The following is a 110,204-nucleotide window of genomic DNA, read 5'->3' as shown; positions in this document are numbered from 1 at the left end:
GACATTCCTCCCCGTCACGGGGAGGGGGACCGCTCGCGTAGCGAGTGGTGGAGGGGCACAGGCCGGATAGCGCAGCGCTAAGAGGCACCTGCCCCTCCGTCAGCGCTTCGCGCTGCCACCTCCCCGTACCGGGGAGGAATGTCCGCTGCTGGTCGAAACACGTTGATCCCTATCAGCGTCATCCTGGCGAAAGGCTCTCCTGGACTCGTCGAAGGATCCGGGATTCCTTCTGTGCTGCGAGGGTGCGCTGAATGGATTCCGCATCGAATGCGGGATGACGGCCGGTTTTGCGGGCGATCTTTGGCTTTACCAGAGCACGCCGTCGACCGGCTGGACCGGCGGAGGCCCTTCGCGGCCAAGCGTGTCGCACATGTCCGCCTCGATCGTGGTGGTGATGCTGTCGAGCGGGAGGTCGTGGACGTCGTTGCCGAACGGATCGACCAGATCGTCGCCGATCTGCAGCACGGCAAGATACATGAAGCCCGCGGCCGCCGATCCCACCGGGGTGGCGATGCCCAATGTCTCGACCAGGCCGATCGGCAGCAGGATGCAGAAGAGCCGGGTAAAGAATTTGGGGAAGCTGCGATATTGGGCGGGCAGCGGCGTGTTCTTGATCCGCTCCATGCCGCCCTGCGCGTTCGACATGTCGACCAGCAGCCGTTCGATCTGGGTCTGCTGGATGCTGTCGATCCAGCCATCCGCGCGCGCCTGTTCGACCCGGCGACCCGATCCGTCGAGCAGGCCGTTGGCGGGGTTACGGCGGCCCAGTTCCGGAATCTCCTCCGGAATCTCCGGGCCGGCGAGCAGGCGGCGCACATCGGGCGCCGGATCGATCCGGCGGAGCTGGCAGCGCAGCGCTTGGACATAGGCGATATGGCGTTCGACCAGGGTCTGACGCAGGTCCGCCGTTTCGGCCCGGTCGGGGATGAAGTTCATCACCGCGCGTGCCCAGCTGCGCGAGACATTGACCATCGCACCCCACAGGATGCGGCCTTCCCACCAGCGCTGATAGGCGGAGTTGACGCGGAAGCCGAGGACCAGGGCGAGCGCGGTGCCGAAGATGGTCAGCGGCAGGGCCGGCGCCTTGAAGGGCGAGATGAAGTAGAAGATGGTGACCGCCAGATCCCAGAAGAACAGCGCGATCAGCGCGCGCCACGCGGTCTGGAAACTCTGGCGGATACGTGGGGCACGTCCGACGATCATAGGGGGAGCGGTTCTCTACAGGTCAGACGATGTCCGTGCCGTCGGCTTCATCCAGTTTCAGCCAGGCATGGCGCAGCGCCATGCCGCCGATGATGCCGACCGCCTTCAGGATCGTCGCATAGATGGTGGGGGTGCTGTCGCTGATCGCCAGCCAGGCGCAGGCGAAGCAGAGCGCCATGGCAGCATAGATGGGCAGCGCCTCGATATCGTTCCAGGCAAGACGCTGATTGGTCTTGGGCGTGGGCGCGGCGCGCGTTGCGGCGAGCGTGCGGATCATGGCGGTCCTTTCCGAAATGGAGCCGACGGGCGGCCTTTGTTCGAAAAATGATGCGACGCACAAGCGACGGTCAACGCGGTCCACGCCATGCAAGCCAGCCTTGCGGTAGCGGTAACGCCAGCAAAATTCCGTCGCATTTCCGTGCCGTTTGGGAGACGTGGCAATGTTTTCACACGGAACTGCAACCTTGCGCCTATTGCAATGCAGCGTAACGCGCATAGCTTTTTGCGCATGGCCGATCGCTATGCTGAAATCCTGTCCTTCGTGAAAATTGCCGAATCGGGCAGCCTGTCCGAAGCGGCAAAACGACTGGACCTGTCGCTTGCCGCGACCAGTCGCCGCCTGTCGCAACTGGAGTCGCGGCTGGGGGTGATGCTGGTGCGCCGCAACAGCCGGCACATGACGCTGACCCAGGAAGGCCAGATCTTCTACGAGAAGGCGGGACAGGCGCTGTCCGACATCGACCAGGCGGAAAATGTCGTGATGCGCAACGCCACCGAGCCGGTCGGCGCATTGCGCGTGGTGACGACGCTGCATTCGGGCCGCAGCCGGCTGGCGCCGCTGTTCCAGCATTATGCGACGCTGCACCCCGAAGTGGCGGTGCATCTGGAGGCGGCGGGGCAGGCGGCCAATATCGTCGAGACCGGCCATGACATCGCCATCTGTTTCGATCCGCCGCCCGACAGCGGCCTGATCATGAAGCGGCTGGCCGACAATCCGCGCATGCTTTGCGCCTCGCCCGAATATCTGAGCCGACGCGGCGTGCCGCGCACGATCGAGGATCTGGCCAGCCATGACCGGATCGTCATTGGCGGCGGGCAGGATATGTGGCGCGCGATCGACATGGACATGGGGCGGGACAACCGGGCGAGCCGGGTGCTGAGCACCAATGATGGCGAAATGGCACGGCTATGGGCGCTCAATGGTGCCGGTATCGTCATCAAGTCGCTATGGGCGGTGTCGGACGACCTGGAAGAGGGGCGGTTGCAGACTGTGCTGCCCGCTGTCGCGCTACCGGAATCGCCGATCGTCGCCCTCTATCTGCCGGCGCAGGGGGACAGCGCCAAGGTGCGCAGCTGCCTCGACTTCCTGGCGCGCCATCTGAAGCCGGCCGAGGCGACCCCGGCCGCCGCCTGATCCGATTTTGAAAATGCGCGATCGGCGCGATCGACTGTCTGCGGACCGTCGATCGCGCCGATGCTGATTTACGGCGGCCTGCTTCCGCCGGAGCGCAGCCATTCGCCATGGCTATCGACCTGTCAGGCCAATTTGTCTGACAAGTACCGCTTTTGCCAATATTGGTTTGGCCAATATATTGCGCTGGCCTGATCTGTCGGTTACAGCCTTTTCGAAATCTGGAGTCGAGTCCCGCAATGTGGGCTTTGTGATGGATGCAGTCGGGCAAACCGGCGCATCGGCCGATGGCTCCTGGTGGCAGCTTTAGAACACAGGATCGGGAGAGGTTGATGAAGGGGCAGTCGAAAATGGCAGTCGTGATGGCGAGCCTGCTGGTTGGCGTCGCATCGGGGACGCTGGCGGGTGTGGCCCATGCGCAGGATATGTCGGCCGGCGACATCATCGTGACGGCGCAGAAGCGCGAACAGAATGTGCAGGATGTACCCTTGTCGGTGCAGGTGCTGGGCGAGGCCCAGTTGCAGGCCAATGCGGTGCAGGATTTCAACGATCTGAGCCGCGTGTCGCCGTCGCTGAGCATCCGGCCGGCGGAAAATCCGGCGAGCGCCAATGTCGCGATCCGTGGTGTCGGCACCCTGGCCTTCAGCCCCGGCGTCGAGCCGAGCGTCGCGGTCATCCTGGACGATGTGGCGCTGGCCTTCCAGTCGCGCGCCTTCACCGATCTTTCCGATATCGAGCGGATCGAGGTGCTGCGCGGGCCGCAGACGACGCTGTATGGCAAGTCGGCCTCGGCGGGCCTCATCAATATCGTGTCCAAGGCGCCGACCAAGACGCTGACCGCGTCGGTGCGCGGGATGATCACCACCGATGACGAGCAGCAGATCGGTGCGGTTCTTTCCGGGCCGCTGACCGATACGCTGGGGTTCCGCACCAGCGTCAACTATGATGATTTCAAGGGCAATTCGCGCAATCTGGCCGATGGCAAGACGCTGAATGGACGCCGCTATTTCTCCACCCGCAACAAGCTGCGCTGGAACCCGACGGCCGAGTTGCAGGCCGATCTGGCGATCGATTATGCCGATGGGCGGACGACAGCGACGCGGCCCTTCATCGAACTGGGCGATAATGCGATCCTGCGCGGCAACCCCGCCTTCACCCAGGATGTGTTCGCGCCGGGCATCACCGTCGGCAAGGACAATACGGACGTGTCGATCGATTTCCCGACCGGCAACACCTATAATGATTTCGCCCAGTCGCTGCGGCTGAGCTATGATACGGGCGGGCCGACGATCATGTCGATCACCGCGCATGACCGCTACAAGTCGCATGACTGGTTCGACAGCGACGATTCCGCGATCAGCAGCTTCCAGAATTTCCAATATGGCCATTTCGACAGCGAACAGTTCAGCCAGGAACTGCGGCTGATTTCGCCCGGCAAGGACCGGTTCCGCTATACGCTGGGCGCCTATTACAGCAATGTCGACATCGGCCGCGACTTCTATCGCGGGCCGCTTTTTTCCAACGCAAATTGGGATGCGACCAACGGCAGCGACCTGATCGCGGGCTTTGGCCAGCTGGAATATGATCCGTTGCCCGGCACGACGCTGATCGCCGGTGGCCGCTACAGCCGGGAAAAGATCGATTATGTGTTCACCGATCTGGCGGCCAGCCGGGTCTATGCGGGGCGCAGCAGCGACAGTTTCGGCACCTACAAACTGGGCATCAAGCAGGATGTCGCGCGCGACATGAACCTCTATCTCACCTATGCGACCGGGCATAAGGGGCAGGCCTATGACATCTCGTCGGGCTTCAACCAGGCGCGCGCCGATGCCGGTCCGGTGAACCCGGAAAAGTCCGACAGCCTGGAACTGGGCTTCCGATCGCAATTGCTGGATCGCAAGGTGACGCTGAACGTCACCGTCTTCAATTCCAACTTCCGCGATTTCCAGACCCAGGCAGTGGAAAACCTTGCCGACGGGACACAGAATTTTCGCCTGACCAATGTCGGCAAGGTGCGCATCCGGGGCCTGGAAATGGAAACCAGCATCCGTCCGGTGGCCGGGCTGACGATCAATGGGTCGCTGACTTATCTGGACGCCAAGTTCAAGGAATTTGCCGGCGCGGCCTGTTATGTGAACCAGACCGCGGCGCAGGGATGCGTCGGCACGCCGCCGCGCCAGGATCTGAGCGGCAAGGCGATGCTGATCTCGCCCAAATGGAAGCTGGCGGGCAATATCGATTATGCCCAGCCGTTGGGGCAGGGGCCGCTGGAACTGGTCGCGCAGGGCGCCGTCACCTGGCAGAGCAAGGTCGTGCCGCTGGACCAGAATCCGCGCACCATCCAGCCGGAATATGCGATGGTGAACATCGCGCTCGGCCTGCGCAGCGCCGACAAGTCATGGCAGGTGATGGGCTTCATCAACAATCTGTTCGACCAGCATTATCGCTATCTGATCAACGATGTGTCGAACCGTTATGGGACGACGGCGATCCAGGGCTATGTGCCGCGTGATTTCCATCGTTATGGCGGCATCCGCCTGAGCTACAGCTATTGAGCTGGCGGGTTGCCGGGCTGGGCCTGGCCGCGCTGATCGGCGCGGCTGGCTCGGCCGGCGGCGCGGCGCCCTTGCCGGACATCTATGTGCTGGCCGGCCAGTCCAACATGTCGGGGCGGGGCGCGCTGGCGGACCTGACCGAGGCGGAAAGGGCGCCGGTGCCGGACGTCATGATGCTGGGCAATGACGGCATCGTGCGACCGGCGATGGAGCCGATCGACAGTGCGCAGGGGCAGCAGGACATGGTGTCGGCGGACCGGCTGGCGGCGGTCGGGCCGGGCCTGTTCTTTGCCCGCGCGCTGATCGCGCGGCAGCGGCGGGCGATCATCCTGATCCCCTGCGCCAAGGGCGGCAGCGCGATCGCGCGCTGGCGGCCCGGCGAAGACCGGACGACGCTCTATGGATCCTGTCTGGCGCGGGTACGATCGGTCCGGGGACGGCTGGCCGGCATCCTCTGGTATCAGGGCGAGAGCGACACGGAGAATGGGACGGCGGCAACGGGCTATGGCGCTGCGCTGGCCGATCTGGTCGGGCATTTCCGGCGGGATCTGGGACGCGCAGACCTGCCGTTCATCTTTGCGCAGATCGCCGATCGGCCGGCGGCGTCGGAGCATGTCGCGCGCTATCCGGGGTGGGCGATGGTGCAGGCGGCGCAGCGCGACATCGCCCTGCGCTGCGCCTATATGGTGCCGACCGGCGGCCTGGTGCGGCAGGCGGACGAACTGCATCTGGTGACCGATGCCCAGCGCCGGCTGGGCATGGCGATGGCGCGGGCGATGATGGCCTTGCAGGCGGATGGATGCGGGCGCTGAGGCGCGCCCGCCGCCTTACAGCGTCTTTTCGTAGACCTGATAGATCTTGTTGACCCGGGATTCGATGGCGTCGGCGATCGCGTTCATGCCCTGATTATCGTCCAGCACCCAGCCGATCTCGCCGCGCGTCGCGCTGTAATGGGCCAGGGCGTTGCGGCGGATATATTCGATCATCATGAAGGCGAGCTGGCTGGCCATGCGGGTAGATTGCAGCCGCTGGACCACGCCCATCAGCGGCACGCGCATGGTGCGGACCTGCGGCTTGCGCAGCCAGCGCAGCAGCTTGATCCAGCCGAACGGGAAGAGCGAACCGTTGAGCGGCTTCAACGCCTCGTTGAGGTCGGGCAGGGTCATCATGAAGGCGACCGGTTCGCCTTCCAGCTCCGCGATCATGATCAGATCCTCGAACACCAGCGGCTTCAATTTCTTGCCGGTGAAGGCGACTTCGGCGTCGGTGATGGGCACGAAGCCCCAATTCTTGCCCCAGGCATCGTTGAGGATGCCCAGGATGATCGCGGCTTCCTGATCGAATTTCGACTTGTCGACCTTGCGGATGGTGATGCGCGCGCTCTTTTCGCCCGAGGCGACGATGCGCTCGATCAGCGGCGGGAAATTCTTCGTGATGTCCAGCTCATAGGTCTTGAGCTGCTTGACCGGCTGATAGCCGGCGCCTTCGACCATCGGCTGATAGGCGGCGCTGTTATGGCCCATCATCACCGTCGGCGGATGATCATGGCCCTGGATCAGCAGGCCGGGCTCTTCCCAGATCGACAGCGAGATCGGGCCGAGCACGCGGGTCATGCCCTTGGCCTCGAGCCAGCCTTCGGCCGCGGCGATCAGGGCGGCGCCGGTTTCGGCATCTTCCGCCTCGAACAGGCCGAAATTGCCGGTGCCAGGACCCATGCCCTGTTCGACCGGCTGGGCCAGCGCCAGCTTGTCGAAATGCGCGGAAACGCGGCCGACCACCTTGTTTCCGCGCCGGGCGAGGAAATATTGGGCCTCGGCATGGTCGAAGAAGGGATTCTTGCCCGGCGTCAGCAGGCCGTAGACTTCGGACTTGAGCGGCGGCACCCAATTGGGATCATTGGCGTAGAGCCGCCAGGGCAGGTCGACAAAGGCCTTGAGATCGGCCTTGGAGGAAACGGGGGTGATGAGGAGATCGGTTGATGCCACGGCGCAGGCCCTTGAAGAAATTTGTCGAGCAGTTCGGCGCTTGTTTGCGGAATGTCAATCTCGGGCCGGGGCAGGGGCGCTAAGAGTCGGTCTGGAAATGCGCCTCTGGCGCATCTGTACCGGCCCACACCCCCAGCCGGGGTGAATATGTCACGTTGCTGCCACGATTGCAGCGCATTTGGAGTGTAGGGAAGGCAGCATGACTGTGCATGATCCCATTTTGGCCGCCGCGTCGCGCACGCGGTCGGCTATACCCGACGATACGAAGATGCTGCGCGCTGCCGCGGATCTGACGCGCACCCTGTCGACCGCGAACCCGGCCATCTACTGGCCGGACATGCTGGCGTCGGCGCTGATCGGCTATGGCGCGCTGGCCGGTGCGATTCTGGCCCAGAATGTGGCGATCGCGATCGGCTGTGCCCTGTTGTCGATGATGGCGCTCTATCGCGCGGCCAGCTTCATCCATGAGCTGACCCATATCCGCAAGGGCGCGCTGCCCGGCTTCCGCTTCGGCTGGAACCTGCTGGTCGGCATTCCGCTGATGATCCCGTCCTTCCTGTATGAAGGCGTGCATACCCAGCATCATGCCCGCACCCGCTATGGCACGGCGGAAGACCCCGAATATCTGCCGCTGGCGCTGATGAAGCCCTGGTCGCTGCCCCTGTTCATCGTGGTGGCCGCGCTGGCGCCGATCGGCCTGATCCTGCGCTTTGGCGTGCTGACGCCGCTCAGCCTCCTCATCCCGCCGCTGCGGCGCAAGGTGGTGGCGGAGTTTTCGGCGCTGTCGATCAATCCCGCCTATCGCCGCCGCGCGCCCGAGGGCGATTTCGCCCGCATGTGGCATTGGCAGGAAGCGGGCGCCTGCCTGTTCGCGCTGGCGCTGGTCGGCAGCGTGTTCGCCTTCGGCTGGAAGCCCTTGCTGGTCTATATGGCGATCCATTCGGCGATGACCGTCATCAACCAGCTGCGCACCCTGGTCGCCCATCTGTGGGAGAATGAGGGCGAGGCGATGACCGTGACGGCGCAATATCTGGATTCGGTCAATGTGCCGCCGCCCGGCACGCTGCCCGAACTATGGGCGCCGGTCGGCCTGCGCTATCATGCGTTGCATCACCTGCTGCCGAGCGTGCCCTATCATAATCTGGCGGCCGCGCATCGGCAGTTGATGGCGACGCTCGACATCGACTCGCCCTATCGCCAGGGCAATTATACCGGCATGTTCACGCTGGTCGCCAAGATCGCCCGGAGCACGATGCACGCGCGCTGATCGCGGTGGATCGGGACAGGAAAGAAGGCCGGTGGAAACGCCGGCCTTTTTTTGTTGGCGGATGGGGGAGGCGGGGTGCGCGGCGACCGTGGGGCGACGCTTTTGCTGCGATCAGGTGGTCGTGATTTAACTGGCAAAGGGCGTGATCGGACGTGGCTTCCAGATCAGGGAATGTCCGAGCGGGCAAGCTGCGCACCGGGGATGGCGGGAAGCGACCAGGAGCGGCTGTAATTTCCTCCCCTGCAAGGGGAGGGGGACCACAAAGTGGTGGAGGGGTGTCACGCTATCGAGAGGGGGATACCCCTCCGTCTGGCCTGCGGCCAGCCACCTCCCCTTGCAGGGGAGCATGGTCTGAAAACGACCATTTGTGGTCCCTGTCCCGCCGAAAATCATCGGTAGGAAGCTGCCACTCAATACATAGTGGTGATGTGCAGCATCAGATCAGGCAGATGGATTACCTGTTGATCTATCCAACTGATGGCCTCGGCCGGAATATCCGCAGCAAGCGATACAAATAACAAGATCATTGCCCACCGTTTCGTATGCTCGCCGCATGTGTTCCACAGCCAGCCGCTCGCCACATACAGTAGGGCGGGAACAGCAAAGCCAGACCAAAGAAAGGCCAAGAGGGCGGCTATTCCCCTAACGTCGGCGAAATATGCTGCAAGACACCATCCCAAGCCATAAACGCTGCCCCATACCAAATTGGTGCCCCATTGGCCGAGTAGAACGCCATAAATTAGACTAGGGATTAAACCCGCGCTCACGAAGCTGCCAGCTATCAGCCAGACGCGGAATGCTGAAAGGCTCGTGTCGATACCGAAACGGCCGCTCAAATCATTGTGAGTTGCGCTGAATGGCATGAGCCATGTCTGCTATCGCTTTCTACGATTTGCAAGAAGCCAGTCCGCTAACCACCCAACTCCACCACCCCAGCGAAGGCTGGGGACTCAGGCGGCGGCAGAGGGAGGACGGGCGTCTCGCTATTCGTTGACGTGGCGTGCGCCTGCCTGAGATGCCAGCCTTCGCTGGCATGACGGGATTTGCCAGCCCTTAACCACGCTTATTCCTCGGTTCTGAACAGCACCGTCTCGCCGAGCAGCAGGAAGAGGAGGAAGGGCGCCCAGGCGGCGAGGATCGGCGGGTAGGCGCCTAGATTGCCCATGGCGAGCGAGAAATTGTCGGCGACGAAATAGGCGAAGCCCAGCGCCATGCCCATGACCGCGCGCAGGAAGAGCTGGCCCGAGCGGGCGAGGCCGAAGGCGGCGACGGAGCCGAGGATCGGCATCAGCACGGCCGAGAGCGGACCGGACAGCTTGTGCCACAGGCTGCCTTCCAGTTCGGCGGTCGGCCGCCCGGCATCGTGCAGGTCGCCGATCGCCGCCTGCAACTCGCTGAAGGTGAGGGCGTCGGGATCGACCTTGGCCAGGGTGAACTGGTCGGGACGGATGTCGCTGCCGAAGCGCACGGTGCCGACATTCTGGAGCGTGCCGCGGGCGACGTCGAACTGGCGCGCACCTTCCAGCACCCAGCTCTTGCTGGCGGCGTCATAATGGCCCTTGGGCGCGGTGATGATGGTGGTGAGGCTGTTGTTGATGCGGTTGAAGATCTCGACCTTGCGCAACTGCACGTCCTGGCCATGGCCCGCGACGATCGCCGCGGTGACGAGATTATTGCCGTCACGCACCCAGGGGTTGGTCTTGATCCCGCTGTCCGCTGGCACCGGGCCGAAGTCGACCGCCTGCCAGGCGCTGAGCATCGCGGTCGAGCGGGCGACGATCCGTTCGTTGAAGGCGTAGCTGAGGACCGAGACGCCGAGCGCGGCGGCGATCAGCGGGGCGAGGATCTGCTGGGCGGAGAGGCCCGCCGCCTTCATCGCGATGATTTCGCTATTCTGGTTGAGCGTCGCCAGCATGATGAGGGTGCCGAGCAGCACCGAGAAGGGCAGGAAGCGGGCGACGATCTGGGGCGCGCGCAGGCCGACATAATGCCAGAGCTGTGCATCGCCATTGCCCGGATAGGCGAGGATGTCGCCCGAATTGCCGAGCAGGTCGAGCATCTGCAGCACGACCACCAGCATCGCCAGCACGGCGAGCGTGCGGGTCAGGAACAGCCGCACCATGTACCAGCTGACCTGGCGCGAGGGGAAGAAATCGAACTGCATGGGGTCAGGCTGCTCCTTGCGCCGGCTCGCCGCGCCGCGTCACGAAGCGCAGCAGGCGGCCGATCTGCTTGCCGAGCTTGGCGAAGGCATATTCCAGCGCCGCGATCGGCTGTCCGCCGGGGCGGTGGGCGATGACATGATACATCCAGAAGATCAGTCCGGACGCCAGCAGGAACGGCCCCCATAGCGCGATGATCGGATCGATCTTGCCCAGCGAGCCGATGCTTTCGCCATATTGGTTGATCTTGTGATAGGTGACGATGAAGACGATCGAAAGGAACACGCCGAGCGCCGAGGTCGAGCGCTTGGGCGGGATCGCGAAGGCGAGCGCGGCCATCGGCAGCAGCATCATCATCACCACTTCGACCATGCGGAAATGGAAGTTGGAACGGACCTCGTTGCGCAGCTTGGTCGGCGTGGCGGGATCACGCCCCATCGAGAAGAGTTCGGGCAGGGTCTTTTCCCGGTCGACGTCGCGGCCGCGGAAATTCTCGATCTGCGGCAGGTCGATCGGCAGATCGTGGCTGGAGAAGGAGAGGATGCGCGGCGTCTTGTACTTGGGCGCATCGTTCACCAGCACGCCGTCGCGCAGGCGGAAGATGATGGTGTCGGGATCGTCGGTGGCGAGGAAGGCGCCCTGGGCCGCCGTGACCGCGACCGACTGGCCATCCTTGCCGACGGCGCGGACGAAGATGCCGCGCAGGTTGCGCCCTTCGTCCAGGCTGCGTTCGATCCGCAGGGTCATGCGCTTGCCCAGGCTGGTGAACTCGCCGACCTTGATCGACGCGCCCAGCGCGCCCGAGCGCAGTTCGAAGCGCAGCGCCTCATAGGCGTGGCGGGACAAGGGCTGGACCCAGCCGACGATGCCGAGGTTGAGCAGGGCGAGGGCGAAGGCGAACATGTAGGGGACGCGCAGCAGCCGGCCATAGGACAGGCCGACGGCGCGCATCACGTCGAGTTCGGACGAGGTGGCAAGCTTGCGGAAGGCGAGCAGGATGCCGAGCATCAGCCCGATCGGAATGCCGAGCGAGAGATATTCGGGCAGCATGTTGGCGAGCATGCGCCACACGACGCTGACGGGGCCGCCTTCGGCCGCGACAAAATCGAACAGGCTCAACATCTTGTCGAGCACCAGCAGCATCGCGGCGATCACCAGCGTGCCAAGCAATGGCAGCGCGATCAGGCGGGCGAGATATCGGTCGATGGCAGTCAGCATTTCTCTATGTCGTCGTCCCATCACCATGTTTTGGCCGCAAACCCCGCCCATATGCGAGTCAGCTAATAAAAGAGTCGCGGGGCGAACAGGGGCTCGCCGTCCGATCACATCGGGCGGCTATAGCTTCCAGGAGTCTGATGGTCATGTTGAAAGTTGCAATGGGTCTGATGCCGGTGGTGGTTCTGTTGGCCGCAACGCCTGCCTTGGCCCATGGTCAGGAAATCACGAACGATCTGTCCCGTTGCGCCGCGTCGGCCAAGGGGCCGGCGGTGCTGGTCGATGTGCGCGGCTTTGCCGAGGCGACCGGCCGCGTGCGCATGCAGTCCTATCACGCCACCAAGGCGAGCTGGCTGACCAAGGGCGAATGGCTGAACCGGATCGACACCGTCGTCCGCCCGTCCGAAGGCGGCATGCGATTCTGCATGCCGATCCCGGAGCCGGGCAAATATGGCATCGCCGTGCGGCATGACCGGGACGGCAATGGCAAGACTGACATTTCGCGGGATGGCGGCGGCTTTTCGAACAATCCGTCGATCAACATCTTCAATCTGGGCAAGCCGTCGGTCGACAAGGCCGCCTTCTATGCTGGACCGGGCGTGACCCGGATCACCATCAACCTCAAATATATGTAAGGTCGTCATGGTTCGCGTCGCGCTCCTGTCCAATCCCAAGTCCACGGGCAACCGGCAGACCTTGCCGCGCGTGCGCAGTTTTTGTGCCAACAACCCGGACATCTTCCATTATGAGGTCGAGCATGTCGACCAGATCGGCCGCGCGCTGCAGACGATTGCGCGGGTCGATCCGGCCGTCATCGTCATCAATGGCGGCGACGGGACGGTGCAGGCGGCGCTGACCGAACTGTATCAGGGCGAGCATTTCTGCGGTCGGGTGCCGCCGATCGCGGTGCTGCCCAATGGCAAGACCAACCTGATCGCGCTGGACCTGGGCATCCATGGCGACCCGATCAAGGCGCTGGAGCGCATCGTCGAGATCGCCAAATCTGGGCTGGGCGACCATGTCGTGCAGCGCGAGCTGATCGCGCTGACCGACGGGCAGACGACCCGTCCGGTGCTGGGCATGTTCCTGGGCGGTGCGGGCCTGGCCGACTATATCCTCTATTGCCGGGACAAGATCTATCCGCTGGGCCTGTCCAACGGGTTCAGCCATTTCCTGACCGCGCTCGCCGTGCTGGCGTCGCTGGTTTTCGGCATTCGTGCCCGATTCCTGCCACAATCCAGCCACCCGGTCAGCATCTCGCTGATGCGCGAGGGGCAGTTGGCGGGGCGCTTCTCGGTCCTGATCGTGACCACGCTGGAGCGACTGCTGCTGGGCGTCGATCCGGGTGACAGCCGCCGTGGCAACATGAAGCTGATGGCGGTCGACCAGAGCGTGTCGGCGCTGCTGCGCCTGGTATGGGCCAGCGTCTTCCGCCGGATGGGCAAGCAGCAGATGCAGGGCATCCATCTGGAGCAGGGCGACACGATCCGCATCGAGGGTGCGCAGAGCAGCGTGATCCTGGACGGCGAAATCTTCCGCGCGTCGGAAGGCAAGCCGATCCTGCTGCGTTCGACCGAACCGGTGCCCTTCCTGCGCCTGGCCGCCTGAGATCGGCCGAGCGGCGGGGGCTGTTTCGGCGCCCGCTGAATGGTCGAGATGGGTGGCTTAAGGCCATCCCATCAATGTCATGCTGAACTTGTTTCAGCATCTATCAAGCCTAACAAACCATTGGTCTATTGGGAGGAATGGACCCTGAAACAAGTTCAGGGTGACGATGATGGGATGGGCGGTTCTTGGTCGCTTCCCGACAATCTGGACTTGTCCTTGCCGCCCTAGTCCTGCGGCACCGCTACATCGACGGCACCGGGGGCTATCTTTACCGTGACGGGGGTTTTTGCCAGCACTTCGCCGTCGATCGATATTTTCTGTGGCGGGTGGCAGGCGAGTCTGAACTGGCGGCCGTGAAATTCCTCCGTATGGGCGTTGCGGTCGCGCAGCTTCACGAATTTGGCATACCAGTCCCAGGCGAGGCGCGGCTTGGAGCGGCCGACGACGGCCTGGATCACGATCTCGCCGGTATCGACGGCAGCATGGTCCGACAGTTCCACCCCGCCATGATAGGGGCCGTTGAGGATGCGCACCTCGGTCGACCACAGGCGCCGTTCCTTGACCCCGTCGTCAATGGTCAGGCGGAAGGCGCGGAAACCGACTGAGCATTTGACCGCCCAGAGCAGATAGCCGATGCGGCCGAGATAGCGTTTGAGCTTGTGCGGCACGGTCTGGCCGATCATCGGCGACAGGCCCAAGGAGGCGGCATTCACGAAATAGTCGCGATCGATCATGCCGAGGTCCACGCGGCGGCGCTGGCCGGTGGCGATGGCGCGGACTGCGCCGTCGAGGTCGAGCGGCAGGCCCAGCGTGCGGGCGAAGCTGTTGGCGGTGCCGAGCGGCAGCACGCCGAACACGCAATCCTTGCCGACCAGTTCGTCGACCGTGCCCGACATGGAGCCATCGCCGCCGCCGACGATGACCATCGGCGCGCCGCTTTCCACCGCCTGGCGGACGGTGGCGGCCATCTGTTCGGGGTCGTCGACCGCATGGGCGGCGATCAACTCGATGCCGGCGGCTTCGAGCTTTTCCCTTGCCTGATTGAAATTGTCCTGGCCGCGTCGGCTATGGGCGTTGACGACGAGGATCGCCTGCTGGGGGAGCGCTTTCGTTTCCATGCCGCAATAACACCGTGCGGCGATTTCGGGTCCATCGGAAACGAATAGCGATGGATTCGTTAGGGAGGCATGGCCCGTATCGCCCATCTGTCCGACATTCATTTCGGCGCGCATGATCCGCGCATCGTCGACGCCGCCACCGCCTGGCTGGAGGAACGCCGGCCCGATCTGGTCGTCATCAGCGGCGACTTGACCCAGCGGGCGCGGGTGGAGCAGTTCAGGGCGGCGGCGGCCTGGCTCAATCGCCTGCGCGCGGCGGGGCTGAAGATATTGGTGATCCCCGGCAATCATGACGTGCCGCTGTTCGATGTGGTGCGACGCTTCGCCCGGCCGCTGGCGCGCTACAAGCGCTATATCAGCCGCGATCTCTGTCCCTTCTACGAGGATGACGAGGTCGCGATACTGGGCCTCAACACCGCCCGGTCGCTGACGATCAAGGACGGGCGGATCAACCATGACCAGATGGACCGGCTGCGCGCGAGTTTCGCGCAGGTCGCGCCGGCCAAGACCCGCATCCTGGTGACCCATCATCCGCTGTTCGCCATGCCGATCGGTCGGGGCGGGGAGTTGAGCGAGGCGGTGGGGCGGCATGAGGATGCGGTGCAGGCGGCGTGCGAGGCGGGTGTCCATGTCGCGCTGGCCGGGCATTTCCACCGCACCTATGCGGAGGCCGCGCAGAAGATGGTGGCGCATAGCGGCGGGGCGCTGGTGATCCAAGCGGGGACGGCGACATCCACCCGGCTGCGCAATGCCGAGCCGCAAAGCTTCAACTGGCTGCATGTCCGGCGTAACGATGCGATCGAACTGCAGGTGATCGTCTGGGACGGCAACGCGTTTCGCCGGGCCAGCCATGTCGACTATGTGCGGGAAGGCGAGGCATGGACGGGACGGGATGTGATCGACCCGCCAACGGTTGGCAGCGTGGCTGTGCTACAAGGGACAGGCTGAGGCAGGAGTCTTCGATCGGTCGCAATTCTCCCTAAAAAACAATGATTCATGTTGCATCGGCGAAGCGATTGACCAAAGGCGATGGGCTTGCGGACCCAGGGAGTGTCAGTTGGTCGGATCATTGTCCCATCGGATTGTGGTGCTGTGCGGCATATTGTGCGTGGTGATGGTGCTGCTCGCCGGGTTGTTGCTCGACGGGTCGGCGCAGATGCGCAGCAGTCTGGGTTGGGTGACCCATTCCTCGCAGGTGCTCAAGACCGCGAACCGGACGCTGGGCCATCTGCAGGAAGCGGAGTCGGGACAGCGCGGCTATGTGCTGACCCGCAATCCCGAATTTGCCGAGACCGTCGCCGCCGAAATCGCCGCCGCCAAGCATGAAGCGGCCGCGCTGGTCAGGCTGACGGCCGACAATCCGCCGCAGAATGAACGGGCGCAGCAGGTGCGCGCGCTGGTGACGGAACGGGCCGCGAGCCTGGAGAAGTCGGCGGCCATGACCCGCGCGGGCGACTTTGCCGGGGCGCAGGCATCGACCGCGACCGGCCGGGGCCGCTATCTGATGCTGATGGTCGAGGCGCGGGTCGGCGATCTGCTGGCCGAGGAGCGCGCGCTGTCGGTCGAGCGCATGGGCGCGGTGGAACGGCGGCTCAACTATATTCGCTGGCTGGTGCTGCTGGGCACGCCGCTGACGGTGGCGATCATCGTCATCATGGGCGTGGCGCTGATCCGCGGCATCCGCCGTCCGGTCGAGGCTATGATGACGGTGATGGGCAAGCTGGGCGCTGGCGACCGCAGCGCGCGCATCGATGTCGAGATGCGGTCGAGCGAGTTCGAGCGGCTGGCCGGCGGCTATAATGAAATGGCGCGCGAGCTGGAGGCGGCGGTCGCCGACCAGGTGGACAGCGAGGGGCGGCTGAAAATCGCCAACCAGGAACTGAGCGCCAATGCGCAGGTGCTGCGCGAACGGGGCGAGGTGATCGAACTGCTGGGCGGCATGGCCCACCGGATGCAGGCGGCCCGCACCGACGAGGAGCTGGCGTCGATCATCCGGGTGTTCGTGCCGCGCGTGCTGCCCGATATTCCCGGCGCCCTCTATGCCCATAATAATTCCCGCAACCTGCTGGTGCCGATCGCGGCCTGGGGCGGGCTGGAGGTCGAGCAGGCGGGTTTTGCGCCCGACCAGTGCTGGGCGCTGCGGCGCGGGCAGAGCCATTATGTGACCGAGCAGGGATCGGACATCGTCTGCGCCCATGTCGGGGCCGAGGCGGACCATTATCATTGCGAGCCGCTGCTGGCCGGCGGCGAGGTGATCGGCGTGCTGTATCTGCGCGGCGTGGTGGGGGCCGAGAACCGGTTCCGCCTGACCGTGCTGACCGAGAATATCGCGTCGGCCCTGGTCAACCATCGCCTGCAGCGCGGCCTGCGCGAACAGACGATCCGCGATCCGCTGACCAGCCTGTTCAACCGCCGCTACATGGAAGAGACGCTGGCGCTGGAGATTGCGCGGGCGACGCGCACCGGCAGCCCGCTGAGCCTGGTGATGTGCGACGTCGACCATTTCAAGCGCTTCAACGACGAGTTCGGCCATGAGGCGGGGGACGCGGTGTTGCAGGCGGTCGCAACCGAAATGCGCAGCCGCTTCCGCGACGGCGATGTCGTCTGCCGCTTTGGCGGCGAGGAGTTCACCATCATCGCGCCGGGCACGTCGGCCGTGGTGCTGGCCGACCGGGTGGAGATCGTCCGCCAGGCGATCAGCGAGCTGATGGTCAACCAGGGTGGGCGTACGCTGGGGTCGACGACCATGTCCTTCGGCGTCGCTACCTGGGAAGAGAGCATGGAGCGCGACGGCTCGACACTGATCAAGGCGGCCGATGCCGCGCTCTATCGCGCCAAGCGCGAGGGGCGGAACCGGGTGGTGCTGGACGCACGGGCGGAAGCGCTGTCAGCCTGACCGAGGTAGCCTGAAAGGGGCGGCGGAAATAGGAAAGTCGCCGCTTAACTTCGCATATTTCCTGCACATTTCGACATTTTATGTCGATGGTTGGAAATTTCCTTACGTCGTCCCGCCTGCCTGAGTTGAGAAAGAGCCGGGCGCGATCATGGCAGTTCGGCGCGCTGTAGGACAGCGGGCCGCTTCATGCGGGCTGGAGGCTGTCGGCGATCGCGCGCAGATGGGTGAGTGCCGGATTGCGGGCGTCGGGGCGGACCATCAGCAACTGCTCGATCATCGGCGCGTCGACCAGCGGCACGAAGCGCACGCTCGTCATGGCGAGGCGCCGCAGCGATTCCGGCACGATCGCGACGCCCAGCCCTTCGCCGACCAGGCTGACGATCGTCTGCTGCAACTGGGTTTCGAGCAATATGGCGGGCGGGGCGGCCAGCCAGCCCAGGATCGCGCGGCGCAGCGTGGGCGTCACATCCGCGGGCGAGAGGATGAAGCGTTCGCCGGCCAACTGGTCGGGGGTGAGGGTGCTGGCACTGGCGAGATGATGGTCCGACGGGACGACGGCGGCGAGCGGCTCACGATAGAGCGGGCTGGTGACGAGGCCGCGCCGGGCACCGGGATCGAAGCCGATGGCGGCGTCGAAGCGCCCCTCCATCACGCCGTCGGCCAGCATCATTGGCAGCGTTTCGCGCAGGTGCAGCGTCACGTCGGGATGGGCGGTGGCGAAGCGGCGGGTGAGCAGGGGGACGCTGCTATAGGCGGCATGCATCATGAAGCCGATCGTCAGTTCGCCAAGATCGCCGGACTGCCAGGCGCGCGCATCGCGACAGGCGCGGTCGAGCGCGGCGATGATCTGCCGGGCATCTTCCAGGAAGCGGGCGCCGGCCGGGGTCAGCACGGCGCGCCGCGAATGGCGCTCGATCAGGCGGACGCCCAGTTCCTGTTCCAGCGCAGCCACCTGACGACTGAGCGGTGGCTGGGTGACATGCAGCCGTTCGGCCGCTCGGCCAAAATGCAGCGTTTCGGCGACGGCGACGAAATAGCGGAGCTGGCGAATATCGATCATACGGAAACAGTATCAATCATTCCATGTAATGGCATTGGTATGCATCGATCCGGCGGCGTAGGCGAGCGCTGTTTCCGCTGTCCCGAAAGTCCGTCCGATGTTGTCCGTGCTGCTGATCGTCCTGCCCATCTTCGCGCTGATCGGGGCGGGATGGATTGCCCGCAGGAGCGGCGTGCTGGGGCCGCATGCGACAGGCGAGATCAATCGCTTCGTGGTGTGGCTGGCGCTGCCGGCGCTGCTGTTCGACATCGTTGCCAAGGCGCGGTGGAGCGACATCTGGCAGCCCGGCTTCATCGCCGTCTTCGGCATCGGCGCGGGGCTGAGCTTTGGCGCGACGCTGTTGCTGCGGCGACGCGGCGGGCGGCATCTGGCGGATGCGACGGTCGACGGGCTGAACGCAGGCTATGCCAATACCGGCTTCATCGGCTTTCCGCTGGCGGCGACGATATTGGGGCCGGCATCGCTGGCACCGACTTTGGTGGCGACGATCATGACCGTCTGCCTGCTGTTTGCGGTGGCGTTGATCCTGATCGAGATCGGCGTGCAGAGCGAGCGGCGGCCGGGGCACATGATGGCCAAGGTCGCACGGTCGCTGGCGACCAATCCGCTGCTGGTGGCGCCGCTGGTCGGTGGACTGTTCCTGGCCTTTGCCATTCCGCTGCCGGCGCCGCTGGACAAGTTCCTGTCGCTGCTGGGCGGTGCGGCGTCGCCCTGTGCGCTGGTCGCACTGGGCCTGTTCATCGCCGAGAAGCGGGAGGGCGCGCCGCCGGCGGCGGGAGCGGTTGGCTTTCTGGTGGGCATGAAGCTGCTGGTGCAGCCGCTGCTGACCGGTGCGCTGGCGCTGGTCTTCCGCCTGCCGCCGGCGCTGGCGGCGACGGCGGTGCTGATGGCGGCGCTGCCGACAGGCACCGGCCCGTTCATGGTCGCCGAATTCTATGGCCGGGAAGCGGGTATCACCGCGCGGGTCGTGCTGGTCTCCACCATCGCCTCGCTGGCGACCATCACCCTCTATCTGAGCCTGCGCTGAGCATCAGGGCGACAGGGCGTTGCGCTTTCGCGCGCAAGGACAGGCCGTTAACAAAATAAATACTCGTCTTTGCTCTGCTGACGGCGCAGGTTTTGCTGCTCCGATGGCGAATGAAGATGGGGGCCGGACTTGCGGCGACGGATCATTATCTTTTTGGCCCTGATGCTGGCGATATTGGCGATCGTCATTCCACTGGCACTGACCGTCCATTTTTCGCGCGAGCGGGCGATCGCCGCCGAGCGCGTGCATATGCAGGAATATGCCAACTGGACGCTGCTGCGCGCCGAGCAGGTGCTGACCGACGCCAAGGATGTGCTGGCGCAGGTCGGCAAGGGCGATTGTTCCGTCGGTCATATCGAGCGGATGCGCCAGTTGGCGATCGACAGCGGGGCGGTGGAGGAAGTGGGCCATTATGATGGCGATCGGCTGGCCTGCACCGGTTGGGGCAAGGTGCCGGCGGATGTCGTCATCGGGCGCGGGACGCCTTCGGCGACGCTGGCGGGCGGTTATGCGCTTCATCTGCATGTGAAGCCGCGCATCAGCCATGCCCGCGAGGTGATGGTGCTGGGCTATCGCGACCATAATGTGCTGATCCTGCCGCAGCGGCTGGTCGATGTCTTGTCCGACAGCCACATGATCCTGGGCATCGCGACGCGGCAGGGGACGCTGATCGCCATTACCGGGCGGGCCAATGACGGGCTGGTGGGACAATTGAGCCGGCAGCCGATGACCGGGATGGACGAGACGGACATCTATGCGTCGGTGCAGCGCGGCGACCTGACCGCCTTTGCCATTGCCGACCGCAGCGCCATCGATGCGAAGCTGGGCAGCGAGATGCGCCTGCTGTTGCCGATCGGGCTGGTGGCGTCCGCGATCCTGGTGCTGCTGATCCTGTGGGTGTCGCGCCAGCGCCTGTCGCCGGAAAAGGAACTGAAGCTGGCCATCCGCAAACGCGAGTTCCAGGTCCATTACCAGCCGCTGATCGAGCTGGCGACCGGCTATTGCGTGGGCGCCGAGGCGCTGGTGCGGTGGCGGCGGCCCGATGGCCGGTGGATAGCGCCCGACCTGTTCATCCCGCTGGCCGAGCAGAGCGGGCTGATCCTGGACATTACCGACCATGTGATCGAGCAGGTGGTAGCGGACCTGCACGTCATGCTGCTGGCCGAGCAGCAGGTGCATGTGGCGATCAACATTTCCGCGCGCGACCTGGAAAGCGGCCGCTTCCTGGATGTGCTGGAGCGCGAGATAGCCAAGGCCGGCATCGCGCCGGGCCAGATCTGGCTGGAAGTGACCGAGCGCAGCCTGATCAACCCGGACACGGCCCGCGCGACCATCGCCCGCGCGCGCGATGCCGGGCATCTGATGGCGATCGACGATTTCGGCACCGGCTATTCCAGCCTGTCGCTGCTGGAAACATTGCCGCTCGACGCGCTCAAGATCGACAAATGCTTCATCGACGCGATCGGCCGGGATGCGGCGGCCAGCGTGGTCACGCCCCATATCATCGGGATGGGGCGGGCGCTGAAGCTGAACCTGATCGCCGAAGGGGTGGAGACCCGCGAACAGGATGCCTATGTCCGCAAGGCCGGCGTCCAGTTCGCGCAGGGCTGGTATTATGCCAAGGCGTTGCCGGCGGACGAGTTCATGGCCTTCTACCGCGACTATAACCGGGGCAAGCGATCCCGCTTCCTGAGTGTCGCGGCCTGAGGATCAGTCCTTGCCCTTGAGCGCGGCGGCCAGCGAGACGGTGGCGCTGCCGCGGCGGGCGGGGGCGGCCTGGCTGGCGTCGGGTTTCCAGCCGGACAGATAGATGAGCGCCATCTGTTCGGCGGTGCGGCCGTCGGGATCGGCGGCATTGGCGAAATGGGCGGCGGCGCGCATCAGCACATCGCGCGACAGGGCCGGCGGGCGGGTGGCGAGCGCATTGCCCGCGCCCATGCCGCGCAGATCGTGCATCAGCCGGACGATGTCGCCATAGCGGATATTGAGCGTCTCTCCATCGGCGACCGGCATGGCGAAGCCGGCGCGGCTCAAGAGATCGCCGGCCGAGCGGACATCGACCTGGGGATGGACATGCTGACCGGGCCGGTCGCCCTCGGCCGCGAGCAGGGCGGACTTGAGGCGCGGCAGGCTGCCGGCGCCGGCAAAGGCGGCGAGCATCAGCCCATCGGGCCGCAGCACGCGGCGCATCAGGATCAGCGCGCCGGGCAGATCATTGACGCTGTCGAGCGTGCCGCAGGCGATGACCAGGTCGAAACTATTGTCGGCAAAGGGCAGGGCATCCTCGTCCGCCTGCACACCGCCGGCCCGCTGCGCGGCGAGGAAGCCGGGGTCGGCGCAGGCGACGCGCTTGCCCATGGCTTCGAGCGCGGCCTTCGCGCTGCCGTCCGGGCAGCCGACCAGCAGCACTTCGGGCAGGTCGCGCTGCACATCGGCCAGCCGTTCGAGCAGTTCGTCCAGCATCGCGCGGTGGAGGAAGTCATGATCGGCAAAGGCGCCGAGCATCCGGTCGCGGTGACGGGCGCGCAGGGCGCGGTCGAAAATGTCGGGGCGGGTTTCGGGGGCAGTCATGGCGGGCCTTGTGCATCGGGGGCGAAGCGGGGACAAGGCAGATGATGTCGCTGGTCCCGCTTCTCAAGACCGTGATGCGTCCGGTCATGGATTATGCCCTTCCGCCCCGCTGCCCCGGCTGCGGCGCGATCGTCGGCGCGGATCATGGATTCTGCCTGGATTGCTGGAGCGGGATGCGGTTTCTGGGGCCGCCCTGCTGCGCGCGCTGCGGCCTGCCGTTCGAGCATGAGATGGGCGAGGGCGCGGCCTGTGGCGCCTGCCTGGCACAGCCGCCGCCGTTCGACAGCGCGCGGGCGGTGCTGGCCTATGGCGATGTCGCGCGGACGGTGGCGCTGCGCCTCAAATATGGGCGGCGGATCGGCCTGGCCCGGCTGGTGGCGGGGCAGATGCTGCGCCATGTGCCGGCGGAGATGGAGGGCGCGCTGATCGTGCCGGTGCCGTTGCATCGCTGGCGGCTATGGGGGCGCGGCTTCAACCAGTCGGCGCTGATCGCCGATCATCTGGGGCGGCTGACGGGGCTGGCGGTGGACAAGCATGGCTTGCGCCGGGTGAAGCGGACGCAGCCGCTGCGGGGGATGAACCCCAAGCAGCGGGCGCAGGCGGTGCGCGGCGCCTTTGCGTTGGCGCAGGGGCACGGGCTGGCGGGACGGGTGATATGGCTGGTCGACGATGTCCATACCAGCGGGGCGACGGCGGCGGCCTGCGCGAAGCTGCTGAAGGCCGGCGGCGCGCGCGAGGTGCATCTGCTCTGCTGGGCGCGGGCGTTACCCAGAACTGGCGACGATTGACAAAGTGCGCATTCCCCCCAATTTCGGGGCAAAGGAGTTTTACCGAGATAATGGCAAAGGTCGAAATCTATACCAAGGACTGGTGCGGCTATTGCGCGCGGGCCAAGGCACTGCTGGAGGGCAAGGGTGTTGCCTTCGAGGAATATGACATCTCGCTGGGCGGTCCCAAGCGCGAGGAAATGCTGGAGCGGGCGCCCGGACGCACCACCGTGCCGCAGATCTTCATCGACGGCCAGCATATCGGCGGCAGCGACGATCTCGCCGCGCTGAACCGCGAGGGCAAGCTCGACCCGCTGCTGGGGCTGTAAGCCCGATGCGCGCCGCCATCTTTCAGATGACGACCGGGATCGACCCGGCCGCCAATGCCGCCGCGATTGAGGAGGCGGCGAAGCGCGCCAAGGGGGAGGGGGCGGACATGCTCTTCACCCCGGAAATGGCGGGCTATCTGGACCGGGATCGCAAGCGCGCGGCGGAAACCTTGCGCAGCGAGGCGGACGATATCGTGCTGGCGGCGGTGCGCGAGGCGGCGGCGCGCGAGGGGCTGTGGGTCCATATCGGATCGCTGCCGCTGAAAGATGCGCGCAGCGACGGGCGCTGGGCCAATCGCAGCTTCATGATCGACGATCGCGGCGAGATACGGGCGCGCTACGACAAGATCCATCTGTTCGACGTCGACCTGGCATCGGGCGAAAGCTGGCGCGAATCCTCGGTCTATGGGCCGGGGGAAAGCGTGGTGGCGGTCGATACGCCCTGGGCGCGGATGGGCTTTTCCATCTGCTACGACATGCGCTTTCCCGATCTCTACCGGGCGCTGACCAATGCGGGGGCGACCGTGCTGCTGGCGCCAGCGGCCTTCACCGTGCCCACGGGCCAGGCGCACTGGCATGTGCTGCTGCGCGCCCGCGCGATCGAGGCGGGCTGTTTCCTGATCGCCGCCGCACAGGCCGGCGAGCATCAGGACGGGCGCACCACCTATGGCCATAGCCTGGTGGTCGATCCATGGGGCGATGTGCTGCTGGACATGGGCGAGGGCGCGGGGCTGGCCCTTGCCGATCTCGACCTGAGCCGCGTAGAGGCGGTGCGGGGGCGGGTGCCCGCTATCGCCAATCGGCGCGTGATACCGCAGGATGTTGAGATCAGGTGATCGTTTTCGACCTTAAGTGCGAGGGCCAGGGCCATGTGTTCGAGGCCTGGTTCGGCTCCAGCGCAGACTTTGCGGACCAGAAGGAACGGGGCCTGCTCGCCTGTCCGCTGTGCGGCGATACGCGGGTCGGCAAGGCGCTGATGGCGCCGGCGGTGGCGGCCAAGAGCAACCAGCGGCGCGAGATCGTGCCGTCGCAGCAGCAGCCGGCGGGCGAAGCGGAGACGGCGCCGGTCGCGGCCGGGCCGGACGAGGCGAAGATGCGCGCGCTTGTCGAGGCGCTGGCGGACGCACAGAAGAAGGTGCTGGAAGGCTCCACCTGGGTCGGGCGCGGCTTTGCCGAGCAGGCGCGCGCCATGCATTATGGCGAGCAGGACAAGGGCAGCATCCATGGCGAGGTCGCCCCGGCCGAGGCCAAGGCACTGGCCGAGGAAGGCATCAATGTCGCGCAACTGCCCTTTCCGGTGATTCCGCCCGAAGCGAAGAATTGACCGCGCGCGCCGCGCATAATAGAGCCGGCGCTGCGTGCACCCGTAGCTCAGCAGGATAGAGCATCAGATTCCTAATCTGAGGGCCATGGGTTCGAATCCCGTCGGGTGCACCATTTTCCTGAAATTATAATGACTTACGCGCTCATCGGTGGGGCGCGAGCGTGACATTTTGTTGCGCGTCATGCTGTTGCACGACGGTCACATGTTTCACTAAAATTTCAATGTGTGACAAGGATATTACAATATCGCTTGTCTTGCGTCCCAGTTGGGGCACCCTGTGCGCAGCGGCGCGGGAGAGGGCCCGCGTCCTTCTGAACAGGGACCGAAGCTTCGTGAAAAAATATAGCTTTCTGACATTTACTGCCCTGGCGGGCAGTTTCGCCTTTGCAACGGGAGCCATGGCGCAGGGGAGCAGCGCCACGCCGCAGACGACCGAAGCCGATCGCAATCCGGAAGCGACCGGGGAGGTCGCGTCGTCGATCGTCGTGACCGGTTCGCGCATTCGTCGTCCGAATCTGGAAGCCAATGCGCCGATCACCACCATTTCGGGCGAGCAGTTCTTCGAGACGGGGCAGCTGTCGGTCGGTGATACGCTGAACGAGCTGCCGCAGCTGCGCAGCACCTTCAGCCAGCAGAACTCGACCCGCTTCCTGGGCACGCGCGGCCTCAACCTGCTCGACCTCTACGGCCTGGGCACGCAGCGCACCCTGGTGCTGGTCAATGGTCGCCGCCATGTCGGTTCCGACGTCCTGTCGAACGGCGTGTCGCCCGACACCAACACCTTCCCGACCGACCTGATCGAACGCGTCGACGTGATGACCGGTGGCGCATCGTCGGTCTATGGTTCGGACGCGATCGCCGGTGTGGTCAACTTCGTGCTGAAGCAGGACTATGAAGGCGTCCAGGTGCGCGGCCAGAATGGCGCGAGCAAATATGGCGACGCCGGCAACCGCTATGCTTCGGTCCTGGCGGGCAAGAATTTCGCCGATGGCCGCGGCAATATCGCGATCAACGTCGAATATGCCCAGTCGGACGATTTCTACGGTTCCAACCGTCCGACCATGCGCCAGAACAATGCGTTCATCGTCGTCGACACCGACCCGGCCGGCACCGCCAACGGTTCGGACGGCGTGTTCGACCGCCAGTTCTTCCGCGACGTGCGTTCGGCCACCATCTCGCTGGGCGGCCAGACCGGCATCTTCCAGAGCGCCGGCAACGCGGCCTGCGGTCGTGATGCGGTAGGCGCGGCCTTTGTCTGCAACATGCTGTTCCAGCCCGACGGCACGCTGGTGCCGCAGACCGGTGAACGCATCGGCCTGGGCCCCAACGGCAATTATGTCGGTGGCAACGGCACGAGCAGCCGCGAAGGCAAGCTGCTGGCGCTGAGCCCCAATCTGGAACGCATTTCGGTCAACCTGATGGGCCATTATGAGTTCAGCCCGTCCTTCGTGCCCTTCTGGGAAGCGAAATATGTCCGGGCCGATGCCTATGGCTCGCAGAGCGGTCCCTTCTTCTCGCAGGGCACGACGCTGGGCGATCCGGGCGGCCGCGAACGCATCCGTCTCGACAATCCGTTCCTGTCGGACCAGGCCCGCACGCTCCTGACCCAGCAGTTGCTGGCGACGACCGTCAACGCCAATACCGGCGCAGCCCTGACGGCAGCGCAGCTCGACGCGCAGCGCGCCGCGATCAACGCCGGCACGTTCCGGTTCAACCTGCGTCGCAACTGGGTCGATTTCGGCATTCGTGACGAAGCCATCCGTCGTGAAACCTATCGCGCCGTCGTCGGTGTCCGCGGCGACTTCAACGACGACTGGAACTACGAACTGTCCGTCAACTATGGCGAGCATCGCGAGAAGAATGTCGTCAAGGGCAATGTCAACGTCCAGCGCTACCTGCTGGGTATCGACACCACCCGCGACGCCGCCGGCAACATCGTCTGCCGTTCGAAGCTGAATCCGGCCGGCACGGTCGACTATGGCGCGGATGCGGCCATCCTGGCCGCCGACATTGCGGCATGCGTTCCGATCAATCCCTTCGGCCAGGGCTCGGTCTCGCAGGCTGCGCGCAACTATGTGCTGATGGACACGGTCGCGACCGGCAAGATCAAGCAGTTCGTGGCGTCCGGCTTCGTGGCGGGCGATACCAGCGCCTGGTTCGAACTGCCCGGCGGCCCGGTCGGCTTCTCGGTCGGTGGCGAATATCGCCGCGAGAAGGTCTATTATGACCTGGATGAGCTGACCCAGCAGGGCTACGCCTTCTACAACGCGATCCCGACCTTCCGCGCCCCGGCGTTCGAAGTGAAGGAGCTGTACGGCGAAATCAGCGTGCCGATCCTGAAGGACGTTCCCTTCTTCAAGGAACTGACCGCCAATGCCTCGGGCCGCGTGTCCGACTATAAGGGCGCGACCGGCACCGTCTACACCTGGGGCACGGAACTGACCTGGACCCCGGTTCAGGACATCCGCTTCCGCGGCACCTACAACAAGGCGATCCGTGCGCCCAACGTCGTCGATCTCTATTCGGAGCAGAGCCAGAATTTCGCGCCTGCGCCGAACGATCCCTGCTCGCTGCGCAACATCGGCACCGGTTCCTCCTATCGCGAGGCCAATTGCCGTGCGGCCGGCGTGCCGACCAACTATGACTTCGTCTACACCTCGTCGATCGAGCTGATTTCGGGCGGCAACCCCAATCTGCGGGAAGAAACCTCGACCAGCTGGACTGTCGGTGGCGTTCTGCAGCCCCGCTGGATTCCGGGCCTGTCGCTGTCGGTCGACTATTTCAACATCAAGGTGGACGACGTCATCACCGCGCCGTCGGCACAGCAGATCCTGAACGCCTGCTATGACGCACCCAATCTGGACAATCCGTTCTGCGGCCTGTTCACGCGTAACGGCGCGACCGAAGGTCCGTCGGGCGAAGCTGCCTATCAGGTGCTTCAGGGTTCGTTGCAGCAGACCACGCTCAACTATGCGAAGCTGACCGCGGAAGGTATCAACGCCGAACTCAACTATCGTCATGATTTCAGCTGGGGTTCGGCTGGTTTCAAGACGGTCTACACGCGCATGATCAAGCGGAACGAATATCTCAATCCGGCTGATCCGAGCTTCCGCAACCAGATCCTGGAAGAACTGGGCGATCCCAAGAACCAGGTCAACTTCAACGGCGACGTGAAGTTCGGCAAGCTGACGATCGGCTATCAGATGCGCTGGATCGACAAGATGTACCTCAACACCTATGAGGACTATAACTCGGTCAACGGGCTGCCGCCGCAGAATGCGGACTATGCCTCGCTCAAGAAATATCCCGACGTCTTCTATCACGACGCACGTATGGGCTATGACGTGACCGAAAAGTTCAACATCTATGTCGGTGTCGACAATATCGGCAACCGCGCACCGCCCTTCGGCCTGACCGGCGTGGGTGCGGGTTCGGGTATCTACGACGTCCGCGGCCGCTATGGCTATATCGGCGCCGTCGCCAAGTTCTGATCGCAGCGACATGCTGTAAGCGAGAGGGCCGGATTGACTTCCGGCCCTTTTCGTTTTCTGCTTGGCCATGACTTCCCCCACCGTTTCCCATGCCCGGCAACTGGCCGCATCCGGCCAAGTGGCGCAGGCTGTCGCCCGGCTGGAACAGGCATCGTCGCAGGGCGATGTCGATGCGCTCTTCTGCCTCGCCACCTGGCATCTGGCGGGCCATGGCGTGGCGCGCGATCTGGAACGGGCGAGGGGCCTGCTGCGCCGCGCGGTCGAGATCGGCCATGTCGATGCAGCGTTGATGGAAATCGCGCTGACCGCCAATGGCAGCGGCGGGCCGGTCGACTGGACGGAGGCGCTGGCCCGGTTGAAGATCGCGGCGCAGGGGGATCTGGTCGCGCAGCAGCAACTGGCGCTGATCGATCGCATGGCGTTGGCCCCGGACGGTGCGCCTGTGGCCGTGCCCGAGGGCGAAGCGCTGGCCGGTGGCTGGGATGTCCGGCTGTTCCGCCAGTTCCTGACGGCCGATGAATGCCATCATGTCATCAGCGAAGGCCAGGCGCTGCTGGAACCGGCAATGGTGATCGATCCGCGCAGTGGCCGGCCCATGCCGCATCCGATCCGCACGTCGGATGGCGGGATTTTCGGCCCGGCGCGCGAGGATCTGGTGATCCAGGCGATCAACCGGCGGATTGCGGCGGCAAGCGGGACGATTCTGTCGGGCGGCGAGCCGCTGACATTGCTGCGCTATGCCGTCGGCCAGCAATATCGGCAGCATCATGATTGCCTGCCCCATGTCCGCAACCAGCGGGCATGGACGATGCTGATCTATCTCAACGAAGGCTATGCCGGCGGGGAAACGATCTTCCCGCGGCTGGGCCTGTCGGTGAAGGGGCGGAAGGGCGATGCCCTGCTGTTCCGCAACACCGATGCGCAGGGGCAGGCGGCGGAAGCCGCCATGCATCTGGGCGCGCCGGTCATGGCGGGACAGAAATGGCTATGCACCCGCTGGATCAGGCATGATCGTCACGATCCCTGGAACCCGTGAGCATGCGAGGCGCAGGCCCGATCCTTGCCGGGCCTGCGTCTGACCGGATATTCTTCGCAGTTCCATGGTCAGTGGAAGCGGATGCCGATGCGGCCGACGAAACCGCTATAGTCGCGGGTGGGGACGTTGGAATCATTGCTGGCATAGCCGGCCTCGCCGAACAGGTTGATCCGCCGGGTCAGCGCCTGTTCCACGCCGCCGGTCAGGCGCAATTGCGTATCCTCCCGCTTGAAAGGGTAAGCGTTGGAGAAGGCCGCCTTGTAGTTGCGATGGACCAGATAGAGCCGGCCATAGACTTCCAGTCCCTCGCGCAGCGGCGTGCGGGCGATCAGCATCGTGCCATAGCCATTATAGCTGAAGCGGTTGGCCTGCGCATTGGCGTGCAGGCCCAATAGCGACCCCATGATGCGGGTCTGGCCGCCGCCCGGCCGCCAGAGATGGCGCAGTTCGCCCAGCCACTCGCTCTGGTCATAGCCCTGGAAGCGCTGTTCGCTCTGGTTGCGATAGCCGTAACGCAGGCGCACCGTGCTGGTGTGGGCAGGATTGTGGCGGTGGATGAGCTGCACATCCATGCGCGCGCGATCGAACACCCGGCCATCATCGCCCAGCACATATTCATAGCTGGGCTGGAAGCGCAGCCTGGTCCGTCCCTTGGCCGCCAGTGGCCAGTCGATCTGCGCGCCGACGGTCAGCGGATAGCGATTATAATCGGCTTCCGACGGATAGATGTGGGCGCCCGCGGACGCGCGCAGGATCGCCGGGCCGGCATCATAGGCCAGGCCCACTTCGCCGGTGAACAGCGACTTGATCCGATCCTGATCGGGACTGTTGTCGACCACGTCGGGTGGCACCACGTCGAGCCCGTAGGAAAGTTCACCCTCAACCGACAGGTCGCCCGGCTTTGCCCAGCCGGCCTGGGGCATGGCGGCGAGGCCCAGCAGGGCGGCGGGAATGACGATCTGTTTCATGAGACCTCCGGCGATGAAGGGGGGGATGGCGGGGGAAGCGGATCGGGCGGCGGGCTTTGCGGCCAGGGGTCGCGCCCGATCTGGATGCGCGTGGACATCGACGTGATCGGGATCGTGAGCGCGGATTCGAGCGTGTACCAGGCGCGCAGTGCGCGGAAGAAGATATAGGGAGGCAGCGCCAGCAGGGCGCGCGGGCGGTTATTCGCCAGGATCGCGATCGCCGCGGCAACCAGGGGGGATCCGACCAGCACGGCGACGATCGCCTGCCAATGGGGCAAAGCGATCGATCTCGACGTGATGAACAGTTCGAGCAGGCCGAAGATGACGAGCGGGATCATCATCGCCCGGCGCGCGGTGTTCATCAGCATATAGGGCAGGACCAGCTTGCCGCGGATGCTGAAGTCCGGGGCGCTGATGAGCGAATGGGCGCGCGCGCTGACATGATAGACCGACCGGAACCAGCGCAGCCGCTGTTCGCGCAGGTGAGCGAAGCTGGTCGGCACTTCGGACACATAGCTGACCCGATGATCGACCAGCGTGCGATAGCCCAGTTCGGCGATGCGCAGCGAGATGTCGGTATCCTCGCCATTCATGCCGGAGGCGAACTGGCCGACCCGGCGCAGCGCGTCCGCCCGATAGATGACGAACATGCCGGGAATGCCGACCAGCCCGGCCATGACGCTGAGCGCGGGCGAATAATAGCCATGCTTGACGATCACCTCGACCAGGCGCCCGGCATCGAAGATCGCGCCGCCTGGCGGCAAGGGCACGCCGCCGACCGCGCCAGCATCGGGATCGGCGAAATTCTGCATTGCCAGTGTCAGATTGTCCTCGCCCACCAGCGTGTCGGCGTCGATCCGCACGATGAACGGATGGCGCGCATGCAGCACGCCTTCGTTCAGGGCATGGGCCTTGCCGGGCGTCGCGACATGCACGACCCGCCCCTTGAGCGCGGAGCAGGCGTCGATGACGGCGCGGGCGATGTCCGCCGTGCCATCGACCGAGCCATTGTCCATCACGATCAGTTCGACCTCCGCACCATAATGGGCGGCGGCGCGGTCGATATGCTGGATCGTCTGGCCGATCACATATTGCTCGTTGAAGGCGGGTACGATGACGCTGACCGGGGCGGCGAAGTCGGGGCGCGACAGGCGATAGCGCTCGGCGACGGCAACGATGTAGAGCTGGGCAAAGGTCAGCAGCACGAACAGGATGACGCCCGGACCGATGCCGCCGAGCAGGCTGATGTCGCGCATCTCCTCGAACAGCAGGATCGGTTGCTGTGCCGCCCAGATGGCGATGATCGCCGCGATCGTGCCGGCAATGGCGAGGCGGTAGAGGGCGCGCCCCTTTGGCTGAGGGCCGCGCAGCACCGGCACCGGGGCAGGCATGGTGCCGCGCCGGATGATGACGAAGGCGAAGACCGCCATGCCCGCAAGGCCCGCCATGATCTGGATCGCGGCCAGCGAAAAGGGGGTGCCGACATAGGCGAACAGCGCCACGCTGCCCAGGTCAAGGATGGTGCAGAGCGCCATGTAGCGCAGGCACAGGTCGAGGCAGAGCAGGATGCGCGCCCGCACCGATCCCGCTGCATAGAGCGAGAAGGAGATGAAATAGGAATAGATGAAGGTCCGGATCGAGATCGCGCTGAAGCCCAGATAGGGGCCGAACACATAATCATGGGTGCGGAAGAAGCGGTCGAGATAGCCCAGTTCGAACAGCCATAGCTGGAACAGGGCGATGGTCGTGAAGGTCAGCAGCAGAGCGGGTGCGCGCAACATCGATACCGGACGGGCCAGTCCGCCGGCGAAACTGTCCGTCGACTGGAAATTGGCCTGGGTCCGGTCATAATCCGGGGGCGGCGGCATCAGGGGACAGGGGCTGTTGCGCGCAGCGGGGTGGTCGCCGGCGTGGCGGGCGGCGGGACGGGAACCGGGCGATGGACCGTCACCAGCAGGGCCACGGCCGCCCTGGCCGCCGATGCACCACGCGCGAAGGGTTCCACCATGACGCCTTCGCGCCGGTCATCGGGGAAGTGGACCAGCCATTGCCGTCCGGCGGGGCGGACCCGTGCCAGCGTGCCGGCAATGTCGCCCGTCAGCACCTCGATCGTGGTGCCCGGCCTTTGGGTGCCGAAGGCAAGGGCGCTGGGCCGCATCTGACCCAGCAACTGGGCTGTGGCCTGTCCCTGCGGTGCGGTCAGTGCGCCGGCCTTCAAGGCGACCGGGCGATTGGCCGCAAGCAGGCCCCGCAACTGGACGATCGCCGGCACAAGCCGTTCGCCGCCGCCCCGCAAGATGGTTTCCGGCAGCATTTCCGCGGCGATCAGACGGCGCGCGCCGCACCGCATTTCTTCCCGCTCATGTGCGGTCAGGGTGATTTCCAACTGGTTGCGATCCAGATGATCGGCGGTCGGCAGCGCGATCGAATGGCTGAAGCGCTGATCCTCATCGGTCAGGGTGCGGGTGAAGAGCAGATGATCGTTGAGCGTCACGAACAGCGCGGTGCGGGTTTCGGCGATCGGCCCGAGCAGCAGGCGCAGGTCGAGCGCGGACGGCAGTTCGCCATTGGGCAATTGCCCGACATCATAGCGATAGCGCCAGGTGGTTTCCCGATCGAAACGGCGAGCGCCGCCATTCTCGATCGTGCTGACCAGGCTGACCGGATAGCGCAGCGCCTGCGTCCGGCCGGGACGGATCGCTGCGCCCTTGTCGATGTCGGTCAGCGCCTGGGCGGCATAGCCGCTTTCGCCAAAATAGATGCCATAGCCTTTCTCGCTCAGCCGTGCGGCGGCGAGCAGGGTGGCGAGATCCGCCGCCTTGTCATCCTCGTCCCATTTGACCGGGATCAGGTCGCCCCACAAGGCGAGCCGGTCGCGGGTGGTGGATGGTGCCTTGTCCAGTTTGAGGTGCAGGCCGCTTTCCGGCAGGATCGTGACGACGGCGGCCAGCGCTTCATTGGGCGTGCATTCGGCCATCGGGCCACGCCCGACCAGCGCCAGTTTGACCTCCAACTGGCCCGAGGCCAGTTCGGCGGGGGTCAGTTCGATCTTGGCACGCCGTTTGAAGCGCCCCTGGTTCAGCACGACGTCGGCGCGCTTGACCCCGTTGATGCTGATCCGCAGCGCACCCTCGGCATCGGGCACGGCGTCGGTCGCGAAGGCGATATTATAGGTACCGCTGAGCGGCCGGCTATAGGTCGGCAGGCGGAAGAGCTTGCTGGCATAGGCCGGAAAGCCGGACAGGATCAGGGGATTGTCCGGGTGCGACTGCGCCACGAACACGTCGCGTCCATCGACATCGATGAAGGGGATGGAGCCGCGTTGGTAATCCTCGAAGAGGGGGTCGCCCATTCGGACGTTGCGGCCCATGATCGTGTCGAACAGGCCGCTCTGGCCGATCGCGATGAGCAGGCCGATGAACAGCAGCGCCTGAAGGCAGATGACCCACAATCTCATCGGCCCGCCCCCGCCACGCCGGACAGGGCGGGATGAACCGTCTCGATCGACCCCGCCTGGTCGAGCGCCGCCTGCTGTTCGCGCGTCCAGGCCGTGCGTGCCGGGATGTGGCGCTGGTCGACGCGGTCGGCATAACGGGCGGAAATTTCCAGCGTCTCGGCCAGCAGGCCGTCGGTCAGCAGGATCGGGTCGAGGCCCAGCGCGCGGAAGGTGGCGTTGCTGACGTCGAGGTCATTTTCTGCCGCTTCCTTGCGGGGGTTGGGCAGATATTCGATCGCCGCGCCGGTCAGGTCGGATACCAGCCGGGCTAGGTCGCGCACGCGCAGGCTTTCGGCGATCTGGTTGATGATCTTGACCCGGTCGCCGCGCTCCGGCGGATGGGCAACGGCGAGCGCAATGCAGCGCACCGTGTCCTGGATATTGAGGAAAGCGCGGGTCTGGCCGCCGGTGCCATGGACGGTCAGCGGATGGCCAAGCGCCGCCTGCACCAGAAAGCGGTTGAGCACGGTGCCATATTCGCCCTCATAATCGAACCGGTTGACGAGCGCGGGGTGGCGCCGCGTCTCCGCCGTCTGGGTGCCCCAGACGATGCCCTGGTGCAGGTCGGTGATGCGCAGCCGGTCATTCTGGGCATAGAATTGGAACAGCAACTGATCGATCGACTTGGTCATGTGATAGACGCTGCCCGGCCGGGTCGGATACAGGATTTCCCAGTCATGCGGGGCACCGGCATCGTCGTGGATCTGGACGGTCAGATAGCCTTCGGGGATTTCGAAGCCGGCACCGCCATAGCCATAAACGCCCATGGTGCCGAGATGGACGAGATGCGCGTCGAGATCGCAGGCGACCAGCGCGGTCAGGACATTGTGGGTGCCGCCGACATTGTTGTTGACGGTATAGCGCTTCTCGGTCGGCCCGCGCATTGAATAGGGGGCGGCGCGCTGTTCGGCGAAATGGACGATCACGTCGGGGCGCTCCTCCGCCAGCAGGGCAAGGAGGCGGGCATAATCCTGGGCGACGTCGAGATAATGGAAGCGGATGGTCCGCCCGCTGACCCGGTGCCAGGCATCCAGCCGCTGGTCGACCATGGCGATCGGCGTCAGGCTGTGGACGCCCAGTTCCGCGTCGATCCGGCGACGCGAAAGATTGTCGATGATGACGACCTCATGGCCCAGTTCGGACAGATGCAACGCTGTCGGCCAGCCGCAAAAGCCGTCGCCGCCGAGCACGAAAATCTTTTTCGCCACACGATCTCCTGTCCCTGGCGCGCGCCGCACCGGAAATGTGCGCGGCGGCCGGCAATCGAGAAGAAGGGAGGTCGGATGATCCCGCTTAGTCGGCCGAAGAGCTATCGGGGTAAATACCGAGTGCCGGGAAAAAACAGTCGCAGATCAATGCAATGCAAGGATATGAGGGGCGCTAGACCCATTCGTGGAAGGGGCGGATTTCGATTTCGCTGGGGCCGGGCATGGGATTGGGGCAGCGTTTCGCCCAGGCGACGGCTTCGTCCATGTCGGCCACTTCCCACAGCCAGAAGCCCGCGACCAGTTCGCCGACCTGGGGAAAGGGGCCATCGATGACGTGGCGATCGGCGCCGTCGAAGGCGATACGCTTGCCATGACAGGAGGGGAGCAGGCCGTCGGCCATGCGCAATATGCCGGCCGCTTCCAGTTCGTCGTTGAAGCGGCCCATCGCCGCCATCATCTCCGGGTCGGGCGGGCCGCCCGCCTCGCTGTCCTGCGTCGCCTTCACCAGCACCATCACGCGCATCGATCGCCTCCCTGTCCGGACCGCAGGAGGATAAGCGAAAATGGCCGGTTGCGGTAGGCGCAGCGACATCGCCGGCCGGCTCCCGGCGCAGCTTCAGGCGCCTGGCAAGAGAATTGACGACTTTCAAGCAGTTGCCGCACGCGCACACGGTAAAGCGAAGCCGCACTTTCGCGGCGGGAAGGAGGGATCTTAACCTTTTGGAAAGGCACGACCTGCGAAATGAAAGCGGGGACTACGGGGCCGTATAAATGCTGAAAAAAATCCGCACCCAGGACGTGAAACTGGGGATGTTCTTGCACAAGCTGGACGGGTCGTGGTTTTCCCACCCCTTCTGGAAGCGCAAGATGCTGCTCGACGATCCCGAGCAACTGGCGGACCTGCATGCCAGCAAGGTCGAGTGGGTGACGATCGACGTGTCGCGCGGTGCGGATGTGGCCCCGGCCCAGCCGGTGCCATCCCGCGTGGTGCAGATGGCCGAGCCGCGCGAACGGGTGTTCGGTCGCGCCGGGCCGACGATCGTGCGCCGCGCCGCGCCCCAGCCGGTCGACCGTCCCTTCGATCCGCTGTCCAAGGACAAGCTGCCGATCCGCGCCGAGATGGTCCATGCCCAGCGGCTGGCGCGCAAGTCGGGCCGCACCATGCGCAAGCTCTATGAGGATGTGCGGCTGGGCAAGGCGGTGAAGGCGGCCAAGCTGGAAACCATGGTCGACGAGATTTCCAGTTCGGTGCAGCGCAACCCGCACGCCTTCATGGCGATCACGCGGATGAAGAATAGCGGCGAATATCTGTATCAGCATGCGCTGTCGGTCTGCGCGCTGATGATCGGCCTTGCCCAGCAGATGCACCTGTCGCCCGATGATATCCGCAAGGCTGGCCTGGCCGGCCTGCTGATGGACATGGGCATGGCCCATGTGCCGCAGGAAGTGTGGGACAAGGACGCGCCGCTGACGCCGGAGGAGTGGGACGTGGTCAAGAGCCACACCACGCTGGCGCACGAGTTCCTGACCCTGGGCGGGGAAATGCCGGCGGAAGTGCTGGACGTGTGCCTCAACCATCATGAGCGGCTGGACGGCAGCGGCTATCCCAATGGCCTGGCCGGCGAGCAGATCGGGATGTTCGCGCGCATGGCCGCGATCTGCGACAGCTATGACGCCATGACGTCCAATCGCTTGCACCGCAGTGGCGAAGATCCGTCGCGCGCCTTGCTGAAGATCGACGAGGATGGCGGCGCGCTGTTCGACGCGGAAATCTTCCAGGCGTTCCAGCGCGCGGTCGGCATCTATCCGATCGGATCGCTGGTGCGGCTGCGATCGCACCGGCTGGCGATCGTGGTTGAGCAGAATCCCGATGACCTGACCCTGCCCAAGGTCCGTCCCTTCTATTCGCTCTCCGACCGGGCGTTCGAGAAGAGCGAGGATATCGACCTGGGCAATTGCTTCGGCGCGGACCAGATCATCACCCGCGAGACGCCCGAAGGATGGGACATGAGCGAATGGCCGGCGATGAGCGCCAAGCTGCTGGCAGTCGCAAGCTGAAACAGGGCGGGCGGCTCGGTCAGATCCGCGTCGCCTGCAACTCTTCCGCCCATTGGAGCAGGCGCTCCTTCAACCGGCGGTCGCGGCCGGCGCCGAGATCATCCGCCTTCAGCCGTTCGAGAATTTCGAAGCCGAAGGCGTCTTCGCCATGGGTATTCCAGGCGTCCTGCAGGCCGGGGTGCCGGTCGTTGCCAAGTCGCAGGGTGAACCAGAGCCGGTTGCGGATCGTGGCGAGATTGAGCGCGCTGCCGACCCAGCGCTGGCTAGAGGGCAGGCAGGATAGGGCATAGATGCCGCTTTCGATTTTCTGCTCCCTGTAGGCGGCGATCGCGGCCCGCTTTTCCTCTTCGGTCATGAGGCGCCTTTAATATTACCCGGATATATTGGCAAATGATATTTATCCGGGTCAAATGGGCCGGCTTGATTTTGCGGTCATGGGAATAATGGTCTGCCCCCGTTTTCCCTGGCGGATCGGGAGTTTTGCCTAAGGGAAAACCCATAGGGCGCATTATTGGAACAGCCTGTCGGAGGCTTAACCAAATCCCGCAACCGGGTGAAGACATTGTCTAACTAGGCTAGCTAAGGGCCCGCCTCCTTTTGGGTCTGACAGGGTAGGCAATTCATGAAGAAGATGGGGGGCGGCGTTGCCGCCGCTGTGGTTGCGCTGGCCGCGACGGGTGTTCTTGCGGCCGTTACACTATCGGGGGGCGAGGCGGATGCGCCGGACGCACGGGTGATCACCATCCCGTCATCGGCCAGTACCGCGCCAGCCGCCAGCACTGGCACCAGCGCGACGGTGCCGACGACGACGGCGGCGCAGGCCTATGCTGCGGCGGCAGCGGCCGCCGTGTCGGCGGCTACGGCGACCAGCACGGCCAAGGTTCTGCCGGGCATCAATATTTCCGGCGGCGAATTTGGCGGCGCCGGCGGCAAGCTGGGCACCAACTATATCTATCCCAGCACGGCGGAAATGCGCAGCTATGCGGCGCAGGGCTTCAAGCTGCTGCGCGTGCCGTTCCGCTGGGAACGGTTGCAGCCCAATCTCTATGGTCCCTTGTCGGAGGTCGATCGCAAGGCACTGAAGTCGGTGGTGACCCAGGCCAATGCGCTGGGCCTGACGGTGATCCTGGACATGCATAATTATGGTGCGCGCCAGGTGAAGGGCTCTGCGGCCTTGGTCGGCAGCGGCACGCTGGCGACGACGGCGCTGACCAATGCCTGGGTCAAGATCATGGAGGATTATCGGTCCAACCCCAAGGTCTGGATCGGTCTGATGAACGAGCCAAATCGGCAGACGGCGGCGCAATGGTGGGCCATTGCCGGACAGGTGACCAAGGATATCCGCGCCCAGAAGATCAGCAACAAGCTGCTGATTCCCGGCACGGCCTGGACCGGGGCGCATAACTGGGTGAGTTCGGGCAATGCCGCGCAGGCGGTGAAGTTCGTCGATCCCGGCAAGAATTACGCCTTTGAAGTGCATCAATATCTGGATGCCTGGTCGACCGGCACCACCGACAAGTGCGAGGTCAAGGCAGGCCAGCGCGTGAATGCCGCGCTGACCTGGGCCGAGAAATACAAGGTGAAGCTGTTCTTCGGCGAGATCGCCGCGTCGGGCCAGCCGCAATGCGCGAAGGAATATCCCGATATGCTGCGCCGTCTGAAGACGTCGTCGGCTGTGCTGGGCTGGACCGCCTGGGGCGGTGGCGCCTGGTGGGCCTATGACTATATGTTCCGTCTCCAGTCGCGCACGACCACGCCGACGGCACATATGAAGCTGCTGCTCGCCAACATGCCCTGAGGCTGGGGTTACTCCAGCGCCAGCAGGGCGAAGCTGGCCAGCCAATGTTCCCCCATATAGTCACCGGCTATGTGGGGGAGCGCGGCGTCGAGATGGGCGAGGGCCGCCTGCTCGGCGATCGGCGCGATCGGCGTGTCGGCGCCCAGCGCGGCGGCGATGCCGCGCCAGCACCAGGCACGGCTGAGGTTCAGGCCGTCGAGATGGGCGATCTTGCCGTCGCTGCGGTCCGATACGGTGGCCGGGGTGAACAGGGTGGCCGGCTGGCCGGTCAGAAGATCGGGCAGGAAGGCGCCGAACCAGTCGGCAAATTCATCGCGCGCGAGCAGCCGGCTCATCAGCAGCGCTTCGGTGAGGGCCGAGGAGAGAAATTCGTCGCCACCCGGTTCCCAAGCCTGGCAGGCGCGGTCCTGCCCGAACCAGGCAAGGGCGCGCTCGCGGATCAGGGCCTGGAGCGCGGGATCGCGCCCTTCCGCCCAGGCATAAGCGTGGATCAGCGCGAAGCTGCTGTTGAAATGGGTGCCGACGCGCAGCGGATAGGTCATTTTCGGCAGGAAGGCGTGGAAGCGCGCGGCGAAGTCGAGCGCCAGCGGTTCGATCGCGGCGGCCCAGGGTCCGTCCTGCCGGGCGAGTTCGGCATGGAGCGCGAGCAGCCAGGCCCAGCCATAGGGCCGCTCGAACCCGCCGGCGGTCGGGCGGGTGAGGAAGGCGCGTTCGCCCGCGACCTTGTCCGGCACCAGCATCATGTCGGCGCGGGCGCGGATCGCATCGGCCTGGGCCATGGCGGGGTAGAGGCGGCGCAGGCGCATCACCTGCCACCAGCCATGAACGCAGCTGTGCCAGTCATAGCTGCCATGGAAGATCGGGTGATGCTCCGCCGGGATGCGCGCATCCTCCGGCCCCTGATAGGTCAGGTCCATCTTGTAGGGATATTGCCGCCCCAGATGAGAGAGGGTCAGCGCAGCGAAGCGATCGGCAATATCTTGGGTCAGTCGGGTCATCGGAAGGCCAGCCAATAGATCAGGAGGATGTTGACGCAGAGCAGGGGGAGGGCGGTGCCGACCTGGCGGCGGATCACGCCATATTCATCCTTGAGCTGCAGCAGCGCGGCGGGGAGGAGGTTGAAATTGGCTGCCATCGGGGTCAGCAATGTGCCGCAGAAGCCCGCCAGCATGCCGATCGCGCAGATGATCGCCGGATCGCCATGATATTGGTGGATCAGCAGCGGGATGCCGATTGCGGCGGTCATCACCGGGAAGGCGGCAAAGGCATTGCCCATGACGATGGTGAAGAGCGCCATGCCCAGGCCATAGGCGATCACCGCGCCGAGCAGGCTGCCATCGGGAATGGCGAGGCGGACGATGCCGCCGACGACATCGCCAACGCCGGCCAGCGCGAACACCGCGCCGAGGCTGGCCAGCATCTGCGGCAATATGCCCACCCAGCCGACCGAGTCCATCAATTGCCGCCCCTGTTGCAGGGCGACGATCGGCCGGGCGCGCAGCCAAGTGCAGCCGATGGCTAGCGCGATCAGGACGCCCAGCGCCAGCGAGATGAGGGTGGTCTGTTTGGGATCGATCCAGGCGGGGAACGCCTTGAACAGGAAGGTGCCGGCCAGCGCGGTGACGGGGATGACCAGGGCGATGGCGAACAGGCCATTGCCATGGCGGTCGGCGCGCGCCTGCCGCTCCGCCAGCGGCACGCCGCCGTTGCCGCGCCCCAGCCCCTTGAAGCCGGCAATCGCGACGAGGCCGAGGACCAGGACGCCATTGCCGATGTCGCCGATCCGGTCGCCCGCCCACATGCTGAGCGCCAGCAGGGCCCAGAAGGCGGCGGTGGTGAAGCGGCGCGGATTGCTGCGGTCGGCGGCGCCGAGCAAGGCATAGCCGGCAAACACCGCGCCCATCAGCGCATAGACCCAGTGGAGGGTGATCATGCGGCGTCCTCCGGTTCCTTGGCACCCTGCGCGTTCAGCCGGCGATCGAGCCGCCATAGGCGAAAGCCGTGGATCAGCAGCGCGGCGATCGCGGTCGGGATCGCCCAGACCGAGAGCTGGAGCGGTTCGAGCAAGATACCATATTGCTCCAGCAGCCCCTTGATCAGCAGGATCGACCCGATGGCGAGGAAGATGTCCTCGCCAAAGAAGACGCCGACATTGTCGGTCGCGGCGGCCCAGGCCTTGATCTCGTCGCGCTGCTCCTCATCGAGCGTGCCGGCCTGTTTCTCGGCCGCGGCTTCGGCGATCGGCGCGACCAGCGGGCGCACGGTCTGGGCATGGCCGGCGACCGAGATCAGGCCCATGGCGGCTGAAATCTGGCGGGCGACAAGATAGAATAGGAGGAAGCGGCCGGTGGTGGCGCCGCGCATCCGGTCGATGAGGCCGCGGGCCCGTTCCTGAAGCCCATGCGCTTCGAGCAGGCCGATCACCGGCAGCACGACCCAGACGACCGAGACATAGCGCGAATCGTTGAACGCCTTCCCAAAGGCGGCGAGGATGGTGAGTGGATCGAGCCCGGCGGCAAGGCCGGTGGCGATGGCCGAGGCCAGGATCACCAGCAGCGGATTGAAGCGCAACACGAAGCCCGCGACGATCAGGGCGATGCCCAGCAACACCCACATTAGTCGTTCGCGTCCCGCAGTCGTCCGTCCGTCATCGCCATGGGGTAGCGGCAATGCAGGCCGCTGGCCATAGGCGGTTGAAATCCGGTGCGATGGTCGCATCGGTCGCACCGGACCGTCGGTTCGCATCTTTTCCGAAAATCCTGATGGCCAATGACATCGGCCTGACATAGTTGGAGGAGACAGGGGCGTATCAGACGTGGACGGCCAGACCCAAAAATGGGGCGGACGTGGAATTATTCGGAGAGAGCCTTTGACCATCATGGCGATCGATTTCGAGGCGTCGTGCCTGCCCAGGCACGGACGATCCTTCCCGATCGAAGTGGGCATAGCAGGCGGCGGCATTGCCCGCAGCTGGATCATTCGACCTCATGCAGCCTGGACCGGCTGGGACTGGACCGCCGAAGCCGAGGCGCTGCACGGCCTGTCGCGCGCCCGGATCGAGGCGGAGGGCGAGCCGGCGGACGTGGTGCTGGCGCAACTGGCGGCGGCGGTCGCCGGCTGCCGCGTGGTCGCCGACAGCGTGATCGATCAATATTGGCTGCAGACGCTGGCCGATACGCAGGCCGTGGTGGCGCCGTTCGCGATCGATCATGTCTCATTGTTGCTGGATGAATGGGGCGCGGACGAGCCGCGGATCGCGGCGGCCATGGCCCATGCCGATGCGCTGCATCCCGCGCGGCACCGCGCCGTGGCCGATGCACTGTGGCTTTCCGGGCTGATCGAGGCCCTGTCGGGGGCGGCGCGGCCGCTTCAGGCCAGCCCGGTGATCGCAAGGGTCGCTTGACGGCATGCTGCGACACAGCAATAATTTGTAACGTTCGGCATATTGGGGAGACATTCTCCCTGCCTAAACCCGTCGGAAGGATCCCGCTTATTGCTGGATATTGTCTGTTTCGAAGGGAAGCCACCCATGTTGCCGATCCTTGCCAGTGTCGCGGCGCTCGCCGCTTCCTCCACCCCGATCCACAGCGCCGATCTGACCCACGGCGCCCAGGCCTATACGGCCAGCTATCACACCGCATCGTCGGTGCGCTTCACCCAGGTCGAGCCGCGCTTCGGCAATCGCAACGCCATCCCGGTCTGCCGCTGGCAGGCTGATGTGCGCGTCGACCGCGCCGTCGCGGCCCAGGGCCAGTCGGTGCCGGCCTTCGGCAAGGCGGTCCATCGCTTCGCCCCGCTGTCGGGCAGCTATGCCGGCACCTGCGCCGCCGCCCGCAGCCAGGTGGACGCAGAGGTCGCCCGCTATGCCAGCGCCCGCAATGCCGAGGCCGTGTCGGTGGCGCAGCAGGACCGCGCCGTGCTGGTGAATGAACTGGACAGCGTACGCGCGCTGACCGTGAAGGGCTGATGAGTCCACCGCTGATACTGGTCGCCGAGACGCAGCAGGATTTGCGGCACAAGGTGCGCGAATTCCTGGAGCAGAGCGGGTTTCGCGCTCTGCCTGCGGCCTCGTCGAGCGATATATTCAGTGCCATGGACCGGATGCCGGTCGGCGCGGTCGTGCTGGACGCAGGGCTGCGCGGGCCGGACGGCATGGACCTGTGCCGCGACGTGCGTGAGCGTAGCGACGTGCCGATCATCCTGGTCGGCGCCGACAGCAGCGAGGTCGACCGGGTGGTCGGCCTGGAGCTGGGCGCCGACGATTACATGGCCAAACCCTATTCGACCCGCGAACTGGCGGCGCGTCTGCGCGCCGTGCTGCGGCGCGGGCGGAGCGAGCGGGCGCTGGGCCTGCGGCGTCAGACCCAGGCGCGCTTCGACGACTGGGTGGTCGATTTCGCCCGGCGCGAAGTGACCGACCCGGCCGGGGCGCTGGTCGAATTGACGGCAGCGGAATTTTCGCTGCTCGCCGTGTTGCTGGATCATGCCCAGGCGGTGATTGCCCGTGCGCGGCTGATGGAACTGGCGGGCGTGCGCGACGCGCCCTCGTCCGACCGCAGTGTCGACGTGCTGATCAGCCGGTTGCGGCGCAAGCTGTCCCATGAGGGGCGGCCCGCCGCGATCGTGACTGTTCGTGGCGTCGGATACATGTTCAGCGCGGTCGTCGACCGGCGCTGACCCCCTCGAAAAGGCGCGCTGATGGCGGTTTTCCGCCATTTGGCGCGCCTGTCGGGCGCTTTGCATCCCAGACATGATTTTTAACAATTCCGCTGCGCCGCAGCAAAATCTGCTGCGTATTTTGCAAGCTAGGCCGGTCCGCCCCCTGACCGGCAACGCAATAGCAATAAGAGGATGAAAGCCATGAACGAGCTTATCGGTCGTGTATTCAGTTTCGAGACCAAGGTCTTCCCGAACGAAAGCACGCTCTACAATCAGTTGGCCAGCCATGGTCAGAGCCCCAAGGCGCTGATGATCTCCTGCGCCGACTCGCGCATCGTTCCCGAGCACATCATGCAGGCCCAGCCGGGCGACCTGTTCGTCTGCCGCAATGCCGGCAACATCGTGCCGCCGCATGACAGCCAGCTGGGCGGCGTGACCGCCACGGTCGAATATGCCGTGATGGTGCTGGGCGTGCGCGACATCATCGTGTGCGGTCACAGCGACTGCGGCGCGATGAAGGCGCTGGCCACCGACGCCGACCTGACCGGCATGCCCAATGTCGCCGCCTGGCTGCGCCACAGCCATGCCGCGCAGAAGCTGTGCCGTGAATCCTATCCTGCCGACCTGGATGCCGCCGAAAAGCTGCGCAACATGGCGCTGGAAAATGTCGTCGTGCAGCTGTCGCACCTGCGCACCCATCCGTCGGTCGCGTCGGGCATCGCCCGCGGCGAGATCGCCCTGCATGGCTGGTATGTCGATATCCATGCCGGCCAGGTCCTGGGCCTGGACGGCGAAACCGGTCGTTTCTCGGTGCTGCGCGAAGGGCAGAAGCTGCCCGTGGCGCTGCCGCATGGGCGTCGCCTGGCCGGCGAATCGCTCATCGCACAAGCTGCGGAGTAAATCATGTTGAAGGCCTTTTCCGGCGGCACGTTCAGCCGCGACTTCACGGCGTCGATCGTCGTGTTCCTGGTGGCCATGCCGCTGTGCATGGGCATCGCCATTGCCTCCGGCGTGCCGCCGGAAAAAGGCCTGATCACCGGCATCATCGGCGGCCTGGTCGTCGGCCTGCTGGCGGGTTCGCCGCTGCAGGTCAGCGGTCCGGCGGCCGGTCTTGCGGTCATCGTCTTCGAAATCGTGCGGGAACAGGGGCTGTCCGCCCTTGGCCCCATCCTGATCCTGGCAGGCGCGATCCAGATCGTCGCCGGCCTGCTGAAGGTCGGCGGCTGGTTCCGCGCCATTTCGCCGGCGGTCGTGCATGGCATGCTGGCGGGCATCGGCGTGCTGATCGTCGTCGGCCAGTTCCATGTGCTGTTCGATGACAAGCCGCTGTCGAGCGGCCTGCACAATCTGATCGCGATGCCGGGCCAGATTCTGGGCCTGACCAATCAGGATGCGGCCACCGCCTTCGCTGTCGGCCTGGTCACCATCGGCGCGATGCTGGGCTGGGAGAAGTTCCGCCCTGCATCGATGAAGCTGGTGCCGGGTGCGCTGGTCGGCGTGGTCGCCGCGACGCTGGTCGCCTTCGCGCTCGGCCTGCCGGTCGCCCGTGTTGTCGTGCCGGAATCGATCCTGTCCGCCATCAGCCTGCCCGAACAGGGCCTGCTGGCGCAGCTGATGAGCCCGACCATCATCACCACCGCCATCGCCATCGCCTTCATCGCCAGTGCCGAGACTCTGCTGTCGGCCGCTGCAGTCGACCGCATGCATGATGGCGTGCGCACCAATTACAACCGCGAACTGAGCGCGCAGGGCGTGGGCAACCTGCTCTGCGGCGTGGCTGGCGCGCTGCCGATGACCGGCGTCATCGTCCGTTCGTCCGCCAACGTCCAGGCCGGCGCCAAGACCCGCCTGTCGGCGATCCTGCATGGCGCGTGGATCCTGGGCTTCGTTGCCCTGCTGCCCTGGCTGCTGCGCGAAGTGCCGATGGCGGCGCTGGCCGGCATCCTGGTCGTGACCGGCTTCCGCCTGGTCAGCCTGTCGCACGTCAAGCATCTGTTCCACCTCTATGGTCCGCTGCCGGCGATCGTGTGGGCCGCGACGCTGATCTGCGTCGTCGCGACCGACCTGCTGACCGGCGTGCTGGTGGGCATCGGCCTGTCGCTGATCGAACTGATCCCCCATGCCAGCCGCCTGCGCCTGGGCGTCGAGGAAGCCAGCCGCGGCGATGCGCATGAAGTGGCGCTGCACGGCACGGCGAGCTTCCTGAGCCTGCCCAAGCTGTCGGCCAAGCTGGAATCGGTGCCGGCGGGGCAACTGGTTATCCTCAATGTCGAACGCCTGACCCATATCGACCATACCTGCGCCGAAATGGTGCGCGAATGGGCCGATCGCCGTACCGGCGCGGGCGCCAAGGTGGAGCTGTTCGGCGCGACCGGACGGATGCGCCAGCTCGTCGCCTGACGCAGGCCTGCATGACAGAAAAGCCGCCGCATCCCCGGATGTGGCGGCTTTTTCATGTTCAGATGCAATTCGGACATCGAATAGAAACAATATCGGTGGCAATTAGAAAAGAACCGTGATCGCTATATCACAGAGCCTCTCTTCCCTTGTGCAGATGCGAAGATAGAGGTTTGCGCCGACGGCTGGCGAGAATAGTCGAGTAGTCATCCGCCGGTACGGAAGACGATATTCCAACAGATCTTCGGGCCGCGGATGCAGGACGGAACATTCTTTCGTAAAAGGGGAATGTTCATGAAGTATCAAATCGCTTGTGCCGCTCTGGCTCTGATGTCGAGTGCGCCGGCCTTCGCCCAGGAAGAACCCGCAGGCCCGGTCACCGTGACCGGCAGCGTCGGCCTGGTTTCCGATTATCGCTTCCGTGGTGTTTCGCAGTCCGATCGCGGCATGGCGATCCAGGGTGGCCTGACCGCAACCCATGAAAGCGGCGTCTATGTCGGCACCTGGGGTTCCAACCTGTCGGGCTGGGGCACCTTCGGCGGCGCCAACATGGAACTGGACCTGTTCGCAGGCTATGCCATTCCTCTGGGTGACAGCGGCGCGACGCTGGACCTCGGCCTGACCTGGTACATGTACCCGTCGGGCGCCGACAAGACCGACTTCGCCGAGCCCTATGTGAAGCTGTCGAGCCAGGTCGGCCCGGTCAAGGGTCTGCTCGGCGTGGCCTATGCCCCCAAGCAGGAAGCGCTGGGCAAGTGGTGCAGCGACGCCGATTGCACCATCTACAAGCCGGGTGACAAGGAAGATAATTTCTACATCTGGGGCGATGTCAGCGGTGCGATCCCGAACACCCCGGTCAGCCTGAAGGCGCATCTGGGCTGGTCGAACGGCAATAGCGGCCTGGGCCCGAACGGCACGTCGGTCGCGCCGACCGGCAAATATCTCGACTGGCTGGTCGGCGCCGACCTGGCCGTGCCGGGGACGCCGCTGACGCTGAGCATCGCCTATGTCGACACCGACATCGCCCGCGTCGAGGAAAATTATCTGCGTCCCAACTTCCAGGTCGCGGACGGCGATAATTTCGGCAAGTCGATCGCGCGCAGCACGGTCGTCTTCTCGATCTCGGCCGCTTTCTGATCTTTACGGATCGGGCCCGTTCGCGCGGGCCCGATCTGCTGTATTTCCGGGCCTTATCTTGTGCCGAGCTGTCGCCGGCGTGACAAATTGTTGCTGTGGCCCCCGTCAACTGTTTCGGCAGCAAGCTGCGGTTGACCCTCCACCGGTCGCTGCTTATCTCCCAACATCATGAACAGCCTGATGTTGCTCCGCGCATGACCGCCCCCTCGATCATCCTTGTCGAAGACGATCCGCCGCTCCGCACGCTGACGGCGCGCGCGTTGCAGGAACATGGCTATCAGGTCCGTCCGGCCTCGTCCGGTCCGGAAATGTGGGTGGCCTTCGATGCCGGCCCGGTCGACCTGGTCGTTCTGGACGTCATGCTGCCCGGCACCAACGGCATCGACCTGTGCCGCCAGATCCGTCGCAAGAGCGACGTTCCCATCATCTTCATCAGCGCAAAGGGCAGCGAGACCGACCGTATCGTCGGGCTGGAACTGGGCGCCGACGATTATCTGCCCAAGCCCTTTGGCACGCGCGAACTGATCGCCCGCATCCGCGCCATCCTGCGCCGCGTCGGCGTGGAGCGTGGCCCGGACGAGCAGCGCGAGAATGAAGCGCGCTTCGACGGCTGGATCGTCAACTTCCCGCGCCGTGAACTGCGGTCGCCGACCGGCGCGATCGTCGATCTGACCGGCGCCGAGTTCGACCTGCTGGGCAGCTTCCTCAGCCATCCGCAGCGGGTGATCGCGCGCGAGCGGCTGATCGAATTGTCGCGCACCCGCATGGGTGACAGCAGTGACCGCAGCATCGACGTGCTGGTCAGCCGCCTGCGCCGCAAGCTGTCGACCGAGGACCGGCCCGCGCCGATCACCACGGTGCGCGGCGTCGGCTACATGTTCAACGCGGAAGTCGCGCGCGCTTGAGACGACAGCGGTTCAGCCGGTCGCTCGGGCTGGTCGGCCGCATCTTTGGCATATTGCTGCTGACCGTCCTGCTGGAATTCGTGGTCGGCACGCTCATCTATGAGCGCGCCAGCCATTTGTCACTGCAGGATGACGAAGCGCGCCGCCTGGCCGAGCATCTGGTGATCGCGCGCAAGCTGGTGGCCAAGGCGCCGGTCAGCCAGCGCGGCGGGGTCAGCGCGCAACTGACCACCGACCGCTATGACATCCACTGGACGCTGGCCGCGCCGCCGCCGCCGCCGCTGTCGCCCGAACTGGCGCGGATGCGGCAGCAGATCGTCGACTGGGAACCCAGCCTGCATGAATCGCGGCTGTGGCTGCGGCTCAATTCGCCCGGCCGTTCCTCGCAGATCAATGGCGGGCTGCAACTGGCGGACGGCAGCTGGCTCTATTTCGGCATGCATCATAGCGGCGGCAAATGGGCCTTCACCTTCGGCCGTTTCGGCCTGGCGCTGATCCCGGTGCTGGCGCTGCTGATTGCGGGCGGCGTGCTGATCCGGCGGACCCTGGCGCCGCTGCGCGACCTGACGCATGCGACCAAGCGGATCGGCCTCGCGCAGCAGGTGGCGGTGGCGGAAGCGGGCACCAATGATGTACGCAACCTGATCCGCGCCTTCAATGCGATGCAGACCCGCATCCATCGCCTGATCAACGAGCGGACCGAGACGCTGGCGGCGGTCGGCCATGACATGCGCACGCCGCTCGCCCGGCTGCAATTGCGGCTGGAAGCGGTGGACGACCCCGAAATCCGCGAGGCGATGGGCGAGGATCTGGCCGAGATGGGCGAGATGATCGAGTCCGTGCTGGCCTTTCTGGGCGGTGAGAAGAATCCCGAGCCGGCGGTGCGGATCGACGTGGCGGTCACGATCGCGACGGTGGTCGACGCCTTCCAGGATCATGGCGACGATGTGATCTATGACGGGCCCGATCATCTGGAAATGGAGGTTCGCCCGCTGTCGCTGCGCCGCGCCGTGCGCAACCTGATCGAGAATGCGCTCCATTATGGGGTGCGTGCGCGGGTCAGCGTGGCGCGGCATGACAATGAGGTGCTGATCCGCGTCGATGATGATGGCCCCGGCATTCCGCGCGACCGGCTGGAGGAGGTGCTGAAACCCTTCCACCGGCTCGATACCGCGCGCCAGCGCAACACGCGGGGCATGGGGCTTGGCCTGGCCATCGTCGCCAAGACGGTCGAACAGGAGGGCGGCCGCCTGACCCTCGCCAACCGGCCGGAGGGCGGGCTGCGCGTCGAAATCTGCCTCTATCTGAACAGGCCGGAAGCCAAGGTCTGATCGGCCTTCCGGCGCGTTCGGCAAAGAGAATCTCGCTACCCCCAAGCAAAACTCGTTTATCCTGGCGCGCAGACGCGGGTTATTCCGGTTGCCCATCGGACAAGAGGCGCAGGGAATGGCGGACGGCGATATGCAGGGTGAAGGCGTGGGCTATTGGGATCTGGACCGGCTGGTCACGGACCTGGCCGCCGCGCGCAGTCGCTGGCGGCAGGAACAGCAGCATCATGCCGAATATGGCGCCGAAGGATTCCCGTCTCGCGCCAATCTGGTGAAGATCACCGGTGCGCTGTGCGGCGCGCTGTTCCCGCTGCGGCTGGGGCCGAGCTTCGTGCGACTGCATAATGAGGACGCCTATGTCGCCGAGACGCTGCAGACCGTGCTCAGCCGCCTCTATGGCCAGATCCGGCTCGAACTCATCTATGCGATGAAGGATGACCCGATTGCCGCAGTCGACGCAGCGGCGGCGCGGATCATCGGCGAATTCGCGCATAGCCTGCCGGCGCTGCGCACCCTGCTCGACAGTGATGTCGAGGCGGCCTTCCTGGGCGATCCGGCCGCGCGCAGCGTGGACGAGGTGCTGATCTGCTACCCATCGATGCTGGCGATCATCCATCATCGATTGGCGCACCGCCTCTATGAACTGGGCGCGCCGCTGGTGGCGCGGATCATTTCCGAGATCGCCCATTCCCATACCGGCATCGACATCCATCCCGGCGCACGCATCGGCCACGGCTTCTTCATCGACCATGGCACCGGCGTCGTCATCGGCGAGACGGCGATCGTCGGCGATCGGGTGCGGCTCTATCAGGGCGTGACGCTGGGCGCGCGCAGCTTCCCCTCGGACGAGAAGGGTGCGCTCGAAAAGGCGCAGCCGCGCCATCCGATCATCGAGGATGATGTCGTCATCTATGCCGGCGCGACGGTGCTGGGCCGGATCATCATCGGCAGCCGATCGGTCATCGGCGGCAATGTCTGGCTGACCGAAAGCGTGCCGGCCGACAGCAATGTGCGCCAGGCCAAGGCTCGGCATGAAGTGACCAGCCGGGTTGAGGTGTCAGCCCCGCACCGCGTCCATGCGCTGCTGGAAAGCACGGACGGGATTGGCGAGAATATCTGATCCTCCCCCTTTTGACGGGGGGGAGGATCGGCAAGGGCTTACTGCCCGGCGCAGCTGTCGTCCTTGCCGGCGACCAGGTCGAGGCAGCGGCCGTCAATCTGGTCCTTGGGCACGGGCAGCTTGATCAGCGCGGCGAGGCTGGGGAGGATGTCCACCGTCTCGACGCCCAGCGGCTGTTCGAAATGCTGCATGCCCTTGCGCCAGAACAGGATCGGCACGCGGCGGTCCGTATCCCAGGGCGAACCATGGGTGGCGACCGAGCCCATCACCGCCTGTTCGGGGATCGACATCACGCGCGGCTTGAGCAGCAGCAGTAGGTCGCCCGAGCGGCTGGGGTAGAAGCTGGCGCGCGCTTCCTGGATCAGGCTCCAGCTTTCGGGCGGACCCGAGGGCGAGGGGGTGGCGGCGATTTCCGCCTTGGTGAAGACGGTCTGCACCTGCGGATGGGCGCGCAGATATTTGAGCGCCTCGGTTTCGACCCTGGCGCGCTGCGCGGCAGTCAGCCCCTTGTCATAATAGATGTCGCCCGACGGGCCGTCGCTCCAGATCACCTTCTTGCCGGGCAGGCCGGCCTTCTCGGCGATGGTGGCGTTGAGCGCCTTGGGCGTCAGCGCCATGTCGACCCGCTGTTCCATCGGCATCGCATTCATGCGGTGGCGTTCGGGCAGGTCATGGCCGCCATGGTCGGCGGTCAGCACCACGACATAGTCGATGCCGTCCTTGTCGAGCTTGTCGAAGAAGGCGCCCAGTTCGGTGTCGAGCCGATCGACCTGGATGCAGCTTTCGGTGCCTTCGGTGCCGAAGGTGTGGCCGACATAGTCGGTCGCCGACAGGCCGATCGAGATGATGTCGGTCTGTGCCTGCTTGCCAAGCTGCATGTTTTCGATCGCGGCGGCGGCGAAGGCCAGGGTCATCGCATCCTGCTCGGGCGAAATGCGGAAGCCCTTATAGTCGCCCGCGTCACGCGCGAAGCGGCCGGTGCCCACGGTGCGGTTGCCGGCCTGGACCGGGAAATCCTTCGACACGCACTGGGCCGGCAGTTCGAAGCCGGGGTTGGGCTGAGCGAGGCGCTGGGCGAAGGCCTGGTTGACCTGGGTGACGAGCGGGGTGGGGGCGACGCCCTTGTAGCTGACATAGCCCTGCGGCCCGCCGAGCCACCAGACCTGATCGGCGGTCGCGCCGCCCATCATGATCGCGGCGCGATCCTTGCCGGCGACCGACACGACGCGGGTGGCGGGATTGGCCGCCTTCATCCGGCCGCCCAGCGTCGGCACCTTGAGGTGCAGGGGCGAGGCTTCGTACTTGTCGCTGCTGCTGCCCGGCTGGCTCTCATCCTCGGCGCAATAGAGATTCTTGTCCTCACGCTTGGCGTCGAGGTCGAACCAGTTATTGGCGATGATGCCGGTGCGCGACGGGCGGCTGCCGGTCAGGATGGTCGAGTGGCCGGGGCAGGTCTCGGTCGCGGCATGGCTCTGATAGCCGCGCGGGAAGACCGCGCCTTCGCTGGTCAGGCGCTTGAGGCCGCCGGTATAATATTGGCGATATTCGCTGAACAAGTCGGCCGAAAACTGGTCGACCGAGATGGCGACGATCAGCTTGGGCGGAGTCGCGGCAATGCTGCGAGCGGCCGGTGCAGGAGCGGCAGCAGGCGCGGGGCTCTGCGCCACGACGGGCATGGCGGTGGCGAGCAACAGGGCAGCGGCGACGTGTTTCAACATTATGGGTACCTTCTCATGCCTTGACGGCGGATAGGGAGCGACCTAGCCCCCTTGCATCCACCCGACCAGAGGCCCGATGCGGATTTTTCAAGTCATATTCGTGACGCTCGCCATGCTGGCGGGGCTGTCGATCGCATCTCCCGTGGTGCAGGCCCAGGCGGCCTTTGGCGGCGGCCCGGCGCATATCGCCGCGCAGTTGATGGCCGAAAGTGCAGCGCCTGCGCCCGGCAAGGGCACGACCATTGCCTTTGCCATGAAGCCGGAAAAGGGCTGGCATGGCTATTGGGAAAATCCGGGCGACGCGGGCCTGGGCATGACCGTGACCTGGACCCTGCCCAAGGGCGTGACGATTGGCGCGCTGCGCTATCCGGTGCCCGAAACGCTGTTGATTTCGGGCCTGATGAACCATGTCTATGAAGGCCCCTATGCGGTGCTCGCCAATCTGAGCGTGGCGCCGGATGTGGCGGCCGGCACCCGCCTGCCGATCCGGGTGAAGGCGGAATGGCTGGCCTGCACCGACAAGATCTGCGTGCCCGAAAGCGGCGAACTGGCGCTGGAACTGGTCGCGGGCGACGGCAAGGTCGTGCCGGCGATGCAGGCGCGCTTCGATGGCTGGCGCGGCCATCTGCCCCGGCCGCTGGGCAGCGAGGCGACCTACCAGATCGTCGATGGCAAGCTGCGCCTGTCGGTGCCGTTCCCGGCCGATGCGCAGGCGCGCGACGTTCATCTCTTCCCGTTGAGCGACGGGCTGGCCCGCTTCGCCGCCGCGCAGAAGGTCAGCCGCGAGGGCGACCGGCTGCTGGTCGAGACGCAGGCGGGCGAGGGCTTCAAGGGTGGCGCTGCGCAGGCGGTGCTGCGGACCGGCGACCATGTCGGCTTCCTGCTGAGCGCCAAGCCCGGCGAGGTCGCGGCGATCGCGGCCAAGGGGCTGGCGGGCACGATATTGCTGGCGCTGGGCGGGGCGATATTGGGCGGGCTGCTGCTCAACGTCATGCCCTGCGTCTTCCCGATCCTCGGATTGAAGGCCCTGAGCCTGGCCAAGGCGGGCGGCAACGAACGGGCGGCGCGGTGCGAGGCGCTGGCTTACACCCTTGGCGTGATCGTCGCCTGTCTGGCCTTGGGCGGGCTTCTCCTGGGCCTGCGCGCGGCAGGCAGTGCGGTCGGCTGGGCCTTCCAGTTGCAGGATCCGCGCATCATCCTGGCGCTGCTGCTGCTGGTCAGCGCAATCGCGTTCAACCTGGCTGGCCTGTTCGACCTGCCGGCCTTTGGCGGGGGCGGCCAGCTGGCGGGGAAGGGCGGCATGATCGGCGCCTTCTGGACCGGCGCGCTGGTCGCCTTTGTCGCAACGCCCTGCACCGGGCCTTTCATGGGCGCGGCGATGGGCACGGCGCTGGTGCTGCCCCTGGGCGCGGCGCTGGCGATCTTTGCCGGGCTTGGGCTTGGGCTGGCGCTGCCTTTCCTGCTGCTTGCCTATCTGCCTGCGCTGCGCAATCGCCTGCCGCGTCCCGGCGCATGGATGGGCCGGTTGCAGCGCATCCTGGCGATCCCGATGTTCCTCACCGCGCTGGGCCTTGCCTGGCTGCTGGGGCAGCAACGCGGGGTCGGTGGCATGACCATCGGCCTTGGCGCGGCGCTGGCGCTGGTGCTGCTGCTCTGGTGGCTGGGCATGCGCCAGCGGGCCGGGCGCGGCGGCTGGTTGCAGGTCGGCGTCGGCGCAGCGATCCTGCTGGTTGGTGCCGCGATGCTGTTGCCAGCCCGCGCGCCGGCGGTTGCGGCAGCGGGAGAGGGGGCTGTCGTCGCCTTCGACGCGGAAAAGCTCGACGGGCTGCGCGCCGCGAACAAGCCGGTCTTTCTCTATTTTACCGCCGACTGGTGCCTGACCTGCAAGGCCAATGAGGCCGCCGCGATCGAGCGGGCTGAGGTGCGTGCAGCGTTCGACAAGGCGGGCGTCACCGTCATGATGGGCGACTGGACCAATGCCGATCCGGCGATTACCCGCTTCCTCGAAGCGCAGGGCCGTTCGGGCGTGCCGCTCTACCTCTGGTACGCACCGGGCAAGGAGGCCCAGACATTGCCGCAGCTACTGACCCCGTCGACCCTCACCGGCCTGGTGCGCTGATGGCCAAGATTCGTGCCGACCAGTTGCTCGTCGACAATGGCCTCGCCGAAAGCCGGGCGCGGGCGCAGGCGCTGATCCTCGCCGGCCTCGTCTATCTCGGTGACAAGAAGGTGGAGAAGGCGGGGCAGCAGGTGGCGGCTGACGCCGAACTGGACGTGCGCGGGCGCGACCATCCCTGGGTCTCGCGCGGCGGCATCAAGCTGGCGCATGCGATCGATGAATATGGCATCGATGTCACCGGCTTCGTCGCGATCGACGTTGGCAGCTCGACCGGCGGCTTTACCGACGTGCTGCTGACCAAGGGCGCGGCAAAGGTCTATGCCGTCGACAGCGGCACCAACCAGCTTGCGTGGAAACTGCGCTCCGACGATCGCGTCATCGTCCATGAGCAGACCAGCGCCCGCATCCTGACCGACGCCCATGTTCCCGAGCCGGTCGACATCATCGTGTGCGATGCCAGCTTCATCAGCCTGGCCAAGGTGCTGGAAAAGCCGATCGGTTTTGCCCGGCCCGGCGCGCAACTGGTCGCCCTCATCAAGCCGCAGTTCGAGGCAGGGCGCGAGGAAGTGGGCAAGGGCGGGGTGGTGCGCGATCCCGCCATTCACCAGCGCGTCTGCGACGAGGTCGCTGCCTGGGTCCGTGAGAAGGGCTGGGAAGTGCTTGGAATCACGACCAGTCCGATCACCGGACCGCAAGGCAATGTCGAATTTCTGATTCACGCGCGGCTTGGCGGATAATCGCGCCAGCTTCGTTACCCGCCCTGCGATACATTTTGACACATTCCATGCGGTTGTGTCCGTCACAAAGGCCCGTTAGCCCCTCGTCATGCGCTCGACCCTGCCTGTCATTCTCGTTGCCCTTTGTCTTGCCGGTTGCGGCGGGGAGAAGGAAAAGAAAGCTCGCCCGCCGGCTCTGGTGGAGGCGGTGGCGATTGCGCCCACCCGCTTCACCGACAATGTCGAAGCGGTCGGCACCGCGCTCGCCAATGAGCAGGTGATATTGTCCGCGCCGGTGACCGAGCGGATCGATGTGCTGAACTTCACCGATGGCGGCTTCGTGTCCAAGGGGCAGGTGATCGCCCGCATGGCCGTGGGCCAGGAAAAGGCCGAGCTGGCCGCGGCCGAGGCGACCGCGCTGCAGGCCGACCAGCAGTTGAAGCGCATCCAGGCGCTCAAGTCGCGCGGCTTTGCCACCGGCGCCACGGTCGAGCAGCAGATCGCGCTCGCCAGCAGCGCTCGTGCCAATGCCGACCTCGCCCGCGCCGGCATCGGCGACCGCACCATCCGCGCGCCGTTCAGCGGCTGGGTATCGTTGCGCACGGTCTCGCCCGGCGCGGTCATCACTGCCGGCACCGCGATCGCCACGGTCAGCGACATTTCGCGGATCAAGCTGGACTTCACCGTGCCCGAGACGCGGCTGTCGATGATCCGCGAGGGCATGCCGATCAAGGCCGTGTCCGCCGCCTGGCCCGACCGGCCGTTCAACGGCACGATCGCGACGATCGATCCGGTGATCGATCCCGCCACCCGCGCCGTTCGGGTCCGCGCGATCATGCCTAATCCCGACAAGGCGCTGAAGCCCGGTATGCTGTTGACCGTCAGCGTCTTCTCGCGCGAGCGCCAGTCGCTGGGCGTGCCCGAACTGGCCGTGATCGGCGATGGCGACGAACGCTTCGTCTTCGTGCTGGACGGTCGCACTGCCAAGCGGACGAAGGTCGAAACCGGCATCCGCCAGAACGGCCTGGTCGAGATATTGGGCGGCGTGAAGGCCGGCCAGCAGATCGTGACCGAGGGTGTGGTGAAGCTGACCGACGGCGCACCGGTGCGTCTGGCCGGCGACAAGAAGGGTGATGACGACAAGGGCGGCAAACCCGCCAAGGCCGCCGGCTAAGCCGATGCAGCTCTCCGATCTCTCGGTCCGCCGGCCGGTCTTTTCGGCGGTGGTCGCGGTGCTGATGTGCATCGTCGGCCTGGTTGGTTATTTCAGCCTGTCGGTCCGCGAATATCCCGATACCGATCCGCCGATCGTCTCGGTCGAGACGACCTATACCGGCGCCGCCGCGTCGGTGGTGGAAACCCGCATCACCCAGCAGATCGAGGATGCGGTCGCGGGCGTGCAGGGCATCCAGACCATCACCTCGACCTCGCAGGACGGCACGTCCAACATCAATATCGAGTTCGATCCCTCGCGCGACATCGACAGCGCCGCCAATGACGTGCGCGACCGTGTCGGGTCGGTGACGCAGGATCTGCCCGAGGATGCGCTGGCGCCCGAGATCCGCAAGGTCGATTCCGACGCGCGATCGATCCTGTTCTTGGCCTTCTCGCGCCCCGGCTGGTCGCCGATCCAGATCAGCGACTATCTCGACCGCAACATTGCCGACCGCTTCGCCGCGATCGACGGCGTCGCCCGCGTCACCATCGGCGGCGAGGCGCGTCCGTCGACCCGCATCTGGTTCAACGCGGAAAAGCTGGCCGCCTTCGGCCTGACCCCGGCCGATGTCGAGGCGGCGCTGCGCACCCAGAATGTCGAACTGCCCGCCGGCCGCTTTGAATCGAAGGACCAGAACCAGACGCTGCGCGTCGAGCGGCCCTTCGCCACGCCGGACCAGTTCGCGCAGCTGGTCGTGGGCCGGGGCGAGGATGGCTATCAGGTGAAGCTGGGCGATGTCGCCCGGATCGAGGAAGGGGCCGAAAACCCCTATAGCAGCTTCCGTTCCAACCAGGGCACGGCGATCGGCATCGGCATCATCCGCCAGTCGGGCGCCAACACGCTGGAAGTGGCACAGAAGGCCAAGGCGCTGATCAAGGAGCTGGAGCCGACCCTGCCCAAGGGCATGAAGGTGGCGATCGGCACCGACGAATCCCTGTTCATCGAACGCGCGATCGACAATGTCTATGACACGCTGATCGAGGCGGCCCTGCTCGTCATCCTCGTCATCTTCCTGTTCCTGGGATCGGTGCGGGCGACGATCGTGCCGGCGGTGACGGTGCCGATCTGCCTGCTCGCCACCTGCGCGGTGATGTGGCTGCTCGGTCTGTCGATCAACCTGCTGACCCTGCTCGCCTTCGTGCTCGCCATCGGCCTGGTGGTCGACGACGCGATCGTGGTGCTAGAAAATGTCTATCACCGCGTCGAGCAGGGCGACGATCCGCTGGTCGCGGCCTATCTCGGCACGCGGCAGGTGGGCTTTGCCATCATCTCGACCACATTGGTCGTTTGCGCCGTGTTCGTGCCGGTCATGTTCCTGGCCGGCCAGACCGGCCTCTTGTTCCGCGAACTTGCCATCGCGATGATCGCGGCGATCGGCTTCTCGGGCTTCATATCCTTGAGCCTCGCGCCGATGCTCTGCTCCAAGCTGCTGAAAAATGCCGAGCGTGGCCGGTTGGCGCGCTGGGTCGATGATCGCTTCCAGCGGATCGAGCATGGCTATGGCCGCTGGCTCGACTGGACCTTGAAGAAGCCGCTGATGCCGCTGCTGGGCGTTGCGATCTTCCTGGGCGTCGCCTTCTTCCTCTTCACCCGCCTGCCGGCCGAACTGGCCCCGGCCGAGGATACCGGCGTGGTCGAGGCCAATGTCAACGCGCCCGAAGGCACCGGCTTCGACCGGATGATGGCCTATATGCAGAAGATCGAGAATGATCTCGCCTTCCTGCGCAAGGATGGCACGCTGCAGAATCTGGTGATCCGCACCCCCGGCGGCTTCGGCACCACCGACGATTACAACAACGGCAATGTCATCGCCTTCCTGCGGCCGTGGGAAGACCGGACCATCACCACCGCCGAAGTCGCGACCATCATCAACAAGGTGATCGCCGACCAGCCGGGCGTGCGCGGCAATGCAGCGCCGCGATCGGGGCTGGGCCGTGGTCGCGGCCTGCCGGTCAATATCGTGCTGGCCGGTTCCACCTATGAAGGGCTGGTAGCCGCGCGCGACCGCATCATGCTGGCGGCGGCAAGCTATCCGGGGCTCATCAACCTCGACAGCGATTACAAGGAAACCAAGCCGCAGATGCGGATCGAAACCGATCTGCAGCGCGCCGGCGACCTGGGCGTGTCGGTGAACGATGTCAGCCAGGCGCTGCAAAGCCTGCTCGGTTCGCGCCGCGTCACCACCTATGTCGATCGCGGCGAGGAATATCGCGTGCTGGTGCAGGCGGAGCGGGACGGGCGCCAGACGCTGGCCGATCTGGAACGTATCCAGGTGCGCAGCCGCAGCGGCGTGCTGGTGCCGCTGTCGGCGGTCGTGACCGTGCGCGAAGTGGCCGGGCCGCGTCAGCTCAACCGCTATAACAAGCTGCGCGCCATCACCCTGACCGCCGCGCTGGCGCCGGGCACATCGCTGGGGCAGGGGCTGGCCTTCCTGGAGGATCAGGCGCGCCAGTCGCCCGAGGTGCTGGCGATCGGCTATCGTGGCGAAAGTCAGTCGCTGCGTGAGACCGGTGGGTCGATCTGGATCGTCTTCGGCCTCACCATCCTGATCGTCTATCTGCTGCTCGCGGCCCAGTTCGAAAGCTTCATCCACCCCGGCGTCATCATCGCGACGGTGCCGTTGGCGGTGGCGGGCGGCGCGCTGGGCCTGGCGATCACCGGCGGGTCGATCAACCTCTATAGCCAGATCGGCATCGTCATGCTGGTCGGCCTCGCCGCCAAGAATGGCATCCTGATCGTCGAGTTCGCCAACCAGCTGCGCGACGAGGGGATGGAGATTGCCGAGGCGATCCGCGAGGCGGCCAAGCGGCGTCTGCGCCCGATCCTGATGACGTCGATCGCGACAGTCATCGGCGCGGTGCCGCTGGTGCTGCGCGGCGGGGCCGGTGCGGCGGCGCGCCATTCGATCGGCGTGGTGATCGTGTTCGGCGTCAGCCTGGCGACGCTCATCACCCTGTTCCTCATTCCCATTTTCTATTCGCGCGTTGCCAAGCGCACGGTTTCTCCGCAAACCGTTGGTCGCAAACTGGATTCGGCGCTCAAGGATTCGCCCGAACCCGCCGAATAGCTTGGAGCTGCGTTGCCGATGAACGAGATCGCGTCCCAGGGTCAGTTGCGTCTTGCCTATCTGCGCTGGGCGTTGGTGACGGTGCCCGCGATCGTCTTTCTCGGCTTCCTGTCGGGCAAGTTCGCCAATAGCGGTTTTGGCAATTGCTGGTTCGCCTCGCTCAACCTGCCGGCGCTGATGCCGCCGGGTTGGGCCTTCGCCGTCGCCTGGACGATCCTCTATATACTGATGGCGCTGGCCTTCGCGATCGTGCTGCATGCGCGCGGGGCCAGGGGACGGGGGGCGGCGGTCGCGCTGTTCCTGGTGCAACTGGCGCTCAACCTTGCCTGGTCGCCGCTCTTCTTTCGCGCGCATCAGGTGGGGGCGGCGCTGGGGCTGATCCTTGTGCTGGCGCTCTTGGTGGCGCTCACCACCACCTTGTTCTGGCGGATCCGTCCCTTTGCCGGTGCGTTGATGTTGCCCTATCTGGTCTGGCTGGTCTTTGCCTCCTACCTCAACTATGAGGTCGGCCGCCTGAACCCGGATGCGCACAGGCTTGTCGCGCCGGCACTCCAGACCCAGATATGATTTCGGCGCATCCACGCGCCTGATACGAGGATAGACGATCATGCAGAGCGAGAACCGCTTTTTCGACGACCTGGCCAAGCTGGTGAACGGCGCTGCCGGCACGGTCGCGGGCATGACCCGCGAGTTCGAATCCAATGCGCGCGAACGCGCCAAGGAATGGATCGGCGGCGTCGACTTCGTCAGCCGCGAGGAATTTGACGCGGTCAAGGCGATGGCCGCCGCCGCGCGCGAGGAAGTCGAACTGCTCAAGGCCCGCCTCGACGCGCTGGAAGGCAAGGCGCCCGAACCGGTCACCAAGACCGTGCGCGCCGCCAAGACGAAAGCTGTGGATAAGGATGCGGGCGCCGAGTAAGCGCCCTGTCCTTTCGCCGCTTGCGGTGATAAAGGCGCGCCGATGATGGATAGCGACGAATTTGAGAATGGCGGCCATGAGGCCGCGCCGATCGACATGCTGGCGGCCTTTTACGAGGCGCATGGCTGGAGCTATGAGCAGGTCGGCGAGGATGAGATCGTCGCGAGTACCCAGGGGTCGTGGGCGCAATATGAGCTGCGCGGCATCTGGCGTGACGAGGATCAGGTGCTGCAGCTTCTCGCGCTGCCCGACATCCGCGTCAATGACGACAAGCGCGCCGTCATCTACGAGACGCTGGGCCTGATCAACGAACAGCTCTGGCTCGGCCATTTCGAGCTATGGTCGTCGAGCGGCATCATCCTGTTCCGCCATGGCGCCTTGCTGGGGCAGGGTGGCACGCTGACGCTCGACCAGGCGCAGGTGCTGATCGAGACTGCGATCGACGAGTGCGAGCGTTTCTATCCCGTGTTCCAGTTCGTCCTGTGGGGCGGCAAGAGCCCGAGCGAGGCGATCAGCGCGAGCCTGATCGAAACCCGCGGCGAAGCCTGACATATCTGCCTGAAAGCCTGACCATGACCATTGCCTGCTGGCCCGATCATCTTTTCCTTGTCGGCTGCGGCAACATGGCCGGGCAGATGCTGACCCGCTGGCTGGCGTGCGGGCTAGATCCCGCGCGCGTCACCGTGCTGCGGCCGAGCGGAAAGCCGGTGGCGCAGGGCGTGACCGTCGTCACCGCCTATCCCGCGGCGCTGCCCGCCGGCACGACTGTGCTGCTGGGCATGAAGCCTTATCAGATCGCCGATGTCGCAACTGGTCTTGCGCCGCTGCTGACGGCGGAGACGCGGCTGGTGTCGATCCTGGCCGGTACGCCGATCGCCGACCTGCGCGGGCATTTCCCGGCGCCGCGCGATGTCGTCTGCGCCATGCCCAACCTGCCGGTCGGGCTGGGCGAGGGCGTGGTGGCGCTCTACACCGATGCGGCGACGGATGCGGCGGCCAAGGCCGATATTGCCGCGCTGATCGCGCCGCTGGGCCTGGCCGAATGGATGGGGGACGAAGCCCTGTTCAATCAGGTGACGGCCCTGTCGGGCTGCGGCCCGGCCTTCCTGTTCCGCTTCATCGATGCACTGTCGCGCGCCGGCGAGGCGTTGGGCATTCCCGCCGATCAGGCCGCTCGCATGGCGCTGGCCACGGTGCAGGGATCGGCGAACATGGCGGCGCGCGCCAGCGTCAGCCCGGCGACCCTGGCGGATCAGGTCGCCAGCCCCGGCGGCATGACGCGCCAGGGCCTCAATGTACTGGACGCCGACCATCGCCTGCTCGACCTTCTGACCGACACGCTGGTTGCTGCGCGCGACCGGGGTGCGGCGATGGCGCGGCGCGAATAGGGACGGTTCCGGTCCGCGCGATTATCCGTTAAGGGGTCGCGATCGATATACGGAGTCCGTTCATGCTGTCCCCCGAAACCCCCATCCTGCTGCTCACCACCGGTGGCACGATCGACAAGGTCTATTTCGACGCCCTGTCCGACTATCAGGTCGGCGAGACGGTGATGGCCAAGCTGTTGCAGGTGGCACGGGTCAAGCGGCCCTTCCGGATCGAGGAAATCACCCGCAAGGACAGCCTGGAGCTGGACGACACGGATCGTGCGCTGATCGCCGCCCGCGTTGCCGCCGCGCGTGAGAAGCATATCGTCATCACCCATGGAACCGACACCATGACCGAGACGGCCAAGCTGTTGCAGGACATTCCCGGCAAGACCGTCGTGCTGGTCGGTGCGCTGGCCCCGGCGCGCTTTGGCGAGAGCGATGCGAGCTTCAACCTTGGCATGGCTTTCGCCACCGCGCAGGTCGCCGAGCCGGGCGTCTATATCACCATGAGCGGATCGGTGTTCCGCGCCGACAAGGTGGTGAAGGACCGCGCCAAGGGCGCCTTCGTCCCGACCGGCGAGTAAGGCGGGCCAGCGGGGCGGCTGAAACCTTTGCCCGCTCTCCGGCATTGTTGCCCCCACGGGGTGACAAAGAGGAGAGACTATATGGCAGATTATCAGGAACGCCCGGCGCCCACGACGACGATCATCGAAAAGCGCAGCGGCGGCGGTGGCACGACCATCGCGATCCTGTTGCTGGTCGTGGTGGTGGCGGTTGCCGCCTTCTTCCTGATCAGCAGCCAGACCCGCAAGGATGATGCCGTGTCGAGCGCGGCGAGCCAGGTCGGTCAGGCGGCGAGCGATGTCGGCGACGCCGCCAAGGATGCCGCCGACAGCGTGAAGGGCAATTGATCCAAAGGGCCGGCTTCCACAGCGAAGCCGGCCCTTTTTCAGACCATGATTTTGTCGAGCGCGGCGCAGAAGGCCTGCATGTCGGCCATCGAGCCGACGGTGACGCGCGACATGGTGGGCCAGGGCGCCCAGTTGCGGCCGATGCCGACACCCGCCGCCAGGAACTGGGCCTGAACCCCGGCGGCCGGCTTGCCCCAGTCGACCATGAACATGTTGGCGTCCGACGGAATGAACTTGACCCCGCGCTTGGTGAGATGGGCGAAGGTGAAGTCGCGCGCGGCGATCATCTCGGCCCGGCGCTGCTCGATCAGCGCCTTCTGCGTCAGCGCCACAGTGCCGCACACGACCGAAGGCAGGGGCAGGTTGGTCGACATGCGCTTGCCGTCATAGCGCATCATCCTGGCGTGCAGGTCGGGCCGTGCGATGGTGGCACCCAGCCGCATGCCGGCCATGCCGAACAGCTTGGAGAAGGTGCGCAGCACGATCACGTCCTTGCCCTGCGCAACCAGCGGCGCGGCCGACTGGCCGTGCGAGAAATGGAGATAGGCTTCGTCCACCAGGACGATCGATCCGGCCGGCTTGTTGGCGACCAGCCATTCGATGTCGGCCACCGGCGTCAGTGTGCCGGTGGGGTTGTTGGGCGAGCAGATATAATAGAGGCCGGCGTCCGGATTGGCGGCGAGCATCGCCTTCACGTCATGGCGATAGTCGGGCGTCAACGGCACCTTCGTCACCTTGGCGCCGGCCCATTCCGCCGTGCCCCAGGGTTGTTCATAGCTGACATCGGCGGTCACCAGCCCCTTTTGCGGCGAGCAGAAGGCGACGACGATGCGCGAGAGCGGATCGCTGGACCCCGGCCAGGGCAGGACATGGTCGACCGGCACGCCTTCGATGGTCGCGAGCGCCTTCTTGAAGTCGGTGACTTCGGTGCCGGGGTGATAGAAATTGGCGTGGGACACGATCTTCGCCGCGGCGGCCTGGGCGACGGGGAAGGGGCCGGTCCAGCATTCGTTGGAGCCGATCCGCACCTTGGGAAAATTGCCTTCTTCCGGGCCGTCATTGCGCTGCGCCCAGACCGGGGTTCCGGCGGTGGCGACCGCCACGCCCGCGCCCAGCACGCCCAATATGCGGGCGGCGTCGCGGCGCGAATAGCCGCGCTGGATCAGATCCTGCTGCGCGTCATTCTGGTCGTTCATGGCTATTCCCCTATGCGTCCTGAAGAACGGTTCGGGGGAGTCAACGGACGAGGGCGGGATTCCCGCAATGGCCCCGCCGTAACGAAGAAGGGCGCCCCCTGGGAGGGCGCCCTTCATCATGTTTCAGCCTGTTCGGGCGAAGGGATCAGCCTTCGACCTTGGCATATTTCGGCGCGGCCTCATTGAGGATGCGCAGGATCTTCTGCAGCGCGGTGGGCTCGTCGGTCTCTTCCATCGCGGCGAGTTCGCGGGCGAGGCGGCTGGAAGCGGCCTCGAAGATCTGGCGTTCGGAATAGCTCTGCTCGGGCTGGTCATCGGCACGGAACAGGTCGCGGGTCACTTCGGCGATCGACACCAGGTCGCCCGAATTGATCTTCGCTTCATATTCCTGGGCGCGGCGCGACCACATGGTGCGCTTGACCTTGGGCTTGCCCTTCAGGGTTTCCATCGATTCCTCCAGCGTCTTGTTGGAGGACAGCTTGCGCATGCCGACGCCTTCGGCCTTGTTGGTGGGAACGCGCAGCGTCATGCGCTCCTTTTCGAAACGGAGCACATACAGCTCCAGCTCCATGCCCGCGATCTGCTCCTTTTGGAGTTCGATCACACGGCCCACGCCGTGCTTGGGGTAAACGACATAATCACCAACGTCAAAGGACAGCGCCTTGGCAGCCATTTGAAACCTTTCTATTCAACCGGGGAACGGGCCGTCGCGGGGCAGGTGCAGCAGGGGCACGAGTCGGGGAAAGTCCGCGGCGTCACCGTCAAGACATGATGCGAATACTCCAGGACGAACGCGACCATGTTCGTCCGCTGGGCGCTATTTAGCAGATTCGTAACAAAATTGCCACCCCCGGACACAAAGTCTGGGGGTGCGGCACAAAATGGGACGCTGCGCCTTGATGGCGCAGGATAATATCGATCAGCTGCCCTCGCCGGGTTCGGGCGAGAAGAACTGTTCCAGCTTGTTCTCTACGCCGCTCATCGCGTCGGCGTCAGCCGGGGCCTCGCCCTTGACCGTGATGTTGGGCCATTCGGCCGAATATTTGGTGTTGAGTTCCAGCCACTTTTCGAGGCCGTTCTCGGTGTCGGGCAGGATAGCCTCGGCCGGGCATTCCGGTTCGCACACGCCGCAGTCGATGCACTCGTTGGGATTGATGACCAGCATGTTCTCGCCCTCGTAGAAACAGTCCACGGGGCAGACCTCGACGCAATCCATATATTTGCAGCGGATGCAGTTGTCGGTCACGACATAGGTCATTGTCAGGGCACTCTTTGGGTTGCGACAGCGGCGGCCCTGCTATGCCCGGCGCGCGCGAAGGTCAATGAGGATAATGTTGACGGGGGTGTAGGGGCGGTTTTGTGCTGTCGGCAGCGCAGATGGTCGGTCGGGCCGCCCGTTCGAGCGGCCCGAGCCATCGTCAGCTGCGCACGTCGGATTCGGTGACGGGCGAGATCTTGATTTCGACGCGGCGGTTGGCAGCCTTGCCTTCCTCGGTCGCGTTCGACGCGATCGGCTGGGTTTCGCCAAAGCCGCGCGTGGCGATGCGGGCCGACTGGACACCATGGCTGGTCAGATAGCCGGCGACCGACTGGGCGCGGCGTTCCGACAGCGTCTGGTTATAGGCGTCCGACCCGTCGCTGTCGGTGTGACCATATACGTCGATATAGGTCTTGGGATATTGCGACAGGATCGAGGATACCTCGTCCAGCGTGGGGCGGAACTGCGGCTGGACGCTGGCGTCGTTGAAGGCGAAGGTGATGCCCGAGGGCATGCGCAGCAGCAGGTCGTCGCCCTGGCGGATCACGTCGACGCCGCTGCCGGCGGTCTGCTGGCGCAGCTTGCGTTCCTGTTCGTCCATATAGGAACCGATGCCGGCGCCCGCGATCGCGCCGATGCCGGCGCCCAGGATCTTTTCGGTGCGGTCATGCCGGCCGCCGACCAGATCGCCCAGCAGATAGCCGCCCAGCGCGCCGCCAATGCCGCCGATCGCCGCCTTCGACATGCGCTTCTGCCCGGTTTCCGGGTCGGTGGTGCAGGCGGTGGTGGTCAGCATCGCGGCCAGGCCGGCCGCCATCATGATCCGGTGCGAAATCCTCATTCTTCTATTCCCTTGTCCTTGGCATCCGCGTGGATGGATGCCTCCCTAATAACCCAGGCGATGGATTGTTCCACAAGTGAACTGAACGGGCGATGATGGGATGGTTGTGAAAACGAAAGAATAAAGGTTATAGGGGAGGGGACCACCATGGCCACGATCCCCCCTCCCGCTCCGACGCCCTTCCCCTGGGTAGACCTCATCATCATCCTGGCGCTGGTCGCGCTGAACGGCGTCTTCGCGATGTCGGAGCTGGCCATCGTGTCCGCGCGCAAGCCACGGCTGCAGGCGATGGAGAAGGCGGGCAAGCGCGGCGCCAAGTCGGCGTTGCAGCTGGCGGCGGACCCAGGCAAGTTCCTGTCGACGGTGCAGATCGGCATCACCCTGATCGGCATCATTTCGGGCGCCTATTCGGGCGCCAGCCTGGGCGGACCGACCGGCGAGCGGCTGGCGGCGCTGGGCCTGTCGCCCAATATGGCGGAAAATCTGGGCTTTGCGCTGGTCATCGGCCTCACCACCTATGCCTCGCTGATCATCGGCGAGCTGGTGCCCAAGCAGTTCGCGCTGCGCCAACCCGAGCCGATCGCCGTGCTGGTGGCAACGCCGATGCTGTATCTGGCCAAGCTGACCGCGCCGGTGGTGTGGGTGCTCGACAAGTCGAGCGGCCTGATCTTCAAGCTGCTGGGGCTGGACCGCGAATCCGAACATCATGTCACGGTCGAGGAACTGCATCTGATCGTCGCCGAGGCGAGCCGGTCGGGCATCATCGAGGAAAGCGAGCGGGCGATCATCTCCGGCGTGGTGCGGCTGGCCGACCGGCCGGTGCGCGAGGTGATGACCCAGCGCATGGATGTCGACTGGATCGACATCAACGCCGATGAGGACACGATCCGCCTGCGCCTGCTGGAAACGCCGCATACCCGCCTGCCGGTGGGGCGCGGATCGGTGGAGGACATTATCGGCATCGTCCAGGCGCGCGACATCATGACCGCCTTGTTCCGGGGCGAGGCGCTGAATATCGAGGCGCTGCTGCGCAAGGCGGAGGTCGTGCCTGACCAGGTCGACGCGATGGATGCGCTGGAAGTGCTGCGCAAGTCCGACGTGCCGATGGTGATGGTGCATGACGAATATGGGCATTTCGAGGGGATCGTGACCCCGGCCGACCTGCTGTCCGCCATCGCCGGCCATTTCGCGTCGGACCGCGATGTCTATGACGAGCCGGATCTGGTCGAGCGCGAGGATGGCAGTCTGTTGGTGTCGGGGCAGATGCCGATCGACCAGCTGGCCGAGAAGATCGACATCAACCTGTCCGAAGATCGCGATTATGCGACGGTCGCGGGCCATGTGCTGTGGCTGCTGAAGCGGTTGCCGGAAGTCGGTGACTATGCCGAGGATCAGGGCTGGCGCTTCGAGATTGTCGACATGGACGGGCGCAAGATCGACAAGCTGCTGGTCGCGCAGCTCTGACCATGGCGGCGACGGCGCTCGATGCGGTCGATCGCCTGGCGCTGCACCTGCTGGAAGAGAAGTATGGCCTGGCCGTGCTGGGCCTGTGCGGGGCGCAGGGCAGCGGCAAGAGCACATTGGCGCAGGCGTTGCAGGCGCGCATGCGCGCGCGCGGCGTGGCGAGCGCGATCCTGTCGATCGACGATCTTTATCTGACGAAGGGTGAGCGGGAAGTGCTGGCGCAGAACGTGCATCCGCTGCTGCGGACGCGGGGCGTGCCGGGGACGCATGATGTCGCGCTGGGCTTGCGGGTGCTGGATGCGCTGGCGGCGGGGCGGGCGGTGCGCTTGCCGCGGTTCGACAAGGGGTTGGATGATCGCTTGCCTGAAAACGCGTGGCCGGAGGCCGGAGCGGGGCAGCGGCTGCTGATCCTGGAGGGCTGGTGCGTGGGCGCGCGGGCGCAGGAGGTCGGTGAACTGGATGCCCCGGTCAACGCGCTGGAGCGGGACGAGGATGGCGACGGGCGCTGGCGGCGCTTCGTCAATGCGGCGCTGGCGGGCGAGTATCAGACGCTGTTCGGGCGGATCGATGCGCTGGCGCTGCTGGCGGCGCCGGGGTTTGCGGTGGTGCAGGGCTGGCGGACGCAGCAGGAGGCGGAATTGCGTGCGGCCGGTGGCGGCAGTGCGGTGATGAGCGATGAAGAGGTCGCCCGCTTCATCCAGCATTACGAGCGGCTGACCCGGCATATATTGGACGAGATGCCGGCGCGGGCCGATCTGGTCGTGGCGCTGGATGCCCAGCGCGGCGTGGCGGCGGTGCGCGGCCGATAGGAGAAGGGCGCCGCCACCGGCCGCGCCCTATCCGAAATTTACTGCGCCGCGTTCTCGGCCGGGGCCTCGGTCGCGTTGGCGGCGTTGTCGCCGCCTTCGGCCGGAGCTGCATTGTCGGCAGCGGCGGGCGCGGCATCGGCGGCGGGCAGGGGGAGGTTGGACCCCTGCGTGTTCAGCCAGGCGATCAGGTTGGCGCGATCGGCCGGGTTGGAGAGTCCGGCAAAGGTCATCTTGGTGCCGGGGGCAAATTCACGCGGGCTTTTCAGCCAATGGTCGAGATTGTCGAAGCTCCATTCGCCGCCCTTGCTCTTGAGCGCTTCGGAGAAGGCGAAACCGCCCTTGCCCTGGCCGATGCCTTCGCCGACGGTGGCATAGAGATTGGGGCCGATGCCGTTGGCGCCGCCCTGGTTGACGGTGTGACAGGCGGCGCATTTCGCGAACACCTTTTCGCCGGCCGCGACATCCGCGCTGGCGAGCAGGGTATTGAGGCCGGGGCCGCTGTCGCCGCCACCTTCGCCTTCCACCTCGACGCCCTCGATCGCATAGCCCATCTTTTCGGGCCGTTCATCGTGGAAATATTTGGAACTGACGATCGCGCCACCCAGCGCGATGATGCCTGCAAACAACGCCCACCCTGCAACGGTGTTGAATCGATCGCCCATCCGCAGATTTCCCTCGCATCTTTGTTATGGAGGCTGTCGTGCGCTCCCCCACTTAAGCACTTGCCATAATGGGGGATAGGCCGGGGTGCAACCCGCCGTGGCGCTTTTCGCGCCCCGCCGCCCCGCCGATGCTTGCGCGCGATCCCCCAACTGCCTAAGCGCGCAGGCACGCATGGAAAATTATCCCGCCCCCGCTCGCGCGCTGGTCGCCGACATGTCGCAAATGGCCGCTGCCGATCCGGCGCGCGCCGTCGCCTATCAGGGCGCGCCCGGTGCCAATTCGCACCTGGCCGCGCTCGGCTACGCCCCCGATTGCGTGCCGCTGCCATGCTTTGCGTTCGAGGATGCGATCGACGCGGTGCGCAACGGCCTTGCCGCCCGGGCGATCATTCCGATCGAGAACAGCCTGCACGGCCGCGTCGCCGACATGCATTTCCTGCTGCCCGAATCCGGGCTGCACATCGTCGACGAATATTTCCTGCGCATCCGCCACTGCCTGATGGCGCCCGACACGGTGCCGGTGAAGAGCGCGATCAGCCATCCGCAGGCGCTGGGCCAGTGCCGCCATTATCTGCGCGAGCGCGGCATCCAGCCGGTCGCCTATGCCGACACCGCCGGCGCCGCCGCGCTGGTGGCGGAGACGCGGGCGCCGGGCGAGGGGGCGATCGCCCCCTATCTGGCCGCCGAAATCTATGGCCTGCGCCTGATCGCCGAGAATATCGAGGATAGCGACGACAATATGACCCGCTTCCTGGTGCTGGCGCGCGAGCCCAAGGCACCGGCGGCGGGCGTCGGCCCGGTCATGACCACCTTCCTGTTCGAGGTGAAGAATATCCCGGCCGCGCTCTACAAGGCGATGGGCGGCTTTGCGACCAATGGCGTCAACATGACCAAGCTGGAAAGCTACCAGCGCGGCGCCAGCTTTGCCGCGACCGAATTCTATTGCGATATCGAAGGGATGCCGGGCGACCCGGCGGTCGACCGCGCGCTCGCCGAGCTGGAATTCCACACCAAATGGGTGCGCGTTCTGGGCAGCTACCGCCAGGCCCGCCCCCGCACCTGAGTGGTGCGCCCGACAGAGGGCGGTTTCAGGGTCACTCCTGGGTCGCTCCAGGGTCACAGCGCGAAGTTCACAGTGTCGTGGCGCGATGATATCGGCGTTTTGCGGCCTTTTCGCGCCTGAAACGCGCCGCCGACGCGCCTGTTGGATCACATTCGGGGCATGGCGAAGTGCCATCCGGGTCACGGTGGCGCGCCTGTTGGGTTGCGGGGGTAGCGGCGCATTGGCGCGCGCGCAGGGGCGGGGGCGTGACTGCTCCATCGCGGAGGATAGATCAGAGATTGGTTGAGTAGGAAAGCTGGATGGGATTGGCCGATAGGCGAATATCCGGTTTGGCGCGGCAATATTGCGATAGCTCCCATTCATCAGGTGTCGACTACCGACCAGCGTCGATCGTGCACATCCGCCGCGCTAAGCTGCTGCCGACAGAAGCTGCTGATTGGGCCTCTCGAAAGGACGGTCGGCTATGCACCTTATCTGCGGCCTCTCCGTCGAACTGAGCGTAATGCCGAAAATTGCCGCTGATTAGTGGTGTGAAAGCGTTACTCGTCGTACCGCATCATCTTTGACTTGATTGAGCCGCAACTTTGTCGGCAGATGCATCTGTCTAACAGGGAGTGTGCGAGCCGTGATAATCTGTGGGGTCGATATAAAAGGTAAGGAAGCGAATCTCGCTATTGTTAGCTCTGATAGCGAGGGCAATATCGAGCATATTAATTGTGCCACGAAGAAGCTCTCGCTTCACGATCATGAGGATGCCGCGTCCCTTGATGCTTTGATGAAAGCTATAAAGGCCTTCGCTAACGAAAATAAAATCGATGGATTTGCTATTAAGTCTCGAAAAGCAACTGGGCAATTGGCAGCGGGCGGGATCACGTTCAAGATCGAGGCGCTGTTTCAGCTTTCCGGCACCGAAGTCACCTTCGTGAGTCCGCCCACGCTCGCCGCTTTCACGAAAAAGAGCAACGTCGCAACGCCTCCGCAGTCAGTTAAACAATATCAAGCTGATGCTTATCGAGCGGCGGCTTGGAAGCTGGCCAAAGTCTGAGATAAATCGATGCCGATAGACAAGAGTGTTTTGACGCCAAGCGTCCGCGCCGTAGTCGACCAGTTAGAGAGCAAAATCGATTTTGATAGTATCAACATCAAAGGCGGCAACGGCTTTGTTCTGATGGGAAAAAATAAGATTCTGAATCGCAATTTAGTTGTGAAATTTTATTACTGGGGAGACGGTGCGCACGCAGAGCCAAAGATGCTAAGCGACTTGGCGCATGATCATGTCCTAAAAGTCGATGATGCTGCACCAATTAATGCGGAAGATGCTTATTTCATCACGCCATTTTGCGAAAGCGGAGACCTTGACGACGTAATGTCTGCCGGACGACTTAACGTCAAACGAGCCGTTGATATCATGTTAGATATTGCCAGCGGCGTGAGCTTCATCCATGGGAAAGGCTACATTCATCGCGATTTGAAGCCCTCCAATATATTTTGCGACGGGGATGGCCGCTTTGTTATCGGCGATTTCGGATCTGTCGTGAAGGTCGGTGAGGGTGGATACGCCCAGACGGGATCCCGTCATTCGTTGCTTTATCGCACTCCGGAAGAAGCCGATTCCGGGCGCGCTTATCAACGAGGAGATATCTATCAACTTGGCCTTGTTCTTTATCAGCTCTTGGGTGGATATCTGCCATACGATGAGACTGACTGGCTATCGCCAAAAGAAAAGGTGGAATATTTAAAACATGTAGCGCCAGATAATCAGATTTATGCCAGTTCGATAATTGAGAACAAGATAAAAAGGGGCAAGCTGATCGAATTGAGAAGCCTTCCCCCTTGGTGCCCAGTTGAACTGATTTCTGTAATAAGGAAGTGCTGCAAGGTGAACCGCGAAGATCGGTTTGAGACGGTGGCCGCGCTCATAGCTAAGCTCAATAATCTCCGAACATCGCTTCCCGACTGGCGGTTTGAGCCTGAGCCGGTACTTTACCGCGCCAAAGCAAAATATCGGATCATTAAAGGTCCCGGTGGCTATTCGGTCGAGAAAATGGTGAACGGTGCATTCGCTTGGCGAAGGGAACGAGCATTAAAACCAACCTCACTGCCAGAAGCAATTAGGATGGCGCAGGCACGGTGAAGCCGATTTTGTCGCGCCTTGGCACGGCACATACCCTAGCCACAATTCTTACGTCCGCTTTCGGGCACGGAGGGGCGTTGTCGAATGGCGACTATACGCGCCAACCAGCCCCACCCCTCCGCTTCCGCTCCCTCGCAATCACCGCTATAGCCCCGCTATGGTCGCTGCGATCCTCCTGTCCGCGCTGGCGATGACGCTGATCGTCGGGGTGCGCTATCTGATTGCCAGTGGCGGTTTTGCGCTGGCGACAAGGCTGCGGCAGCCGGGCCTCTATCGCGGGCAGGGGCGGCAGATCGGGCGGGAGATTGGCTGGTCGCTGGCGTCCGCCGCCATTTATGGCATTCCCGCCGGGGTGGTCGCCTGGGGCTGGCAGGCGCGGGGCTGGACGCGCATCTATGAGGATGTCGGCCGCTATCCGCTCTGGTATCTGCCAGTGTCGGTGCTGCTCTATCTCGCCGCGCATGACACATGGTTCTACTGGACGCACCGGTGGATGCACGCGCCCCGGCTGTTCCGCATCGCCCATGCCGTCCATCATGCCAGCCGGCCACCGACGGCCTGGGCGGCAATGAGCTTTCACCCGTGGGAGGCGCTGACCGGGGCGGTGGTGATCCCGGCGCTGGTCTTCCTGATCCCGATCCATGTCGGCGCGCTGGGCGTGGTGCTGTCGATCATGACGATCATGGGCGTGTCCAACCATATGGGGTGGGAGATGTTTCCGCGCTGGATGGTGCGCGGGCCGATCGGCCGCTGGCTGATCACCGCCAGCCATCATCAGCGGCATCATGAGCAATATCGGTGCAATTATGGCCTCTATTTTCGCGTCTGGGACCGGCTGTGCGGCACCGACCGGGGGTTGGGGGAATTTAGGAAGGAACAGGCGTGATCGGTCGGGTGCTATTTGCGGTGGTGGCGATGGCGGGGCTGGCGGGGGCGGCGCCGGTGGACCTGGCCCAGCCGATCAGCATGACGGCCGAGGGGCTGCGGTCGGCCAAGGGGCGCATCCTGATCTGCGTGGCGCGATCGGCCGATTATTTTCCCGATTGCAGCAAGGATCCGGACAAGCGCCACCTGATCGTGGCGACGACGGGCAATGCCATCCCGCTCGGCAATCTGGCGCCGGGCGACTATGCGATCGCGATCATCCATGACGAAAATGGCAATGGCAAGCTGGACACCTTTGCCGGCATTCCGCGCGAAGGGGTGGGCTTTTCGCGCAATCCGGTGCTGCGCTTTGGCGCGCCCAGCTTCCGGTCGGCCGAGTTCGTCGTGAGCGGCGCGCCGGTGCGGCAGACGATCCGGCTCAAATATTTCCTGTAAGGCGGCGCGCGCGTCACGACTTGTCCGCCAACTCTGGCAGGGGTGGGGGTGACGCCCCACATAAGGCGCTGTATGACGGCGGCGACTAACCGCATTGCAGGAGAATGAAGCGTGGCGACCCTGGGACTGAGCGAGGCCGACAAGGCGGCCGTGGAGGCGTTTCGCCAGGATGTGGTGGAGCCTTCGCGCACGAGCCTGGTGATCGTCGACTTCTGGGCCGAATGGTGCGGCCCGTGCAAGCAACTGGCGCCGGTGATCGAGAAGGTGTGCGCCGACTATGCCAGCAAGGGCGTCAAGCTGGTGAAGGTGAATGTCGATGAAAATGGCTTCATCGCCAGCCAGTTCCGCGTCCAGTCGATCCCGACCGTCTATGCCGTGTTCCAGGGCCAGCCGGTCGCGGACCTGAGCCAGGCGCGGACCGAGGGGCAGTTGAAGCAATATCTCGACCAGTTGCTGAGCCAGTTGCCGATCGAATCGGACGAGAAGGCGCAGGCGCAGGAGATCGCGCCGCTAATCGCGATGGGCGAGGAAATGCTGGCCGGCGGCGAGGCGGAGCGTGCCCTGTCGGTGTTCCAGCAGATTGCCGATATCGCGCCGGTCAATGCCGAAGTGCTGAGCGGCCTGCTGCGCGCGCTGGTGGCGCTGGGCCAGCTGGACGAGGCCGATGCGCTGCTCGCCGAACTGCCCGCCGAGATGCAGAAGGACCAGGCGATCGAGCGCGCCAAGGCGGCGCTGGCGCTGGCCCGCAATGCCAGGCCCGTGGCCGACCTGTCGGGGGTCGAGGCGCGGCTGGCGGCCGATGCCGACGATCATGAAGCGCGCTTCGAGCTGGCGACCGGGCTGATGGGCAATGGCGACCGCGACGGCGCGGCCGAGCAGCTGCTGGAGATCGTGCGCCGCGACCGGGCCTGGAATGACGGCGCCGCGCGCACCCAGCTTCTGACCCTGTTCGAGGCGGTCGGGCTGGAAGATCCGTGGGTGGCGGCGCAGCGCCGCAAGCTGTCGCAGATCCTGTTTTCGTAAAGGATCGGTGAGCCGGTGAACCGCGCGCGCATCTCGATCTTTCCGCTGTCCGGCGCGCTGCTGCTGCCGGGCATGGAACTGCCGCTGCATATCTTCGAGCCGCGTTATCGCGCGTTGGTGCAGGATGCGTCGGCGCGCGACCGGCGCATCGGCATGATCCAGCCGCGCAGCGAGGGGCAGAAGCCGCCGCTGTTCGATGTCGGCTGCCTGGGACGGATCAGCCATATCGAGGCGCTGGACGATGGCCGGTTCAACATCATCCTGACCGGGCTGGCCCGGTTCCGGCTGGTGCGCGAGCTGGAGGTGTCGACGCTGTTCCGCCAGATCGAGGCGGAGGTGGAGCAGGCGCCGGAGGACGAGGTGCTGCATCTGGTCGAGCGGGCGGCGCTGGAGCAGGAATCGCGCCGCTTTGCCGATGCGCTGGGCTATGCGGTCGACTGGACGGCGGTGTCGCGGCTGGACGACATGGCGCTGGTCAACGGCATCGCCCAGATCGCGCCGTTCGACCCGGCGGCCAAGCAGACCTTGCTGGAGGCCGACACGCTGAGCGAGCGGGCCGACCGGATCATCCAGCTGATGCAGATCGTCGGTCGCGCCGAGCGCGACGGCGGCGCGACGATGCAATGAGCGAGATTATGAGCGAAGAGACGGCCCCGATCGATCCCTGGCTGCTGGCCAAGCTGGTCTGCCCGGCGACGCGCACGCAGCTGCGCTGGGACGGCGGGCGGCAGGCGCTGGTGTCGGACGCGGCGGGCCTTGCCTATCCGGTGCGCGACGGCGTGCCGGTGCTGGTCGTGCGGGAAGCGATCGCGCTTTCCTGACCGGGCGCGGTCGGTGTCGGCCTAACCCTGTCCGCCGAGCAGCTGATATTTGAGGCCCATGGCCTGGGCGAGGTTGCGCAGCCGGCGTTCGACCGCTTCGCCGTAGAGATCGGCATCCTCGTCGCGCAGGTGGAGGTCGATGCGGTCGCCATGCCGTTCCAGATGGGAAATGGCGAGCGGGCCTTCGACGCCGCCCGACAGGCGCTGGGCCAGGCGGATGGCGAGACCCCAGAGTGCGGCGCGGCGCAGTGCGTCCGTGCTGGCCATACGGTCGAGGTTGGGCAGCGTGCCGACATCGCCGCCGAAATGGGTGTGCAGCGCCTGGCCCAGCATCGCTCGCTCGGCAGCGGTGATGCCCACCCAATTGCTGTGCAGGGCGATTTCGACGCCGCGCTCGGCGCGGAAATCGGGATTGGCGCGCCAGCTGACATCGGCCAGCAGACAGGCGGCTCGGCGGATGCGGCGCGCACCCTTGTCATCGTCGGGGAAGAGCGGCGCAATCCAGCGGTCGATACGGTCGCCATGGCCGCGGAAGCGGGCCTGCGCCTCGCCCTCCGCCTCGGCCGCGACCAGCAGCGGATCATGAGCGCGGATATCGTCGGGCAGATTTTCGTAGAGCAGCCCTTCGCGCAGGCCATAGGCCGACACGATCATCCGGCTGGACTTGAGCTGACGCACGACGACCGACAACAGCGCGGCGGCATCCGGCAAGGTCGGCACACGCGATCCGGTCATCGCCGGGATCTGCTTCAGCCGGCCCTTGTCGACATGGGAGACGATGCGGGTAAGCTGTTCGGCACGGGCCGCGCTCATCTCATATTGATGCACCACCGGCAGCGGGAAATGGGTGAGTTGCATGTCGAAGCGAGCGAGCGAGCGCCAGGAGCCGCCGACGAGATAGAAGGGCAGGTCCGGTTCCGCCTGCCATCCGGCCTTTTCCAGCATCTTGGCGACGCAGCGATCAAGCGCACGCGGCCCCTTGGCCCGGATCTGTGGCAGGCGCAGCACGCCCAGCGGCAGCGAGATGGTCTGTTCGACCGCGCCCTTGCGCACGCGGGCCAGTTCCAGGCTGCCACCACCCAGGTCGCCGACAATGCCGTCGGCATCGGGAATGCCCGACAAGACGCCCATGGCCGCGCCGATCGCCTCCTGCGCGCCCGACAGCAGTTCGACTGTCAGGCCCATCGCCTTGGCACGGCTGATGAATTCGGCGCCATTGGTGGCGTCGCGCACGGCGGCCGTCGCCACGCAGCGTATGTCGGTGACGCGCATGTCCCGGCACAGATGGGCGAAGCGGCCGATGGCACGCAGGCCGCGCTCCATCGCTTCCGGTTCGATCGCACCGGTCTTGGCGAGCGAGGCACCGAGGCCCGCCATCACCTTTTCATTGAACAGGATGAAGGGGATGCGGCGCGGCCCGTCATAGACGACCAGGCGGACGCTGTTGGAGCCGATGTCGATGATCGCCGAGCGCGCGGTGGCGGGTTCGGGCGAGGTCGCCATGGTCTCCGCCATGGCGCGCACGCGGCTGAGCATCGAGTTCATGGCGCGATCAGGCCCGGCCACGCAGGCGCAGGGTCGGCACCGCACCATGCTCCTGCGCTGCGCCACGCCCGGACAGCGACGGGTTGGTCATGAAATAGCGGTGCAGGTTGAACGGCCGGTCGCCCGGCTCCAGCCGGGTATAATGGCCGTCGCGGTCCAGCACCCAGCTCTGTTCGGTATCGATCAGATTGGCGACCATCACCTGGTCCAGAATCTGGTCATGGACGGTCGGATTTTCGACCGGCGCGAGGAATTCGACGCGGCGGTCGAAGTTGCGCGGCATCCAGTCGGCCGAGCTGATATAGACCTTGGCGCCATTATTGGGCAGCGCCTTGCCATTGCCGAAGACGGTGATGCGGCTATGTTCCAGGAAACGGCCGACGACCGACTTGACCCGGATATTTTCCGACATGCCCGGAACGCCCGGCCGCAGGCAGCAGATGCCGCGCACGATCAGGTCGATCTGCACCCCGGCATTGCTGGCGGCATAGAGTTTCTCGATGATCGCCGGGTCGACCAGGCTGTTCATCTTGGCCCAGATGGTGCCGGGGCGGCCGGCGCGGACATGGTCGATCTCCGCATCGATGCAGGCGCACAGCGTGTCGCGCAGGTCGCGGGGCGACATGACCAGCTTTTCCAGCCGCTGCGGCTCGACATAGCCGGTTATGTAGTTGAACAAAGCGGCGGCATCGCGGCTATAGGCCGGATCGGCGGTGAAGAAGCTGAGATCAGTATAGATGCGCGCGGTGATGGGGTGGTAGTTGCCGGTGCCGAAATGGCAGTAGCTGCGGAACTGGTCGCCCTCGCGCCGCACCACCATCGACACCTTGGCATGGGTCTTCCAGTCGATGAAGCCATAGACGACCTGCACGCCCGCGCGTTCCAGCGCGTCGGCCCACATCAGATTCTGTTCCTCGTCGAAACGCGCCTTCAGCTCGACCACGGCGGTCACCGACTTGCCGGCCTCGGCCGCATCGATCAGGGCGCGGATGATCGCCGACTGCTTGCCCGCGCGATAGAGGGTCTGCTTGATCGCGACCACGTCCGGGTCGGACGCGGCCTGCTTCAGGAAGGAGATGACGACGTCGAACGCCTCATAGGGGTGATGGACGACGATGTCCTTGGCGCGGATCGCGGCGAAACAGTCGCCGCCATATTCGCGGATGCGCTCGGGGAAGCGCGGCGCATAGGGCTCGAACTTGAGGTCGGGGCGGTCGGCGTCGACGATGCCGCTAAGGTCACCGATGCCGATGAAGCCCTCCACCTCGACCACGATCGCCTCATGGCCCTGGAGCATGTCCTGGAGCATTTCCTCGACCGGTTCGGGGATGCGTTCCTCTATCTCCATGCGGATCACGCGGCCGCGGCGGCGGCGCTTGATGGCGCTGCGGAAATAGCGGACCAGATCCTCCGCCTCTTCCTCGATCTCGATGTCGCTGTCGCGGATGATGCGGAACACGCCGCTGTTGCGGACGCGATAGCCGGGGAAGAGATCGGCCGAGAAGCGGCGGATCACCGCCTCCAGCGCCATGTAGCGCATCGGTTCGCCCGGAATGCGCACGAAGCGGGCGAGCGAGGAGGGGATCATCACCAGTTCGCGGATCGGCTGCTTGTCCGACAGGCGCTCCAGATCGAAGACGATCGACAGGCCCTGATTGGGGATGAAGGGAAAGGGATGTGCCGGGTCCAGCGCCTGGGGGGTCAGGATCGGGAAGATCTGGGTCAGGAAATGTTCGCGCAGCCATTGGGCGCAGCCGGCATCCATTTCCGCGGACGGACCGATCACCTCGATCCCGACCTGCACCAGTTCGCCATGCAGCGCGCCCCAGACCTTCTGCTGGGCGCGCATCAGGCTGGCCGTAGTTTCGGTGATCGCGCCGAGCTGCTGCGCCGGGGTCAGGCCATCGGCCGACCGCAGGTCGACATCCTGCAATTGCTGGCCCTTGAGTCCGGCAACGCGGACGGAGAAGAATTCGTCGAGATTGGCGCCCGAAATCGACAGGAAGCGGAGCCGTTCGAGCAGTGGGTGGGCCCGGTTCATCGCCTCTTCCAGCACCCGCTGGTTGAAGGCCAGCCAGGAAAGCTCGCGGTTGAAATAGCGCTCGCCCGCGGGCGAAAGGCTGGCGATGGGATCGGCTTCGGCCACGGATTACTCGCGCTGGTCGTTGGTGGGATCGGGCGGGACTATAGGCAAGATTCCTGCAGATTGCAGGGCCTCTTTCGCCAGTGCGACCGAAATCTTACGTCCAGATGACAGCGATGCCTCATCCAGCAGCGCCGTCACCGCCGCAATCGCGCCATAGCTGCGCTCGATCCGCCGGAGCAGCCAGGGGGCAAGGTCCGGCGCGAAGCTGGCGCCCGACGCGCCCAGCCGCCGCTCGATCAGCGCCAGCGCCAGCGCCTCGTCTGGTTCCTCGATCGCGACATGGGGCGATCCGGCCAGCCGCGATCGCAGGTCGGGCAGCGCCACCGTCCAGCGCAGCGGGGACGTGCGGCCGATCATCAGCAGCGGGCGATGCTCGGTCTGCGCCTCGTTCCAGGCATGGAACAGCATATGCTCGTCCTGCCCCTCGGCATCGTCGATCACGCTGCCGCCGCTCATCGCGACGAACTGGCGGCCCAGCGCCGAACGGCCCGACAGTGGCGGGCCGGTCAGCACAGTCACGGACACGGGCCAGTCACGCCAGCGTTCCAGATGGGCAACGGCCAGTTGATTGGCCTCGCTCACCAGAAACTCCTCGCCCTGGCCCTGCCATTCGAAGGGCAGGCTGATCTGGCTCATGGCTGTCCTGCGGGCGCCTGCCGGCGCGAGATGCGCATGGTGTTGCCCGATACCGCCACGCTGTAGCCGCGCGCCTGCAATCCGGTGCGCAGCGCGTCGGCCGTGCCCTCGAAGCTGACCTGCATCACCGACGTGCCGCCCAGCGCGAGGCTGCTGGTCGCGGCCGAGCGGACGCCCGGAATGCTGCGCAAGGCCGATTCGCCGGCGGTGACCGATCCGACGTCGGGCGTATCGAACTGGATCGCGAAGCTAGCGACGCTGGCGCCGGCGGTGGGCAGTGGCATGTCGACCGCCTCGATCGGCGCCTCGGTCGCATTCTCGATCGCCAGCGCGCTGGGATCGACCGGTTCCTCGATGATCAGCGACGGATCGGGCCGCAGGCGGCCGTCATTGAGCGCGCGGATATAAAGCTCGTCGATCCGGCGCGCGCCCTCGTCCAGCATCTGCGGGATGCCGCTGTCGTTCGAGGCACGCAGCGCGAAGCTGCCGATCAGGCTGTTGTCGGGGCCATAGCGGGCGGTGAAATTGGCCGTCACCGGGCCGCCGGGCCATTGCCGGTCGAGCCGCACCATCGGGATCACCACATCGGCCGCGCCATATTGGTCGAGCAGCACGCGCCACCACAGGCGGCCGCGCCGCCCGGTCTGGCCGGCGTTGAGCAATACCGGGTCGGCGACCGAGCCCGCGACGCGGACATAGTCGATCGCGCTGTCGCCGGTGCGATAACGCGCCCAGGCCTTCTGCCATTCATTGACCCGTTCATAGGATACGGCCGAGCCGCCATCCCACAGGACCGGGATCACCAGCAGCGGCGGCGAGCGCATCACATTGCCGGAAACGCCCAGCAACTGGCCGGTACGCGCGCGGTCGAACAAGATACCGAGCGTCGCAACATAGCGACCGGGGCCGGCCTGTTCATATTCGACCTCGATGCCCGAGATCATGGCTTCCAGCTGCGAATCGGACAGGCTGGGCACGCCGGTGCCGCCATGGGTGCGGGTCCACAGCATCTTCCACGCCTGGCGCTGGGCCAGCCGCCAGCCGGCATAGCGGGCCGCATCGGCGCTGCCGGCCTGGACGTCGACCTTCACGCCGCGCACCTCATAATCGCCGCCGCTGGCGATCGGCGGGACGCCGCGTTCGCCTTCCATCTGGGCGAACAGCGCAGCGCCGACCAGGCCGATTCCCACCGCGCCGACGATCTGCGCCGGGCGGGAAAGGGCGTGGAGAGCAAGCGCTGGCGGGAACGACAGGCGACGAAGAGTCTTGGCAAGGATCACGGGCGTCCTTTTGGCGAGATTTGCCCCGCATGCCAAGCGCGAACCTGCACGACCTTCCCCGTTCGGGCTGAGCGAAGTCGAAGCCTTCACCTGAGCGAAGCGAAGGCGCCTCGCTCCGCTCGGCGATGCCCTTCGACTTCGCTCAGGGCGAACGGGATATGGAGGCAATGGCCGCGCAAAACTCGACATCGGGCCGTTTCGAACGTAGAGCGCAGCCTCATGAGCGACAACGAATCCTACAGCTACGCCAAGGCTGGCGTCGACATCGCCGCGGGCAACGCCCTTGTCCGTGCCATCGCCCCCCTGGCCAAGGCCACCCGACGCCCCGGCGCGGACGCCGAACTGGGCGGTTTCGGCGGCTTTTTCGACCTTAAGGCGGCGGGCTATGACGACCCGTTGCTGGTCGCGGCCAATGATGGCGTCGGCACCAAGCTGAAACTGGCGATCGACCATGACCGCCATGACGGCGTGGGCATCGATCTCGTTGCCATGTGCGCCAACGACCTGATCGTGCAGGGCGCCGAGCCGCTCTTCTTCCTCGACTATTATGCCACCGGCAAGCTGGAGTCGGGCGTCGCCGAACGTGTCATCGCCGGCATCGCCGAGGGCTGTCGCCAGGCCGGCTGCGCGCTGATCGGCGGCGAGACCGCCGAAATGCCCGGCATGTACAGCGACGGCGACTATGACCTGGCCGGCTTCTGCGTCGGCGCGGTGGAACGTTCCAAGGCGCTGACCGGCAACAAGGTGAAGGCCGGCGACGTCCTGATCGGCCTCGCCTCCTCGGGCGTCCACTCCAACGGTTTCTCGCTGGTCCGCCGCCTTGCCGCCGACAAGGGCTGGAAGCTCGATCGCCCGGCCCTCTTCGACAACGAAGTGCTGCTGATTGACGCGCTGATGGCGCCGACCAAAATCTACGTGAAGAGCCTGCTGCCGCTGGTCCGCGCCGGCATGATCAATGCGCTCGCCCATATCACCGGCGGCGGCCTGCTGGAAAATATCCCGCGCGTCCTGCCCGAAGGCACCCATGCCACGGTCGACGCCGACGCCTGGGAACAGCCGCGCCTGATGGCCTTCCTCCAGGCCCAGGGCAATATCGAGCCCGAAGAGATGGCGCGCACCTTCAACTGCGGCATCGGCATGATCCTGGCGGTGGACGAGGCGCATGTTGTGGGCGTCACCCAGGCGCTGGAGGATGCGGGCGAAACCGTGTTCCGCGTCGGCACTGTCAGCGAAGGCGACAAGGGCTGCACCGTCAAGGGCAGCGCCGAAACCTGGAGCGCCAAGGCCGACTGGTCGGCCACGCATCTGGGCTGACAAGCACCACGACCGGAGTGGGATAATGACCAAGGCAAAGATCGGCGTCCTGATTTCCGGCCGTGGCTCGAACATGGCGGCCCTGCTCTATGCGGCGAAGGCACAGGACTGCCCGTTCGAGATCGTGCTGGTCGCCGCTAACGATCCCGAAGCGCCCGGCTTGGCGCTCGCCGCGGCCGAGGGCATTGCCACCTTCGGCCAGAGCCACAAGGGTATGAAGCGCGCGGAGTTCGACGCGGTGATCGACGCGCAGCTGCGTGCCGCGGGCGTCCAATATGTCGCACTCGCCGGCTATATGCGGCTTCTGTCGCCCGAATTCGTGTCCGGCTGGGAAGACCGGATGCTCAACATCCATCCCAGCCTGCTGCCCAAGTACAAGGGCCTCGACACCCATCAGCGCGCGATCGACGCGGGCGACAGCCATGCCGGCTGTTCGGTCCATATCGTCACCGCAGAGCTGGACGACGGCCCGGTGCTGGGCCAGACCCCGGTGGCGATCCTGCCCGGCGACACGGCCGACAGCCTGGCCGGGCGCATCCTGATCGCCGAGCATCAGCTCTATTCGCGCACGCTCGCTGATTTCGTCACCCGCGAGCGTCAGCCCGACTGGCTGCTGAACAAGGTGCGCGAGGCCGCGCTGGCGCTGCCGCAGGCGGACGAGATCGTGTCGCACGGCATGCCCTGCTTCGGCATCGTCAAGGGCAAGAAATTCGCCTATTTCACCCGCGACCATCATGGCGACGGCATCATCGCCGTGCTGGTGAAAACCACCGCGCCCGAGGAACAGGCAACCCTGATCGAAGCCGACCCGGATCGCTATTACCGCCCCGCCTATTTCGGCAATGACTGGGTCGGCATCCGCCTCGACCTGGGCGATACCGACTGGGACCATATCGGCGAGCGGCTCCACGCCAGCTGGCGCCAGATTGCGCCGAAGAAGCTGCTGGGCCTGATGGATATCGCCGACCAGTTCTGACCATCTGCTCGATGGGCCGAACAAATATGCAGGATGAGTTGTGACCTTCCTGCGTCGGGCCGATGCCGGACATTGTCCGGAAACATTGTGCTGTATTTACAGTATATTGACGGGAAATTACTGTGTCGGGCCATGGATGCCCGTGCGCCGGCATGGGGGCTGGTCGATCTTCGGACGGCCGTTTCGACAGGGATTTGCATAATGAAATCGACGATAGCCCGATGGAGCATGACGCTCCTCGCCATGGGCGCAGCCGCGCAGGTGGCAGTCAAGGCGCAGGATCTCAGCAGTTCGCGCCAGTCGGTGGGGCAGCCGAGCAAGGACCGGATCGTCATCGGTCTGGGTGCGGCGGTGACGCCGGTCTATCAGGGCGCCGACGATTATCGCGTGCTGCCGCTGCCCGCGATCGACATTGTCGAGGGGCGCTTCTTCGCCAATTTCCGCAATGGCGTGGGGCTCAATCTGGTCGATGACCGGGCGCTGACCATCGGCGCGGGTGTCACGCCGATGCCCGGCTATCGGCGGCGCGACGTGCCCACGGGCGTCGATCGGTTGTCCTGGGGCGTGGGTGGCCGCGTGTTCGCCAATCTGACCGGCGGCGGCGTGGTGGCGACGCTGGGTGCGACGCAGGGCATTACCGGCAGCACCGGCGGCTTCATTGCTGACGCCAGCCTCTCCTATCCTGTCATCCTCAATCCGAAGGTCATCATCACCCCCTCGATCGCCACCAGCTTTGCCGACGGCAAGCATATGGATGGCTATTTCGGGGTGAATGCGCGGGAGGCGGCAGCGTCCGGACTGGCGCAATATCGCGGCAAGGCAGGGTTCAAGGATGTCTCGGCGCTGCTCAACATCGTCTATCGGCTCGACAGCCGCTGGAGCGTGACCGGATCGGTCGGGGCGACCAGCCTGCTGGGCCGGGTGAAGGACAGCCCGCTGGTCGAGCATGCGACGCGGCCGAACGGCTTTCTGGCGCTCGCCTACCGGTTCTGAACCAGGCGATCGGCGGCAAGTTCAGCTGCCGACCGTCAATTCCTCATAGCAGGCCTGCGCCTCGGGCGCGGGGCCGCGTCGGCTGGGCAACTGGATCACGCGGACGACGCGGACGCCGGCGGCGTGGGGAAAGGTGATGAGGTCGCCGGCGCGCACCGGCGCATGGGACCGGTCGATGCGCCGGCCGTTGAGGCGAATATGGCCGTCCTCGGCCAGCTTCTGCGCGGTCGATCGGCTTTTCGACAGGCGCGCGAACCACAGATATTTGTCGATGCGCAGGGACGGGCCGACGCCCGTCCCTGGCATTGTCATGGCCCCCTTGGGGTCAGCCATTGCGCCCCAGCAGTTCGGCCAGGCCGGCAAAGGCATGGTTGCTGGTCGCGGCCTTGTGGCTGGCGGGGGTAGCGCGCGGCGCGCGATTATCGTCGCGGTCGCCACCCTTGCGCGGGCCGCGATCGCCGCCCTTGCCGCCACGGTTGTCGCCACGACCTTCACCGCGAGTGTCGCCCTTGCCGGCAAATTTGCCTTCGGGGCGCTGCTGCTGGTCGCGGCGGGGGCCGCGCGGGCCACGATCGCCCTGCGGGCGGCCCTTCTGCCGGCCCTTGAACACCCAGTTGGCGCCGGTGGCGGCGACGGGCGCTTCGGCCGGGGTTTCGGTTGCCGCTTCGGCCGGCGCTTCGACGGGAGCCTCGGCGACGGCTTCCGCCGTTGCTTCAGGCGCAGCGTCGGTCGCTTCGGCCACGTCCGTGCCTTCCACGGCGGGTGCGGCTTCGGCCGGTGTCTCGGCGACGGGCGCCGGGGTCGGCACCGGATCGATCGGGCGGAAGCCGGCGGCGCGCATCAGCTGCAGGAAGGCTTCTTCGCTCAGGCCCAGCGACACGATCTGCGGGCTGAGCGCGCTGAACGGCTCGTTCTTCGCGATCGTTTCATGCGCGGTGCGGGCCATGCGCTCGGCCATGTCGATGCGCAGCATCTGCGGACCGAAGCTGCGGAAGCCGGCGATGCGGGCGCCCATTTCCTGCGGCTTGTCGCCGGTCGGGATCAGGGTCAGGCCCGGCTGGGGCAGCGGCAGGCAGGGCTTGCCGATGCGCGCCGCCTGCAGCGCCGCGCGCCAGCGTGCCGCGCCCGGCTTCAGCAGGCCGGGATGATAGAGATCGAGCACGCCGATATCGATGCCGGCCCGGCGCAACAGATGGCGCTGATCCTTGTCGAGATGGCCGAGCGCCGAATCGAGGTCGAGTCGCGGCGCGACGCCGCCTGCATCGGCCAGCTGGGCGAAGACCGCGCGGACGACGGCAGGCACAGCCGGATCGGCAGCGCTTTCGCTCATCTTGACCAGCGGCAGCAGATGCTTCTGCTTCTGCGCCTCGAACCAGGTCGCCAGACGGGTCGTCACCTGCTTCTGCACATCCGGGCCCAGCGCGGCGAGCGCGCGATCGAGCCGGATTTCGGGCGCAAGCAGGCCTGCGCCCGCCATCAGCGTTGCGACCGGGGTTCCCTGCCAGGCGATGCCCGGCGTCTGTCCCGCATCGTCCATGAGCGCGAAATCCGTATCCGCAGCGCTCATCAATTCGTCAGCCTTCACTCGTAATACCTTTCCAAGGCGCCTTTCCGCCGCCGCCAGCAACAGCTTTCTGTCCTGGAGTCGCGTAGCGGGATCGACTGAGAAACGAAATCCGTCAAGTCGCCCGATCGTCTCGCCATCGACGCAGACCGTCCCATCCGGGTCGACCGTGACCGGCAGATTGCTCGCATTCTGTCCGATATCCCTTAGCAGAACAGAGGTGCGTCGGTCCACGAAACGCTGCGTCAGGGCCGCATGCAGCGCATCGGACAGCTTTTCTTCCAGCATGCGCGTGCGTTCCGCCATCTCCACCGGATTGGCCAGCCAGTCGGGACGATGGGCGATATAGGACCAGGTGCGCGCGGCGGCGATCCGGCCCGACAAGGTGTCGATATCGCCCTGCACCGAATCGAGGCGGGCGATCTGCTGGGCGAACCAGTCGCGCGGGATATGGCCGCCAAAGCCGGAGCCATTGCCGGCGATGAAGCGCCAGATGCGCGCCACGGTGCGGGCATGATGCTCCGCGCCCAGCTTCTGGAAATCGGGCAGGCCACAGGCGGCCCAGAGCCGTTCGACATCGCGCTTGGAGCGGACACGGGCCTGGACCTCGGGATCTTCGGCCATGCGGCGCAGCACGGCGAGGTCGACCGCCTGCGGCGCGGCGCGCAGTTCCGGGCGGTCGGGCCGGGCCTCCAGATCGATGATGAGATGATCGATGCTGTCAGTGCGCGGGGCGCCGTCGCGCCAGAAAAGCTGGTCGACGGAGGGGAAGCGATGCGCCTCGATCGCCTCGATCTCTTCCGGCGTGAAGGCGGCGTCGCCATCCTCCGACCCCAGGCTGCCGAAGGTGCCGTCCTTGTGATGGCGTCCGGCGCGGCCGGCGATCTGGGCCATTTCGGCGACCGTCAGCCGGCGCGAACGGCGACCGTCGAACTTGCGTAGCGAGGCGAAGGCGACATGGGCGACGTCGAGATTGAGGCCCATGCCGATCGCGTCGGTGGCGACCAGATAATCGACGTCGCCGTTCAGGAACATCTGCACCTGGGCGTTGCGGGTGCGGGGCGACAGGGCGCCCATCACCACCGCCGCACCGCCGCGGAAGCGGCGCAGCATTTCCGCCACGGCATAGACTTCCTCGGCCGAGAAGGCGACGATCGCCGAGCGGCGGGGCAGGCGCGAGAGTTTCTTGGCGCCGGCATAGGAGAGGGTGGAGAAGCGCGGCCGGCCGATGATCTCGACCTCCGGGACCAGGCTCTTGACCGTCTTCGCGATGCTGGCGGAGCCCAGGATCATCGTTTCTTCCCGGCCGCGCGCGCGCAGGATGCGGTCGGTGAAGATATGGCCGCGCTCGGGATCGGCGCCCAGTTGCGCCTCGTCCAGCGCGACAAAGGCGAAATCGCTGAGGCCGCCGGTCATCGCGGCGGCTTCCTTGCCGCCACTAATGGGCATGGATTCGGCCGTGCAGAGGAAATAGCGCGCACCCGGCGGCACGATCTTTTCCTCGCCGGTGATCAGCGCAACCTGCTGCGCGCCCTTGATCGCGACGACGCGGTCATAGACTTCGCGCGCCAGCAGGCGCAGCGGAAAGCCCATCATGCCGCTCGAATGGCCGCACATGCGCTCGACGGCGAGATGGGTCTTGCCGGTATTGGTGGGGCCCAGCACAGCGGTGACGGGCGAACGGGCGAACTGGGCCATGATGGGGCCTATGTCGTGCAGGATGGCGGGCAGGGCAAGGACTTTGCGCGATCGGCCCGATGTTCCGTTGGTTAACGGGACTCTGCCCGGCGATGGGCACGTTTCGTCGCAGCGGCGCGGGTCATGGCGGCGTCTTAAATTGACTTTAACCCTGCGCGTTCACAAGGGTGCGGTCCGACGCATGGCGCGGGGACCATTGCGTTGGCGATGCGATAAAAAGCACCCCGGGGGTTGCGGCTTTTGTTCCAGGATAATCAGTCGGGTTTTCAGCAGGGTGGCGCGTCCATGTCGCTATGGCTGGCGGACAGCCTGCAGCGACCGGCGGCGCCACGCGACTGGCGCACGCGCCTGCGCGACTGGGCGGAGGACGTCAATCTGGTCCCGGACCTGGGGCAGAATGTCGGCAGCCTTACCTGGTTCCGCGGCCTTGCCACCTGTTTTGGCCTGTGCGCCACCGCCCTCTATCTCTCGCCCGGTTTCCAGCCGGTGCCCGGCGCGCCCGAACCCCTGCTGACGCCAGCCCAATATGACGAGGTGCGCAGCCAGATGATCACGCCGCTGGCGCTGGGCGCGGACAGCGGCCGGCGGATGGGCGCGACCGATGCGGTGCAGCCGCTCAAGGAAACGCCCGAACGGCCGCAGATCGAGCTCAATGCCCAGATCGGCAGCAGCGACACGCTGGCCCGCGCCCTGTCGCGTGCCGGGGTCAGCAGCGGCGATGTCGCGACCGTGACTAGCATGGTCGGCGGCGATATCGGCGCAGGCGTGAAGCCGGGCACCCGGCTCGACATCATCCTGGGCCGTCGTGCCAGCCGCACCTCGCCCCGGCCGCTCGACAAGCTCAATTTCCGCGCGCGGCTCGACCTTGCGGTCGAACTCAACCGGGTCGGCGGCGTGCTGCAGGTGACGCGCGTGCCCATTCGCGTCGACAACACCCCGCTGCGCATCCAGGGCGTGGTCGGCGACAGCATCTATCGTTCGGCCCGCGCCGCCGGCGCACCGCCCAAGGCGGTGCAGGCCTTCCTGCGGGTGATCGCCAAGCAGGTCGATCTGGGATCGATCGGCGCGGGCGACCGCTATGACATCATCACCGAATATCATCGCGCCGAAACCGGCGATGTCGAGGTGGGTGAGCTGCTCTATGCCGGTTTCCGCCGGGCGCGGGGCAAGGCGGTCGATATGCTGAAATGGACCAGCGACGGCCGCACCGAATGGTTCGAGGCATCGGGCGTGGGCGAAAAGCGCGGCGTGCTGGGCGCGCCGGTCGACGGCGCCCGCATGACATCGGGCTTCGGCATGCGCCGCCATCCGATCCTGGGCTATACCCGCATGCATGCCGGCATCGATTTCGGCGCGCGCTATGGTTCGCCCATCTATGCCGTGACCGACGGCGTGATCGCCTTTGCCGGCCGTCATGGCGGCCATGGCAATTATGTCCGCATTTCCCATGGCGGGGGCCTGGCCACCGGCTATGCCCATATGAGCCGGATCGCGGCTGTGCCGGGCCAGCGGGTGCGGCGCGGCCAGGTGATCGGCTATGTCGGTTCCAGCGGCCTGTCGACCGGTCCGCATCTTCATTATGAGTTGTATCGCAATGGGCAGGTGGTCAATCCGCTGTCGGTGAAGTTCACCACCACGGCGCAGCTGACCGGCAGCAATCTGGCCGCGTTCCGCGCGCGCCTGGCCCAGCTCAAGGGGCTGAAGGTCGGCACGCATGAGGTGGCGGCGACCGCGCCGACCGCGGGCGCACCGGCCGCTGCGGGGAAATAAGCGGCTTTGCGGCGGTGGCTCGCTCGGCTAACGAGCGGGCATGACATCCTCCCATCCCGCCACCATCACCGCGATCCTGCTGGCAGGCGCGCGGCCGATCGCCGATCCGCTCGCCACCGCTGCCGGCGTACCGGTCAAGCCGCTGGTGCCGGTCGCAGGCGAGCCGATGATCAACCGCCCGGCGCGCGCCTTGCTCGCCCATCCGGCGATCGGCCAGCTGGTGGTGCTGACGCAGAATCCCGAATATTTCGCCGATGATCCGGCCACCGCCTGGCTGGCCAGCGATCCGCGCGTGCGGTTCGAGCGTGGCGGCAAGGGCATCGCCTCCTCGCTGCTGGAACTGATGGAGAAGGCGGACCTGCCTTTCCCGCTGCTGATGACGACGGCGGACCATGTGCTGCTCGACGCGGCGATGCTGGACCAGTTCGTGGCGGAGGCGACGGGCGCCGACATCGCCGTCGCCATGGTCGAGAAGACGACCCTCCTGGCCCATTATCCGCAGTCGCGCCGCACCTGGCTCAAATTCCGCGACGGCTGGTGGTCGGGCGCGAACATCTTCTGGTTCGGCAGCGCCAAAGCGCGCCCGGTGATCGCGTTGTGGCAGGATGTCGAGCAGGACCGGAAGAAGGGCTGGAAGATCCTGTCCGCCTTCGGCCCGCTGGCGCTGGTGGGCGCGCTGCTGCGCATCCTGACCCTGCGCGGCGGCATTGCGCGGGTGGGGCGGCGTTTCGGCCTGACCGCGCGGCTGGTGGCGATGGACCAGGCGGAAGCCTGCATCGACGCCGACAAGCCCGACGACATCGTGCTGATCGAATCCATCCTCGCGCGCTAAGGGCCTCGCGCGCTAAGGGGCAGGGCGTTTCCCTATCGGGTTATTCCCGATGCCGCGCACTGTGGCTGCATGCTAGAAACAATCGGACCCGGCAGATGGGCCCGATGAACGGAGCACCCGCATGCGCAAGATTCTGCCCCTGGCGGCATTGTTGCCCGCCACCCTCGTCCTGATGGCACAGGCAGCGCCCGAAGCGGCGCCGCCGGCGCCGACCCCGGTCACTCCGGTCAGCGGCGATTCCCGCGACGTGTCGGTCGCCGCCTGCCTGAACGAAGCCAAGGCCCAGGGCGCGAAGAAGGGGGTGATCGACGTCACCCTGCGCGAGGTCGAGGATACCGACAAGAAAAGCGACAGCCGCGGCGCGGTGCGCGCGCTGGTCAATGTCGTGATCGACAAGGACGGCAAGCAGAAGACGGTCAAGAAGACGTTCAAGTGCAGCACCCAAAACGGGATCGTCACCGCCTTCAAATATTATTGAATTTCCCTAGCCCGGTCTCATCAGGCTGAACCGGGCGCGGCACCAGTGCGTCGTTCCTCTCCCCCCTCGATCCAGGGATGGCGCGCTGGTGTCGCTCAGTTCGCGTCGGGCTCCGGCGGCAGCGTATCGCGCAATGCCAGCGCATGGCGGGTGGCAAGACCCATCATCAGGAAGCCGGCGATCGAGGCGACGATATTGGCGATCGCAGCGCCGATCGTGCCATTCATCGGCAGCAGCACCGCCTGCATCCCCAGCAGCAGCAGGGTAGAGGCAAAGGTGATGCGCAGCGACAGGCCGGCCCGGTCAGTCGCCATCAGCAGCGGGCGATAGCTGACCCCGACCAGGTCGATGCAAGCCGATACGCCCAGCAGCATCAGCAGCGGATAGGCGGGCAGGAATTCCTTGCCCGCGATCAGGCCCAGCAGCGGATGGCCGATGGTCAGGATCAGCGCGATGATGATGGCGCCGGCGATCAGCGCCAGCCGGTTGGTGCGGCGGAACAGGGACCGCAGCGCATCCACGCCATGGCTGGACTGGGTGCGCGACAGTTCGACGAAGATGCTGCGCGAAAGCAGGCTGGAAATCTTGGTCAGCGACTGGGCGAGCTGGTTGGCGAGGCGATAGAGGCCCGCGCCCACCGGCCCGACGAACAGGCCGACGACCAGAACCGCGACCTGCTGTCCCATGGCGGACAGGCTGGTCTGCAGGTTGGTGGCGGTCAGGAAGCCGACGATGCCGGGATTTTCCTGGCGTGCATCGAGCGCCCGGCCGGCGGTCCAGCTGCCGAGCCGACCCTTGCCTTCGCGCAGGGCGAGATACCAATAGGCCGCCGCGCACAGCAGTTCGGCGGCGCCCCAAGCGATCAGGAAGCCGGTGATGCCGGGCATCAGGGCCAGGGCCAGGCCCGCGCCGATCATCCGTCCGACCGGGATCATGGTTTCGGCGACGGCGGCCGAATCGAACCGGTCGAACAGGCGCAATATGCCGGTGGGGGAGGAGCGGATGGTGATCATCATCACCATGCAGAACAGCCAGGCCTGAAGCCCCATGCCGGGCCCCAGTTGCAGCTGGTTGCCGAAGGCGAGGATGATGATCGCGGCGATCAGGCCGCCAGCTACGGCCGAGGCGAGATCGATCAGGATGCAGAAGCGCAGCACCCGGTTGAGCGCATTGCCGTTGCCGTCGGCCAGATGCGGCTGGCCATAGCGCACGACGATCTGCCAGCTGTCGAAGGACACCAACGTCTTGATGACGTTGGCGGCGCTCAGCACCAGCGCGAAGCGGCCGAAATCGGCGACGCCCAGCGTGCGGGTGACGATGGCGAGATAGGCAAGGCTCAGCACCGCGCCGACGCCCTTGCCGCCCAGCAACCAGCCGGTATTGGCCAGGATACGGGCAAAGCCATCCTGTGCGCTGCTACCCTTTGCGCGCTTCAACTTCACCGGAACAGGAGCCTTTCGCGTGACACGCCGTTTGTTGCTGGCGGGCGTCTATCTAGGGAAGGGCGGCGCATTGCGCAAATGCGTCCTTCTCTTCCCTGCGCTGCGAAATCGCTCTAAAGCGCGGGCATGACCATCAAGAAAGCCATCATCCTCTCCGCCGGCCAGGGTTCGCGCCTGCTGCCGCTGACCCGTGACGTGCCCAAGTGCATGATCGACTTCAACGGTCGCAACCTGATCAGTTGGCAGATCGCCGCGCTGGTCGCCAATGGCGTGACCGACATCGTCGTCGTCACCGGCTTCCGCACCGAGCGGGTCGAGGATCATGCGCTGCAACTCTATCGCGAGACCGGCGCGCGCATCCGCACGCTGTTCAATCCCTTCTTCCAGGTCGCCGACAATCTGGGCAGCTGCTGGATCGCACGTGAGGAGATGGATCAGGACTTCATCATCCTGAACGGCGACACCATCGTGTCGGACGAGATCGTCGCGAAGCTGGTCTCGGGCGCCAAGGACGCGATCACCGTCACCGTCGATGTGAAGCCCGACGGCGACTATGACGATGACGACATGAAGGTGAACCGGGACGAAAGCGGCCGCCTGCACCATATCGGCAAGCGGCTGCTGCCGCCCGACACCAATGCCGAATCGATCGGCATGCTGGCGTTCGTGGGCGAAGGGCCGGCGATCTTCCGTAACCAGGTCGACCAGATGATGCGCACGCCCGAAGGCGTCGCCCGCTGGTATCTGCGCGCGATCGACATCATCGCCAAGGGCAACCGGGTCGGCACCGTGTCGATCGAGGGGCTGGAATGGCAGGAAGTCGACTTCCCGCAGGATGTCGATGCCGCCAACGCGCTGACCGAGAAATGGGTGGAAGAAGGGCGCTACGGCGCGTGAAGCCCCGGGTTGCGTAGCACTGCCAAATGGCCGGAATGGGTGGCTTCCTGTCATTCCCCTCCCGCCTGCGGGAGGGGGAACAGGTCTGGAATTGGTCGCAGGCCGACCTACCCACATCCGTCATGCCGGGCTTGACCCGGCATCCCGCTTTTCGATGCGACAGATAAAGAAGCGAGACCCCGGCTCAAGGCCGGGGTGACGATGATGGTGAGGGCTGCTCTTGGTCGTTTGCCGACCGTCTGATCTGTCTACCCGACCTAAAAGGCTTCCCCAATCCCGAAATAGAAGGCGGCGCCGTCCTTGCCCCAGGCAATGTCGGCCCGCAGATTCACATTGGCCTCCTTCGAGGCGAGATAGCGCAGGCCGAAACCGCCGGCGGGGAGCATCTTGGTATGTTTCCAGATATCCTTGCCGCTGCGCGCAATGCCGCCGATGCCGCCGAAGGCGACCATGCCGATCTTGCCGAACAGATGCTGGCGCACCTCGCCCTGCAGCGCCCAACTGGCCCGGTCGCGATAGCGGCCGGTTTCATAGCCGCGCAGGTCGCCATTCTGGCCATAGAGGCACAGGTCATAATAGGGCGCGCCGTCCGACGCCTCGCACAGCGTCTTGCGCACCACCAGCACGGTCTCGCGCCCCAGCGGGAAATAGCCATTGCCCGCAATCTGCAGCTTGTGATGGGTGAAGTCGCTGCCCAGCCAGTCGGCGCCATAGGTCAGTGAACCGGTGGTATAGACGCCCTTGCGCGGATCGACCGGATTGTTGCGGCTGTCGAAGGTGAAGGAGGGGCCGAGCATCGCAATCTGGCTGTGCCGCTCGATCGCGGGCGGTGTCAGGTTCGGATGATTGGGCAGCGGCAGCGAAACGCGTGCGTTCATGTCGAGATAATAGAGGCGCGCGCCGAAGGAGAGGTGGCGCAGGAAGCCTTTGCTGAAGATCTGATATTGGGTGTCCACCATGGCGGCGAAGGCCTTGTCGCGCAGCTTGATCGACAGGTTCGACGCGCCGGCATTGGCGCCGATGCCATAGAAGCGCAGATTGGCGACGCCATAGCCGGCCCAGCCCTGGAAGCGCAGCCGGTCGTCGGCCAATGTCATGTTGTGCGATGCGCCCAGGCCCCAGCTATCGGTGCTGGTGTAGCCGCCACCAAAGCCGCTGACCTAGGGGCGGGACGATCCGTTGGGATTATAATAGAGCACCGCCGCACCGGCGAGGCCGGTGCCCATCGCCGGATTGGACAGCGGGATCGGCGCGATTACCAGGTCCGGCTTGGTGCTGGGCGGGGGCAGGGCGGCATCGGGCGCGGGTTCCGGTTCGCCGGCCTGCACGCTCTGCGCCTGATCCATGATCTCGCGCGATGGGGTATTCTGGGCGGCGGCGGGAAGGGCCATGCCCAGGCACATCATCAGGCTTGGGCCGGCCAGCGCGTGTCGCACGCCATGTCTCCCTGTCATATCGGACCAGCCTAGAGGAAGGCGGGGGCGGCACCATCGGGGGAAATGTGCAGGCAAAAGGGGGAAAATACCCAGAAGCCAGGCGAGCGCCTTTTCCGCATATTGTCTGCCCGGCCCGAAGGAGCGGGGCGCGGGGCCGGGGGACAGGGGATGATGGCGATGCGAGGATTGACGCTGCTATCGGTCATGACGCTGGGCGTGGCGAGCCATGCCCGCGCAGAAGAAGCGCCGCCCGTCCCGATAATTACCCAGGTTGCGACCAGCGCCGATCCCGTCAGCGGGACGAACGACACGCCGATGCCCGTTGCGCCCGCAGAAGGGGCGGTGGAACCCCCGCCCGAGCGCAGGACATATCCGCTGCTGCCGATCGGCGGACGCGCGGCGATAGAACGTGGCTATCATATCCAGCGCGCGCTGGGCGCCAGCGGCATGCTGATCCACAATGTTCAGCATATGAACAGCCGGAACCTGGCAGTCGCCATTGCCAAGGGCGAGGATCCGCCCGAGGGCGCGTCGCTGCTACAGGTGCCCTTCGTCACCACGACGGAGATGGAAAGCCGGACCAGCAACAGCGAGTTCAAGGCGGATGTCTGGCTGTTTCCCTTCCTCAACCTGTTCGCCGGCATCGGCAAGGTGAAGGGGCATGTCGATGTCGGCGTCGACATCGATCTCGATGCCTTCGTGCCTTTCCCCTTCTGTCGCCCGGCCAAGCCCTGCGGTCATAGTCAGCTGCCCTTCAAGGCGGATGTCGACAACACCTCCTTCACCTTCGGCAGCATCCTGGGTTATGGCAGCAACAGCTGGTTTGCCGCCCTGTCCCTCGCCAAGACGATCAGCGTGGCGAAGAAGGACCGGTCCGACATGCGGATGACCAACATCGCGGCACGGGCCGGCCCGCGCGTCTCGCTGGGCGGCGACACGATCCTGACACCCTATGTCGGCGCCAATTATTTCGACATGGATGTCACTGTGTCGGGGCTGGTGCGCAGCGGCCCTTTGTTCGAGGACGGCGATGGTGTCGGCCTGCGCTACAAGGTCGACCTGTCGAGCCGCCGCCCCTGGGCCGGCATCGCCGGCGCCAATCTGGAACTGTCCAGCCATTGGGCGATGCAGGCCGAATATAATCTGGGGCAGGAATCCAACCGCTTCGTGCTGAGCCTGACCTTTCGGCCCTGATCCGGCCGGCCCCGATCCGTCCGATCAGAGGGCGAAATGCCCCTTCAGCCAATCGCGCAGCGCCGTGTCAGCTTCGCTGTCAATCTTGACCGCGCTGCCAAGGTCGGGCTGGCCCGGCCAGCCGGCATCGGCGATGGTCAGGCCGGCGGCGCTGCGTTCCCCGTCATAGCGGGGGATGACATGGAAATGGACATGCGGGTCGACCATCATCAGCATCAGATAGTTGATCTTGGCATAGCCGACCGCGCGGGTCAGCGCCGCCTCGATCGCGGTGGTGACGGTCTTGAGCTCGGCATGGGCCGCGCCCGGCAGGTCGCCGAACGCGGTCGCGTCGCTCTTGGCCGCAAGCACCAGCGATCCAAGCGTCGGCTGGGCCGGGCGCAGCAGCACGACCCAATGGTCGAATTCGGCCACCAGCGTCGCGGGCCAGCCGAACTTGGCGATGGTGGCGTTCATGCCGCTGCCTCGGCCTCGTCCATCCAGCTGACGATCGGCCGGCCGGAGCGGTGGACGATATAGGCCTGCGCCAGACGCACGGCATGGACGACCAGCGAGATGATGGTCCACCAGGCAAGCGCGATAAGGCCGATGTCGGGCCGGCCGAACAGCAGCGCGACGAACAGGATCACCATGTTCGGGTTGCGGCGCGCGGTGATCAGGCGGAACTGGCTGTCGAACGGACGCCACACATGGATGTCCATCTTGAAGTCCTTGAGGAACATCCCCTCGATCAGGCGCTGGAGGATATAGCCTGCGATCACGGCGGTCATGATGAAGGTGAAGGTGCCGGCCGACAGGCCCAGCCCCCAATAAGTGAGGCCCGTGCCCCAGAAATACCACCAGAAGGGCGGGTGAACCAGGTCGACGCCGTGGTCGATCACATTGCCCCATTTGGACGAGGTGATGGTGCAGCGCGCGAGCTTGCCGTCCACCGTGTCCAGCACCATGAAGATGAAGCCGCACAGGAAGCCGGTCCAGAACAGCCCCTTGGCGAACAGGAAGGTGGCGACCAGGCACAGCGTCACGCCGATCACCGACACCATGTTCGGCGTCATCTTCAGCTGCGCGGCGATGCGCGTCAGGATCAGCGCCAGTTCGGGCCAGAGATATTTGGTCAGCAGGTCGGTGACGCCCTTATAGGCGCCGAAATAGCTTTGCCGCTCGATCGCCTTGCGGGTCTGGGGCACCAGTTCGCGCACCATCGGCTGTTCCAGCTTGCGCAGCTGGCGATTGTAGAGCTTGCGCCCGTCCGACAGGTCGATGAGGCCGCTGGCCTGCATCGGGTCGCTGCCCGCGGGCACCTGACCGACGATCGGCTGGCCGGCCCAGGCGAACATCGTGCCGGGCGTTTCCAGCACCAGCCGCAGCAGCAGCGGATCGAAAGCATAGGCGAGGTTGAAGACCAGTTCATGGCCCGGCGCCAGCGTGCTGCCATTCTTGGCCGCGCTTTCCGCCATGCGGCGATTGCGTTCGGCGTTGGACATGCCCCAGATCGGGGTCGCGTTCTCGCCAAGCAGGCGAACCGGGCCGAGGGTGGTGCTGATCGTCTGCATCATGCCTGTGCCTTCTGCGCAAAATCGAGGATGAGGGCGGCCTGCCGCTGCGAGGCGGGGACCGGGGAAAGATCGATACTATCCTGCATTGCCGCTTCCTGAGCAGCAACCAGGCCCGGTTGCAAGTCCGCTGCCCGATCGAGCGCGCCCTGAAGCGCATCGGCGCGGTCGATCACCTGGCCCAGACGCCAATGGGCGAAGGCCTGATCCTCGCGCCAGTCATGATGGTCGAGGTTCAGGAAGATGCAGGGGCGGGGGGTGAGCAGAAACTCGTAAACCTGGCTCGACACGTCGCCCAGATAGCCGTCGGCGCTGGTCGTGTAGCTCATGTCGATCGAATGGCGGCTGCCCATGTCGACACGGATATGCGGGCTGTCGCTGTGGATCGGCGGGACGCGACGGGCGAGCTTCACATGCGGCGCGATGATGACGTTCCAGCCCCGCAGCGCTTCGAGTGCGGCCATCACCTGCGGCCCGTGCCTGACCCAGGAAGACAGGTCCGGGTCGAAATGCGGATTGTAGAGCAGCACCGGCTTGTCATCGTCGAACAAGGGGCGGCGCGGCGCGCGCAGTTCAAACTTGGCATAGCCGCCGACCAGGCAATTGGCTTGGGTGCAAAGGCCATAGCCGATCATCCGCCGCCGATCCTTCTCGCCCGCGACGATGGTCAGGTCGAAATCGGCGTGGCGCTGCTTGTAACCGCCCGCCCGGTCGCCTGCGCCATGCTTGATCAGGATCAGGCGGGTGGCAAAGCCGGGCACCCGTTTCAGCCAGGCGCTGGTAATCTCCGTCGTCACCAGCGTCGGGAAGCGGGCGATGGCGCGATAGTTGAGCAGCAGCGTCGCCAGCCGCGAGGGCAGGCGGAACAGGGAATCGGGCTTGGTCGAGGGGCGGCGCAGCTTGATGAGGTCGAGCCGTCCTTCGGGATCATAGCTGGCGACCAGATCGAGAATCAGGCGCGAGGGCGAGAGTATATGGACGCGCACATCCGCGCGCTTGCCCAGTTCAAGGGCGGCCGGCAGCCAGTGAAACACCTGCTGCGCTTCGGCAATGGCAAGAAAGGCGATGTCGATCGGCAATGAAGGCGGTCCCCACAGATATTCGCCGCCGCAGGGGCATGACCTGCGTTTGCTTTACTTCGCCCCGCGTCGCAATGCGAGAGGGGAGCGAAACGAGGTCGCTCTAGCGTGGCTGGCACGGGACGCAAGTCGAAGCCCCTCTTTGGCAATGATTATTTGCAATCGATTTGCAACAAGGCCCGCCGGGGCAGAATCATGGTCTCAGTGCTGGACCTTTGCAGATTTTTCGTTATGCGGACCCCCATCAGACAGACATCGACGAAGAGGCTCGACGAGCGATGGCCGAATTTGCTTTGCCCAAGAACAGCAAGATCAGCGGCAAGGGCGTGACCCACAAGGCGCCCGAGGGCGCGACCAATGTCCGCAGCTTCAAGGTCTATCGCTACGATCCGGACTCGGGCGAGAATCCGCGCTACGACACGTTCGAGATCGATCTCGACAATTGCGGCCCGATGGTTCTCGACGCGCTGCTGAAGATCAAGAACGAGTATGACTCGACCCTGACCTTCCGCCGTTCGTGCCGCGAAGGCATTTGCGGTTCCTGTTCGATGAACATGAACGGCAAGAACGGCCTGGCCTGCACCACCGCGATCGACGAGTGCGCCGGCAAGCAGGTGCAGATCACGCCGCTGCCGCACATGGACGTCATCAAGGATCTGGTGCCGGACTTCACCCACTTCTACGCCCAGTACAACAGCATCAAGCCCTGGCTGCAAACCGTCAGCCCCGCGCCGAGCGGCAAGGAGCGGCTGCAGTCGCCCGCCGATCGCGAGAAGCTGGATGGTCTTTATGAGTGCATCCTGTGCGCCTGCTGCTCGACCAGCTGCCCCAGCTACTGGTGGAACAGCGACAAGTTCCTGGGCCCGGCGATCCTGCTGCAGGCCTATCGCTGGCTGGCCGACAGCCGCGACGAGTTCACCGGCGAGCGCCTCGACGAGCTGGAAGATCCCTTCCGCCTCTATCGCTGCCACACCATCATGAACTGCGCGAACGTCTGCCCCAAGGGCCTGAGCCCGGCCAAGGCGATCGCGGAAACCAAGAAGATGATGGTCGAACGGCAGCTGTAAGTTGACCAGCGACGGTGTTGCAGGCGGGCGACCGCTGAACGAGGGGAAATGGTCGGGCTGGACCGCCTGGCACGATCCGCATCCCGACACCTTCCTGCAGGCCATCGGCCGGGGTTACATGCGCGGGCTGGGCGAGAAGAAGGCGCATGTCGCGCTGGAAACCCGCACCAGCCACCGCAACCGGCTCGATACGCTGCATGGCGGCTTCCTCGCTGCCTTTGCTGACCATGCCTATTTCGGCGCACTCTGGGCGATGGGGCATCAGGGCCAGGTCAATGGCGTGACCATCGACCTGTCGATGCAATATCTGGGCGCGGGCAAGGTCGGTCCCGACCTGCTGGCCGAGGTGGAATTGCTGCGCGAGACCGGGCGCCTCATGTTCCTGCGCATGCTGATCACCCAGGAGGGCGAGCCGGTCGCGGCGTCCACCGCCACGCTGCGCAAGGCGCCCAAGGCGCAGTGACCAGCGTCATCGCCCGTTATGATGCGCTGGTCGCGGCTGGCGAATTGCGGCCCGACCCGGACCAGCGTGCCGCCGCCGTGCGACTCGACCAGCTTCAGCATGATCTGGAAGCGACGCCGGCGCGTGGTTCGACGCTGTGGAAGCTGCTGCGCAAGCAGCCCGAGCCGCCGCGGGGCCTCTACATGTGGGGCGGGGTCGGGCGCGGCAAGTCGATGCTGATGGACCTGTTCTTCGACACGGTCCATGTGCAGCGCAAGAAGCGCGCCCATTTCCATGAATTCATGCTCGACGTGCATGCCCGCCTGGCCGAGGCGCGCAAGTCCGAGTCGGGCGATCCGATCCCGCCGGTGGTCGAGTCGCTGGCCGAAGAGGCGCGGCTGCTCTGCTTCGACGAGATGGTCGTCAACAATATGGCCGATGCGGCGATCATGTCGCGGCTGTTCACGGGGTTGCTGGAAAAGCGGGTGACGATCGTCACCACCTCCAACCGCGAGCCCGACGAACTCTACAAGAATGGCCTCAACCGCCAGCTCTTCCTGCCCTTCATCGACCTCATCAAGGCGAAGCTGGACGTGATGACGCTGAACGGTCCGGTCGATTATCGCCGCGACCGCCTGGGCGACTCGAAGCTGTGGCATGTGCCCAATGGGCCGGAGGCGACCAGGGCGCTGTCGGAGGCCTTTTTCCGCCTGACCGACTTTTCGGTCGAGGATCGGGCCAAGGTGCCCTCGGAGGAGATCGTCGTTCAGGGCGGGCGCACCATGCATGTGCCCAAGAGCCTGAAGGGCGTTGCCGTCTTCTCGTTCAAGCGGCTGTGCGTCGAGGCGCGCGGCGCGCCCGACTATCTGGCGATCGCGCGCAAATATCATACGGTCATCATCGTCGGCATTCCGGTGCTGGGGCCGGAGAAGCGCAACGAGGCGGCGCGCTTCGTCACGCTGATCGACTCGCTCTACGAATATAAGGTCAAATTGCTCGCCTCGGCCGATGCCGAGCCGATGCGACTCTATCCCGAAGGGGATGGGGCGTTCGAATTCGAGCGGACCGTGTCGCGGCTGATGGAAATGCAGTCCGACGATTATCTCGCGCTGGGCCACGGTCCCAAATAAGCGCGGCGCACCCCGTCGTGCGCGCATTTCGCCCTATCGCCGCTTGCGTCGACGTTCATCAGGGCGCAACTTTCTTACGGAAAAACAGACCGGATGCTTCCACTTGGGAAGCATCCGGCAGGCTACCGCTGCAGGGAAGGCTCTAGGTCCAGGGTAGGAGACCAGGAGCGACAGGGTGTGAAAAAGCCTCTAATGCAACTGAGAATGAATTGCAAAGATAATTTGCCATAGGGGGCTTTGTTTGGTTGAAACCCCCACAATATGGGCGTAGGCGCACTGACAATTCCAGAGTTCACATCTTGGAGGATGATTGCATATGGCCCGTAAGAAGATCGCGCTCATTGGCGCTGGCAATATCGGCGGCACGCTCGCGCATCTCGCGGCTCTCAAGGGACTCGGTGACATCGTCCTGTTCGACGTCGTCGAAGGCGTTCCCCAGGGCAAGGCTCTCGACCTGTCGCAGTGCGCCTCGGTCGAAGGCTTCGATGCGAAGATCACCGGTTCCAACGACTATGCCGATATCGCGGGCGCGGACGTCATCATCGTCACCGCCGGTGTCGCCCGCAAGCCGGGCATGAGCCGCGACGACCTGCTGGGCATCAACCTCAAGGTCATGAAGGCCGTGGGCGAGGGCATCGCCGCCAACGCCCCCGACGCCTTCGTCATCTGCATCACCAACCCCTTGGATGCCATGGTCTGGGCGCTGCGCGAATTTTCGGGCCTGCCCGCAAACAAGGTCGTCGGCATGGCTGGCGTTCTGGACAGCTCGCGCTTCAACCACTTCCTGGCGGAAGAATTCAACGTCTCGGCCAAGGACGTCACCAGCTTCGTGCTCGGCGGCCATGGCGACACCATGGTTCCGGTGATCGAATATTCGACCGTCGCCGGCATCCCGGTTCCCGACCTGATCAAGCAGGGCCGTTCGACCCAGGAGCGCATCGACGCCATCGTCAAGCGCACCCGTTCGGGCGGCGGCGAGATCGTCGCGCTGCTCAAGACCGGTTCGGCCTTCTATGCGCCCGCCACCAGCGCGATCGCCATGGCTGAAGCCTATCTGGGCGACAAGAAGCGCCTGCTGCCCTGCGCCGCGAACCTGACCGGCCAGTATGGCGTCGACAATCTCTATGTCGGCGTGCCGGTCATCATCGGCAAGGACGGCGTCGAGCAGGTCATCGAGATCGAGCTGAACGACGAAGCCAAGGCCAACCTCCAGGTGTCGGTCGACGCCGTCAAGGAACTGCTGGAAGCCTGCAAGGGTATCGATCCCTCGCTCGCCTGAGCCAACCAGCTTGCACCGTCCCGTTCCAGGTAAGTGCGCAGCCTGGGACGGGTCGCTTTAGACCCAAGTGCCACGTCCACAGAGAATAAAGGGACACATATGTCCATTCTGGTGAACAAGAACACCAAGGTCATCACCCAGGGTATGACCGGTGCCACCGGCACCTTCCACACCGAAACCGCTCTTGCCTATGGCACGCAGATGGTTGGCGGCGTGACCCCCGGCAAGGGCGGCACGACCCACATCGGTCTGCCGATGTTCGACACCGTTGCCGAAGCCAAGTCGAAGACCGGCGCCGACGCCTCGGTCATCTATGTTCCGCCGCCGTTCGCGGCCGACTCGATCCTGGAAGCGATCGATGCCGAAATCCCGCTGATCGTCGCGATCACCGAAGGCATCCCGGTTCTGGACATGGTCAAGGTGAAGCGCGCCCTGTCGGGTTCGAAGTCGCGCCTGATCGGCCCGAACTGCCCCGGCCTGCTGACGCCGGGCGAATGCAAGATCGGCATCATGCCCGGCAACATCTTCTCGAAGGGTTCGGTCGGCGTCGTGTCGCGTTCGGGCACGCTGACCTATGAAGCCGTGTTCCAGACCACCAATGCAGGCCTGGGCCAGACCACGGCCGTCGGCATCGGCGGTGACCCGGTCAACGGCACCAACTTCATCGACGTGCTGGAACTGTTCCTGGCCGACGACGCCACCGAATCGATCATCATGATCGGTGAAATCGGCGGCGACGCGGAAGAACAGGCTGCCCAGTTCCTGATCGACGAAGCCAAGAAGGGCCGCAAGAAGCCGATGGCCGGCTTCATCGCAGGTCGCACGGCGCCTCCGGGCCGTCGCATGGGCCACGCCGGCGCGATCGTGTCGGGCGGCAAGGGCGACGCGGAAAGCAAGATCGCGGCGATGGAAGCGGCCGGCATCAAGGTCGCTGCCAGCCCGAGCCTGCTGGGCGAGACCCTGCTGGAAGTGCTGAAGGGCTGATCCGCCTTTAAAATATGATATGGAAACGCGGCCGGGCTGCACCCCGGCCGCACTTTCCCGCTCCGCGACTGCACGCGGCATGCATGGGACACAAGACGATGGGTTACGAGAACCAGGATTTCGAGATCGAACAGGGGCCGAGCTGGGCACGCCCCAACTGGCCGTTGGCGGACACCGACGACCTGACCGGGGCGATGGACCCGACGCAGATGCAGGTGGCCGTGAAGGCTGCTGCAAAGGCGCAGGGTGCCGCTGTTTCCGAGGCCGATATCGCATCGGCTGCCGAGGACGCAATCCGCGCGCAGATGCTGATCCGCACATATCGCGTGCGCGGTCATCTGGCCGCCAATCTCGATCCGCTGGGCCTGGCCAAGCGTGACCTGCCGGCGGACCTGACCCCGGAATATCATGGCCTGACCGACGCGTCGAAGAAGGTCTTCCTGGGCGGCACGCTGGGCCTGCAGTACGCGACCGTCGCGGAGATCGTGACGATCCTGCGCCAGAATTACTGCGGCAATGTCGGCCTTGAATATATGCATATCGCGGACGTCGAAGAGCGCCGCTTCCTGCAGGAACGCCTGGAAGGCAAGGACAAGGAAATCCACTTCACGCCCGAGGGCAAGAAGGCGATCCTGGCCAAGGTCATCCAGGGCGAGCAGTATGAGAAGTTCCTGGGCCGCAAATATGTCGGCACCAAGCGCTTCGGCCTCGACGGTGGCGAGTCCATGATCCCCGCGCTCGAAGCGGTCATCAAATATGGTGGCGCATCGGGCGTGCGCGAGATCGTGTTCGGCATGGCCCATCGCGGCCGCCTGAACGTCCTTGCCAACGTCATGGCCAAGGGCTTCCGCGTCATCTTCCACGAATTCTCGGGCGGCACCGCCAACCCCGAAGACGTGGGTGGTTCGGGCGACGTGAAATATCATCTCGGCACTTCGACCGACCGTGAGTTTGACGGCGTCAAGGTCCATATGTCGCTGGTTCCCAACCCGTCGCATCTCGAAACCGTCGATCCGGTGGTGCTGGGCAAGGTCCGCGCGCAGCAGACCTTCCGCGATGACCTCACCAAGCATGAGCAGGTTCTGCCCGTGCTGATCCACGGCGACGCGGCGTTCGCGGGGCAGGGTATCGTCTGGGAATGCCTCGGCTTTTCGGGCGTCAGCGGCTACAACACCGGCGGCTGCGTCCACTTCATCATCAACAACCAGATCGGCTTCACCACCAGCCCGCAATTCTCGCGCGGCTCGCCCTATCCGTCGGACGTGGCGAAGGGTGTCCAGGCGCCGATCCTGCACGTCAATGGCGACGATCCCGAAGCCGTGACCTTCGCGACCAAGCTCGCCATGGAATATCGCCAGAAATTCCATCGCGACGTCGTCGTCGACATGTGGTGCTATCGCCGCTTCGGTCATAACGAAGGCGACGAGCCGGGCTTCACCCAGCCGCTGATGTACAAGGAAATCCGTCAGCATCCGCCGGTCAGCGACATTTATGCCGCGCGCCTGAAGGCGGAAGGCGTGGTGGACGATGCGTTCGTCTCCGGTTCGACCGATGAGTTCGTCGCCCATCTGGAAGACGAGTTCGAAGCCGCCAAGAGCTACAAGGCCAACAAGGCCGACTGGTTCGCCGGTCGCTGGTCGGGCCTGCACAAGCCGGCCGATGCCGAAACCGCGCGCCAGAGCGTGGAATCGGCGATCAACCAGAAGCTGTTCGACAGCCTCGGTCGCACGCTGACCACCGTTCCCGAAGGCCATAATGTCCACAAGACGCTGAAGCGCGTGCTGGATGCCAAGGCCGAGATGTTCAAGTCGGGTACCAATTTCGACTGGGCGACCGGCGAGGCCCTGGCCTTCGGTTCGCTGCTGTCGGAAGGCTATGGCGTTCGCCTGTCGGGTCAGGACTCGGGTCGCGGCACCTTCAGCCAGCGTCACGCGGTCTGGACCGACCAGGACACTGAGGCCAAGTATATCCCGCTCTCGACCGTGCCGCATGGCCGTTTCGAAGTGCTGGACTCGCCTTTGTCCGAATATGGCGTGCTGGGCTTCGAATATGGTTTCGCTTTGGCGGACCCGAAGAGCCTGGTGATCTGGGAAGCGCAGTTCGGCGATTTCGCCAATGGTGCGCAGATCATCTTCGACCAGTATATCGCGTCGTCGGAAACCAAGTGGCTGCGGTCCAACGGCCTCGTCTGCCTGTTGCCGCACGGCTATGAAGGTCAGGGCCCCGAGCACAGCTCGGCGCGTCTGGAACGCTATCTGCAGCTCTGCGCAGAAGGCAATATCCAGGTCGCGAACATCACGACCCCGGCCAATTACTTCCACGCGCTGCGTCGCCAGATGCTGCGGCCCTTCCGCAAGCCGCTCATCATCATGGCGCCCAAGTCGCTGCTGCGTCACAAGGCCGCCGTCAGCAAGGCCGAGGACTTCCTGGGCGAAACGCACTTCAAGCGCATCCTGTCGGACCCCAATGGGTCGGCCGACAAGGATACCAAGCGCCTGGTGCTCTGCTCGGGCAAGGTCTTCTACGACCTGATGGAAGCCCGCGACGCCGCCGGCGACGCCAACACCCAGATCGTCCGTATCGAACAGATTTATCCGTTCGCGACCGACGCACTGGCCACGCGCATCGAGCGCATGACCAATCTGGAAGACGTCGTCTGGTGTCAGGAAGAACCGCGCAACAACGGCGCCTGGTCCTTCGTCGAACCCTATATCGAGGAAGCGCTGGCCAAGGCCGGCAAGGCGCCCAAGCGCGCCCGCTATGCCGGCCGCAAGGCATCGGCATCGCCTGCCACGGGCCTGGCCTCGCGCCATGTGTCCGAACAGGGCGCCCTCGTCGCCGATGCGCTGGGTCACAGCGTTCGTGAAGAAATCCGTCGCCAGAAGAAAGGCTGAGAAAGCACATGGCAACCGAAGTCAAAGTCCCCACGCTGGGCGAATCCGTTACCGAAGCAACCGTCGGTCAGTGGCTCAAGAAGCCGGGTGAAGCGGTCAAGGCCGACGAGCCGATCGTCAGCCTGGAAACCGACAAGGTCGCGGTCGACGTGCCCTCGCCAGTCGCCGGTGTCATGGGTGATCTGGTCGCCAAGGAAGGCGACACGGTCGAGGTCGGCGCCCTGCTGGCCTATGTGAACGAAGGCGGTGCCGCTGCTGCCGCGCCGGCTCCGGCCGCTGCTCCTGCCGCCAAGGCGGAAGCCGCTGCGCCCGCACCGGCCGCTTCGGCCCCGGCTGCATCGGACGACGAAGAGGGCGGCAGCCTGACCCTGTCGCCGGCGGTTCGTCGCCTGGTGCTGGAGCATGGTCTTGACCCGAGCAAGATCAAGGGTACCGGCAAGGACGGCCGCCTGACCAAGGACGACGTCATGGCCGCCGTCGCCGCCGGCACTGCCAAGGCAGCTGCCGCGACCCCGGCTTCGGCGCCTGCCGCCGACGCCCCGGCCGCTGGCCCCAGCCGCAAGCAGGAACGCGTCAAGATGACCCGCCTGCGCCAGACCGTCGCCAAGCGTCTGAAGGAAGCGCAGAACAACGCGGCGCTGCTGACCACGTACAACGACGTCGACATGACCAACGTCATCGAGGCGCGCGCCAAGTATAAGGATCTGTTCGAGAAGAAGCATGGCGTCCGTCTGGGCTTCATGGGCTTCTTCACCAAGGCCGTCTGCATGGCGCTGAAGGACATTCCGGGCGTCAACGCGCAGATCGAAGGCGATGAAATCGTCTATAACGACTTCGCCGACATCTCGGTCGCCGTTTCGGCCCCGACCGGCCTGGTCGTTCCGGTCATCCGCAATGCGGAAAGCCTGAGCGTCGCTGCCATTGAAAAGACCATCGGCGGCTTCGGCAAGAAGGCCAAGGAAGGCAAGCTGACGATGGAAGATATGAAGGGCGGCACCTTCACCATCTCCAACGGCGGCGTGTTCGGCTCGCTGCTGTCCAGCCCGATCATCAACCCGCCCCAGTCGGCGGTTCTGGGCCTGCACCGCATCGAGGACCGCCCGGTCGTCCGTAACGGTCAGATCGTGATCCGCCCGATGATGTATCTGGCGCTCAGCTATGACCATCGTCTGATCGACGGTCGTGAAGCGGTGACCTTCCTTGTCGCGGTCAAGAACGCGATCGAGGATCCGACCCGTCTGCTGATCGACCTGTAATAATCACCATTTATTGTTGCCCCGGCTTCGGCCGGGGCGCCTCTTGCCCTTGATTTGGGGCAGAGCGATGCCAGTTAGGCTGGCATGACTGGAGAAGGGAAAACCCCATGTCCGATTTCGATTATGACGTCCTGGTTATCGGTGCTGGCCCGGGTGGCTATGTCGCCGCGATCCGCGCTGCGCAGCTGGGCCTGAAGACCGCCTGCGCCGAAAGCCGCGAGACGCTTGGCGGCACCTGCCTCAATGTCGGCTGCATCCCGTCGAAGGCGCTGCTGCACGCCTCGGAACTTTATGACGAGGCCGCCAATGGCGCGCTCGCCAAGCTGGGCGTCAAGATCGACAAGATGAGCCTGGACCTGCCCACCATGCAGGGCCAGCGCGTCGATGCCATCAAGGGCCTGACCGGCGGCATCGAATATCTGTTCAAGAAGAACAAGGTGACCTGGCTCAAGGGCCTGGCCAGCTTCACCGGCGCCAACACCGTCGAAGTGAATGGCGAGAAGGTGACGGCGAAGAACATCGTCATCGCCACCGGTTCGTCGGTCGCCCCGCTGCCCGGCGTGGCCGTGGACAATGCGGGCGGCAAGATCGTCGATTCGACCGGCGCGCTGGAACTGGACAAGGTTCCGGGTCATCTGGTCGTCGTCGGTGGCGGCGTCATCGGTCTGGAACTGGGTTCGGTGTGGAAGCGCCTGGGCGCCAAGGTGACCGTGGTCGAATATCTCGACCAGATCCTGCCTGGCATGGACGGCGAAGTCCGCAAGGAAGCCAACAAGATCTTCAAGAAGCAGGGCTTCGAATATAAACTCGGCACCAAGGTTACCGGCGCCGAAGTCGGCAAGTCGGGCGTGACCCTGACCGTCGAACCCGCTGCCGGTGGCGAAGCCGAGAAGATCGAGGCTGATGTCGTCCTGGTGTCGATCGGTCGTCGTCCCAACACCGAGGGCCTGGGCCTCGACAAGATCGGCCTGGAGCTGAACGCGCGCGGTCAGATCGAGACCGACCATGAGTTCGGCACCAAGGTTCCGGGCGTCTGGGCGATTGGTGACGTCATCCCCGGCCCGATGCTGGCGCACAAGGCCGAGGACGAAGGCATTGCCGTCGCCGAGAATATCGCGGGCCTGACCGGCATCGTGAATCATGACGTGATCCCCTCGGTGGTCTACACCAAGCCGGAAATCGCGGGCGTGGGCCTGACCGAGGAAGCCGCCAAGGAACGTGGCGCCGTCAAGGTTGGCAAGTTCCCGATGATGGCGAACAGCCGCGCGAAGACCAATCACGAGCCCGACGGCTTCGTGAAGATCATCGCCGACGCCGAAACCGACAAGGTGCTGGGCGTGTGGATCATCGCGACCGTCGCCGGCACGATGATCGCGCAGGCGGCGCAGGCCATGGAATTCGGCGCGTCGAGCGAAGACATCGCCTATACCTGTCATGCGCACCCGACGCACAGCGAAGCGATCAAGGAAGCGGCGATGGCCGTGACCGGCAAGCCGATCCACATGTGATCGACTGCGCGATCGCAGGATAAGGGAAGGGGCCTCCGCCAAGCGGGGGCCTTTTTCTTTTGGGGAAGGAGGCGCGCTGCTCTATCGGACGTGCATGAACCAATTCCCCTCCAGCCAGTCGGTGCCGTCGGCCAATCCCGAGCGGTTGTTCTTTGCGCTGTGGATCATCTTTTCGGTGCTGACCGCGCTGGCCGACATCATCGCGATCGTCCGCCATCCCGAAATGACGTTGCAGATATTGCCGCAGACGGCCCTGGGGCTGGCGGTGTGTCTGCCCTTCGGCGCGGTCGCGATCCTGCTGCGACGCCGGCGGCTCAAGCGCCAGGCCGCGCGCGACGCTTTTCTTCAGGCGATGGCGCGGCTCGACTGAGCATCGCCGGCGGGCGCCAGCGCGGGCCGAATGGCGACGCGGTTGCGGCCCTTTTCCTTCGCTTCATAGAGCGCGCTGTCGGCCCGTGCGATCGCGTCATGGATCGAGCGGTCGGCACGATGCAGGCTGGTGAGGCCGAAGCTGGCGGTGGGCGGGCCGGGCAGGCCAAGCCGGCTTGCCGCCTGTTCGGCAAAGCGCAGCCGGATCGCGTCGGCAATGCCGGTCGCCATGGCAGGGTCTGCGCCGGGCAGGAAGAGGATGAACTCCTCGCCGCCGAAGCGGGCGATGACGGCATCGGCGGGGGCGAGTGCCCGCAGCGCGTCGGCCAGCGCGACGATCACCCGGTCGCCCAGCCCATGGCCATGGGCATCGTTGACCCGCTTGAAATGATCGATGTCGCAGGCGATCAGGCTGCCGCCGGCATCATGGCGCGCCACCGCCTCCTCGAACCCGCGGCGATTGAGCAGGCCCGACAGCGGATCGACATGGGCATCATGGCGGTAACGGGTGAGCACGTCCTGCATGGCTGCCGCGAGCGCCGATAGGGCCAGGAACAGGCCGAACATGCAGGCCAATGCCTGCATCAGGAAGGCATATTGGCTGTCGCGGAACGCGACGCCGCCGGGCAGGGTGAAGGACACGCTGCTGCCGCGCAGCAGATTGTCGAGCGCCACCAGGGTGACGGCGGCATAGAGGGCGCGATCGGGCCAGCCGCGAAGCTGGCCGCGCCCGGCGATCAGCGGAATGGAAATCAGCAGGAAGCAGCCGAAATCGGACGACACCAGTTCCAGCGGGACGATGTCCTGCATCACTGCAAAGCTGCAGATCAGGATCGATATCGCCCAGATGGCGATGCGCAACCCCAGCACCCAATTGGGGCGCCAGCGCGTGAGCAGCGCCTGGCTGAACAGCAGGAAGCCGGTGGCAAAGGCGGTGTCGGCGACGATGCCCCATAGGTCCGTGGGCAGGAAGTCGAACGCGACCGGCACGGAAAAGCCCATGGCGACGCTGAAGAAGGCGCCGCTCCACCAGCCCGCTTCCCGCGCGCCCCAGCCCCAAACGATGAGGAAGGCGACGCCGAAGCTGGCCATCATGATGGGCAGGAAGAAGGCGAAATTCTCACCCACGAAGCGCGACCGATCCTTTGTGCAGCATGACGGCATGACGTCGCGTCATGCAGGAGCGCCATCCTGCATTTTCCGGTAAATGTCGATGGTTAAGAGAGCGTAACGGTTGCGACGGGCCGAGCAGGAAAACTGCCTAACCCGGATCAGAAATGCGGCTTGCGTTTCTCGCGGAACGCCGCGACCCCTTCGGCAAAGTCGGGATAGGTGAAGGCGTCGCGGAACATTTCCAGCGTCACCATGTCGTCATCCGCCTGACCGTCGAGGATGCGGCGAACCATCGCCTTGGACGCGCGCACGCTATGCTGGGCATTGGCCGCAATCTCGCGCGCCAGTGCGTCGGCGGCGGCCAGAGGATCGGTCGCGATCTCGTCGATCAGGCCGATGGCCAGCGCCGCCTCGGCATCGTGCAGCGCGCCGGTGAAGAGGATGCGCTTGGCCCGTGCCGGCCCGACCAGATCGACCAGCAGGCGGGTGTCGAACAACGAATAGACGATGCCGAGCTTGGCCGGGGTGATGCCCAGCCGTGCGGTCGGCGCCGCGATGCGCAGGTCGCAGGCGATCGCCAGGCCGCATCCGCCGCCGACACAA

General features: G+C 65.3%; 103 protein-coding genes and 1 tRNA gene (1 of these 104 running past the window's edge). 66 read left to right on the top strand and 38 right to left on the bottom strand.

Annotation, left to right across the window (positions count from 1 at the left end; translation table 11 throughout):
• Positions 1–306: 306 nt before the first annotated feature.
• Positions 307–1,203: a bestrophin family protein gene (locus BRX37_RS01585; protein WP_125985258.1), complete on the bottom strand. Its 897-nt coding sequence runs from the start codon at positions 1,201–1,203 to the stop codon at positions 307–309.
• Positions 1,204–1,225: 22 nt separating this feature from the next.
• On the bottom strand, positions 1,226–1,480 hold the full coding sequence (locus tag BRX37_RS01580) for a hypothetical protein (protein WP_010335885.1): 255 nt from the start codon (positions 1,478–1,480) through the stop codon (positions 1,226–1,228).
• A 231-nt stretch (positions 1,481–1,711) separates the two neighbouring features.
• On the opposite strand from BRX37_RS01580, the gene BRX37_RS01575 reads away from it, so the two are divergent.
• The 4 genes from BRX37_RS01575 to BRX37_RS01565 all read left to right on the top strand — a co-directional run bounded on the left by BRX37_RS01575 (position 1,712) and on the right by BRX37_RS01565 (position 5,981).
• Positions 1,712–2,617, top strand: a complete 906-nt coding sequence (locus BRX37_RS01575) for a LysR family transcriptional regulator (protein WP_017503424.1) — start codon at positions 1,712–1,714, stop codon at positions 2,615–2,617.
• 60 nt (positions 2,618–2,677) lie between these two features.
• Positions 2,678–2,809 (top strand): hypothetical protein, encoded by a 132-nt coding sequence (locus BRX37_RS27200; protein WP_318276554.1) that lies wholly within the window; start codon positions 2,678–2,680, stop codon positions 2,807–2,809.
• Between the two features lie 155 nt (positions 2,810–2,964).
• Positions 2,965–5,169, top strand: a complete 2,205-nt coding sequence (locus BRX37_RS01570) for a TonB-dependent receptor domain-containing protein (RefSeq protein WP_318276553.1) — start codon at positions 2,965–2,967, stop codon at positions 5,167–5,169.
• Positions 5,166–5,981, top strand: coding sequence for a sialate O-acetylesterase (locus BRX37_RS01565; RefSeq protein ID WP_125985256.1), 816 nt, complete (start codon positions 5,166–5,168; stop codon positions 5,979–5,981). Before BRX37_RS01570 ends, BRX37_RS01565 begins: the two co-directional genes overlap by 4 nt.
• 15 nt (positions 5,982–5,996) lie before the next feature.
• Here the strand turns inward: BRX37_RS01565 and BRX37_RS01560 are convergent, their stop codons facing one another.
• Positions 5,997–7,154, bottom strand: coding sequence for an N-acetyltransferase (locus BRX37_RS01560; RefSeq protein ID WP_125985255.1), 1,158 nt, complete (start codon positions 7,152–7,154; stop codon positions 5,997–5,999).
• Positions 7,155–7,353: 199 nt separating this feature from the next.
• Between BRX37_RS01560 and BRX37_RS01555 the strand changes: the two genes are divergently transcribed.
• Positions 7,354–8,421: a fatty acid desaturase family protein gene (locus BRX37_RS01555; RefSeq protein WP_125985254.1), complete on the top strand. Its 1,068-nt coding sequence runs from the start codon at positions 7,354–7,356 to the stop codon at positions 8,419–8,421.
• Between the two features lie 410 nt (positions 8,422–8,831).
• Here the strand turns inward: BRX37_RS01555 and BRX37_RS01545 are convergent, their stop codons facing one another.
• The 3 genes from BRX37_RS01545 to lptF all read right to left on the bottom strand — a co-directional run bounded on the left by BRX37_RS01545 (position 8,832) and on the right by lptF (position 11,801).
• The gene (locus BRX37_RS01545; RefSeq protein WP_097382412.1) at positions 8,832–9,284 is read right to left on the bottom strand and encodes a hypothetical protein; all 453 of its coding nucleotides are present in this window, start codon (positions 9,282–9,284) and stop codon (positions 8,832–8,834) included.
• A gap of 200 nt (positions 9,285–9,484) precedes the next feature.
• Positions 9,485–10,585 (bottom strand): LPS export ABC transporter permease LptG, encoded by a 1,101-nt coding sequence (gene lptG / locus BRX37_RS01540; protein ID WP_004211023.1) that lies wholly within the window; start codon positions 10,583–10,585, stop codon positions 9,485–9,487.
• 4 nt (positions 10,586–10,589) lie between these two features.
• Positions 10,590–11,801 (bottom strand): LPS export ABC transporter permease LptF, encoded by a 1,212-nt coding sequence (gene lptF / locus BRX37_RS01535; protein ID WP_004211025.1) that lies wholly within the window; start codon positions 11,799–11,801, stop codon positions 10,590–10,592.
• A gap of 137 nt (positions 11,802–11,938) precedes the next feature.
• On the opposite strand from lptF, the gene BRX37_RS01530 reads away from it, so the two are divergent.
• On the top strand, positions 11,939–12,433 hold the full coding sequence (locus BRX37_RS01530) for a DUF2141 domain-containing protein (protein ID WP_125985252.1): 495 nt from the start codon (positions 11,939–11,941) through the stop codon (positions 12,431–12,433).
• Between the two features lie 7 nt (positions 12,434–12,440).
• A complete protein-coding gene (locus BRX37_RS01525; RefSeq protein WP_010337966.1) occupies positions 12,441–13,406 on the top strand; it encodes an acylglycerol kinase family protein in 966 nt (321 codons plus the stop codon).
• A 224-nt stretch (positions 13,407–13,630) separates the two neighbouring features.
• Here BRX37_RS01525 and BRX37_RS01520 read toward each other — a convergent pair whose 3' ends face one another.
• On the bottom strand, positions 13,631–14,524 hold the full coding sequence (locus tag BRX37_RS01520) for a diacylglycerol/lipid kinase family protein (RefSeq protein ID WP_125985251.1): 894 nt from the start codon (positions 14,522–14,524) through the stop codon (positions 13,631–13,633).
• A gap of 69 nt (positions 14,525–14,593) precedes the next feature.
• Here BRX37_RS01520 and BRX37_RS01515 point away from each other — a divergent pair, with 69 nt between their 5' ends.
• On the top strand, positions 14,594–15,472 hold the full coding sequence (locus BRX37_RS01515) for a metallophosphoesterase family protein (RefSeq protein ID WP_125985250.1): 879 nt from the start codon (positions 14,594–14,596) through the stop codon (positions 15,470–15,472).
• Positions 15,473–15,638: 166 nt separating this feature from the next.
• Positions 15,639–17,420 (top strand): diguanylate cyclase, encoded by a 1,782-nt coding sequence (locus tag BRX37_RS01510; RefSeq protein WP_125985269.1) that lies wholly within the window; start codon positions 15,639–15,641, stop codon positions 17,418–17,420.
• A gap of 184 nt (positions 17,421–17,604) precedes the next feature.
• Here BRX37_RS01510 and BRX37_RS01505 read toward each other — a convergent pair whose 3' ends face one another.
• Entirely contained in the window at positions 17,605–18,480 is an 876-nt protein-coding gene (locus BRX37_RS01505; RefSeq protein WP_125985249.1) for a LysR family transcriptional regulator, read from the bottom strand.
• Between the two features lie 97 nt (positions 18,481–18,577).
• Between BRX37_RS01505 and BRX37_RS01500 the strand changes: the two genes are divergently transcribed.
• Both BRX37_RS01500 and BRX37_RS01495 read left to right on the top strand, forming a co-directional pair.
• A complete protein-coding gene (locus tag BRX37_RS01500) occupies positions 18,578–19,507 on the top strand; it encodes an AEC family transporter (protein ID WP_125985248.1) in 930 nt (309 codons plus the stop codon).
• 162 nt (positions 19,508–19,669) lie between these two features.
• Positions 19,670–21,214, top strand: coding sequence for an EAL domain-containing protein (locus tag BRX37_RS01495; protein WP_318276552.1), 1,545 nt, complete (start codon positions 19,670–19,672; stop codon positions 21,212–21,214).
• Positions 21,215–21,217: 3 nt separating this feature from the next.
• Here the strand turns inward: BRX37_RS01495 and BRX37_RS01490 are convergent, their stop codons facing one another.
• Positions 21,218–22,078 (bottom strand): class I SAM-dependent methyltransferase, encoded by an 861-nt coding sequence (locus tag BRX37_RS01490; RefSeq protein ID WP_125985246.1) that lies wholly within the window; start codon positions 22,076–22,078, stop codon positions 21,218–21,220.
• Between the two features lie 41 nt (positions 22,079–22,119).
• Between BRX37_RS01490 and BRX37_RS01485 the strand changes: the two genes are divergently transcribed.
• The 7 genes from BRX37_RS01485 (at position 22,120) to BRX37_RS01455 (ending at position 29,025) form a co-directional block, all read left to right on the top strand.
• On the top strand, positions 22,120–22,866 hold the full coding sequence (locus BRX37_RS01485; protein ID WP_125985245.1) for a ComF family protein: 747 nt from the start codon (positions 22,120–22,122) through the stop codon (positions 22,864–22,866).
• Positions 22,867–22,916: 50 nt separating this feature from the next.
• Entirely contained in the window at positions 22,917–23,174 is a 258-nt protein-coding gene (gene grxC / locus BRX37_RS01480) for a glutaredoxin 3 (protein WP_010335902.1), read from the top strand.
• Positions 23,175–23,179: 5 nt separating this feature from the next.
• The gene (locus BRX37_RS01475; protein WP_125985244.1) at positions 23,180–24,010 is read left to right on the top strand and encodes a carbon-nitrogen hydrolase family protein; all 831 of its coding nucleotides are present in this window, start codon (positions 23,180–23,182) and stop codon (positions 24,008–24,010) included.
• Complete coding sequence (locus BRX37_RS01470; RefSeq protein WP_125985243.1) at positions 24,007–24,498, top strand: DUF1178 family protein; 492 nt, start codon at positions 24,007–24,009, stop codon at positions 24,496–24,498. Before BRX37_RS01475 ends, BRX37_RS01470 begins: the two co-directional genes overlap by 4 nt.
• A 36-nt stretch (positions 24,499–24,534) precedes the next feature.
• Positions 24,535–24,611 (top strand) — tRNA-Arg (locus BRX37_RS01465).
• Between the two features lie 285 nt (positions 24,612–24,896).
• A complete protein-coding gene (locus BRX37_RS01460; protein ID WP_125985268.1) occupies positions 24,897–27,989 on the top strand; it encodes a TonB-dependent receptor domain-containing protein in 3,093 nt (1,030 codons plus the stop codon).
• A gap of 67 nt (positions 27,990–28,056) precedes the next feature.
• Positions 28,057–29,025, top strand: coding sequence for a 2OG-Fe(II) oxygenase (locus tag BRX37_RS01455; protein WP_125985242.1), 969 nt, complete (start codon positions 28,057–28,059; stop codon positions 29,023–29,025).
• A 68-nt stretch (positions 29,026–29,093) separates the two neighbouring features.
• On the opposite strand, the gene BRX37_RS01450 is transcribed toward BRX37_RS01455, so the two are convergent.
• The 5 genes from BRX37_RS01450 to BRX37_RS01430 form a co-directional block, all read right to left on the bottom strand.
• A complete protein-coding gene (locus BRX37_RS01450) occupies positions 29,094–29,993 on the bottom strand; it encodes a hypothetical protein (RefSeq protein WP_125985241.1) in 900 nt (299 codons plus the stop codon).
• Positions 29,990–31,861 carry a glycosyltransferase family 2 protein gene (locus tag BRX37_RS01445; protein ID WP_125985240.1) on the bottom strand — a complete coding sequence of 624 codons (1,872 nt, stop codon included), beginning with the start codon at positions 31,859–31,861 and terminating at the stop codon, positions 29,990–29,992. Before BRX37_RS01445 ends, BRX37_RS01450 begins: the two co-directional genes overlap by 4 nt.
• A complete protein-coding gene (locus BRX37_RS01440; protein ID WP_125985239.1) occupies positions 31,861–33,450 on the bottom strand; it encodes a cellulose biosynthesis cyclic di-GMP-binding regulatory protein BcsB in 1,590 nt (529 codons plus the stop codon). The genes BRX37_RS01445 and BRX37_RS01440 overlap by 1 nt, the downstream gene beginning before the upstream one ends.
• A complete protein-coding gene (locus BRX37_RS01435) occupies positions 33,447–34,697 on the bottom strand; it encodes an NAD-dependent epimerase/dehydratase family protein (protein WP_125985238.1) in 1,251 nt (416 codons plus the stop codon). The genes BRX37_RS01440 and BRX37_RS01435 overlap by 4 nt, the downstream gene beginning before the upstream one ends.
• 172 nt (positions 34,698–34,869) lie before the next feature.
• Positions 34,870–35,220: a YciI family protein gene (locus BRX37_RS01430; protein ID WP_125985237.1), complete on the bottom strand. Its 351-nt coding sequence runs from the start codon at positions 35,218–35,220 to the stop codon at positions 34,870–34,872.
• A gap of 248 nt (positions 35,221–35,468) precedes the next feature.
• On the opposite strand from BRX37_RS01430, the gene BRX37_RS01425 reads away from it, so the two are divergent.
• Entirely contained in the window at positions 35,469–36,755 is a 1,287-nt protein-coding gene (locus BRX37_RS01425; RefSeq protein ID WP_125985236.1) for a cyclic di-GMP phosphodiesterase, read from the top strand.
• A gap of 19 nt (positions 36,756–36,774) precedes the next feature.
• Here BRX37_RS01425 and BRX37_RS01420 read toward each other — a convergent pair whose 3' ends face one another.
• Entirely contained in the window at positions 36,775–37,110 is a 336-nt protein-coding gene (locus BRX37_RS01420) for a GIY-YIG nuclease family protein (protein WP_125985235.1), read from the bottom strand.
• A 267-nt stretch (positions 37,111–37,377) separates the two neighbouring features.
• On the opposite strand from BRX37_RS01420, the gene BRX37_RS01415 reads away from it, so the two are divergent.
• Positions 37,378–38,553, top strand: coding sequence for a glycoside hydrolase family 5 protein (locus BRX37_RS01415; RefSeq protein WP_125985234.1), 1,176 nt, complete (start codon positions 37,378–37,380; stop codon positions 38,551–38,553).
• A gap of 8 nt (positions 38,554–38,561) precedes the next feature.
• Here the strand turns inward: BRX37_RS01415 and BRX37_RS01410 are convergent, their stop codons facing one another.
• From BRX37_RS01410 to BRX37_RS01400, 3 genes are read right to left on the bottom strand one after another with little or no spacing between them, the layout of a single operon-like run.
• On the bottom strand, positions 38,562–39,551 hold the full coding sequence (locus BRX37_RS01410; RefSeq protein WP_125985233.1) for a DUF2891 domain-containing protein: 990 nt from the start codon (positions 39,549–39,551) through the stop codon (positions 38,562–38,564).
• Positions 39,548–40,486, bottom strand: coding sequence for a DUF979 domain-containing protein (locus tag BRX37_RS01405; RefSeq protein WP_125985232.1), 939 nt, complete (start codon positions 40,484–40,486; stop codon positions 39,548–39,550). The genes BRX37_RS01410 and BRX37_RS01405 overlap by 4 nt, the downstream gene beginning before the upstream one ends.
• Positions 40,483–41,169: a DUF969 domain-containing protein gene (locus tag BRX37_RS01400; protein WP_125985267.1), complete on the bottom strand. Its 687-nt coding sequence runs from the start codon at positions 41,167–41,169 to the stop codon at positions 40,483–40,485. The genes BRX37_RS01405 and BRX37_RS01400 overlap by 4 nt, the downstream gene beginning before the upstream one ends.
• A 262-nt stretch (positions 41,170–41,431) precedes the next feature.
• Here BRX37_RS01400 and BRX37_RS01395 point away from each other — a divergent pair, with 262 nt between their 5' ends.
• The 9 genes from BRX37_RS01395 (at position 41,432) to epsC (ending at position 50,099) form a co-directional block, all read left to right on the top strand.
• On the top strand, positions 41,432–41,956 hold the full coding sequence (locus BRX37_RS01395) for a hypothetical protein (RefSeq protein ID WP_318276557.1): 525 nt from the start codon (positions 41,432–41,434) through the stop codon (positions 41,954–41,956).
• A gap of 126 nt (positions 41,957–42,082) precedes the next feature.
• On the top strand, positions 42,083–42,520 hold the full coding sequence (locus tag BRX37_RS01390) for a hypothetical protein (RefSeq protein WP_125985230.1): 438 nt from the start codon (positions 42,083–42,085) through the stop codon (positions 42,518–42,520).
• Positions 42,520–43,230, top strand: coding sequence for a winged helix-turn-helix domain-containing protein (locus tag BRX37_RS01385; RefSeq protein WP_004211073.1), 711 nt, complete (start codon positions 42,520–42,522; stop codon positions 43,228–43,230). The genes BRX37_RS01390 and BRX37_RS01385 overlap by 1 nt, the downstream gene beginning before the upstream one ends.
• A gap of 183 nt (positions 43,231–43,413) precedes the next feature.
• On the top strand, positions 43,414–44,112 hold the full coding sequence (locus BRX37_RS01380; protein WP_004211075.1) for a carbonic anhydrase: 699 nt from the start codon (positions 43,414–43,416) through the stop codon (positions 44,110–44,112).
• A 3-nt stretch (positions 44,113–44,115) separates the two neighbouring features.
• Positions 44,116–45,612, top strand: a complete 1,497-nt coding sequence (locus BRX37_RS01375) for a SulP family inorganic anion transporter (RefSeq protein ID WP_004211076.1) — start codon at positions 44,116–44,118, stop codon at positions 45,610–45,612.
• Between the two features lie 285 nt (positions 45,613–45,897).
• On the top strand, positions 45,898–46,746 hold the full coding sequence (locus BRX37_RS01370; RefSeq protein ID WP_010337000.1) for a TorF family putative porin: 849 nt from the start codon (positions 45,898–45,900) through the stop codon (positions 46,744–46,746).
• Between the two features lie 194 nt (positions 46,747–46,940).
• Positions 46,941–47,651, top strand: coding sequence for a response regulator (locus tag BRX37_RS01365; RefSeq protein ID WP_004211079.1), 711 nt, complete (start codon positions 46,941–46,943; stop codon positions 47,649–47,651).
• Positions 47,648–48,982 (top strand): ATP-binding protein, encoded by a 1,335-nt coding sequence (locus BRX37_RS01360; RefSeq protein WP_010337002.1) that lies wholly within the window; start codon positions 47,648–47,650, stop codon positions 48,980–48,982. Before BRX37_RS01365 ends, BRX37_RS01360 begins: the two co-directional genes overlap by 4 nt.
• A gap of 115 nt (positions 48,983–49,097) precedes the next feature.
• Positions 49,098–50,099 carry a serine O-acetyltransferase EpsC gene (epsC, locus tag BRX37_RS01355; RefSeq protein ID WP_004211082.1) on the top strand — a complete coding sequence of 334 codons (1,002 nt, stop codon included), beginning with the start codon at positions 49,098–49,100 and terminating at the stop codon, positions 50,097–50,099.
• A gap of 38 nt (positions 50,100–50,137) precedes the next feature.
• Here epsC and BRX37_RS01350 read toward each other — a convergent pair whose 3' ends face one another.
• The gene (locus BRX37_RS01350; RefSeq protein ID WP_125985229.1) at positions 50,138–51,817 is read right to left on the bottom strand and encodes an alkaline phosphatase family protein; all 1,680 of its coding nucleotides are present in this window, start codon (positions 51,815–51,817) and stop codon (positions 50,138–50,140) included.
• Between the two features lie 76 nt (positions 51,818–51,893).
• On the opposite strand from BRX37_RS01350, the gene BRX37_RS01345 reads away from it, so the two are divergent.
• From BRX37_RS01345 to BRX37_RS01300, 10 genes are all read left to right on the top strand, one after another.
• A complete protein-coding gene (locus BRX37_RS01345) occupies positions 51,894–53,936 on the top strand; it encodes a protein-disulfide reductase DsbD family protein (protein WP_125985228.1) in 2,043 nt (680 codons plus the stop codon).
• Positions 53,936–54,673, top strand: a complete 738-nt coding sequence (locus BRX37_RS01340; RefSeq protein ID WP_125985227.1) for a TlyA family RNA methyltransferase — start codon at positions 53,936–53,938, stop codon at positions 54,671–54,673. Before BRX37_RS01345 ends, BRX37_RS01340 begins: the two co-directional genes overlap by 1 nt.
• Before the next feature lie 88 nt (positions 54,674–54,761).
• Positions 54,762–55,826 (top strand): efflux RND transporter periplasmic adaptor subunit, encoded by a 1,065-nt coding sequence (locus BRX37_RS01335; RefSeq protein WP_164522382.1) that lies wholly within the window; start codon positions 54,762–54,764, stop codon positions 55,824–55,826.
• 4 nt (positions 55,827–55,830) lie between these two features.
• Positions 55,831–58,935, top strand: coding sequence for an efflux RND transporter permease subunit (locus BRX37_RS01330; protein WP_125985226.1), 3,105 nt, complete (start codon positions 55,831–55,833; stop codon positions 58,933–58,935).
• 18 nt (positions 58,936–58,953) lie between these two features.
• Positions 58,954–59,502, top strand: a complete 549-nt coding sequence (locus tag BRX37_RS01325) for a TspO/MBR family protein (RefSeq protein ID WP_125985225.1) — start codon at positions 58,954–58,956, stop codon at positions 59,500–59,502.
• A 40-nt stretch (positions 59,503–59,542) separates the two neighbouring features.
• Positions 59,543–59,854, top strand: coding sequence for an accessory factor UbiK family protein (locus tag BRX37_RS01320; RefSeq protein ID WP_004211090.1), 312 nt, complete (start codon positions 59,543–59,545; stop codon positions 59,852–59,854).
• Between the two features lie 42 nt (positions 59,855–59,896).
• On the top strand, positions 59,897–60,403 hold the full coding sequence (locus BRX37_RS01315) for a type III secretion system chaperone family protein (protein ID WP_004211091.1): 507 nt from the start codon (positions 59,897–59,899) through the stop codon (positions 60,401–60,403).
• A 23-nt stretch (positions 60,404–60,426) separates the two neighbouring features.
• Positions 60,427–61,242: a pyrroline-5-carboxylate reductase family protein gene (locus tag BRX37_RS01310; RefSeq protein ID WP_125985224.1), complete on the top strand. Its 816-nt coding sequence runs from the start codon at positions 60,427–60,429 to the stop codon at positions 61,240–61,242.
• Positions 61,243–61,304: 62 nt separating this feature from the next.
• Positions 61,305–61,808 (top strand): asparaginase domain-containing protein, encoded by a 504-nt coding sequence (locus tag BRX37_RS01305; RefSeq protein WP_004211094.1) that lies wholly within the window; start codon positions 61,305–61,307, stop codon positions 61,806–61,808.
• Between the two features lie 81 nt (positions 61,809–61,889).
• The gene (locus BRX37_RS01300; RefSeq protein WP_004211096.1) at positions 61,890–62,135 is read left to right on the top strand and encodes a hypothetical protein; all 246 of its coding nucleotides are present in this window, start codon (positions 61,890–61,892) and stop codon (positions 62,133–62,135) included.
• A gap of 38 nt (positions 62,136–62,173) precedes the next feature.
• On the opposite strand, the gene BRX37_RS01295 is transcribed toward BRX37_RS01300, so the two are convergent.
• From BRX37_RS01295 to BRX37_RS01280, 4 genes are all read right to left on the bottom strand, one after another.
• Positions 62,174–63,331: a pyridoxal phosphate-dependent aminotransferase gene (locus BRX37_RS01295; protein ID WP_125985223.1), complete on the bottom strand. Its 1,158-nt coding sequence runs from the start codon at positions 63,329–63,331 to the stop codon at positions 62,174–62,176.
• 145 nt (positions 63,332–63,476) lie between these two features.
• Complete coding sequence (locus tag BRX37_RS01290; RefSeq protein ID WP_004211100.1) at positions 63,477–64,004, bottom strand: CarD family transcriptional regulator; 528 nt, start codon at positions 64,002–64,004, stop codon at positions 63,477–63,479.
• Positions 64,005–64,250: 246 nt separating this feature from the next.
• Positions 64,251–64,589, bottom strand: a complete 339-nt coding sequence (gene fdxA / locus BRX37_RS01285; RefSeq protein WP_004211101.1) for a ferredoxin FdxA — start codon at positions 64,587–64,589, stop codon at positions 64,251–64,253.
• Between the two features lie 160 nt (positions 64,590–64,749).
• Positions 64,750–65,430 carry a YiaD family glycine zipper/OmpA-like lipoprotein gene (locus BRX37_RS01280; RefSeq protein ID WP_029547626.1) on the bottom strand — a complete coding sequence of 227 codons (681 nt, stop codon included), beginning with the start codon at positions 65,428–65,430 and terminating at the stop codon, positions 64,750–64,752.
• Between the two features lie 147 nt (positions 65,431–65,577).
• Between BRX37_RS01280 and BRX37_RS01275 the strand changes: the two genes are divergently transcribed.
• Both BRX37_RS01275 and BRX37_RS01270 read left to right on the top strand, forming a co-directional pair.
• On the top strand, positions 65,578–66,894 hold the full coding sequence (locus BRX37_RS01275) for a hemolysin family protein (RefSeq protein WP_017500236.1): 1,317 nt from the start codon (positions 65,578–65,580) through the stop codon (positions 66,892–66,894).
• Positions 66,895–66,896: 2 nt separating this feature from the next.
• On the top strand, positions 66,897–67,703 hold the full coding sequence (locus tag BRX37_RS01270) for a kinase (RefSeq protein ID WP_125985222.1): 807 nt from the start codon (positions 66,897–66,899) through the stop codon (positions 67,701–67,703).
• Between the two features lie 38 nt (positions 67,704–67,741).
• Here BRX37_RS01270 and BRX37_RS01265 read toward each other — a convergent pair whose 3' ends face one another.
• Positions 67,742–68,365: a c-type cytochrome gene (locus BRX37_RS01265; RefSeq protein ID WP_037510216.1), complete on the bottom strand. Its 624-nt coding sequence runs from the start codon at positions 68,363–68,365 to the stop codon at positions 67,742–67,744.
• 172 nt (positions 68,366–68,537) lie between these two features.
• Here BRX37_RS01265 and BRX37_RS01260 point away from each other — a divergent pair, with 172 nt between their 5' ends.
• The 8 genes from BRX37_RS01260 to BRX37_RS01225 all read left to right on the top strand — a co-directional run bounded on the left by BRX37_RS01260 (position 68,538) and on the right by BRX37_RS01225 (position 74,726).
• A complete protein-coding gene (locus BRX37_RS01260; protein ID WP_125985221.1) occupies positions 68,538–69,428 on the top strand; it encodes a prephenate dehydratase in 891 nt (296 codons plus the stop codon).
• 625 nt (positions 69,429–70,053) lie between these two features.
• Positions 70,054–70,473 carry a DUF3010 family protein gene (locus tag BRX37_RS01255; RefSeq protein WP_037517685.1) on the top strand — a complete coding sequence of 140 codons (420 nt, stop codon included), beginning with the start codon at positions 70,054–70,056 and terminating at the stop codon, positions 70,471–70,473.
• A gap of 9 nt (positions 70,474–70,482) precedes the next feature.
• Complete coding sequence (locus BRX37_RS01250) at positions 70,483–71,562, top strand: serine/threonine protein kinase (protein ID WP_125985220.1); 1,080 nt, start codon at positions 70,483–70,485, stop codon at positions 71,560–71,562.
• A gap of 157 nt (positions 71,563–71,719) precedes the next feature.
• Positions 71,720–72,448 carry a sterol desaturase family protein gene (locus BRX37_RS01245; RefSeq protein ID WP_125985219.1) on the top strand — a complete coding sequence of 243 codons (729 nt, stop codon included), beginning with the start codon at positions 71,720–71,722 and terminating at the stop codon, positions 72,446–72,448.
• Positions 72,445–72,882: a DUF2141 domain-containing protein gene (locus tag BRX37_RS01240; protein WP_125985218.1), complete on the top strand. Its 438-nt coding sequence runs from the start codon at positions 72,445–72,447 to the stop codon at positions 72,880–72,882. The genes BRX37_RS01245 and BRX37_RS01240 overlap by 4 nt, the downstream gene beginning before the upstream one ends.
• Before the next feature lie 111 nt (positions 72,883–72,993).
• Positions 72,994–73,905 (top strand): tetratricopeptide repeat protein, encoded by a 912-nt coding sequence (locus BRX37_RS01235; RefSeq protein ID WP_125985217.1) that lies wholly within the window; start codon positions 72,994–72,996, stop codon positions 73,903–73,905.
• Between the two features lie 15 nt (positions 73,906–73,920).
• A complete protein-coding gene (locus tag BRX37_RS01230) occupies positions 73,921–74,532 on the top strand; it encodes an LON peptidase substrate-binding domain-containing protein (protein ID WP_037510200.1) in 612 nt (203 codons plus the stop codon).
• An 8-nt stretch (positions 74,533–74,540) separates the two neighbouring features.
• Complete coding sequence (locus BRX37_RS01225; RefSeq protein WP_318276551.1) at positions 74,541–74,726, top strand: Trm112 family protein; 186 nt, start codon at positions 74,541–74,543, stop codon at positions 74,724–74,726.
• A 21-nt stretch (positions 74,727–74,747) separates the two neighbouring features.
• Here the strand turns inward: BRX37_RS01225 and BRX37_RS01220 are convergent, their stop codons facing one another.
• From BRX37_RS01220 to BRX37_RS01205, 4 genes are read right to left on the bottom strand one after another with little or no spacing between them, the layout of a single operon-like run.
• On the bottom strand, positions 74,748–76,271 hold the full coding sequence (locus BRX37_RS01220) for a Ppx/GppA family phosphatase (RefSeq protein ID WP_125985215.1): 1,524 nt from the start codon (positions 76,269–76,271) through the stop codon (positions 74,748–74,750).
• A 7-nt stretch (positions 76,272–76,278) separates the two neighbouring features.
• The gene (locus tag BRX37_RS01215; protein ID WP_099233932.1) at positions 76,279–78,417 is read right to left on the bottom strand and encodes an RNA degradosome polyphosphate kinase; all 2,139 of its coding nucleotides are present in this window, start codon (positions 78,415–78,417) and stop codon (positions 76,279–76,281) included.
• A 3-nt stretch (positions 78,418–78,420) separates the two neighbouring features.
• Entirely contained in the window at positions 78,421–79,053 is a 633-nt protein-coding gene (locus tag BRX37_RS01210) for an HdaA/DnaA family protein (RefSeq protein ID WP_004211120.1), read from the bottom strand.
• Positions 79,050–80,333 (bottom strand): heavy-metal-associated domain-containing protein, encoded by a 1,284-nt coding sequence (locus tag BRX37_RS01205; protein ID WP_125985214.1) that lies wholly within the window; start codon positions 80,331–80,333, stop codon positions 79,050–79,052. Before BRX37_RS01205 ends, BRX37_RS01210 begins: the two co-directional genes overlap by 4 nt.
• A gap of 219 nt (positions 80,334–80,552) precedes the next feature.
• Here BRX37_RS01205 and purM point away from each other — a divergent pair, with 219 nt between their 5' ends.
• The 3 genes from purM (at position 80,553) to BRX37_RS01190 (ending at position 83,616) form a co-directional block, all read left to right on the top strand.
• Complete coding sequence (purM, locus tag BRX37_RS01200; RefSeq protein WP_037510193.1) at positions 80,553–81,647, top strand: phosphoribosylformylglycinamidine cyclo-ligase; 1,095 nt, start codon at positions 80,553–80,555, stop codon at positions 81,645–81,647.
• A gap of 25 nt (positions 81,648–81,672) precedes the next feature.
• A complete protein-coding gene (gene purN, locus BRX37_RS01195) occupies positions 81,673–82,623 on the top strand; it encodes a phosphoribosylglycinamide formyltransferase (protein WP_125985213.1) in 951 nt (316 codons plus the stop codon).
• A gap of 228 nt (positions 82,624–82,851) precedes the next feature.
• Positions 82,852–83,616, top strand: a complete 765-nt coding sequence (locus tag BRX37_RS01190; RefSeq protein WP_278987167.1) for a MipA/OmpV family protein — start codon at positions 82,852–82,854, stop codon at positions 83,614–83,616.
• Positions 83,617–83,637: 21 nt separating this feature from the next.
• Here the strand turns inward: BRX37_RS01190 and BRX37_RS01185 are convergent, their stop codons facing one another.
• Together BRX37_RS01185 and BRX37_RS01180 are read right to left on the bottom strand one after the other, a co-directional pair.
• A complete protein-coding gene (locus tag BRX37_RS01185) occupies positions 83,638–83,922 on the bottom strand; it encodes an RNA-binding S4 domain-containing protein (protein ID WP_004211129.1) in 285 nt (94 codons plus the stop codon).
• 19 nt (positions 83,923–83,941) lie between these two features.
• Positions 83,942–86,878 (bottom strand): helicase-related protein, encoded by a 2,937-nt coding sequence (locus tag BRX37_RS01180; RefSeq protein ID WP_125985211.1) that lies wholly within the window; start codon positions 86,876–86,878, stop codon positions 83,942–83,944.
• Positions 86,879–87,163: 285 nt separating this feature from the next.
• Here BRX37_RS01180 and BRX37_RS01175 point away from each other — a divergent pair, with 285 nt between their 5' ends.
• The 3 genes from BRX37_RS01175 (at position 87,164) to BRX37_RS01165 (ending at position 89,958) form a co-directional block, all read left to right on the top strand.
• A complete protein-coding gene (locus tag BRX37_RS01175) occupies positions 87,164–88,648 on the top strand; it encodes a peptidoglycan DD-metalloendopeptidase family protein (protein ID WP_318276550.1) in 1,485 nt (494 codons plus the stop codon).
• 40 nt (positions 88,649–88,688) lie between these two features.
• The gene (locus tag BRX37_RS01170) at positions 88,689–89,480 is read left to right on the top strand and encodes a nucleotidyltransferase family protein (RefSeq protein WP_125985209.1); all 792 of its coding nucleotides are present in this window, start codon (positions 88,689–88,691) and stop codon (positions 89,478–89,480) included.
• Between the two features lie 121 nt (positions 89,481–89,601).
• The gene (locus tag BRX37_RS01165; protein ID WP_125985208.1) at positions 89,602–89,958 is read left to right on the top strand and encodes a hypothetical protein; all 357 of its coding nucleotides are present in this window, start codon (positions 89,602–89,604) and stop codon (positions 89,956–89,958) included.
• A gap of 95 nt (positions 89,959–90,053) precedes the next feature.
• Here the strand turns inward: BRX37_RS01165 and BRX37_RS01160 are convergent, their stop codons facing one another.
• Positions 90,054–91,400 (bottom strand): lipopolysaccharide biosynthesis protein, encoded by a 1,347-nt coding sequence (locus BRX37_RS01160; protein ID WP_048937821.1) that lies wholly within the window; start codon positions 91,398–91,400, stop codon positions 90,054–90,056.
• A 126-nt stretch (positions 91,401–91,526) separates the two neighbouring features.
• Here BRX37_RS01160 and BRX37_RS01155 point away from each other — a divergent pair, with 126 nt between their 5' ends.
• Positions 91,527–92,297 carry a phosphocholine cytidylyltransferase family protein gene (locus BRX37_RS01155; protein ID WP_125985207.1) on the top strand — a complete coding sequence of 257 codons (771 nt, stop codon included), beginning with the start codon at positions 91,527–91,529 and terminating at the stop codon, positions 92,295–92,297.
• A gap of 257 nt (positions 92,298–92,554) precedes the next feature.
• On the opposite strand, the gene BRX37_RS01150 is transcribed toward BRX37_RS01155, so the two are convergent.
• Together BRX37_RS01150 and BRX37_RS27195 are read right to left on the bottom strand one after the other, a co-directional pair.
• Positions 92,555–93,394, bottom strand: a complete 840-nt coding sequence (locus tag BRX37_RS01150; protein ID WP_318276549.1) for a BamA/TamA family outer membrane protein — start codon at positions 93,392–93,394, stop codon at positions 92,555–92,557.
• A gap of 63 nt (positions 93,395–93,457) precedes the next feature.
• Positions 93,458–93,733 carry a hypothetical protein gene (locus BRX37_RS27195; RefSeq protein ID WP_318276548.1) on the bottom strand — a complete coding sequence of 92 codons (276 nt, stop codon included), beginning with the start codon at positions 93,731–93,733 and terminating at the stop codon, positions 93,458–93,460.
• 168 nt (positions 93,734–93,901) lie between these two features.
• Here BRX37_RS27195 and BRX37_RS01145 point away from each other — a divergent pair, with 168 nt between their 5' ends.
• Entirely contained in the window at positions 93,902–94,927 is a 1,026-nt protein-coding gene (locus BRX37_RS01145) for an outer membrane beta-barrel protein (protein ID WP_125985206.1), read from the top strand.
• Between the two features lie 24 nt (positions 94,928–94,951).
• Here BRX37_RS01145 and BRX37_RS01140 read toward each other — a convergent pair whose 3' ends face one another.
• From BRX37_RS01140 to BRX37_RS01130, 3 genes are read right to left on the bottom strand one after another with little or no spacing between them, the layout of a single operon-like run.
• A complete protein-coding gene (locus BRX37_RS01140) occupies positions 94,952–95,383 on the bottom strand; it encodes an HIT family protein (RefSeq protein WP_125985205.1) in 432 nt (143 codons plus the stop codon).
• Positions 95,380–96,483, bottom strand: coding sequence for a CDP-alcohol phosphatidyltransferase family protein (locus tag BRX37_RS01135; RefSeq protein ID WP_010337484.1), 1,104 nt, complete (start codon positions 96,481–96,483; stop codon positions 95,380–95,382). The genes BRX37_RS01140 and BRX37_RS01135 overlap by 4 nt, the downstream gene beginning before the upstream one ends.
• Positions 96,480–97,559, bottom strand: a complete 1,080-nt coding sequence (locus tag BRX37_RS01130) for a glycosyl transferase (protein WP_125985204.1) — start codon at positions 97,557–97,559, stop codon at positions 96,480–96,482. The genes BRX37_RS01135 and BRX37_RS01130 overlap by 4 nt, the downstream gene beginning before the upstream one ends.
• 278 nt (positions 97,560–97,837) lie before the next feature.
• Here BRX37_RS01130 and BRX37_RS01125 point away from each other — a divergent pair, with 278 nt between their 5' ends.
• From BRX37_RS01125 to BRX37_RS01085, 9 genes are all read left to right on the top strand, one after another.
• Positions 97,838–98,626, top strand: a complete 789-nt coding sequence (locus tag BRX37_RS01125) for a succinate dehydrogenase iron-sulfur subunit (RefSeq protein WP_004211148.1) — start codon at positions 97,838–97,840, stop codon at positions 98,624–98,626.
• Position 98,627: 1 nt separating this feature from the next.
• On the top strand, positions 98,628–99,089 hold the full coding sequence (locus BRX37_RS01120) for a PaaI family thioesterase (RefSeq protein WP_010337482.1): 462 nt from the start codon (positions 98,628–98,630) through the stop codon (positions 99,087–99,089).
• Positions 99,086–100,198 carry a cell division protein ZapE gene (zapE, locus tag BRX37_RS01115; protein WP_004211152.1) on the top strand — a complete coding sequence of 371 codons (1,113 nt, stop codon included), beginning with the start codon at positions 99,086–99,088 and terminating at the stop codon, positions 100,196–100,198. Before BRX37_RS01120 ends, zapE begins: the two co-directional genes overlap by 4 nt.
• A 316-nt stretch (positions 100,199–100,514) precedes the next feature.
• Positions 100,515–101,477, top strand: a complete 963-nt coding sequence (gene mdh, locus BRX37_RS01110; protein WP_010337480.1) for a malate dehydrogenase — start codon at positions 100,515–100,517, stop codon at positions 101,475–101,477.
• A gap of 99 nt (positions 101,478–101,576) precedes the next feature.
• On the top strand, positions 101,577–102,461 hold the full coding sequence (gene sucD / locus BRX37_RS01105) for a succinate--CoA ligase subunit alpha (protein ID WP_004211155.1): 885 nt from the start codon (positions 101,577–101,579) through the stop codon (positions 102,459–102,461).
• Between the two features lie 98 nt (positions 102,462–102,559).
• Entirely contained in the window at positions 102,560–105,355 is a 2,796-nt protein-coding gene (locus tag BRX37_RS01100; protein ID WP_125985203.1) for a 2-oxoglutarate dehydrogenase E1 component, read from the top strand.
• A gap of 8 nt (positions 105,356–105,363) precedes the next feature.
• Complete coding sequence (gene odhB, locus BRX37_RS01095; protein ID WP_125985202.1) at positions 105,364–106,611, top strand: 2-oxoglutarate dehydrogenase complex dihydrolipoyllysine-residue succinyltransferase; 1,248 nt, start codon at positions 105,364–105,366, stop codon at positions 106,609–106,611.
• 107 nt (positions 106,612–106,718) lie between these two features.
• Positions 106,719–108,119, top strand: coding sequence for a dihydrolipoyl dehydrogenase (gene lpdA, locus BRX37_RS01090; protein WP_010337479.1), 1,401 nt, complete (start codon positions 106,719–106,721; stop codon positions 108,117–108,119).
• A 94-nt stretch (positions 108,120–108,213) separates the two neighbouring features.
• On the top strand, positions 108,214–108,489 hold the full coding sequence (locus BRX37_RS01085; protein ID WP_004211159.1) for a hypothetical protein: 276 nt from the start codon (positions 108,214–108,216) through the stop codon (positions 108,487–108,489).
• Here BRX37_RS01085 and BRX37_RS01080 read toward each other — a convergent pair.
• Together BRX37_RS01080 and BRX37_RS01075 are read right to left on the bottom strand one after the other, a co-directional pair.
• Complete coding sequence (locus BRX37_RS01080; RefSeq protein WP_125985201.1) at positions 108,465–109,616, bottom strand: GGDEF domain-containing protein; 1,152 nt, start codon at positions 109,614–109,616, stop codon at positions 108,465–108,467. The two genes, BRX37_RS01085 and BRX37_RS01080, sit on opposite strands and share 25 nt — an antisense overlap.
• A 143-nt stretch (positions 109,617–109,759) precedes the next feature.
• Positions 109,760–110,204 carry the 3' portion of an enoyl-CoA hydratase/isomerase family protein gene (locus BRX37_RS01075; protein ID WP_125985200.1) on the bottom strand. The gene runs 317 nt beyond the window's last position, so 445 of the gene's 762 nt are visible here — the last part of the coding sequence; its start codon lies off the right edge, out of view; the stop codon is at positions 109,760–109,762.

Source organism: Sphingomonas sp. S-NIH.Pt3_0716, from assembly GCF_003950715.1.
Lineage (GTDB): Bacteria > Pseudomonadota > Alphaproteobacteria > Sphingomonadales > Sphingomonadaceae > Sphingobium > Sphingobium yanoikuyae_A.
This window is presented reverse-complemented; position numbering and strand designations above follow the sequence as displayed.

What these genes read in the sequence shown, in the direction of transcription:
- BRX37_RS01585 (WP_125985258.1), bottom strand. Translation starts at nt 1,203, where the DNA reads ATGATCGTCGGACGTGCCCCACGTATCCGCCAGAGTTTCCAGACCGCG.
- BRX37_RS01580 (WP_010335885.1), bottom strand. Translation starts at nt 1,480, where the DNA reads ATGATCCGCACGCTCGCCGCAACGCGCGCCGCGCCCACGCCCAAGACC.
- BRX37_RS01575 (WP_017503424.1), top strand. Translation starts at nt 1,712, where the DNA reads ATGGCCGATCGCTATGCTGAAATCCTGTCCTTCGTGAAAATTGCCGAA.
- BRX37_RS27200 (WP_318276554.1), top strand. Translation starts at nt 2,678, where the DNA reads ATGCTGATTTACGGCGGCCTGCTTCCGCCGGAGCGCAGCCATTCGCCA.
- BRX37_RS01570 (WP_318276553.1), top strand. Translation starts at nt 2,965, where the DNA reads ATGGCAGTCGTGATGGCGAGCCTGCTGGTTGGCGTCGCATCGGGGACG.
- BRX37_RS01555 (WP_125985254.1), top strand. Translation starts at nt 7,354, where the DNA reads ATGACTGTGCATGATCCCATTTTGGCCGCCGCGTCGCGCACGCGGTCG.
- BRX37_RS01545 (WP_097382412.1), bottom strand. Translation starts at nt 9,284, where the DNA reads ATGCCATTCAGCGCAACTCACAATGATTTGAGCGGCCGTTTCGGTATC.
- lptG (WP_004211023.1), bottom strand. Translation starts at nt 10,585, where the DNA reads ATGCAGTTCGATTTCTTCCCCTCGCGCCAGGTCAGCTGGTACATGGTG.
- lptF (WP_004211025.1), bottom strand. Translation starts at nt 11,801, where the DNA reads ATGCTGACTGCCATCGACCGATATCTCGCCCGCCTGATCGCGCTGCCA.
- BRX37_RS01530 (WP_125985252.1), top strand. Translation starts at nt 11,939, where the DNA reads ATGGTCATGTTGAAAGTTGCAATGGGTCTGATGCCGGTGGTGGTTCTG.
- BRX37_RS01525 (WP_010337966.1), top strand. Translation starts at nt 12,441, where the DNA reads ATGGTTCGCGTCGCGCTCCTGTCCAATCCCAAGTCCACGGGCAACCGG.
- BRX37_RS01520 (WP_125985251.1), bottom strand. Translation starts at nt 14,524, where the DNA reads ATGGAAACGAAAGCGCTCCCCCAGCAGGCGATCCTCGTCGTCAACGCC.
- BRX37_RS01515 (WP_125985250.1), top strand. Translation starts at nt 14,594, where the DNA reads ATGGCCCGTATCGCCCATCTGTCCGACATTCATTTCGGCGCGCATGAT.
- BRX37_RS01510 (WP_125985269.1), top strand. Translation starts at nt 15,639, where the DNA reads ATGGTGCTGCTCGCCGGGTTGTTGCTCGACGGGTCGGCGCAGATGCGC.
- BRX37_RS01505 (WP_125985249.1), bottom strand. Translation starts at nt 18,480, where the DNA reads ATGATCGATATTCGCCAGCTCCGCTATTTCGTCGCCGTCGCCGAAACG.
- BRX37_RS01500 (WP_125985248.1), top strand. Translation starts at nt 18,578, where the DNA reads ATGTTGTCCGTGCTGCTGATCGTCCTGCCCATCTTCGCGCTGATCGGG.
- BRX37_RS01495 (WP_318276552.1), top strand. Translation starts at nt 19,670, where the DNA reads ATGCTGGCGATATTGGCGATCGTCATTCCACTGGCACTGACCGTCCAT.
- BRX37_RS01490 (WP_125985246.1), bottom strand. Translation starts at nt 22,078, where the DNA reads ATGACTGCCCCCGAAACCCGCCCCGACATTTTCGACCGCGCCCTGCGC.
- BRX37_RS01485 (WP_125985245.1), top strand. Translation starts at nt 22,120, where the DNA reads ATGATGTCGCTGGTCCCGCTTCTCAAGACCGTGATGCGTCCGGTCATG.
- grxC (WP_010335902.1), top strand. Translation starts at nt 22,917, where the DNA reads ATGGCAAAGGTCGAAATCTATACCAAGGACTGGTGCGGCTATTGCGCG.
- BRX37_RS01475 (WP_125985244.1), top strand. Translation starts at nt 23,180, where the DNA reads ATGCGCGCCGCCATCTTTCAGATGACGACCGGGATCGACCCGGCCGCC.
- BRX37_RS01460 (WP_125985268.1), top strand. Translation starts at nt 24,897, where the DNA reads ATGGCGCAGGGGAGCAGCGCCACGCCGCAGACGACCGAAGCCGATCGC.
- BRX37_RS01455 (WP_125985242.1), top strand. Translation starts at nt 28,057, where the DNA reads ATGACTTCCCCCACCGTTTCCCATGCCCGGCAACTGGCCGCATCCGGC.
- BRX37_RS01450 (WP_125985241.1), bottom strand. Translation starts at nt 29,993, where the DNA reads ATGAAACAGATCGTCATTCCCGCCGCCCTGCTGGGCCTCGCCGCCATG.
- BRX37_RS01445 (WP_125985240.1), bottom strand. Translation starts at nt 31,861, where the DNA reads ATGCCGCCGCCCCCGGATTATGACCGGACCCAGGCCAATTTCCAGTCG.
- BRX37_RS01440 (WP_125985239.1), bottom strand. Translation starts at nt 33,450, where the DNA reads ATGAGATTGTGGGTCATCTGCCTTCAGGCGCTGCTGTTCATCGGCCTG.
- BRX37_RS01430 (WP_125985237.1), bottom strand. Translation starts at nt 35,220, where the DNA reads ATGCGCGTGATGGTGCTGGTGAAGGCGACGCAGGACAGCGAGGCGGGC.
- BRX37_RS01425 (WP_125985236.1), top strand. Translation starts at nt 35,469, where the DNA reads ATGCTGAAAAAAATCCGCACCCAGGACGTGAAACTGGGGATGTTCTTG.
- BRX37_RS01420 (WP_125985235.1), bottom strand. Translation starts at nt 37,110, where the DNA reads ATGACCGAAGAGGAAAAGCGGGCCGCGATCGCCGCCTACAGGGAGCAG.
- BRX37_RS01415 (WP_125985234.1), top strand. Translation starts at nt 37,378, where the DNA reads ATGAAGAAGATGGGGGGCGGCGTTGCCGCCGCTGTGGTTGCGCTGGCC.
- BRX37_RS01410 (WP_125985233.1), bottom strand. Translation starts at nt 39,551, where the DNA reads ATGACCCGACTGACCCAAGATATTGCCGATCGCTTCGCTGCGCTGACC.
- BRX37_RS01405 (WP_125985232.1), bottom strand. Translation starts at nt 40,486, where the DNA reads ATGATCACCCTCCACTGGGTCTATGCGCTGATGGGCGCGGTGTTTGCC.
- BRX37_RS01400 (WP_125985267.1), bottom strand. Translation starts at nt 41,169, where the DNA reads ATGTGGGTGTTGCTGGGCATCGCCCTGATCGTCGCGGGCTTCGTGTTG.
- BRX37_RS01395 (WP_318276557.1), top strand. Translation starts at nt 41,432, where the DNA reads ATGGCGATCGATTTCGAGGCGTCGTGCCTGCCCAGGCACGGACGATCC.
- BRX37_RS01390 (WP_125985230.1), top strand. Translation starts at nt 42,083, where the DNA reads ATGTTGCCGATCCTTGCCAGTGTCGCGGCGCTCGCCGCTTCCTCCACC.
- BRX37_RS01385 (WP_004211073.1), top strand. Translation starts at nt 42,520, where the DNA reads ATGAGTCCACCGCTGATACTGGTCGCCGAGACGCAGCAGGATTTGCGG.
- BRX37_RS01380 (WP_004211075.1), top strand. Translation starts at nt 43,414, where the DNA reads ATGAACGAGCTTATCGGTCGTGTATTCAGTTTCGAGACCAAGGTCTTC.
- BRX37_RS01375 (WP_004211076.1), top strand. Translation starts at nt 44,116, where the DNA reads ATGTTGAAGGCCTTTTCCGGCGGCACGTTCAGCCGCGACTTCACGGCG.
- BRX37_RS01370 (WP_010337000.1), top strand. Translation starts at nt 45,898, where the DNA reads ATGTTCATGAAGTATCAAATCGCTTGTGCCGCTCTGGCTCTGATGTCG.
- BRX37_RS01365 (WP_004211079.1), top strand. Translation starts at nt 46,941, where the DNA reads ATGACCGCCCCCTCGATCATCCTTGTCGAAGACGATCCGCCGCTCCGC.
- epsC (WP_004211082.1), top strand. Translation starts at nt 49,098, where the DNA reads ATGGCGGACGGCGATATGCAGGGTGAAGGCGTGGGCTATTGGGATCTG.
- BRX37_RS01350 (WP_125985229.1), bottom strand. Translation starts at nt 51,817, where the DNA reads ATGTTGAAACACGTCGCCGCTGCCCTGTTGCTCGCCACCGCCATGCCC.
- BRX37_RS01345 (WP_125985228.1), top strand. Translation starts at nt 51,894, where the DNA reads ATGCGGATTTTTCAAGTCATATTCGTGACGCTCGCCATGCTGGCGGGG.
- BRX37_RS01340 (WP_125985227.1), top strand. Translation starts at nt 53,936, where the DNA reads ATGGCCAAGATTCGTGCCGACCAGTTGCTCGTCGACAATGGCCTCGCC.
- BRX37_RS01335 (WP_164522382.1), top strand. Translation starts at nt 54,762, where the DNA reads ATGCGCTCGACCCTGCCTGTCATTCTCGTTGCCCTTTGTCTTGCCGGT.
- BRX37_RS01330 (WP_125985226.1), top strand. Translation starts at nt 55,831, where the DNA reads ATGCAGCTCTCCGATCTCTCGGTCCGCCGGCCGGTCTTTTCGGCGGTG.
- BRX37_RS01325 (WP_125985225.1), top strand. Translation starts at nt 58,954, where the DNA reads ATGAACGAGATCGCGTCCCAGGGTCAGTTGCGTCTTGCCTATCTGCGC.
- BRX37_RS01320 (WP_004211090.1), top strand. Translation starts at nt 59,543, where the DNA reads ATGCAGAGCGAGAACCGCTTTTTCGACGACCTGGCCAAGCTGGTGAAC.
- BRX37_RS01315 (WP_004211091.1), top strand. Translation starts at nt 59,897, where the DNA reads ATGATGGATAGCGACGAATTTGAGAATGGCGGCCATGAGGCCGCGCCG.
- BRX37_RS01310 (WP_125985224.1), top strand. Translation starts at nt 60,427, where the DNA reads ATGACCATTGCCTGCTGGCCCGATCATCTTTTCCTTGTCGGCTGCGGC.
- BRX37_RS01305 (WP_004211094.1), top strand. Translation starts at nt 61,305, where the DNA reads ATGCTGTCCCCCGAAACCCCCATCCTGCTGCTCACCACCGGTGGCACG.
- BRX37_RS01300 (WP_004211096.1), top strand. Translation starts at nt 61,890, where the DNA reads ATGGCAGATTATCAGGAACGCCCGGCGCCCACGACGACGATCATCGAA.
- BRX37_RS01295 (WP_125985223.1), bottom strand. Translation starts at nt 63,331, where the DNA reads ATGAACGACCAGAATGACGCGCAGCAGGATCTGATCCAGCGCGGCTAT.
- BRX37_RS01290 (WP_004211100.1), bottom strand. Translation starts at nt 64,004, where the DNA reads ATGGCTGCCAAGGCGCTGTCCTTTGACGTTGGTGATTATGTCGTTTAC.
- fdxA (WP_004211101.1), bottom strand. Translation starts at nt 64,589, where the DNA reads ATGACCTATGTCGTGACCGACAACTGCATCCGCTGCAAATATATGGAT.
- BRX37_RS01280 (WP_029547626.1), bottom strand. Translation starts at nt 65,430, where the DNA reads ATGAGGATTTCGCACCGGATCATGATGGCGGCCGGCCTGGCCGCGATG.
- BRX37_RS01275 (WP_017500236.1), top strand. Translation starts at nt 65,578, where the DNA reads ATGGCCACGATCCCCCCTCCCGCTCCGACGCCCTTCCCCTGGGTAGAC.
- BRX37_RS01270 (WP_125985222.1), top strand. Translation starts at nt 66,897, where the DNA reads ATGGCGGCGACGGCGCTCGATGCGGTCGATCGCCTGGCGCTGCACCTG.
- BRX37_RS01265 (WP_037510216.1), bottom strand. Translation starts at nt 68,365, where the DNA reads ATGGGCGATCGATTCAACACCGTTGCAGGGTGGGCGTTGTTTGCAGGC.
- BRX37_RS01260 (WP_125985221.1), top strand. Translation starts at nt 68,538, where the DNA reads ATGGAAAATTATCCCGCCCCCGCTCGCGCGCTGGTCGCCGACATGTCG.
- BRX37_RS01250 (WP_125985220.1), top strand. Translation starts at nt 70,483, where the DNA reads ATGCCGATAGACAAGAGTGTTTTGACGCCAAGCGTCCGCGCCGTAGTC.
- BRX37_RS01245 (WP_125985219.1), top strand. Translation starts at nt 71,720, where the DNA reads ATGGTCGCTGCGATCCTCCTGTCCGCGCTGGCGATGACGCTGATCGTC.
- BRX37_RS01225 (WP_318276551.1), top strand. Translation starts at nt 74,541, where the DNA reads ATGAGCGAAGAGACGGCCCCGATCGATCCCTGGCTGCTGGCCAAGCTG.
- BRX37_RS01220 (WP_125985215.1), bottom strand. Translation starts at nt 76,271, where the DNA reads ATGAACTCGATGCTCAGCCGCGTGCGCGCCATGGCGGAGACCATGGCG.
- BRX37_RS01210 (WP_004211120.1), bottom strand. Translation starts at nt 79,053, where the DNA reads ATGAGCCAGATCAGCCTGCCCTTCGAATGGCAGGGCCAGGGCGAGGAG.
- purM (WP_037510193.1), top strand. Translation starts at nt 80,553, where the DNA reads ATGAGCGACAACGAATCCTACAGCTACGCCAAGGCTGGCGTCGACATC.
- purN (WP_125985213.1), top strand. Translation starts at nt 81,673, where the DNA reads ATGACCAAGGCAAAGATCGGCGTCCTGATTTCCGGCCGTGGCTCGAAC.
- BRX37_RS01190 (WP_278987167.1), top strand. Translation starts at nt 82,852, where the DNA reads ATGACGCTCCTCGCCATGGGCGCAGCCGCGCAGGTGGCAGTCAAGGCG.
- BRX37_RS01185 (WP_004211129.1), bottom strand. Translation starts at nt 83,922, where the DNA reads ATGCCAGGGACGGGCGTCGGCCCGTCCCTGCGCATCGACAAATATCTG.
- BRX37_RS01180 (WP_125985211.1), bottom strand. Translation starts at nt 86,878, where the DNA reads ATGGCCCAGTTCGCCCGTTCGCCCGTCACCGCTGTGCTGGGCCCCACC.
- BRX37_RS01175 (WP_318276550.1), top strand. Translation starts at nt 87,164, where the DNA reads ATGTCGCTATGGCTGGCGGACAGCCTGCAGCGACCGGCGGCGCCACGC.
- BRX37_RS01170 (WP_125985209.1), top strand. Translation starts at nt 88,689, where the DNA reads ATGACATCCTCCCATCCCGCCACCATCACCGCGATCCTGCTGGCAGGC.
- BRX37_RS01165 (WP_125985208.1), top strand. Translation starts at nt 89,602, where the DNA reads ATGCGCAAGATTCTGCCCCTGGCGGCATTGTTGCCCGCCACCCTCGTC.
- BRX37_RS01155 (WP_125985207.1), top strand. Translation starts at nt 91,527, where the DNA reads ATGACCATCAAGAAAGCCATCATCCTCTCCGCCGGCCAGGGTTCGCGC.
- BRX37_RS01150 (WP_318276549.1), bottom strand. Translation starts at nt 93,394, where the DNA reads ATGACATTGGCCGACGACCGGCTGCGCTTCCAGGGCTGGGCCGGCTAT.
- BRX37_RS01145 (WP_125985206.1), top strand. Translation starts at nt 93,902, where the DNA reads ATGATGGCGATGCGAGGATTGACGCTGCTATCGGTCATGACGCTGGGC.
- BRX37_RS01140 (WP_125985205.1), bottom strand. Translation starts at nt 95,383, where the DNA reads ATGAACGCCACCATCGCCAAGTTCGGCTGGCCCGCGACGCTGGTGGCC.
- BRX37_RS01135 (WP_010337484.1), bottom strand. Translation starts at nt 96,483, where the DNA reads ATGATGCAGACGATCAGCACCACCCTCGGCCCGGTTCGCCTGCTTGGC.
- BRX37_RS01125 (WP_004211148.1), top strand. Translation starts at nt 97,838, where the DNA reads ATGGCCGAATTTGCTTTGCCCAAGAACAGCAAGATCAGCGGCAAGGGC.
- mdh (WP_010337480.1), top strand. Translation starts at nt 100,515, where the DNA reads ATGGCCCGTAAGAAGATCGCGCTCATTGGCGCTGGCAATATCGGCGGC.
- sucD (WP_004211155.1), top strand. Translation starts at nt 101,577, where the DNA reads ATGTCCATTCTGGTGAACAAGAACACCAAGGTCATCACCCAGGGTATG.
- BRX37_RS01100 (WP_125985203.1), top strand. Translation starts at nt 102,560, where the DNA reads ATGGGTTACGAGAACCAGGATTTCGAGATCGAACAGGGGCCGAGCTGG.
- odhB (WP_125985202.1), top strand. Translation starts at nt 105,364, where the DNA reads ATGGCAACCGAAGTCAAAGTCCCCACGCTGGGCGAATCCGTTACCGAA.
- lpdA (WP_010337479.1), top strand. Translation starts at nt 106,719, where the DNA reads ATGTCCGATTTCGATTATGACGTCCTGGTTATCGGTGCTGGCCCGGGT.
- BRX37_RS01085 (WP_004211159.1), top strand. Translation starts at nt 108,214, where the DNA reads ATGAACCAATTCCCCTCCAGCCAGTCGGTGCCGTCGGCCAATCCCGAG.